Raw genomic sequence first — 115,343 nt, 5'->3', positions numbered from 1 at the left:
TTCCCTGGTCTTCTTTTAGGATAATGATCTCTTTTTTTACCAGAATGTAACACAGGTACTAACTTAGCTGCTGTTATGCATTCGCTGTTATTTGTGCAAGAAAGTTCTATCTGAAAAACTTCAGATAATAACTTGCGAAGCTGTTCAGCAGAAAAAAGACCTATTGGAGGAACAGCCGAAGATGCTCTCTGTATAAGGTTTTGAGACGCTAAAAAACTTGCACCTTGAGCCATAGAGATTGAAGCAAAAGTAGCAAAAGCTGTAATAAAATATTTTATATTCATAAATTTAACCTCATCAAATATTCATAATGGATTTTATCTAGTACCTTCATTGCAAATTTCTAGAGAAAAATAATATGTTTATAGATAAAAAGTGAAAATCCTTAAAAATAAAGCTTTGGAGCATTTTGCTTTTAAAATAAAAGCAAATTGCCCTGCTCTGCCAACATAGAAATTACTTATTGAGTAATAAATAAAGGCACAAAGTATCGTCTGAAAATAATAAACTATACGAACTTCATATAATATACTGATTTATAATGATAATTTAGCGTTATTCATATTGACTGAGAACCCTAAATATCATAAGATTCTCTCATTCAAAATCTTTTTCATGTTGAATCAATCAAAACCATTTGTTTGCACGTTATAAGTGGGGAAAGCTGTGTGGATAAAAAACACTAAAAAGACTAAAAATGTCTCTTATGAACCGTACCAAGGGCTACACAACATTGGGAGTTGGCAAAGTGGTGTGATGGTAGCAGCTTGTTACTCCGTAAGCGTAAAAATGAGAGTGCTCAATGAATTTTATATCATATTTTTGGGGGCTTTATCGTTATACCATTCATAAGCGCCGCCGTAAAATGGATTTGGGTGCCGGTTTCTTTAAAAAAGCACATGAATTAGCAACACAAATATATTCCGTTTAGGGCGTTCTGTTTTACACGAAGAACGTAAATCCATTAAAAACATGAGGCAATGCGTAATCTCTATTATTTAACAGACATTGCTTTAAATACTTGTGAGAGTCGTAAAGCCGAATTAAAAATGATGGTAAAGATGAGATTTGTTTTTTACATTTACACATTCATATTCTCCCCCAATTAGGCTGTATACCGGTTGCAGAGATTTAAGTCTTCCAACCTACCGTATGTTTTCAGCCTCTCCTCAAAATTGCTTTGTTTCAAATAAAAGCTGTTACAAAAATAAAAAATATGAATTCGCAAAAGTACTTTTATTACCTAAACTTCAAATGAAATAGCACTTAAGAATTTATTATAATTCTTATCAGAAAAGATGAGAGGATAAAATGTCCATAATGTACAAGCATTTTGTCCTCTCACATCAATAATTAACTCCATTAAAAAGCCAATTTTAAAGTTAGCTATGCGCAAAAATATCAACTTCCGCCCATCCTAAAAGATCAAGCCTAGCTCTCATAGGCAAAAATTGAAAGCATGCCTTGGCAACATTTTCTCGCTCTTCACGTCTTAAACGTTCTTCAAATATAACCTTTAAACGATGCAAATATAACACATCCGACGCAGCATATTCAATTTGCGCCTGTGATAACGTTTCTGCCGCCCAATCCGAAGATTGTTGCTGTTTAGAAATATTCACATTCAGCAATTCATTACAAATTTCTTTCAAGCCATGACGATCCGTGTAAGTACGCGTGAGTTTCGAAGCAATCTTTGTACAAAAAATAGCCTCTGGCATAACACCAAATGTATGTGCTAAAATAGCAAGATCAAAACGCCCAAAATGGAATATTTTTACGACTGCTTTATCTTTAAGAAGCTTGACCAAATTAGGTGCATTCTTTTGTCCTTTAGCAATCTGTATAATATCGGCAGTACCATCTCCAGAAGAAAGCTGAACAACGCATAAACGATCACGATGGGGTTGTAATCCTAAAGTTTCGGTATCAATCGCAACAGCATCAGTTTGATAATTATCTAAGTTTGGTAAATCACCTTGATGAACACGAATCTCAGCCATTTACCCTCCTATTTGCTAAAGCTGCAAGAATACGCGCCCAAGACCGCTGCCCCTTATGAAATGATTTTAAATTATACTTTTCATTAGGCGAATGAATACGGTCATCAGCCAGTCCAAAACCAACCAAAAGAGTTTCCATGCCAAGAATTGACCGAAAATCTGCTACAATTGGGATCGAGCCCCCCATGGCTGTCAAGACAGCAGGCACTTCCCACTCTTGTGATAAGGCATCCTTCGCCTCCTTGATAAAAGATGAATCATCAGAAATCTGAAGTGCCGGAGAAGAACCGTGATTCTTAAATTCAACCTTACAATCAGCAGGAATTGAGCTACGTACATAATCACGCAACGCTTGGCGTATTTTCTCTGGATCTTGCTTATGCACCAAACGACACGATACTTTTGCACTCGCTTGAGAAGCAATAACCGTTTTCATCCCTTCCCCTTCATAGCCGCCACTAATACCATTAATTTCCATGGTAGGACGTGCCCATACAAGCTCTAAAATGCTCCGCCCTTTTTCACCAGCTGGAACGGAAAGTCCTATAGGACCAAGAAAATTTTCAGCAGTACAATTAAGCGCATTCCATGATTGTAAAATATGTGGAGGTGTTTCTTCTACTCCATCATAAAAGCCAGGAAGTGTTGCCCTATTATTTTCATCGTGAAGTCCTGCTAAGATTTTCGTTAAAATACGAATGGGATTAGCTGCTACTCCTCCAAAATAACCAGAATGCAAATCACGATTAGCTGCTGTGATAATAATCTCTTCTGCCATAATTCCCCGAAGAGAAAGAGCAATAGATGGAGTATTCGCATCCCACATTGACGTGTCACAAACCAATGCATAATCTGCCTTAAGTTCATCTGTATTTGCTTTTAAAAAAGGAATAAGGGAAGGAGAAGCACTCTCTTCCTCGCCTTCACATAAAATAGTAACTTTAATAGGAAGCTGCCCTGTTTCTTTCTTAAATGCACGACATGCTTCAATAAAAGTCATCAACTGACCTTTGTCATCTGAAGCTCCACGAGCACAAATAACTTTCTCTCCATCTCTCTCTTTTAAAGAAGGTGTAAATGGATCATCCTCCCATAAACTCAATGGATCAACAGGTTGAACATCATAATGTCCGTAAAACAACACATGCAAACAATCATCTGAAGGTCCAGGATGATGCCCAACAACCATTGGATTCCCCGGTGTATCACGGCGTGAAGCCTCAAAACCGATGCTTTTTAAATCCTCTACTAACCAATCAGCTGCTTTACGACATGCATCCTTGTAAGCCGAGTCTGTAGAAATCGATTGAAAACGTAAAAGAGAAAAAAGGCGTTCAAGGCTCTTCTCTATATTTCCATCAAGATGTGTTAGTACTTTATTCAGCATAAAAAAAACCTTTCAAGCCTTGTGTAATTATATTATAGATACGATGACTTTAAGCCTCTTGTAAGATTTTGCAAGACGCCTTATTCATTTTTGACATTGTGAGCAGTAAAAACTTGAACGTCCAGCCTGTAAAATGCGCATAATAGGCGCTCCACATTCCAAACATTGCTTGCCTTCTCGTCCATAAACTGAAAAAGCATGCTGAAAATAACCAAGTGAACCATCTATATGCATATAATCACGTAAAGAAGAGCCACCAGACAAAATGGCTTCAGAAATCACATTGCGTATATTTTGTGCTAAAGAATCTGCAAATTCACGTGCCCGTGCCGTTTGTGATGCCAATGTAAATGCACCACGTTGTGGAGACAAACGACTCCGCCAAAGTGCTTCGCAAACATAAATATTCCCAAGACCTGCAACAATAGACTGATCAAGTAAAACACCCTTGAGAGACATTTTTTTATTAACAAAAGCCTTTTGTAAATAACGACCAGAAAACGAATTACTCATAGGTTCAAGACCTAGCTTATTTAAAAGTGGATGTTCATAAAGCTTATCCGTATCGACTAAAAGCATAAACCCAAAGCGACGCACATCATTATAAATAAGATGATAAACTTCACCATTCTTTGTCTGAATATCCATGACAAAATGATCATGCTTAACCAATTTACTTGTCGTTGAAAAAACTGTTCTTAAAAGATCATTCTCTATACGCCATGAACCAGACATTCCTAAATGGCTTAAAATCGTTTCATTCTGAGAAAGATGAAATAATAAATATTTTGCACGCCGACCAAGTTCTATAATTGTTCTGCCAATAAGGCGCTCAGAAAAAGCCTCAGGAAAAGGAAAGCGCAAATCTCTACGATTAAGTTTGACAGATACTATCTTTGCATCAGTTACAACGGACTCAAGTCCACGACGAACTGTCTCTACTTCAGGAAGCTCAGGCATTACTCTTCTTTAATAATTATACACTTTCCAATCGTATCTCTGATAAATTGACTTCTTCCCACCCCCCTCAAAGAACGAAGACTTCCTCTACATCTACTAAACAAATTCTTGATGAGTGGATTTTACTTGGATTCCTACTCATGTGAATCATTTAACTAAAGGCTTTATGGACAAACCCTGCCTTGAATATATACCACACACTCTAAAATACTTAACGTATCAATGAGGCTTACATCCCACCCCACCTCAAATGACCGTGTTTTATGGTAACAAAATTAAGCCCATTCACCCTTACGAAATACAGGAACTCTTACACCATCTTGGGTAATGCCATCTATATCAATTTCACCAGAACCAATCATCCAGTCAATATGAATGACACTTTTATTCCCACCACGTGCTGCAATCTCTTCTGACGTCAATGATGCCCCATCTAAAAAGCATTTGGAATAACACTGCCCTAAAGCAATATGACATGCAGCATTTTCATCAAATAAGGTATTATAAAAAAGGAGGCCACTCTTAGAAATTGGTGAAGAATGGGGCACAAGGGCAACTTCACCCAACCGGCTTGCACCCTCATCACTTTGCAAAACCTGCTGTAAAACTTCTTGGCCTGTTGATGCACGAGCCTCAACAATACGCCCTGCGTCAAAACGTACTTCAATATTATCAACCAGAGTTCCTTGATAGGAAAGGGGCTTTGTTGAGCGAACGAAACCTTCAACCTTATGAGCATGAGGAGTCGTGAAAACTTCTTCTGTCGGAATATTCGGATTGCAAATAACACCATTTTGAGCAACGGATGCACCACCATGCCATTCATGATCATCTGCCAAACCAACCGTCAAATCAGTCCCTGGCCCTGTAAAGTGTAAGGCAGAAAAACGCTGCTCATTAAGCCAAGATGATCGTTTCTTCAAATGTGCATTATGGACAGTCCACGCCTGTACCGGATCTTCTTCTGTAACACGTGAAGCAGAAAAAATTGCATCCGCTAATTTTTTAATCGCCTCATTAAGCGATAAAGAAGGAAACATCGCCTCAGCCCACCCTGCTGTTGGATAAGCAACAATCGACCAATTCATAGCAAAATTTGATATTTGCTTGAGTGCCGGCTGATAAGCTATTGAAGTGGCTTTATTTAAACGTGAAACCTTATCAAAATCCTGATTAGAAAGGAGCAAAGGATTATCCCCAACAATCGCTAAACGCGCTGCCCCATTTTCAAAAGCCTTTGCCATTCCCTCATAAAGCCAAGAAGGAGCACAATCAAAACTAGCTGTATGGGCATTTTCAAACCGTGTAAGCGATAATATATCATCACTAAAAATTGGTGCAATGACACCAGCACCAACCTTATAAGCATGATATGCAATACGCCGAACAAAAGGTAACGCTGAAACTGGAGCAGTTAAAACAAGATCTTGCCCCTCTTGTAAATTCAACCCCACTTTCACTGTAATTTCTGCAAGACGATTAAGCATTTCAGGCAAAATTGTCTCATGAATATCAAAGTACATTACCAATACCCTTCTCTAAATAAAATGCGCTCTTTATGTCGTCATATTATAAATTGTTTTTCAGATCCTTTGAGTTCACTTTCTCTACGTATACTTATGCATATCATTATCGCTAAAATTCACTTAATTCATAAACCACAATGGGTATATCATCCTTCTTTGGTCATGAAAAACTTACTAGTTCCTGTGTCGTTTTTCTAACATTGCAACAATTGCATTTAACTGATCAGATGAAGGTAAAGCCATAATCGTTTTATTTTCCTCTTTCCTAGCTAGATGTTGAGGTGCATAGGCAGGGATAGGAACTTTATCAAGCTGTACCATAGCAAAAGGCGCAGGATGTGCCATCTTGGACTGTGCTACTTCTGTCGAAGGAGATGTACTTTTCTCTGCCTTTACGCCCCTACTCTCTAAGCCTTCATCTATAAAGCTTGGCGCATGACCAGAACGTTCTTGAGCAAAAGCATAAGCAACATCATAAGGGCGATTATTTGTAGGAACTTGAAGTTCCCCATCACGTGATCGTTTTTCATAAAAAGCATTTCCCCCTGCAACCTGAACATAATGCATGTTTTTATACGGAAAAGACAAACCAGCGGTATGAAAAAACTTAGCGTGTTTAACTTTCTTATCTCGTTCACCCCGTAAAACGGCATCAGCTGCCTCTCTTACACGAGCAACAGATGCTTTCTCCGTCATAGGACGCGTTAAAACACCAGGAGCAAATTGCCTATATTGACCAACAACACCACAAATCGTCTTAGGATAGGCGGTCGAATTAACACGATTCATAACAACCGTTCCAACGGCAATCATTCCTTCACGGCTTGTGCGATTTGATTCAAAATACATCGCTCGCATAAGACATTGACGCTCTGTCAATGGATATGTAACCGTTTTTGTCTTATTATTATTTATTTTTCCAGCATCTAAATGACTTGAAGCACATCCCACAACAACTAACGGCGCTACACAACAGGTAACAAAAACATTCCAACGATTTTTTTTCATCTTATGCAACACATTCCTATAATCTCTGAGATATTCAAGTCTTGAAATGAGCTTTAAATGTATCTCTCAATAAAGTACATAGCTAATTGTTACCACTCAGCAAAATTTTAATACAAGAGGTAATCAAAAAGTATCTATGCAAAATAAAAAATAAAAAACTCTTAATTTACAGATCAATATTGTTATTATTCATGGTTCAATATAGGCTATAATAACCCATACGTTTCAATTATAGTAAAATAACGCTATCCATTTCTTCTACATACGAAAAATAATACAGATATCCCCTTTAATATAAAATTTTAACAAAATGATCTGAAAGGAAATTCCCCTAGAAAACTCCCCTCCGGCCACAATACGAGTGATGATATCATCTAATATACAAATATGTCAAACCAAGAGTTAGCAATCTGCCACGCTTCTCTGAAAAAACTCTTTGTTGCTTCTTTGTGCTTTTCCATAAGACGGTTATCTTATTCTTTCTATAGCTGCACTGTAAGAAAATACTCACATATCTACAAACTTATTTTATACATATAAGAAAAATTTTAATCTATTTTCTTCTCACCTACTCCAACTTTATAAGTAAGGTCATCGCGAGGACGATCAGAGGACATATGGTAACCCGTTATGATATAATGCAGCATTTCAGCAATATTAGTAACATGATCACCAATTCGTTCAATATTCTTTAAACAAAACAGTAAGTGCGTACAAACCGTAATATTGCGCATATCTTCCATCATATACGTCAAAAGTTCACGAAAAAGAGAAGTATACAAAGCATCAATCTTCTCATCACGCTCACGCACCGCGTCAACACGCTCTAATAGGCGACTCGTATAAGCATTTAAGACTTCTTTTAATTGATTGAGTGCTAAAGCTGTAATTGTTTCAAGCCCATGATAAACAGAAGCAGATTGTCGTATTTCTGAAAGTGCAACCGTCCTTTTAGCAATGTTTTTGGCCATATCCCCAATCCGCTCAAGATCAGAAGAAATACGAATGGCTCCAATAATTTCACGCAAATCGACAGCCATCGGTTGGCGTTTACAAATAATAGCAACCGCTTTTTCATCAATGTCACGTTCTGCTTCATCTAAAAATACATCATCGGCAATCACTGTCGTTGCAAGTTGAAGATCACTACACACAACCGATGCGACAGAACGTTCAATCATCCTTTCTGCATGGCTCCCCATTTCTATAATCCTTGCTCTTAAATATTTTAGTTCTGCATCATAAGAACGGACAGTATGGTTCATAGACATATCTTACACTCCTCAATTCACCTATCCAAAACGCCCCGTAATATAATCTTGTGTCCGTTGCTCTTTTGGTGAGGTAAAGATCATTTCAGTCGCACCAACTTCTACCAAATGCCCTAAATGAAACATAGCCGTATATTGAGAAACACGTGCAGCCTGTTGCATAGAATGCGTTACGATAACAATTGTATAATTTTGCCGTAATGCATCGATAAGCTCTTCAATCCGTGCTGTCGCAATAGGATCAAGAGCTGAACAAGGCTCATCCATCAAAATAACTTCAGGACTAACCGCAATAGCACGTGCAATACACAAACGCTGTTGTTGTCCCCCTGATAAACTTGTTCCAAGATCATGAAGACGGTCTTTTACTTCTTCAAACAAACCTGCCTGCCTCAAACTCTTTTCAACTACATCATGCAATTCAGAGCGCGTTTTTACTAAACCATGAATGCGTGGACCATACGCAACATTCTCAAATATAGATTTTGGAAAAGGACTGGGCTTTTGAAAAACCATTCCAACACGAGCGCGCAATTCTACAACATCAATCCGTGTGTCATAAATATTCTCCCCATCTAAGGTAATAAGACCGGTTGTTTTAGCGCCTTCAATCGTATCATTCATACGGTTAAAACAACGCAAAAAAGTCGACTTTCCGCATCCTGATGGACCAATCAAAGCAGTTACTTGATGTTCAGGAATATCAAGTGTAATACCGTGGAGTGCTTCTTTGTCTCCATAAGAAACCTTCACATCCTCACCACGCATTTTAATCTTCATTACAAAAATTCACCTTACAAAAATCTTATCAAAGTTGTTATTTTATTAAAATTACTGGCGGCGTTCAAATCGTCGTCGTAAAAAAACCGCAGAAATATTCATGATCGCAAGAAAAATCATCAATACAATAATAGCACCTGATGTCTTTTCAACAAAAGCACGCTCTGCTTCCCCCGCCCACATAAAAATTTGAACAGGCAAAGCCGTTGCTGGATCCATGGGGGTCGTAGGAATATTAACAACAAAAGCAACCATTCCAATCAAAAGCAAAGGAGCTGTTTCACCCAAAGCCTGAGCAATTCCAATAATTGTGCCTGTCAAAATGCCAGGCGCTGCTAAAGGAACAACATGATGAAAAATCATTTGTGTTTTTGATGCTCCCAGTCCTAAAGCTGCTGCACGAATAGAGAGAGGAACAGCACGCAGAGCAGAACGTGTTGCAATAATGATCGTGGGAAGAGTCATGAGCGCTAAAACAAGACCACCAACAAAGGAGGCTGAACGTGGTAATCCTAAAAAATTAACAAAAAAAGAGAGTCCTAAAAGACCAAACACAATCGAAGGAACAGCTGCAAGATTATTGATATTAACCTCTATAAAATCTGTAAATTTATTTTTGCGTGCATATTCTTCCAAATAAAGAGCCGTTGCTATGCCTATTGGAAGTGAAACTAATAAAACGATGCCTATCATATAAAGAGAACCAATAATCGCAACACCTAATCCCGCAGTCTCAGGACGACTTGAAGCGCCAAATGTAAAAAAACCAATATTAAATGTTTTATGAAGCGTACCATCATGCGCTAAACGTTTTATCCATTCCACTTGTCGATTAGAAACTTTACGGTTTTTTTCTGCTACACGCAGATCAATCTGTCCCTTATAAGCAGAATCAATATCCGCAGATGCCAAAACTTTAACTTTTTGCATTGTGCCAATCAATTTTGGATTCTTTGTCACCATTTCACGTAGTTGAACGCGGACACCATTTGAAAACATACGGTTAACGTCCCGAAGAGAGGCTCGATCATTTTGATTGATATTAAGTTTCTTCGCTAAAGCATTGCGTACAAGAAGTGGATAATTCGCCGTCATGAGCACTTGTGGTTTTGTTTTACGTTGACCACTTGGATCAATGATCTTTTCATCCAAATAAATCGACAATGTCATTTCACTTTGAAAAAAAGCTGTATAACCCTGACTAATGATAGACCATAAAAGCGCAAATAAAAAAAACAAACCAATAAAAATGGCAATCAAACCATAGGCACGAAAACGACGTTCAGCCCAATATCGACGCTTGAGACTAATATTGCGACGAGGAAAAAAATCTTCATTCATTCATATTGTTCCCGATATTTACGCACAATATAAAGAGCCAGAATATTCATCAAAAGTGTCATAACAAAAAGCGTCATCCCTAAGGCAAAAGCCACCAGAGTTTGTGGAGAATTAAACTCAAAATCACCGGTCAATTGATTAACAATCTTAACAGTCATCGTAGTCATTGCTTCGAAAGGATTGAGTGTTAAGTTTGCTGCAACACCTGCCGCCAAAACCACAATCATTGTTTCTCCAATTGCACGCGATGCCGTCAACAAAATAGCCCCCATAATCCCTGGAAGTGCTGCTGGTATAACAACTTTTTTAATTGTTTCAGATTGCGTTGCGCCTAAACCATAAGAACCTTCACGTAAAATGCGTGGAACAGCCGTAATAACATCATCCGATAAAGAGGAAACAAAAGGTATCAACATAATTCCCATCACAACTCCAGCGGTCAAAACACTTTGTGCCATAATAAAACCAACCCCACCTGAGAGAGAAACAGAAAGATCTCGTAAAAATGGTCCCACAACCTTCAAAGCAAAAAAGCCATAAACAATGGTTGGAATGCCAGCAAGAACTTCTAACAATGGCTTCACAATTGTTCGCAATCGCGCAGAAGCATACTCAGCCATATAAAGAGCTGAAAATAGTCCTATAGGTACAGCAAAAAGCATGGCAACAAATGCAATATAAAGCGTACCAGCAAGAAGCGGTATTAAACCAAATTGTCCTACTTCATCGCCTGAACCGCTCGCGGAAAAACGTGGATCCCAAACTGTTCCTAAAAAGAAATTTGAAAAGGATACAGTCTGAAAAAAGCTTACTGTCTGAAAAAGCATAGAAAGCGCAATGGCTATTGTTGTCAAGACAGCAACAATAGATGCACAAATCAATCCAATAATAATAAAAGATTCAACCTTATTACGCGCACGTTGATGAGGCGCAATTTGCATCATTCCACAGATAAAACCAAAGGACGCAATAGCAAAAAGGAAAACATAACCTATAAATTTAAGCTTTTCAGAAGAAAATACCCACGACTGTGCTATTTTGAACACATCATCTGATGCTTCATCGGGTAAAATCCATCCCTTCGCGAGTAATTGTGCCTGCACTTCCTTATAGGAAGCGGTAGAAAGATTCCCCTCAAAACGATGAATCTTTTTGACGAGACTTCGAAGTGTCTCCCAAAGTAGATCGTGATTTACAGGCTCTGTTACATGCGCACTATACGCCTCAAGCTCTCGAGAGGCATTATATTCTAAATAAATTGTACTCCCAGCATCCCAAACAATTAAAAAAATAAAAGCTGGAATAACAGTAATCAAAAATGTCCACCAGCCATAATAATACGCACGAGAATGCATTTTATGTTGTCTGTATTCAAGAATGCGTGCTCGCATATAAGAAATACAAAAACCACAAAATCCAAAAATCAATAATAACAAAATAATAAAGGAAATGCGCATTTTATCTTTCAGTTTTTATAAAAAAATAGCATCCAAATTCCCTATCCCAGAAATCCAACAAATTTTCCCTGCAAATTATTTCAATGTCATTACTCGACCAGCAGAAAAATCAGAACGCTGTGCTTGACGCTCCTTTTCAGGAGAAACAATCAAACCATATTCAGCCAAAGGACCCTCTGGACCAATCATTTGATCAGAAAGAAAAAAGTCAACATACTCTCGCAAACCTGAAATAATACCTAAATGTGCTTTCTTAATATAGAAAAAAAGCGGACGAGAAACCGGATATTGTCCACTAGAAATCGTCTCAACTGTTGGCGCAAAACCGTTAATATCGGCAACTTTTAGTTTATCAGCATTATTTTGATAAAAAGACAAACCAAAAATACCAACCCCTGTTTTATTAGAAGTTAGACGCGCAAATGTTTCAGAATAATCACCATCAATATCAACCGCTTTTCCATCCTTACGTACCGCAATACAAGCAGTGTGTATCTCCTTATCATCCATTCCTAAAGACTTCATCACTTCAACTGCCCCACTCTCTTTACACCCCTTAGTAAGTAATTTTTCCTCAAAAACTTCACGTGTCCCATGCTTCTCCCCAGGAATATACGCTGCTATCGTCCAATCAGGAAGAGCACTATTGACTGCACTCCATTTCAAAACATTATTCGGTTGCAACTTTCCGTCTATAATAATTCGAGCAGCAAGGGCTTTATAAACATCTACTGGCTGTAATTTCCAATCAGGTCCCTTAATATCAGTTGCAAAAACAATGCCATCATACCCAATACGTATTTCCTCAACATCTTTTACACCAGCATCAAAACAAGACTGTAATTCACTCGGTTTCATTGCTCGCGAAGCATTAACAATATCAACAGTGTTCTCCCCAATACCACGGCAGAATTCCTTAATACCAGCTCCTGTTCCACCCGATTCGATAACAGGAACCTTAAAATGAGGATAAATTTCTCCAAATGTTTCAGCAACAATCTTTTGATAAGGTAAAACTGTAGATGAACCAGTAATCTGTATTTGATCGCGCGCATTGCCTCCATTTGCTGACAGCAGTAGCGCAAAAAACAATCCCACTCCAATTGATAATACTCTGTTCATCTATAAGCTCCCTAAAAATTGAGGATAAAGCCTCTTAATTTATATCATACGGTCATTCTAGTTCACATTTGCAACATAACAAATATAAAAAACAACATGGATCATTTTTTAAAACCATGTTTTTGTCCTCTGTCAAATAAATTCATTTGAACGCTTGAACTCAATAACATCCCAAAACAAATGAGCAACATCTGTACCGCAGAAGCGTTTAATTTCACGAATTCCCGTAGGAGACGTCACATTAATTTCTGTTATATAATCTCCAATCACATCAATCCCCACAAAAAGAAGACCTCGTTCCTTTAAAGCTGGACCAATGCGTTCACAAATCTCATAATCACGTTTTGTTAACTCAACATTTTCCGCGCGGCCTCCAACATGCATATTAGAGCGCACATCTGTTTCTGTCGGAATTCGATTAATAGCTCCAACAGGTGTACCATCAAGCAAAATAATCCTTTTATCTCCTTTTCGTACTGCCTCTAAATAGCGCTGAACAATAAAAGGTTCGTGATAAATTTCTGAAAACATTTCCAACAATGATGCTAAATTGCGATCATCTTGTTTTAAATAAAAAATACCAGCGCCCCCATTTCCATAAAGTGGTTTAACAATAATATCGCCAAATGTCTCTCTAAAAGCTGTTATTTCTTCAATATCTTTGGTAATTAATGTTTCTGGCATCAGATCAGAAAATTCAGTCACAAAAATTTTTTCTGGACTGTTGCGTACCCATGCCGGATCATTCACAACGAGTGTTTTAGGATGAATACGTTCTAACAAATGAGTCGTTGTGATATAATTGAGATCAAAAGGTGGATCTTGGCGTAAAAGAACCACATCCATATCTGTTAATTCCGTGCGAACAGGCTTTTCTAATTTATAGTGGCTTCCCTCTTTATCATGTACAATCAATGGCTCTAGTCGTGCAATCACACAACCATCATACAGAGATAAACGATCTGGTGTATAATGGAAGAGAGAGTGTCCACGTTCTTGTGCTGCTAAAGCGAGTGCAAATGTCGTATCTCCTTGAATCCGAACTGTTGAAATATGATCCATCTGAATGGCAATTTTCATAAATAAATCCTCCCTATCCTAAAAGCAGACTGGTCTAAGCATCATAAACTTAGTAAACAATAAAAGAACTATGACAAGAGAAAATTTATGACAAAAGAAACAGATACAAAATTAAACAACAAAGAAATCGAACGCTATGCACGCCACATCATTTTGCCTGAGATTGGTGGTGTAGGACAACAAAAGCTAAAAAAAGCACGTGTTCTTGTTGTGGGTGCTGGTGGTCTTGGTGCTCCTGTCTTAACCTATTTGGCTGCCGTAGGTGTAGGAACCCTTGGAATTGTCGATAACGACATCGTTTCACTTTCCAATTTACAACGCCAAGTTATTCATAAAACAAATGCAATAAACAAAAGCAAAACAGACAGTGCTGAAACCACTATAAAAGCAATAAATCCCCATGTTGTAGTTGAAAAACACACCCTACGCTTAGATAAAAGTAATGTGGATAAACTGCTTAATGCTTACCACATCATTGTTGATGGAAGTGATAATTTTACGACGCGCTATCTTCTTGCTGATCACGCTGCCCAATGCAAAAAACCCTTAATAAGTGGTGCTGTAGAACGTTTTAATGGCTCATTAACCGTCCTTATGCCGTATAAAGACAATAATCCTCACTATCGCGATTTATTTCCCACCCCTCCAGCTCACGGGACTATCCCAACATGCGCTGAAACTGGAATAATCGGTGTTTTACCTGGCGTTATTGGGACCCTACAAGCAATGGAAGTTATTAAAATGATCACAAACATCGGAGAGCCATTAGTAGGAAAGATTCTTCTCTATAATGGATTATTAGCGCAATTTAATATTATTACTTATAAACACTCAAATTATAAAGAAAATGCCATAGTTATTAAGAAGCTTGGAGAATTATGATTATGTCCTCTCTTCCACTAATTTTTAGCACTCTCGCAATATGTATTGAAATACTAATATTTTATCGCAAGTCATCGAAACACTGTAACCAATTGAAACTATTATATTTATCACAAATGTTGAAAACCTTTTGTGAAAAAATAATTCTCTATAATGGATTATCAGTATAATTTCATGTCATCGTCTATAAATGGACAGAGACTCGTGGGAACGTAGCTGCTATCAGTATTCTTGTGTAAAAAATTTTCGACGTAGATAAAAATACAATCAGCAGAACTCTATTCAACTATTTTACTATTCACACATAAAAATTGTTTCACATGAAAGTGCTTACTTCAAACCATAACCTATAAATAAATAATCTAAGTCACATTTTAGTGATTGATACTATAGAAGGTCAATGATCTGTACCTACACCTCTAACCTCAAGAGAAAACGTCTATTCATCAAGCATCATAAAATGCAGCTTAGGATCATTGCACGTATAAGAACAATCAATTGTCTCTGATACATGGAAATTGATGTAAAAGTACATGGGGATTGATGTGCATAGAAGGATTAAGATAAACCTCATGGAGAGCTTTAATTACATAATTATCGCATTCAGAAGCAGAAAGTTGCGGCTCATGAATTGATAATCCTTCAGCAATAATTTCACAGACAAGTATATGTAGAAAAAGTGAAGCAAACAAATCTTGAAAACCAATCTGCAGATGACAGCGTAAAGAGTGCATTTTTATAAAAGAGCTCTTTTTATAAAACCTTGAAACTAAAATTACAAAAAGTCAGACTTCTTTCTAAAATTAACATCTATGGTATAAGTTAATTTGGCTCGTTCGCTTTATTATTATCCATTGGTAAAGGAACAGGATGATCGGATAAACTGCGTAAATAAAGCAAAAGATCGGCACGATCTTGGTCATTTTTAATTCCACGAAAAGACATAATGGTCCCAGGAAAAGCTTCACGTGGAGAATGTAAATAACGATCTAACGTTACAAAATCCCATTTTTGATCAGAATGAGCACGTAATGCCCGTGAATAAGCAAAACCTGCTGCTGATGCCAAAGGGCGGTTAACAATCTCCCAGAGGACTGGACCAACACGCCCTGCTTCATTGCGTCCAGATGTGTGGCATATGGCACATTGGCGAAAAACTTTACGGCCATTTTCAAAATTGCCTTGTTGAAGGCGGCTATTTAGTGATAGGGAAACATCAGGTGCTTTTTGTTTTTCTTGAAATATATCATTCTTGGCAACTGTATGATGATATTGGACTGATGTAGGATGATCGTAAATTATATTGCTGAGTGTGGAAATCCCCACAACAGCGACCAGCACACATAAACAAGCACAAATAAAATAAATAAATCTCCGGCGATTCATAAAAACTCAAATGTTCACGGTTTCATTACCATTTTTAGTCTAAGCTTTTTCTTTATAACACACAACATCATAAATGCATCACAGATGACATTTGGAATCTTACAATGGCTCTTAAACCAATTATTCTTATTCCTGCCCGTATAGGCTCAACCCGTCTTCCTCAAAAAGCTCTCGCTGAAATTGGCGGAAAACCGATGATTGTTCATGTCGCAGAACAAGCCAAAAAAGCTGGAATAGGACGTACAATCGTTGCAACAGATCATAATGATATCGCTAAAGCTGTTGCAGATTATGGACATGAATATATCATAACACGAGGTGATCATAAGTCTGGATCTGATCGTATTTATGAAGCTTTAATGCGCATTGATCCGGAACAACGTTATAATGCCATTTTAAATGTACAAGGTGACTTACCAACAATAATGCCTCGTGAAATCATTCGTGCGCTACGCCCTTTAGAAAATAGCTTTACTGATATTGCAACCTTGGGTGCCAAAATCATTGAAGAAAATGAAACAAGAGATCCCAATGTTGTCAAAATCATTGGTACACCGCTTTCTCAAAATCGCCTTCGTGCTCTTTATTTTACGCGCGCCACAGCACCCTATGGAGACGGTCCTCTTTATCACCATATTGGAATATACGCCTATAGGCGCGAAGCACTTGAGAAATTTGTATCATTCAAACCCTCACCACTTGAGAAACGTGAAAAACTTGAACAATTACGTGCATTAGAAAACAACATGCGTATTGATGTGGAAATAGTCGATACAATTCCCTTAGGTGTAGACACACAACATGATCTCGATAGAGTTTGTGAGATTTTAGCATGAAAATACTTAAAAAAACCAATAAAATTTCTTTCCAAGGAGAATACGGCGCTAATTCCCATATTGCTTGCTCCAATATGTTCCCCAATATGGATGCTGTTCCCTCTGCTACTTTCGAAGACGCCCTTAATTTAGTGGAAAGCGGGAAAGCTGATCTTGCTATGATCCCTATTGAAAATACCCTTGCGGGACGCGTTGCAGACATTCATCATCTTTTACCGCAGTCATCTCTTTATATTATTGATGAATATTTTTTACCTATCCATTTTCAACTCATGGTTTTACCCGGCGTTACACATGACGAAATTAAAACCGTCCACAGCCATACGCATGCCCTTGCACAATGCCGAAAAATCATACGAAACAACGGTTGGAAACCTGTTGTTTCTGCTGACACCGCTGGAGCTGCAAAATTTATTAAAAAAAATGCTAAACGTTCACAGGCTGCCTTAGCACCTTTAATCGCAGCAGAACTCTATGGACTTGATATTCTTGAAAGAGATGTTGAAGATAACCCTCATAATATTACCCGTTTTGTCATCCTTTCACGCTCCAAACGACATGTCCCCAAACCTCAAAATGGCGAAAAAATCATCACCAGTCTTCTTTTTCGAGTGCGCAATGTCCCCGCTGCTCTCTATAAAGCTATGGGAGGATTTGCAACGAATGGTATCAATATGACAAAATTAGAAAGCTATCAAATTGGTGGAAATTTCAATGCAACACAATTCTTTGTTGATATTGAAGGGCATCCTGAAGACCCGATGATGAAACTTGCCTTAGAAGAATTATCTTTCTTTTCTGCAGAACTGCGTATTATCGGTACTTATCCAGCACAAAACGATCGAACATCGTATATATAAAAGCAATTAGGTTGCTATCATTCTTTGCTGATATCAAAGAGCATCGTAAAAATTTCATAATGCAACGTATCTTGAAAGAGCTCGTTTTTTTCTACTCAACACCCTTCATAAACACTGAAGAAGAAAAAACGGCTCATAAAAGAATATATAAATTATTTCCATAATATTTTTTCACAAATTATATCATGATAAAAAGCACTTCAACTTGTATAAAAACCAGTGTAAAAAAACACAGTAACTACAAATAAAAACGCTTGTACCATCTATTTCCCTTTATATCTTCAAAGAGAGCTTCTTGAGAAAAGTCATTTCCTCTGACAATATTCCAATAAAGATAACGAACTTCTAAATTAGCTCTCAAAACAATTCAAATTATTATACATGATAGAGCATTCAAATTTCTTAGACTGATATCAGTCTGAACATGGTTTAAAACTAGAAAATGCAACTTAGCCCTGATTTTAGCGTTAAGTTTGAGCTTTTATCTTTATAAAAATTGATTTATGATTCACCTCACTTTAGAAAAAGGAGAAGATAATGAAAAAAATCTTCATGCAAGGATTATTAGCCGCAAATATTCTCGCCCACTCTAGTGGTGCGTTTGCTGGCTTTGGTGAGAAAAAATGGAATTTTGGGCTGGATGAAAGTGTTGTGATCATACCATCCGATACAATCCATCAAGGAGCTGAATACTCTTGTAGTATCTTTGAACCAAAGAAAGTATCCTTTACTTTATCGTACTCTACCCCTTCTGATTTAAACAAATTGAGAATTGCTGTTGATGATGAAAAGAAAATAACCCATGATAAAGAAAAGAAGATCTTTATCCTAAAAAATATAAAATCTCTTCATATAAGTTTTCCTTCGTCAGGACATTATATTTTTAAAAATATTACGAAGAAAAAAGTTGTTGGAACAAATTGTGACACAGGAGATTATGATTAACAATACTTCTATAACATCTAAATTTTAGTAGATTTATTTTTTTTCAGTTATTTTTTTCAAAATACAGCATAATGAGCCATTAAAACTTATCGCTGAAGAGGTGTTTTTATCCTAATATGGCAAACCTTAAGTTGCTCATAAGGTTAGATATTAAGGAACTTTTGCGAAAACTAAAAGACTAAATTTAAATTGTTCTGTATTTTCTACTATCAGAGCTATTTTTTTAATAAGAATATGCTTCTCTCTTCGCAACTGCTTCATTTTAAGTGATATAAAGCACATCGTACCCAAATCACTTAGATAAACGGAAAAGTAAAATTTGCTCTACAGATGCATTCCTCACTGCACTTTAAGTCATACTCATTCAGCTTTTTATAAAAATTATCTCGCTTTTCCCTCCTTATTAAAGAATATATTATTTGAAACTATAAAATGTCGCTTATATCGAATAAGAACCATTTTTATGCTTATAAAATCCGTATCCCCTTATTTCTATAGCGTTGAATGTTGCATCTCCTCTTGTATGAGTACAGCCCCTTAAAAAATATATGAAATCTTTTCTCAAATAATGAAACTTCATATATTGACCCACCTTGTGATGAACATCAATGTTTTTTAATTAAAAGAACAAGCACGCAAAAAAAGAGCGATAACATCTACTCAGTATTTATATATTTATATTATGTTAAAAGAGGTGGTGCTCTTATAAGATATTTAAGATACTGGCTTATCATTATAAAACTTTGATTTTCTTACACTGAATTAAAACCACGAATAAAGTAAGATCCTCCCATCTTAAATCTCATATTAAATCCATTAAAATCGTTTCTTTGAAAGTTACAAATGGGATTGGTGTGTGAGTAAAAACGATTAAAAAAAGGAATAAAAATGCTTCTTATAAAGCCTCTCAAGTACAAGGGATCGCAACATTGGGAGTTGTTAAATAGCATGAGGGCTAAAATTTATACTTTGTATTAAGCATAAAGAGGGTAGTGCAACAATAGATTTATAACTCAAGGGAAGCATGTATACTATTATGAGTGGCGTTTGAAATATAGTTAAGAGTATTGAGCAATAGCTCTTTAAAAAGCCTGTGAATGTAAAACATTAAGTTGTTCTGTTTGGGATGTTCTGTTTTGTGTGAGATGAGAAACACCATTAAAGCAATATTTTATAATTCTTTAAATAGCACTCTTCCCCCCTGACTTTCGAATGTTAGCCAATTACATGATCTATCTGCTTTATTTGCTTCTTTGACTGTTGTAAATTTTTGATGATTCAATTTCGTAGTTTTAGAACAGATGTATCTATCCTAAAACTCTTACATGTTTCAGCGAATGAGAATAATTATACATTCAGACTATCTTAAGCGAAAAAATATTTTCATACCAAATAAATATGAAGAGCTACTGCTATAAAAACTGGTAAATCCACAATCTCTTTGTTGTTTATATGTCAATAAATTAAACGCAAAGGAAAATTCTTCGTCGTTCTTAGGATATTTTTCGTTTCTGATCTTGATTTTTCATTCCAAATCGACAATATGAGCTTGGGAGGTTGGTGGTGGACGAACTACTCGCCAACTGGGTCAGGTCTGGAAAGAAGCAGCCCCAACGAGTTCTGGTACGGGTCATCGTTCCAACCTCCTATTTTGCTGAAGAAATTATTTTTTATGCTGTCTTTTAGCGAGGTATTTTTAATCTTCAGAGCAGCATTTGTATGCAGCAAATAAAGGGGTTTTGTTATTTTTAAACAAATTGTCCCATAAATAATTTGATTAAGAAAAAATCCTTTTATATGAGACTACAGTATTGATCTATGCTTTTGTATTATCAAAATGTACGCATAAAGAACTTCGAAGTTGGAAATACTCATGGAAAATTTACCGGTAGAAACAGCCTATCGTGTTCTTGCTCGTAAATATCGACCAAAAAACTTCTCTGACCTCATTGGTCAGGAAGCTATGGTGCGTACTCTCACCAACGCCTTTGAAAAAGGTCGTATTGCACAAGCGTGGATGTTAACAGGGATTCGTGGCGTAGGTAAAACCACAACAGCACGTATTTTGGCACGTGCGCTTAATTATAAAACAAAAGATATTGATCAACCAACAACCGTATTGGACTCTCTTGGAGAACATTGCACACAAATTATCGAAGGACGCCATATTGATGTTATAGAAATGGATGCCGCTTCTCATACGGGCATTGATGATATTCGTGAAATTATTGAACAAATACGCTATCGTCCTGTTTCTGCACGCTATAAGGTTTATATTATAGATGAAGTACATATGCTCTCAACACAAGCCTTTAATGGTTTATTGAAAACTCTTGAAGAACCACCGTCCCATGTGAAATTTATTTTTGCCACAACAGAAATTCGCAAAGTTCCTATTACAATTCTTTCGCGTTGCCAACGTTTTGATTTGCGACGTATTGAATCAAAAGCTTTGAGTGCACATTTGCGTCAAATTGCGAAATATGAAAAGGTAGAAGTAGAAGATCAAGCACTCTCTATGATTGCCCGTGCTGCAGAAGGATCAGCACGTGATGCATTATCCATTTTTGATCAAGCAATCGCCCATAGCAATGGCAATGTTAATGCTATTGCGGTGCGTACAATGTTAGGATTAGCGGATCAAGCACGTATCATTGATCTTTTTGAATTTATTATGAAGGGCGATGTTGTCAATGCGTTACATGAATTACGCAGTCAATATGAAGCAGGTGCTGATCCTCTTACTATATTGACAGAACTAGCCGATTTTAATCATCTGGTCACACGTTTACGTTTTACACCAGAAATAGTGGAAGATTTCTCTCTAACTGAAGAACAACGTTTAAGAAGTTTAGACTTTTCAAAAAAACTTTCCGTTCCTATTTTATCCCGAAACTGGCAAATGTTACTCAAAGGTTTACAGGAAGTTAATCAAACTGCACGTCCTCTTCAAGCCGCTGAAATGCTTTTAATTCGTCTTGCTCACACGGCTGACTTACCAACTCTTGATGAGGCTTTAAAAAAGCTTACGCAAGAAAAAACGCCTCTCACACTGGTTAAAAACTCTTCTCATCAAGAATCTACAAATGCAAATAATATAACAAAAGAAACAATGGTCGGAGCCCATGCTTCCTCGAGCGTTTCAAATACATTACCCGATCAATCAGATTTAAAAAGCTCTTTGAAAAACCAATTAGATCATTCCTTACAACCGGAAAATTTAGTTAAAAATCAAAACTATGACAAAATCAACGCCCAAGAAGTAACAGAAATTCTAGAAACTTCTCCATCTACTGATCTTTCTGAAAAGATTGTAAATTTATCGCATTCTGTCACGCAAACAACAGAAAAGATTACTGAACCTAAAACTCTCGTGATTAATTCTTTGCACGATATTGTTCAATTAGCCGAACAGCATAATGACACTCCTTTCAAACTCCTTATTAAAGAATTTGTTCATCCTGTTTCTTTTGAAGCTGGGCATATTACCTTAAGACTTTCTGAAAATACCCCACAATTTCTTGCTCATGATATAGAAAAAAAGATATCTCAATGGACAGAAAAACGCTGGACAATAACTTTTGTTAATGAAGGAGGTGGCCCAACCTTACAGGAGGAAAGTATAGCGATTCAAAAGACTCTTTTTTCTAATGCAGAAACAGATCCTGATATTGCGAAAATCCTCAATCATTTCCCAGAAGCAAAAATTGTCGATATTCGACTCAATAAAGAAGAAAATGATCTTGATTTACTCTCCAATACCTTTAAAAATGCTGATATTTTTAAAAATAAAAATGATATCAATGATGAATAAGGATACCTATTCCTATGCGTGAAATGATGAGCATGATGAAAAAAGCCAAAGAAATGCAAGAAAAAATGCAGAAGATTCAGGAGGAAATAGCTAATCTGCAAGCTGTGGGCACTGCAGGGGGTGGTCTCGTCAATATCACTTTAAATGGCAAAAATATTATAACAGCAATTCAAATTGATCCTTCATTACTCAAACCTGAAGAAGCTGAAATTCTTGAAGATCTCATTATGGCAGCTTATAATGAAGCAAGAACAAAAATCGAAGTTGCAATAGAAGAAAGAACCAAAAGTATAACGGCAGGGCTACCACTCCCATCAGGTTTCAAGCTTCCATTTTAATGAAACGGATTTTTTCCGTGGGACAAAAATATGTCTAAATACATTGCAGGACCTGAGATTGAACGTCTCATTCAGATTTTATCACGGTTACCAGGTCTTGGTCCACGTTCAGCGCGTCGTGCTGCGCTTCATCTTATCAAAAAAAAGGAGACATTGCTGGAGCCTTTGGGAGCGGCTATACAAGCAGCTATCGAAAAAGTCGGTATTTGTTCTGTTTGTGGAAATGTCGATACCATTGATCCTTGTTCAATTTGTACAGATTTGCGCCGCGATGATACAACAATCATCGTTGTTGAGGATATTGCTGATCTGTGGGCCCTTGAGCGCGCAAAAACTTTAGCCGCACGTTATCATGTGTTGGGTGGACGACTCTCCCCCTTAGATGGAATAGGTCCTGACGAACTCAACATTGCCACCTTAATACAGCGTGTTGTACAAAACCCTATTACGGAGATTATTCTTGCTGTCAATGCGACTGTCGAAGGTCAAACAACTGCTCACTATATCACTGATCAGCTTTCTAATTTTCCAGTTAAAATTACGCGACTTGCTCATGGTGTTCCTGTAGGAGGTGAGCTTGATTATCTTGATGATGGAACTTTAGCAGCAGCTGTACAAGCAAGAACAAATCTTTAAAACTTTTTCTTCTTAACCTTTAGCTCTTTAATGACGGGGGAATATTAAAATGATCAAGAAAAATCTCTCACTTTTAAACGACTTTGGTCCTGGTATTTTAGTATGTTTACTCATATCAGCCTTAGCTTATGGCTTAGAAGTTGTAGAAAAACAGTTTTTCACGGAAGCGTGGCTTGAAAGCCTTGTTTTGGCAATTCTTCTAGGATCAATTATCCGTAGTTGTTTTTCTTTGCCAACATATTTTCAAAAAGGTATCACCTTTTGTGCAAAAACACTTCTCGAAATTGCTATCGTTCTTCTAGGAGCAAGCATTAGCATTAACGCAGTCCTTTCAGCTGGCTGGAATTTGCTTGCTAGTATCATATTCGTGATATTCGTAACGATTATCCTGAGCTTTGCCATCGGCCGACTTTTCGGGCTTTCTACACATTTGGCAATGCTGGTCGCTTGTGGGAATGCTATTTGTGGCAATTCAGCTATTGTCGCCGTTGCACCTGTTATAAAAGCAAAACATGACGATGTAGCCGCGTCAATTGCCTTCACTGCTCTTTTAGGAATTCTTATTATTTTATTTCTACCCTTTTTACATCCATCTCTGAATTTGTCATTTAGCCAATATGGTGTGCTTGCTGGCATGGTTGTGTATGCTGTACCACAGGTTTTAGCAGCAACAGCACCTATCTCTTTTCTAAGTGTTCAAATTGCAACAATTGTCAAATTAGTACGGGTTCTCATGTTAGGCCCTGTTATTTTTACTCTATCAATCATTTATCGCCGATCAGCAGAAACACGCTTGCGTTTACATACCCTCGTCCCATGGTTTATCATTGGCTTTATTATCATGATGCTTGTTCGCTCAAGTGGTCTTATCCCTGAAAAGGCTATCAATCCCATCAAATTTATTGCCCAGTTGTTTACTGTTATCTCAATGGCTGCACTAGGATTAGGTGTTGATATCCGATCACTAAAAAAAGCAGGATGGCGCGTCATTTTGGCTTCAACCTGCTCCATAATTATTCTCGGTATTTGTAGCCTTATTATGATACAATTGAATGATTTAAATCATATAACATTTTAAAATGTGCATTGATTATTATTTTTTCAACGTAGTATGCAATCAACCCAAAGTCCTCATTATTATTAAAATCAGTTCTTTCATAAACCAGAAAAAGTTCTAAAATATTGCCCATTATTCTATACAAAAAATTGAAAGAGCTGATATTTAAGTGAAAACTGTCAATTTTGCTTTTCAGTCCATAATGATTTGCAACGGGGTAGTATCAAAATACGTAACTCATACAAAACAATACCATTTCTTTCATCTGCTCTCATTACGCTGAGGTTTTTATACAAAGACTGATAAAATATATTCTTATTTGGAAAAAATGTGAGGTCATGACTTTTCCTCTTTTAAATTACTTTTACTTACTATGTGATACAAGTGGCATCAACGTACTATTTGATAGCTTAAAAGTTGTGACAACCCTTACATTTAAATGATTCGTGAAAGGAGTTTTGATTCATACGCTAACTCCGCTTGTAATATACAAGCTAATAAATTTAATTGTTTCACCATAAGTAAATTTAAAATAAGAGAATCTTACAATACTCAAGGTACTCATTCAAAAAGTGAAATAATAAGGATTAAATTAACATCTCGTTCTATCTCATAAAAAGATATTGTTGCTTATTGGCACTAGTAACTTTCTTACAAATGAAATATCCGATAATGAAAAGATTAAAAATACAGCAGGACTTTTATTTATCGTTTTATTCAACTAAAATATTTTTATGCTTATCCTTGCTATAGATACTGCTTCAATTTATTGTGCTGTTGCGCTTATTCGTCATAAATCTGTTATTGCGCGTATCAATGAACGCATGAACAAAGGACATGCCGAAAAAATTATTGGGCAGATTACACAAATAATGAAACAAGCCAATATGACGCTTGATCAAGTTGAGCGTATTGCTGTCAATATTGGACCTGGATCATTTACTGGTGTACGTGTCGGTGTTGCAACAGCACGCGCTTTGGCATTAGCACTTGAAATACCAGCTGTTGGAGTGAGTGCTCTTGAAGCGTTAGCAGCACAAGTCATAAACAGTAAAAGTACAGTATCGGCAATTACTGTTGTCATTGAAGCAGGGAGAGGAATGTTCTACCATCAAAATTTTCATAATGATCTCACACCTTTGGGAGAGCCGGGATTAAAAACAATTGAAAATATCCTCGAAGATTTGCCCAAAAAAACCCGACTGACTGGCCCAGCTGCTGATGTCGTTATGGAACATATTAAAAACCATAAAATACACGAAAAAATTGTCCTAGAAAAAATCCCCTGCGAAGCGGCCGATATTGTAAACTATGCTTATCTTGCTGCAAACAAACAATCAAAAAATTCGCCTCGTCCACTCTATCTACGCAGCGCTGATGCAAAACAACAAACCAATTTTGCTTTGCCACAAAAAAAATAATGCCCAAATTTTCATTGACAAAAAAGATTTTTGGAATTGCTCCGCTACAAGTTAATGATAGTGCTTCTCTTCATCACATTCATCAACATTGTTTTACCCCTTCTTGGGAAAAACAAGCTTTTGATAATTTCTTAACAGATCACTCTATCTTCGGATACAAAGTTTTTCTCATTGATCGCTCTGATCAAATTTTAGGCTTTTGCCTATGCCGTCTCATCCTTGATGAAGCAGAAATCATCACAATTGCTGTTCATCCTCATTATCGTCAACAAGGAATTGGTACCTTTCTTATCGATCGTACAGTTCACCATCTTCACGACAAGGGCGCTATAAAATTATTCTTGGAAGTAGAAGCCACAAATCTTTCTGCTTTGAACCTTTATCAACGCTTTGAATTTCAAAAAATTTCTGAACGTCTTGCCTACTACGCGTCAAAAAATGGTCGTGGTGATGCAATTATCATGCAAAAAACTTTTAAGCAAATAGATTGAGATTTGTGTAAAAAACATTTACACATGCGCTATGAATAAAGTAAATCCTAAAAATACGCCTCCTGTTGCTCCTAAAAAGGTTTTTATCAAAACCTATGGATGTCAAATGAATGTTTATGATAGCCAACGGATGACTGATAGCCTCAGTTCGCAAGGCTATGTGACAACACAAATTCCCAATGATGCCGATCTTATTCTTGTTAATACCTGTCATATTCGTGAAAAAGCAGCAGAAAAACTTTATTCTGATCTTGGTCGTTTGCGCGTTATGCGTCAAGAGCGCACACCTGATAAACCCCTGATGGTTGGTGTAACAGGTTGTGTTGCACAAGCTGAGGGAAGTGAAATCTTGCGCCGTGCTCCAACAGTGGATCTTGTTATTGGTCCGCAAATGTATCATCGCTTGCCAGAATTGTTAGAAAAAGCAAAACAAGGAAAAAAAATTATCGAAACAGACTATGCTGTTGAAGATAAATTTGCTCATTTGCCGCCCCATAATAAACATGCGGTAAGAAAACGAGGTGTTAGCGCATTTTTAACAGTACAGGAAGGTTGCGATAAATTTTGCACTTTTTGTGTTGTTCCTTACACACGCGGTGCTGAAATATCACGGTCTGTCGAGCAAATTACCGAGGAAGCCCGCCAACTCATCGAAGCGGGTGTCAAAGAAATTACGCTGCTTGGACAAAATGTCAATGGTTGGCATGGACAAAGTGCTGATGGCAAAACTTGGCGTCTTGGCGATCTTCTTTATCATCTTGCAAAACTCAATGGTTTAAAGCGTTTGCGTTACACAACCAGCCACCCACGTGATATGGATGATAGCCTTATTGCCGCGCATCGAGATCTTGATATGTTAATGCCTTACCTCCATCTTCCTGTTCAATCAGGTTCAGATCGCATCTTAAAAGCCATGAACAGACAACACAAAAGCTCTCATTATCTTCATCTTATCGAAAAAATTCGAAACGCACGGCCAGATATTGCCTTTTCAGGCGATTTTATTGTAGGGTTTCCAGGAGAAACAGATGAAGACTTTGAAGAAACCATTAAACTTATTCAACAAGTACAGTACAGTTCAGCTTATTCTTTTAAATATTCCCCCCGTCCTGGAACAGTGGGAGCCACAATGAAAAATCATGTTGATGAATCTGTAAAAGATTCCCGACTTCAACATTTACAAGCCCTTCTCCTTGAGCAACAAAATGCGTTTTTGCGTTCTAAAATTGATCAAAAAACGAACGTTCTCATCGAAAAACCTGGACGTCACTCAGGGCAAATGGTAGGGCGTTCCCCTTGGCTTTTACCTGTTGTTGTCGATACAGAAGCCTCTACAGGTAGCGTGATAGAAATTCATATTAAAAATGCAAGCTCAAACAGTTTTGTTGGTGAAGTGACAAATAGATAAACATGCCTCTAACACCTTGTTCAAAAATAAATATTTTTGAAAACTCTTTTATTTTAAAAGAAAATGATTACATCTAAAGCGTGCACTTTTTGTAAAAATTGTCTTTTATAAAGTTTACTTAACAAAATGTGCAATATTTATGTAGATATGGAGAATAGGCTGAAAGCTTCAACCGAAAAAATAAAGCGTATTAAAGAAAAAGTAAATATGTCCCTTGAAAAGGCTGATACCTTGAAACAAACAAGCGCTTCAGATCTGAGCCAAGTTGTTTTGATTTTCGAAAATAATAAATATGCAAAAGCAGTTTTTGGTAAATTTGACGAAAATCTCGCTTATATCGAAAAAAAACTCGAACTTAGTATTCATCCGCGTGGTAATGAAGTCTTAATCCGTGGAAATATTTCTGTTATAAAACATGCGCAATATGTATTGCAGCAGCTTTATGAACGTGCCAAAACACATCAAGAGCTCACTTTATCAGATATAAAAGGAGCGATTGCTATGGCAAATATACCAAAGAAGCAGAAAGAAGACACAATAACACACAAATCTGCAACGAAACGTATACCAGCACGGTTGAGTACCCATAAAAAAATAATTCATGCAAGAACTCCAACACAAGACGCTTACATAAGCGCTATGGAGCATACTGAACTTGTGTTTGGTGTAGGACCAGCAGGAACAGGAAAAACGTATCTTGCTGTTGCTCATGCTGCAATGCTTCTAGAACGTGGTATCATTGAGCGAATTATTCTCTCACGTCCAGCTGTTGAAGCTGGAGAACATCTTGGTTTTCTTCCCGGTGATCTCAAAGAAAAAGTCGACCCATATTTACGACCACTTTATGATGCTCTTTATGATATGATGCCCGCTGAAAAAATAGAACGCATTTTAGCTTCTGGTGTCATAGAAATTGCTCCTCTCGCCTTTATGCGCGGACGAACACTTGCCCATGCTGCTGTTATTCTTGATGAGGCACAAAATACTACCCCCATGCAAATGAAGATGTTCCTCACACGTCTTGGAGAAGGAACGCGTATGATTGTTACCGGTGACGTAAGCCAAATTGATTTGCCTACAGGGCAAAAATCAGGTCTCATTGAAGCAATTCGCATTCTTTCAAATGTAGAAAATATTGCAATTGTGCATTTTGATGAAAAAGATGTTGTACGCCACCCACTTGTTGCTGCTATCGTTCGTGCTTATGATCGTGATTCCGAAATACAAAATAAAAAAAAATCATTCGCATGCGATGCATTAAAAAATGAATTTGATTCGTCATGATTATTATTGATATAATGATTAAAAGCGCAGGGTGGAATGATGAGAAAATGCTTTATAATATCACTGAAAAAGCATTAATGGCAACTATGCATCATGTTTCATTGGAAAATGTTGTAAGCGAGATTAGCCTGCTTTTTACGGATGATGAACATATGGCACAAATCAATGCACAATGGCGCAACAAAAACAAATCCACTAATGTATTATCCTTTCCTGCTTTTCCACTTAAAGCTGGAAATCAACCTGGTCCCATGCTCGGTGATATTATTATTGCCCGAGAAACTGTTGTTTTCGAAGCAGAGAACGAAGGAAAAACATTTCAAGATCATTTAACGCATATGATTGTTCATGGTATCTTACATCTGCTTGGTTATGACCATGAAACTGATGATGAAGCATATAAAATGGAAAAGCTCGAAAGAGAAATTCTTCAAAAGCTTTCCATAAAAGATCCTTACGCATAATTGTCTATCAATGATAAAATTTAACTTTTAAAATCAATATTACCAGCATACCATTTAAAGCCTCTTATTTATCTGTTATAAAAAGAAAGTCTAAAAGATTTCAAAACCATGGCAAACAAAATAAATGCACAAAATAATAGTCAAGCATCTTCTAATAATGAAAAAGACCCCTCTCAACAGACGAATCATACAGAGAAATATTCCCTGATGAATCATTTATTTTCATTCTTACGGGGTCGTAATTGTGCATCTACGTCACTGCGCGATGATCTTACCGTTGCACTCACGACTAACAATGAAAAAGATACCGCCCTCTTCTCACCTGAAGAACGTACTATGCTGCATAACATTTTACGCTTACGTGAAGCACGCGTGGATGATGTTATGATACCTCGTTCTGAAATCGAAGCATTAGAAATAAACACCTCTCTTGGAGAAACCCTTCAATGTTTTGCAAAAATTGGTCATTCTCGTATACCCGTTTATGCTGAAACTTTAGATGATCCGCGCGGCATGATCCATATCCGCGATATTCTTAACTACATCACTCGCTTTATTATCAACCCAACAAAAACCGAACAAAAATCCGATTTGCTTCAATTAAACCATACAGACTTGCATACTCCAATCGGTGAATTGGATTTGATCCGAACAGTTCTCTTTGTTCCCAGTTCTATGCTTGCGAGCAAATTATTAACACGGATGCAAACTACACGAACTCAAATGGCTTTAGTTATTGATGAACATGGAGGAACAGATGGTCTCGTTTCAATGGAAGATATTGTTGAGTTAGTCGTTGGGGATATCGAAGATGAACATGATAATGTCGACAATGCTATCGTACGTGAACCAAATAATAAATGGCTCGTTGATGCAAGAACTGAACTAGAAGATGTGGAGAAAGCTCTTGGTCCTGATTTTATCGTAGGGGAATATGGTGATGAAGTTGATACTATTGGTGGTTTGATCGTCTCCATTCTTGATCGCATTCCTGCTAAAGGTGAAATTGTCGAAGCTGTACCTGGCTATAGATTTCGTATTTTAGAAGCTGATAAACGCCGGATTAAACGATTGCGCATTTTTCGCATTCCCAAAAATGAGAATCTTGAGAACAATGCCATCCCTAAAGAATAGTCCAGCGTTTTTAAACAATTTCATCGTTTTTTTGTTCTCTGTTACAGGCTGGAAGCGCCAAGCATGGATATTTCTGTGTGGTGCTCTTACTTCTTTTGCACTTCCACCCTTTTATTTAACACCTCTTTGCTTTTTAACTTTCCCTCTCTTTATTGTTTTACTTGACTCAATACGGGCCACCAAAAACAATAAAAAACATTTTTTTACTTACGCTTTAAGCTGTGGAACCTTTGGTTTTAGTTATTTTATTTGCGGCCTTTGGTGGCTATGCAATGCTTTGTTAACAGATCCAGATTCTTTTGGTTGGGCAGTCCCATTAGCCATTTTATTCCCTCCACTCTACCTTTCTCTTTATTGGTTTTTTTCTGGTTTCATTGTCGGTTTATTATGGACAAAAGGAATAGCACGCTTTTTTGTTTTAGCCTTTGCATTAGGATTATCCGAGTGGTTGCGTGCGTTTTTATTCACAGGATTTCCATGGAATTCTCTTGGCTATACAGCCATGCCAACCCCAATGTTCATGCAATCTGATGCAATCGTAGGACTTTACGGAATGAATATTCTTGCTGTATTAGCCTACAGTTTGCCAACTGTTTTATTAACGAATGAAAAAAAGAAAGTGGCACTTTCTCTTTGCTTATCACTTATATTCATTCACTGTAGTTTTGGGTTTTATCGTCTTCATACTATAGAAAACACAGCTGAAGATCAAAAAAGTGCTTATTGGGTGCGTATTGTTCAACCGTCCATCCAACAAAATATAAAATTGCGTGATAATACACGAGAAGCTATGTTGGAAGCGCATATGAAGCTAAGTGCAACACCAACAACCGATCAAAATTCAGAACCCGATTTTATCATATGGCCGGAAGCTTCCGTTCCTTACCTTCTTTATGATAACTCATCTATCACAATGCGCATTGCCTCTCTTTTAAAACCTAAACAATGGGCTATTATCGGAGCAATACGCGCCAGCAATGATCTACCTCATTCCCAAACACAATATTTTAATACAATTGCAGTCATTAATGCTCAAGGTAATATTTTAAATACCTCCGATAAACTTCATTTGGTTCCTTTTGGTGAGTATCTTCCTTATCAGAATTTATTGAAAAAAATTGGATTGCGTACCCTTGCCGATAATATTGGTGGATATAGTACTGCAAGTGTGCGCAAAATTGTTACAATGCCAAACGGATTTTCTTATCTACCCTTAATTTGTTATGAAGCAATATTTCCCCATGAAATGACTTTTCAAGGCTCCCCGCCTCAAGCAATTATTAATATTACAAATGATGCATGGTTTGGTGTAACACCTGGACCCTATCAACATCTTCAACAAGCACAGCTTCGTGCCGTTGAACTGGGAATCCCCCTCATACGGGCAGCCAATAATGGCATATCAGCTGTTATTGATTCTTATGGACGAATCGTTGTAGCTCTTCGACAAAATGCTGTGGGCATTATTGATTCACAAGTTCCATCATCCATTACCCCTATAGGAAGCAATGAATACAGAACTTTCTCTACTTTTATCTTATTCATCCTTATGCTATTGTGTCGTGTTGGTTTTGGTTCTACAAAACAGCTTAAATGATTCAAGTGCCCTTTGTACGGCATTATGTTGCGTGTACCAGTAGTATTGGGAAAAAATATTACATATTGTTTTAATTATATGATAAATCAGCTTCGCATAAATATGATGTTGATTTAGAAGAAAAGTGCTGGAAATAAAGAGTTGCATTATGACCGAAACTAGAAAAAAACCTGACCCTATAGATATCTATGTTGGAACTCGTATCCGTTTACGTCGTAATATTTTAGGACTCACTCAAGAGAAACTAGGTGAAAAATTAGGAATTACTTTTCAGCAAATCCAAAAATATGAAAAAGGAACAAACCGTATTGGTGCCAGTCGTCTTCAAGCGATAGCAGAAATTATGGATGTTCCTGTTTCTTACTTTTTTGATAAAGGTATTACCTCCCAACAAGTAGAGGGTTTTGCCGAAAGTGATCACAATTTTATAGACTTTTGTTCTAGCAGCGAAGGGATTCAGCTCATGCGCGCTTTTACAAATATATCTGATGCTAAAGTGCGTCGAAAAATTATTGACTTGGCAAAAGCACTTTCTGAGGAAGATGTGACAAATAAGTTATAAATTAAAATTATATCTTTTCTCTTTTATTCATATAAATTTGCATTGACGATTTGCTACAGAATTAGCAAATGGTAGCGACTTTAGTAAGCAATTAATTAAATCGTTGGTTTTCTTTTTTGAAGGAGTTCCTATGCCGCATCAAGATTATCTTTTTACGAGCGAATCGGTATCGGAAGGACATCCTGATAAAATTTGTGATCGTATTTCCGATGAAATCGTTGATATGATCTATAAAGAAGCTGAAAAGACTGGTACTGATCCATGGTTAGTACGCGTTGCCTGTGAAACTCTCGTCAGTGTCAACCGTGTTGTTATCGCTGGTGAAGTACGTGTTCCCGATACGCTATTAAAAAAAGATAAAAATAAAGAATTCATCTACGATGAAACTAGCTTTCCACTCATTAATCCTACACGTTTTCGTACAGCAGCGCGCCGTGCTATTCGTACCATTGGCTATGAACAAGCAGGATTCCATTGGAAAACTGTTAAAATTGATGTTCTTTTGCGCCCCCAATCAGCTGATATAGCAAGAGGGGTTGATAATGCTACGGATCGGCACGGTGAAGAAGGAGCAGGTGATCAAGGCATCATGTTTGGATATGCTTGCCGTGAAACACCTGATCTCATGCCTGCACCAATTTATTATGCGCATAAAATTCTCAAACTTCTTGCCGCAGCCCGACATAAAGGAGAGGGAGAAACTGGAAAATTAGGACCAGATGCTAAAAGCCAAATAACCATACGCTATAAAAATGGAAAACCAATAGAGGTCACATCCATCGTTCTTTCAACGCAGCACCTTGATGAAAGCTGGGATTCCAATAAAGTACGTACAGTGGTTGAGCCTTACATTCGCCAAGCTTTACATGACATTCCCATTGCAGCTCAATGCAGTTGGTATATTAACCCAACAGGAAAATTTGTTATTGGAGGACCTCAAAGCGATGCCGGATTAACGGGACGCAAAATTATTGTGGATACTTACGGAGGTGCAGCACCCCATGGAGGCGGTGCTTTTTCAGGAAAAGATACAACAAAAGTTGATCGTTCTGCTGCCTATGCGGCACGCTATCTGGCTAAGAATATTGTTGCTGCTCATTTAGCAGAGAGATGCACCATTCAACTCTCCTATGCAATTGGTATTGCACAACCTTTATCTATTTATCTTAATCTTCATGGAACAGGAAAAGTCGATGAAAAAGTTATTGAAGCAGCCATCCGCAAAATAATGGACCTTTCACCTACCGGCATTCGAAAACATCTTGACCTCAATAAACCTATTTATGCAAAAACAGCTGCCTATGGTCACTTTGGTCGTAAACCAAAAAACGATGGTTCGTTTTCATGGGAAAAAACTGATCTCGTGAAAACGCTTCAAACAATGATCCAAATCCCATGATTAAACATAATATACGTAAGAGTGAAGCATTTTTTGGACGCCGACAAGGAAAACAACTTCGAAACAGTCAGCTTACACGTATAAAAATGCTTCTCCCCAATTTTAATATTGATTTAAATGTTCCTCCTCCTTCAAACCTTACATCCTTATTTTCAAGCAAAGTAAGAGAAATTCGACTTGAAATCGGCTTTGGTGGAGGTGAACATTTACTTCATGAAATGGAATATTTTCCAAAAACCGGTTTTATCGGCGTCGAGCCCTTTATCAATGGCATGGCAAAAATATTGTTGTCTCTTGAACAGCATCAAAACCATCAAAATCGTCTTCGCCTCTATAATGATGATGCTACACGCCTCCTTGATTGGCTCCCTGATAACTCGCTTGATGGAATAGACCTCTTCTATCCTGATCCTTGGCCGAAAAAGAAACACTGGAAACGACGTTTCATCAACATAAAAAATCTTAACCGTTTTGCTCGTGTTCTTAAAATAGGGAAATTTTTTCGCTTTGCTAGCGATATAGACAGTTATGTAAACTGGACTTTGTACCATTGTGCACAACATGATCACTTTGAATGGAAAGCAGAAAGCCCTCAAGACTGGAAACTCCCTTATCCACTATGGAGTGGAACCCGCTATGAAGCAAAAGCTTTACGCGAAGGACGAACGCCTGCCTATCTTACCTTTATCAAGAAATAAATGATCAAGCGCTTTTCTCATAAACAACTTGAAAAATTTTGAATTTAAGAGTATCAATAGTTAAATTCTTGGTCTTATGATGAAGAGTGGGCCGTTGGACCCGCTCTTTTTTAATATCATAAAACTGATGAAAACAACTTGGATAAAATGTATGAACGAAGCTGAAAAAATAAGCAATCTTGACGAACCGCGCTTGTTTGAAGAAGAGGGTATCGAAGCACAGGTTGCTGCTCTTGTCATACCACTACTTAAACCTTTAGGTTTTCGTTTGGTTCGTGTAAAACTCCTTGGTCAAAATGGTTTAACACTTCAAATTATGGTTGAACGTGCCGATGGTTCTATGACCATAGAAGATTGTGAAACTGTTAGTCGAACTGTTTCCCCACTCCTTGATGTCCAAAATGTTATTGAACGCAAATATCATTTAGAAATCTCATCACCTGGAATTGATCGTCCATTGGTAAGAAAATCTGATTTTTTTCATTGGCAAGGGCATCTTGCAAAAATTGAAACAAAAATAATAATTGATGGGCGCCGAAAATTTCGCGGGACACTTACAAATATCACGCAAGATGGATTTATTTTAAACACTGATAAAGCTGCTTATGGAGAAGCCATGTATACCCCTATTTCCTTTTGTGATATCATAAATGCACATTTAGTGCTTACCGATGAGCTTATTCGCGATGCATTGAAACAAAATAAAGATTTAAGTCAACAATTCATTGCCGAAGAGAACGCTAACGACTCTATACAGACGCTCAATTTCAAAAAATAATATCACAGGGGAATACCCATCGTGTGGCACAAAGAAGGAGAAAATTGATGGCTACAAGCGCTAACAGGCTTGAGATTCTGCAAATTGCAGATGCTGTTGCACGTGAAAAGTCAATCGACCGTGAAATTGTCATTTCTGCGATGGCTGATGCTATTCAAAAAGCAGCACGTTCTCGTTATGGTCAAGAAACCAATATCCGTGCTGAAATCAATTCTAAAACAGGTGAAATTAAATTACAGCGCCTGCTTAAAATCGTTGATGTCGTTGAAGACTATACAACGGAAATTACTTTGTCTGATGCTCTCAAACATCAAGCAGAAGCAAAAATTGGTGATTTTTTTGCTGATCTTTTACCTCCTATGGATTTTGGACGTATCGCAGCACAATCTGCTAAACAGGTTATTGTACAAAAAGTACGCGACGCAGAGCGTGATCAGCAATATGAGGAATTCAAAAATAAAGTTGGTGAAATTATTTCTGGTACAGTTAAGCGTGTGGAATATGGTAACGTCATCGTTGATCTAGGGCGCGGTGAAGCTATTGTGCGCCGTGATGAATTAATTCCTCGTGAATCATTCCGCTATGGAGATCGCATTCGTGCTTTTGTCAATGATGTACACCGTGAAACGCGTGGGCCGCAAATCTTCCTTTCACGCACACATCCCCAATTTATGGTAAAACTTTTCACTATGGAAGTGCCAGAAATTTATGATGGTATTATAGAAATCAAATCTGTAGCTCGTGATCCAGGTTCACGGGCTAAAATCGCCGTTGTTTCACGCGATGGTTCCATTGATCCTGTTGGAGCATGCGTTGGAATGCGAGGAAGTCGTGTACAAGCTGTTGTTGCTGAATTACAAGGCGAAAAAATTGATATTATTCCTTGGTCGCCTGATGCGGCAACATTTGTCGTTAATGCACTGCAACCTGCTGAAGTTTCTAAAATTATCCTTGATGAAGATGCTGAACGGATTGAAGTTATTGTGCCAGATGATCAACTTAGCCTTGCTATTGGACGACGTGGGCAAAATGTTCGCTTGGCTTCACAGCTAACAGGATGGAACATTGATATTTTAACGGAAAAGGAAGAATCTGAAAATCGTCAAAAAGAATTTACTGAACGGAGTAAATTGTTTATGGAAGCCTTAGAGGTTGACGAAATGATCGGACAGGTTATGGCATCAGAGGGTTTTTCTTCTATTGAAGAAATCGCCTATATTGATCTTGAAGAAATCGCTTCTATTGATGGTTTTGACCATGATACCGCCGCTGAAATCCAAAGTCGTGCCCGCGAATATCTTGATCATCAAGAAAAAGAACTTGATGAAAAACGCAAGAAGCTCGGAGTTTCTGACGAATTGCGAACACTTCCTGGAATGACAAGTGCTATGTTGGTTGCTGTAGGTGAGGATGGTGTAAAAACGATAGAAGACTTTGCTGGCTATGCCGTTGATGATTTAGCTGGTTGGAGAGAACGCAAAGAAGGTCAAACACAGAATTTTTCTGGTATTTTAACCCCTTTTGACATTACACGCGCAGATGCAGAAGCTATGGTTTTAGCCGCACGTGTACAAGCAGGCTGGATAGACCAAGCTGATCTTGTTACAGAAAATCCTGTAGAAGATGAAAATTCTACAGAAAATGAAAAAATAGATGATTTGGATGTGGATACACTTTAAATGAATGAACGGACTTGCATTGTGACCCGAAAAAATGCTTCAGCACAAACGCTGATCCGTTTTGTTATTGGTCCCAATAACCAAATTGTTCCTGATCTTAAAGCGAATTTACCAGGGCGTGGCGTTTGGATTTCCGCCCATCACGCTGTTATTGAGAAAGCAATAAAACAGAAAGCTTTTCATAGAAATTTTAAAACAGATGTTGAGGTTGCACCAAATCTTGTGCATGTTATTGATACGCTTTTACTAAAAGCCGCTCTTTCAAGCCTTTCCATGGCACGAAAAGCGGGAGCAATTGTTATGGGAGCAACAAAGGTTGACGCTGCTATCCGCTCTGGTAAAGTTATTCTTGTACTTCATGCTAAAGAAACAACAGAAGATGGGAAACGAAAAATTGCACAGGCCATCCATTCAATACAACAACAAACAAATCGGACTATAAAAACCATATCTTTATTTACAAGTGATGAAATGCGAGTGGCTTTTGGCTCTAATCCTGTAATGCACGCGGCCTTACTGGACACAAAGGCTGCTGAAGGATTTCTCAAAACGACATGTAAATTGATCAGCTATCGTGACGACAAGCATAGTAAGTCTAGTGAGATGACGGCACAAGCCGTGAAGGAAGTACAATGAGTGAAAATAACAACGACAAAACAACCGTCAAGAAGACACTAACTCTCAAGAGGTCTGTCTTGGAAACGAGCACGGTTAAACAAAATTTTAGTCATGGCCGTACGAAGGCTGTCGTTGTCGAAACCAAACGGCGTAAAATTACGCGACCTGATGAAAAAGCTGAAACCCTACAGCCCATTACAAAGCCGCATGTGGCCCCCCAGCGTTCTAAACCGCGTTTTGAGGGAAAAAAGCCTCAAGAATCTGTGGCCAAAAGCAATCTTTCATCAACTGAAATGGAAGCGAGACTTCGCGCGTTAGAAGAAGCACATATCCAAGAAAGAATAACGCGAGAACAAGCCGAAGAAGAAGCAAGACGCGCTAAAGAGCGTGAAGAAATTTTACAGCAAGAAAGTAAAGAAAAAGAAATACATCTCCAACAAGAAGAAGAAATATCACCAGTACAGACTCCACCTGTTCCCCCTCTCATTGAACAGACAGATATTCCTATTGCGCCTAAAAACACAACCGTGATTGAAAAACGCAAAATAGATGACAATAAAGAGGAAGAACGGCATAGTCGACGTGCTAATCCTGCTAAATCAGAAATACGTGTACCAAAAGTTGTCAAAGGAGCTGATGAGCGGCGGCGCGGAAAGCTAACTCTGAATAGTGCACTGGATGAAGAAGGAAACGCACGTGGGCGCTCAATGGCTGCAATGCGGCGTAGACAGGAAAAGTTTAAGCGTGCACAAAATCAAGAACCAAGAGAAAAAATTTCTCGCGAAGTTGTTCTTCCTGAAACGATTACCATTCAAGAGCTCGCACAACGTATGACGGAGCGTTCTGTTGATGTGATTAAATTCTTGATGAAACAAGGACAAATGATGAAACCTGGCGATGTTATTGATGCAGATGTTGCCGAACTCATCGCTGTTGAATTTGGCCATACTGTTAAACGTGTTTTAGAATCTGACGTAGAAGAAGGTATCTTTAATATAAAAGATAATCCTCAAAACATGCAGCAGCGTCCCCCTGTTGTAACCATTATGGGCCATGTTGACCACGGAAAAACTTCTCTTTTGGATGCTATTCGTAAAGCAAATGTTGTTTCTGGCGAAGCAGGAGGTATTACGCAGCATATTGGTGCCTATCAAGTAGAACAAAACGGTCAAAAAATTACCTTTATTGATACACCTGGTCATGCTGCATTTACGGCTATGCGTGCACGTGGAGCTCGTGTTACTGATATTGCTGTTCTCGTTGTAGCCGCTGATGATAGTGTTATGCCCCAAACGATTGAATCAATCAATCATGCGAAAGTCGCTGGTGTACCTATCATTGTTGCTATCAACAAAATTGATAAACCAGCTGCGAATGCACAAAAAGTACGTACAGAACTTCTACAACATGAAGTGTTTGTTGAAACTATGGGCGGTGAAACTTTGGACGTTGAAGTTTCTGCTAAAACTGGTCAAAATCTTGATAAACTTCTCGAAGCTATCCTTCTTCAGGCTGAAATGCTTGATCTGAAAGCAGATCCTCAACGAACTGCAGAGGGCGTTATCATTGAAGCCAAATTGGATCGCGGACGTGGATCTGTTGCAACAGTTCTTGTTCAAAAAGGTACATTACACCCTTCTGATATTATAGTTGCCGGAAATGAATGGGGTCGTGTGCGTGCTTTGATTGACGACCATGGCCGCCATGTCAAAGAAGCCGTTCCCTCTACACCGATTGAAATTTTAGGAATGCAAGGAACACCACAAGCCGGAGACCGTTTTGCTGTTGTCACACATGAAGCAAAAGCACGTGAAATTTCTGAATATCGTCAACGATTAGCACGTGATAAAGCTGTTGCGCGGCAAACTGGTTCGCGTGGTTCTCTTGAACAGATGATGACAAAATTGCAAACGACTGGTGTTAAGGAGTTTTCTCTTATTATAAAAGGGGATGTGCAAGGATCAATTGAAGCAATTGCTTCAGCATTGGAAAAACTCGGAAATGATGAGGTTCGTGCGCGTATTGTACATTCTGGTGCTGGAGGAATTACCGAAAGTGATATTTCTCTTGCGGAAGCTTCTAACTCTGCTGTAATTGGCTTTAATGTTCGAGCCAATAAGCAGGCACGTGATTTTGCTAAAACACAAGGAATTGAAATTCGTTATTATAACATCATTTATGATCTTGTTGACGATATCAAGGCTGCCATGTCTGGATTACTCTCACCAGAACAGCGTGAAACTTTCCTTGGTAATGCTGAAATTCTAGAAGTCTTTAACATTACAAAAATTGGAAAAGTTGCAGGATGTCGTGTTACAGAAGGTAAAATAGAACGAGGAGCCGGTGTTCGCCTTATCCGCGATAATATCGTTATTCACGAAGGAAAGCTGAAAACACTCAAACGTTTTAAAGATGAAGTCAGTGAAGTGCAAAGTGGTCAAGAATGTGGAATAGCCTTTGAAAATTATGACGACATGCGCGCAGGAGACATCATTGAGACCTTCCGTATCGAACATATTAATCGTACATTATAAAATAATCCAATAACCTTATTCTGTTATAAAATGAGAAAAAGTTATTAGATTTTATACACAATATCTTTTTTTCCTTATCTAAATGGTCAAAAAAAGAGATCTTGTAGCAAGGATAAAACTTTGATGAAAAATGCAGGGCCATCACAACGGCAACTTAGAGTAGCAGAGCAAGTACGTCATGCAGTAGCGCATATATTACAGCGTGATATTTTGCTTGATGATATCTTAAAAGATATTGTTATTTCTGTCTCTGAAGTACGCATGTCACCAGATTTAAAAATTGCTACTTGCTTTGTATCACCTCTCAGCACTCTTAAAAATGCTTCTCATACCGATGTTGTTGATACCCTCAATAAACATAGTCGTTTTCTCCGTGGAGAAATCAGTCATGCGTTGCGACAAATGAAATATATGCCAGAACTGCGTTTCCGGCTTGATAATAGTTTTGATAATTTTTCAAAAATTGATGCCCTCCTTCGCTCGCCTGAGGTTGCACGCGATCTTCACCATAGTGATACAGATGAGGATTAAAGATATGGCGCGGCAACACAAGAAAAAAGGGCGTCCTGTTTCTGGCTGGGTCATATTTGATAAACCAAAAGGAATGAAATCAACAGAAGCTGTCTCACAAATCAAATGGCTCTTTCATGCTCAAAAGGCAGGACATGCGGGTACACTTGATCCTCTTGCTTCTGGTCTCCTTCCTATTGCATTGGGCGAAGCAACCAAAACCGTTCCTTACGTGATGCAAGGCAAAAAAACTTACCGTTTTCATATTGCTTGGGGGCAAGAGCGCTCAACAGATGATCTAGAAGGAGAAATAACGAAAACTTCTCTCATACGTCCAACACAAGAAGAAATACTTGCTCTTCTTCCTCAATATACGGGTATTATTTTGCAAACACCTCCACAATTTTCAGCAATCAAAATTGCTGGAAATCGTGCCTATGATTTAGCGCGTGAAGGGGAAGTTGTTGAAATTCCGCCCCGTGAAGTGGAAATAGAAACTTTCAAGTTATTAGAAATGCCTACTAAAGAGCATTCTGTCTTTGAAATAACCTGCGGAAAAGGAACTTATGTGCGCTCTTTAGCACGCGATATGGGACGTGATCTCGGTTGCTATGGGCATATTGCTGATTTAAGACGTATTGCCGTCGCACCTTTTGATGAAGAAGATCTCATTACATGGGAGGAACTAAAAGCGGCCATTCCGCCAAATAAAAACACTACAGATGAAAATAATCGTTCTTTTGAAAAAAACTTCTCAACACTCGATGGGCTCTTAATTGACACAAGTGCCGCATTAGATTGCCTCCCTCACTATATCCTTAATGAAACTCAAGCACAGAGAATTATCAAGGGTCATTCTATCCTCTTGAATCATCACAAAGTACCTCTTGATGAAGAGGAAATTTGTGTCCTCTATAAGGAACAACTTCTTGCTATTGGCATTCTCGACAAAGGTCTATTTAAACCAAAGCGGATTTTCACAATTTAATCGATTCTTTTCCACAACCACCTTTTGCGAAAAGATATTTTTCTCTATCAATTAAGAAAAATATGGTGCTTTTCATTGTCTATATTTACCGTATTCATATCAAAATTGAAGTCAGTGCTATAAGCTAACACCACCACACACTTTTTCCTCTTAATGTCGCAATAATCCTTGCATTTGAAGGGATTCATAAGAGGCTTTTTATTTCTTTTTCAATCATTTTTACTCACACTTTAGCCCTCGTTTGTAATGTGCAAGCGAAGATGTGGACTGATTTACTCTAAATAGATTTGAAACGAGAAAAGCTTAAGACTTTCAGAACTATCACTCAACATGAAAAATTGTAAATAACCGTTATAAATCAATTTATTAACTATTTAAGCAGCAATTTTTTGTTATGATTAAGCTAACAAGTTGATCGAAATAATATTAACATATTTAATATTTACAAAAACTGTTTTAACCCTAAGGGAGATGATCAGAGGAAACTTTTAAAAGCATCTCATTGGCTTGAGGTATTGTTTGGCGTTCAATCATGCGGTGCACTCTTATACCGTTAGGAGCACAATTTAAATGACGCAGACGCTTATTGACTTCTGCATCTGCTTTTGTACGACGATGATTATGGCGTAAATAATCTACCCATGTTGGCATATGATAAGCCTCTGTCCAATATTCAGGTCTTTCAAGATCTCGTAAAAGGACCCACTGACGCGCACCATCACGTAATCGAATATGGCGTCGACGCGTCATCACTTTGAGAAACTCTTCGAGTTCATTTTCATGAATTTGGTAATCAATCATTATCATGATCGGGCCACTTCTTGCTTTGAGGTCGAGTAATAATTCCGGCTCTCTAAAATGATCAAGAGGATTTAAATCTATCTGAGGAATTTCTTGAATTCTAAATTTTACCCCTGCAAGAGCACCAAAAATCAAGAATAAAGAACAAACGCTCAAAGCAATTGTTGGAGAATAACCATCAGCTAAACCTCCCCAGATTGCACTTCCAATAGCCATCCCCCCATAAGATGCCGTTTGATAAAGAGCTAAAGAACGTGCAACAACCCAGCGTGGTGTAGAGAGTTGTACAGATGTATTAAACAATGATAAGGCCAAAACCCAACATAAACCTGCAGGAAATAAAGCAATATGGCTTATAATCAGTGAACGGCTGATTCCCAATAAAAAGCAAGAAAAGGCGAAACCAATAAATGCACTTGCAATAATTGTTTCTGAACGAAAATGATGCCGTACAACTGCATTAATAATGCCTGCTGTCATGGCTCCTAACCCAAAACAACCAAGCAATGTACCATAAAGAAGGGCACTTCCTCCAAGAACTTTATGCGCAACAATTGGCAAAAGTGCTAAAATAGAAATTGCTCCTATACCAAAAAGGAACGCTCGAACCATAATGCTCAGGAGATTAGGTGACATCGCAACATAACGCAAACCATCTGAGACAGCTCCTAACAGCCTTTCTCGTGGCAATGAGTTGTTTTCATAATTCGACTTCCAGAAAAACAACGCACCAATAAGAGGAATATAGCTTATAGCATTAAACAAAAAAGCAGCCGATGCCCCTAAAGTTGCAATGATGGCACCCCCAATAGCAGGACCAACACTCCGCATCAAATTAAAGCCAACACTATTCAAACTAACAGCAGCAGGAATATTTTCCCTGCTCACAATATCTCCTATCGTTGCTTGCCAAGAAGGATTATAAAAAGCTGTGCCACATCCAATCAAAAACGTAAAACATAACAAAAGCCAAGGTGTTAGAAATCCCATATAGGCTAAAACAGATAAACTCATCGATATGACCATCATCATAATCTGTGCACACAACATAATTTGACGCCGATTAAAATTATCAGCTAATGCCCCTGCCATCAAAGAAAACATAACAAGTGGTAATGTTGTGGCACTTTGAACTAGCCCAACCATGGAATGCGAAGAACTAATCAACGCCATTAACCACCCTGCTCCAACAGCTTGTATCAGCCCCCCTAAATTAGAAATAAGAGTAGATGACCATAAATTTCGAAATACCGAATTACGAAAAAGTTTTAATGTTGAAATGCTCTGCATCTTTTTCCTCCAACGGTATTTATCACTTTTGTTACCACACACACACGCTCATAATCTTTGTATCAAAAGGATGCATAATTGTTTAAAAAACTTCTCATAAAACTCTATTTAAATCAATATTTCAAAACAAAAGCTTTTATTTAAAGAAAGACTTCAAAATGCTGTCAAGGACTAGTATTTTAACCTTCTTTCCTATATAAGAACGAAATTAGGTAAGAGTCTTCGACTTTTCCTGTTTTCTCACAGACCCTAGCTGAACGACATCTCGGCTATGGGTGACTTTATGTTTCTTCGTTTTTGGAAAGGATAATACGATGTCGATTACAGCTGAACGTAAAAAAGCTCTTGTCGCAGAATACGCAAACAAAGTTGGTGATACAGGATCACCAGAAGTGCAAATTGCTGTACTTTCTGAACGTATTTCTAATTTAACAAACCACTTTAAATCTCACAAAAAAGATAATCATTCTCGTCGTGGTCTTTTGAAGATGGTGTCTCAACGCCGGCGTCTTCTTGATTATCTTAAAGGAGTTGACCAAAATCGTTATCAGACACTTATAAAGAAGTTAGGTTTACGTCGCTAAAAGAAAAATGGAGGTGGTATTTAAAAAAACCACCCATTTTTTCAATGTGTTGCTTTTAATTAAAAATTTTAAAAACTGATAAGTTATTATGGGATAGGACTGCTCATCGTTTCACATTTAATGCGATTTACTTCTCTCTTCTCGCAACAAAGGAAGTAATTTGTTGTCCACCCCAAAACTTGCAAATATGCTGCGCACAACCAGAATGTAAGCAATCAAAGATTTAAACACTGGTCATTAAGGATAAAAAATGTTCAAAACGCACAAGATAGAAATTGAATGGGCTGGGCGTCCTCTCACCCTTGAGACAGGGAAAATAGCGCGTCAAGCTGATGGTGCAGTGATTGCTACCTATGGAGAAACTATTGTCTTAGCAACCGTTGTATCGGCCAAAAACCCAAAACCAGACCAGGACTTTTTTCCACTCACTGTTAATTATCAAGAAAAATTCTATGCTGTTGGTAGAATACCTGGGGGCTATTTAAAACGTGAAAGTCGACCAAGTGAAAATGAAACTTTGGTTTCACGTTTGATTGATCGCCCAATTCGTCCCCTTTTCGTTGAGGGATATAAAAATGATACACAAGTTATTGTTTCCGTTATACAGCATGATCTCGAAAACAATCCCGATATCCTTGCGATGATTGCATCTTCTGCCGCATTGACCCTGTCAGGTGTTCCTTTCATGGGACCTATAGCTGGTGCACGCGTTGGCTATTGTAATGGACAATATGTTCTTAATCCTCATATCGATGAAATGCCTGAATCAAAACTTGATCTTGTTGTTGCTGGAACAGAAAGTGCTGTTTTGATGGTTGAATCAGAAGCACAAGAATTACCGGAAGATATCATGTTGGGGGCCGTGATGTTTGGTCACCAAGGCCTTCAACCTGTCCTTGATGCCATTATAAAGCTTGCTGAAGTTGCTGCAAAAGATCCTCGTGATTTTGTTCCTGAAGATCTTTCTGAACTTGAAAAAGCGATGCAGAAAATGGCAGAACAGGATATACGAAAGGCTTACACAATTACTGATAAGCAAGAACGTTATGCTGCAATTGATGCACTAAAGACAGAAATCCTCAATAAATTTATGCCAGAAACAGAAAAAGACTGTCAATTTAGTACAGATCAAATTGCAACCGTATTTAAACAGTTGCAAGCAAAAATTGTTCGTGGGAACATTCTTGATACCCAAAAGCGGATTGATGGACGCAATCTTTCTACCGTGCGCCCTATCCAATCAGAAGTAAGTATTTTACCCCGCACACATGGATCAGCACTCTTTACCCGTGGAGAAACACAAGCTATTGTCGTTGCAACGCTAGGAACTGGTGAAGATGAACAATATGTTGATTCCTTAACGGGAATGTATAAGGAAACATTCCTTCTCCATTACAATTTCCCACCATTTTCAGTGGGTGAAACGGGACGCCTTGGTTCTCCTGGTCGTCGTGAAATTGGACATGGTAAATTGGCATGGCGGGCAATTCACCCCATGTTGCCAACGAAAGAATCTTTTCCTTATACCATTCGTACTGTCTCAGAAATCACTGAATCCAATGGCTCTTCTTCTATGGCAACGGTTTGTGGAACCTCACTTGCTCTTATGGATGCTGGTGTTCCTCTAGCACGCCCTGTTGCTGGTATTGCTATGGGCTTGATTAAAGAAGGAGAACGCTTTGCTGTTCTTTCTGATATTTTAGGGGATGAAGATCATCTTGGAGATATGGATTTTAAAGTCGCAGGAACAGAAAATGGTATTACTGCCTTGCAAATGGATATCAAAATTGATGGTATTACCGAAGAGATTATGAAAATCGCGCTTGAACAAGCCAAAGGAGGCCGAATTCATATCCTTAATGAGATGGCGAAAGCTTTAACCAGTGCACGTGCTGAGCTGAGTGAATTTTCTCCACGAATCGAAGTTATGAATATTTCTGTCGATAAAATCCGTGATGTTATCGGCTCTGGTGGTAAAGTTATTCGGGAAATCGTGGAACAAACTGGAGCAAAAATTAATATTGAAGATGATGGTACCATTAAAATTGCTTCTGCTGATGCTAAAACCATTGAAGCGGCAAAACGCTGGATCCATTCTATTGTCGATGAGCCTGAAGTTGGTGCTATCTACCAAGGAACAGTTGTAAAAACTGCAGAATTTGGTGCATTTATAAACTTCTTTGGTTCTCGTGATGGACTCGTTCATATCTCTCAGCTTGCATCAGAACGCGTCAGCAAAACAACCGATATTGTAAAAGAAGGTGACAAAGTTTGGGTTAAATTAATGGGCTTTGATGAGCGTGGAAAAGTTCGGTTATCAATGAAGGTCGTTGATCAAACAACCGGAAAGGAAATCACCGGTGATAAAGCGATGAATGAAGAAAAGTGCGTGGATGAAAAAAAACAACCTGAAAATAAGCGCCGCCGTAAGAAAAAAGAAGAGTAAGTTTTTCTTCTTATCGTATCATGAAATGCCATCCCAATATTGGAGTGGCATTTTTTTCTTTGAAAGAGTCATATGTGTTATTATTTTTGCCTTTTGAAAATCATGAACTCCCGTATCCTGATCCAAACCAGTGTTGGCTAAGTTTTGGTTTAACAGAAATCCCAGCTCAAGAATGGGCACAAAATTTAAGAGTTATTACGCCTTGGCGACCAGATTTTTTAAAATTTGTCGATACTCAATTTCACTGCTCTCCTCAAATAGATAAAACCTTCAGCTATGATGGTGCATTTTTACATTTGAGCAAATATCGTGGTTTGAACCAAAATTGTTTTCTTGATTTATTAGAATGCGTTAAACCCAATGGATGGATTGTAATCAGTGGGAATAAAACTGCTGGTGCTGCTTCAATGATGAAATGGGTCAAAACAATTGTTCCCATCACCAATAAATTATCTAAAAATCATGGTCTTGTATTTTGGTTGCAAGTTCCTCAACAAATTGAGAGACATAACATTGCGCAATTGCGCTCACCACCGCTCACTTTTGGTAAATTTCAAACCGCTTCTGGTATGTTCTCACACGGACGTATTGATCCAGGATCTGCTGCGCTTGCGTCTTATATGTTCAAAGTTATTTCTGGAAAAACGGCTGATTTTGGTGCTGGATGGGGCTATCTTTCTCACGTTGCACTTGAAAGAAGTGAAAAACTCACCGCTCTAGACCTTTATGAAGCCGACTACAACGCTTTGAGAGCAGCAAAACGGCACCTTAAATCCATAACAGCTCCTTTTCCAATTCATTTTTATTGGCATGACCTTGTACATGAACCTATCACAAATCTATATGACACAATCATTTCAAATCCACCGTTTCACACACAACAAACGACAGATGTTTCATTAGGAAAAAATTTTATTATAAATGCTGCAAAGTGCTTAAAACCAAGCGGCAGTCTGCTTTTTGTTGCAAACCGCCACCTGCCTTATGAAACATTATTAAAAAATATTTTCCGCACAGTGTTGATACATGAACAAGCCCATGGTTTCAAAATTATCGAAGCGCGCAGATAAACAAAACAAGCAATAACTTTCAAAGAATAAAACGGGAAAGATCGATATCAGCAGCAAGCTCGCCAATAGATTTTCTTACGTAAGCAGCATCAATTTTAAACGATGTTCCAGCTTTATCTGGCGCCGTAAAAGAAATCTCATCCAAAACGCGCTCCATCACTGTTTGCAAACGACGTGCCCCTATATTTTCAATCCTTGCATTTAAATCTACAGCAATATCTGCTAAAGCATCAATTGCATCATCGGTAATTTCCAAATGAACCTCTTCCGTTGCCATAAGAGCAATATATTGTTTAATCAAACTGGCTTCTGGTTCTGTTAGAATGCGTCGTAAATCTTCCCTTGTTAAAGGATTGAGCTCCACACGGATGGGCAAACGTCCTTGAAGTTCGGGTAATAAATCAGATGGCTTGGAAACATGAAATGCACCTGAGGCAATAAAAAGAATATGATCTGTTTTGATTTGCCCATATTTTGTAGCAATTGTTGTTCCTTCCACCAAAGGCAAAAGATCACGTTGAACGCCCTCACGCGAAATCGCAGCACTGGCTCCACCGTCTCGAGTTGCAATTTTATCAATCTCATCAATAAAAACAATACCATCATTTTCAGCAACACGAAGCGCCTCTTGAATAATTTGCTCCTGATCAAGGAGTTTTTCAGATTCATCATCAATGAGCGGTTTAAAAGAATCCTTTACCGTCGTCTTACGGACTTTTGTACGACTGCCCATTTTGCCCAAAATATCTGATAAATTCATAATACCCATTTGTGCCCCAGGCATACCAGGAATATCAAAGGTTGAAGCACTATTGCTATTATTATCGGCGACTTCAATTTCAATCTCTTTCTCATCCAGCTCACCTTCACGCAATTTTTTACGAAAACTATCACGGGTAGCAGGACTTGCTGTTTTACCAACAAGGGCGTCTAAAACGCGCTCTTCAGCATTCACGTGAGCCTTTTCTTTTATTTCATCTCGTTTCTTTTCACGTACAAGAGAAATGGCAATTTCAACAAGATCTCGAATAATTTGCTCAACATCACGTCCCACATAACCAACTTCAGTAAATTTCGTCGCTTCTACTTTAACGAAGGGTGCTCCAGAAAGTTTTGCTAATCGACGTGCGATTCCTGTTTTACCAACACCTGTTGGCCCTATCATTAAAATATTTTTTGGCATAACTTCTTCACGCATCGGCTCATCAAGCTGTTGCCTACGCCACCGATTGCGCAATGCAATAGCTACAGAGCGTTTGGCATCATTTTGGCCAATAATAAAACGATCAAGTTCAGAAACAGTCTCACGAGGGGAAAATACAACACACATTTAAATAGCTTTCTCTAAAGAAGATAATTCTGCATCCAATGTTTCAATCGTAAAATGATCATTGGTGTAAACACAAATTTTAGCGGCAATAGCCATAGCTTTACGAGCAATAGTTTCTGCATCCAAATCCAAATCCATGAGTGCACGCGCTGCTGAAAGAGCAAAATTTCCTCCAGAGCCAATTGCCATAACCCCATCTTCTGGTTCTAAGACATCACCAAGCCCTGTTAAAGCCAAAGTTACTTTCTTATCAGCCACGAGCATCATTGCTTCGAGACGACGCAAATAGCGATCTGTTCGCCAATCTTTTGCAAGTTCTACACAGGCACGCATAAGCTGATCAGGATATTGTTCAAGCTTTGTTTCCAATCTCTCCAGTAATGTAAAAGCATCTGCCGTAGCACCTGCAAAACCAGCAATAACCACTCCGTTCTTTCCAAGACGACGCACTTTACGTGCATTGCCTTTCATAATTGTCTGTCCAAGAGAGACCTGACCATCACCGGCCATCACGACTTTTCCACCTTTTCGTACCGTAATAATTGTTGTACCATACATTATGTCTGGCTTATGTTCTGTCATAAGGAAACTCCTTAATATTAACTTTACTTTTTAATATTGATTTCTTTTCATACAATGTAAAACTCAATTACTATTGTCCTATTTAAGAACATATACAGCAAAACACAATGATTCAGCATAACTCAATTTGTTGAAAATGGAAAAATGATATCATTGTTGTCAATGTAAATTACTGCTAAATAGCTTTATATAAACAGTTTGTGCTTTTTAGAGGAAAATTATGAAAAAAATAGCCATAGGGACCTTAGGTGGAACAATTGCAATGACTGCTGATAGTTTTGGTCACATGCAACCGACTTTAACTTCAGATAACCTTATAAAAAGTGTTCCTGATTTAAATAACGTTGCTGATATTCATGCACAAACATTAATGCAAATACCAAGTGGATCTTTATCGTTTCAAATGCTTTTTGAAATAATTAAGTGGGCAAAACAACAAATAAACGCTGGTGCAGAAGGTATTGTTTTAACACAAGGGACTGATACTCTGGAAGAAACAGCTTTTTTTCTTTCTCTTTATTGGAAGGAGGCTGAACCACTCATCATAACCGGCGCTATGCGCATGCCTCATGAAGCAGGCGCGGATGGCCCCGCAAACATTTTAGCAGCCACTCGTGTCGCAGCAGCCACACAAAGTCGTAACAGGGGCGTTCTCGTTGTCATAAATGATGCAATTCATTCACCTTATTGGCTCTATAAAAGCCATACCGTCAAAGTCGAAACATTTCAATCAGGTCTTGCAGGTGTTTTAGGAACTATTTTAGAGGGAAAACTTATTTATTTCAATGATCGAAAATTTTTTCCGACAACGTTTGATCTTCCCCAAAATCATGATCATCAAATTGCACTCCTCTATTCCTCTTTATCATCTGGTGCACAATTAATGAAACTATGCCTTGAAAGTGGGTATTATGCTGGAGTTGTTATTGCTGGTTTTGGTGCGGGGCACTGTAGTTTTCAAGAAGCAGACCTTGTACAACAATATGCACAAAAAATACCAATCATTATTGCTAGTCGTTGTTGTAATGGCTCAACAACTCGTATAACTTATGGCTATAAAGGCTCCGAAATCGATATGATTGCTTCTGGTGCTCTCATGTCTGGTTATTTATCAGCCGTAAAAGCGCGTCTACTTTTATGGGCTTTTTTGGCGCAAGGGCACTCATTAGCACAAATCCGTGCAAACTGGAATGACTGGACTATAAGTTAATGAAAAATGATCTATTATCTTAAAAGAAGAGAGCATGCAAAACAAAATTTATTTGAAAATAAAGCCGCTCTTCTGTCTGCTCTTAATCAATTGCTGCTGCAAAAAAATCTCGACAAATACAAATGATTGATACAACTATACAAAAAATTAATCAGAAAGATAATCTGGTCAAATCTGTTTCTGACCGATATTCACCCTATCGTGTTTTTACTGCACAAGAATGGTCAGAGTTTCGTGAAGACACACCTCTTACTTTGACTTTTGATGAAATTAAGCGTTTACGCTCTATTGATGATCCTATCGATCTTAAAGAAGTCCAACGCATTTATCTTTCTTTATCGCGTCTGTTATCATGCCATGTTGAAGCAGTACAGGAACTTTTCCACAAACGTCAGCAGTTTCTCCATCAAGAAGAGAGTAGAAAAACGCCCTTTATTATTGGAATTGCTGGTTCTGTAGCTGTAGGAAAATCAACCACGGCTCGCATTCTTCAAGAACTGTTGAAACGTTGGACATCTAGTCTTAAAGTTGATCTAATCACAACGGATGGTTTTCTCTATCCTAACGCAATCTTACAGCAAAAAAATCGTATGAATCGTAAAGGATTTCCTGATTCCTATGACATTAAAAAGCTGCTGTGCTTTCTTTCGGCTATAAAAGCAGGTATCGGAAATGTCCGTGCCCCACTTTACTCACATATGACCTATGATGTTCTAGAAAATCAGACAATTACCATCGATCGTCCTGATATTTTAATTGTTGAAGGTATTAATGTATTACAGGTCAGTGATCTTCCTAAAGATGGAAAAGCTATTCCTTTCGTATCAGATTTTTTTGATTTTTCAATCTATGTCGATGCCGAAACAGAAGTCATTCGTCACTGGTATTTGGAGCGCTTTAAACGTTTGCGTAAAACAACTTTTCAAAATCCTGAATCCTATTTTCATCGTTATGCCCACCTCAATGAAAAAGAAGCCTCAAAAATCGCTGAGGATCTTTGGCAAACGATTAATTTAAAAAATTTACAGGAAAATATATTGCCAACACGACCACGGTCCAATCTCATTCTACGAAAGGGAAAAAATCATTTGGTCGAATATGTCGCACTTAGACGACTATAAGGATCTCATAACTATGCAGCACCACCACATTCATTTTACCTCAACGCGTATCGATAACAGTTGCCCTATCATCTTGGTAAACCAAAGAAATCTTGCTAACTTATCACTTGATGCGTCAACAACAGCATGGATAAAAGTTAATGACTTTACTGGAAAAGCGGGACAAATACTCTTTGTTCCTCACGAAACGGGGCATTTAAAAAAAGTTTTATTTGGAATTGGCAATAATAGCGATCCTTTTATCACAGGAGTTCTTGCTCAAAAACTTCCTGCTGGTCAATGGCATTTAGAAGGTACAACCTCTGATGAAATAAATACCTATCTTGGATTAGCATTCGGTAGCTATCAATTTAATCGCTATCGTCAAAATTCTTCTTTCAAATCATTATCCATCCATGTCAATGAGGCCGTTGATCTTAATGAACTCCAACGAATTTATGAAGCTGTCTTTTTCGTCCGTGATCTCATTAATATTCCAGCGAATGATATGACCCCTGATGCTCTCGAAAAAGAAGCTCGAAAACTAGGAAAAACCTACGGTGCTCACATCAAAAGTATTTGTGGAGATGATCTCTTAACCCATAACTTTCCGATGATTCATGCTGTAGGACGAGCAGGCAGCACTGCACCACGACTGATTGAGTTACTCTGGGGGAAAGAACATCATCCTAAAATAACGTTGGTGGGCAAAGGCGTAACTTTTGATACTGGAGGACTCGATATTAAATCAGCCAATAACATGTTGCTTATGAAAAAAGACATGGGGGGTGGAGCAAACGTTTTGGGATTGGCTAAACTTATCATGGATGCAAAATTGCCTTTCCGTCTACGTGTTTTGATTCCAGCTGTAGAAAATGCAATTTCTGCGAATGCTTACCGACCAAGTGATATCCTCAGAAGTCGTAAAGGTTTAAGTGTTGAAGTAGGTAATACAGATGCTGAAGGGCGCCTTGTCCTTGCCGATGCACTCGCCTATGGTGATGAAGAAAGTCCACAATTCATGCTTTGTATGGCTACTTTAACAGGGGCAGCGCGTATAGCATTAGGACCAGATCTTCCCGCATTTTATTGTAATGATTCAATATGGGCACAACAAATTTCTGAATCTGCTCACGCTGTCTTTGATCCTCTTTGGCAAATGCCCCTTTGGAAACCTTACCAAGAAATGTTATCATCACCAATTGCTGATCTTAACAATGTAACTGGAAATAGCTTTGCTGGTTCTATAACAGCTGCTTTATTTCTTAATTCTTTTGTTGAAAAAGCTGAACATTTTGCGCATTTTGACCTTTATGGATGGATTCCAAAAGAAAAACCAGGATACCCTATTGGTGGATCAGCACAAACTATTCGTGCCCTTTATAATATTTTTAAAAATGAAGTTTGACACACAATATTCAAAAAAATAGACAATTTTGCAGCTTAAAGAATAATTGGTCTTACACAGTATTCTTAGTTTTGTTTGAGGATAAAAATCTTACCAATACAGCTTTCATGAGTTTGTTTAAAGGTAAGAAGTAACAAAATGGAAAGCAAAAAGATGATCTCTAAAGACCCAAGACTTCATGCATTCAGAGATGATCTAGCAGATCAACGTCTTGAAACAGAAATTACAGCTCAGCGCTTTGTTCAAGGTGAAAAAAGACGTGTTAATACAGCGGTCGCTGGACTTTTTAAAGAAAATAGTAAAAAAAGTGAAAGACAAACAGAATGCTTATTGGGAGAAGAACTTCTCATTTTTGAACAAGGGGAAACAATGTCGTGGGGACAATCACTCAAAGATGGTTATGTTGGTTATATTGATACAAAAGTTCTTTGTACATCAACCATAAAACAAACGCATGTGGTTTCAGTACCACGTACATTTAAATATTTACACGCTGACTTACGTGGACCAATAGTGTCCCCTTTATCTATGGGAAGCAAAGTCAGTGTTGTTGATGAAATTGAAGTCCGTGACACAATGTATTCTATTCTTGAAAATGGAACAGCAATCATTACGAGCCATCTCAGCCCCATTGGACGCGTATATGAAGATTATGTCACAGTTGCAGAAACCTTTATCCGTACACCTTATCTTTGGGGTGGTGTCAGCGGTTTTGGAATTGATTGTTCGGGACTCATTCAGCTCTCTATGATGATGACCAATCAAATAGTTTTACGTGATACCGATATGCAGCAAGAAACTATAGGCAGTCCTCTTACAGATACTGATAAACTTCAACGAGGCGATTTAATTTTTTGGAAAGATCATGTTGCTATTATGGTCGATCACGCAAATATTATTCACGCAAATGGTTTTTCTATGGACGTTATGATTGAGCCATTGGAAAACGCAATTACGCGTATCGCTAAAAAAAATCAATATCCCATCGCAAAACGCCGTCCAATTCAAGAAACTTCATACATGCCTCCTATAAAAAATTAATTGAATGTTTTATTATACAATATATTGATTTATAAGGATAATTATCCATCATTCACTCTGCGTCAAGCATTCTAAATATCGTAAAATTTTTTATTTCAAATCTGTTTTTATGTTGGATCAATCAAAGCCGCTTGTCTGTTCATCACAAGCGTAATTGATGTATAAGTAAAAATGATTATGAAAAGAAAAATATTCCTTCTGAATGCCCTCAAATGCCAAGAGCTATCGTAATATTGGGACCAGCTTACTTCTTCATAAGCGTAAAGATAGTGGCGCTCAATAGATTTTACATTATTTCCATAGGGGCTTTAACGTTATATCATTCCGGGCACCGTCGCGAAATGGGCTTTGGAGCATTGCGAGGTGCCTCTTTTAAAAAAGCTCGTGAATATGCAACACAATGCCATTCTACATTACGTAAAGAACGTACCCCTCTTAATCAAAAGCAACATCTTTTGAAATTTTTCCTATTATCGATATCTCATGAAATAAATACCCCTTATACCTCTCAGTGCATCCAAACCCATCTCACAATGATACACGTGAAAAGTATAACATACATTGTCTACCACTATCTTTATACTTATGAATCGTGTAAAGACATCATTATACACTTTGCCAATTCTCAATGTTGCGATAACCCTTGGCTATTGGAGAGTGTTCTTTCAGCACGTATTTTATTTCTTTCTTAAATAATTTTATCCACATAACCCTCCCCGCTTGGAACGTGCAAAAGAATGGTTTTGATTAATTTAACATAAAACAGATTTGAAATGAGAAAGTTTTTTACGACTCTGGACTTCCCCATTCAACATAAAAAATTATAAATTATCATTTTAAATCAATATATTGAATTATATTTTCTTCTTATAACACATTAAAGAAGATGATTTTTCAATACCTGAACCAATGGTTTATCAGCATCAGGCATAGAGTATTTATCAAGATCATTAATAAAAACCCATTCTAAATTTTGCCCCTCTCGTCCTTGCGCAACACCCTCATAATGGTCACAAAGATACAATGGCATTAAGAGATGAAATGTTTTATAGTTATGACTTGCAAATGTTAAAGGGTGTAAATTATTTAGTTGAACATAAATACCAAGCTCTTCCTCTAATTCACGAATCAACGATGCTTCCGGAGTTTCACCTTGCTCAACCTTGCCACCAGGAAACTCCCATAAACCAGCCAGTGATTTTCCTTCAGGACGCTGTGTAAGCAAAACACGATTATTCTGATCGAACAATGCGCATGCAACAACAAGAAGAATAGAACTTTTCATACACATATCACTCCCCAATAGGGAACATAAAAATAACTGACTTTCCTATCATATCCCCTCTTCTCCTAAAAGAGCTCACATACCCCATTTGCTCTGAAAAATAATAAGCTGTTAAATATAAAGTGCATCCATTAACTTCTGTAATCGCTATTGATCATAACGTACTCTTTTGTTAAATCGCAAGACCAAACCGTCGCCGTGCTCTTACCCAAACCGATATCAACACGAATTGTGATGTGTTTACCTTGCATATAAGCACCTATTGTCTCTTCACAATACTCAGGATCTCGTACGCCATTCACGGCCACACGATGCTCACCAAACCAAATCGTCAATAGATCACGATCGACTTCAACACCGGCCTTCCCAACTGCCATAACGACCCGCCCCCAATTCGCATCTTCACCGGCAATAGCCGTTTTTACGAGCGGTGAATTTGCAATTGATAAAGCAATAGTTTTAGCTGCATTGTTTGTTGTAGCGCCCATCACATTAACCTCAATTAAATGACGAGCACCTTCACCATCACAAACAACTTGTAGTGCAAGTTCATGCAGAAGTGCACTCAATTGTTTCACAAAAACCCCATAACGCGGATCAGATTTACTTGTAAGACATGGAAAATGTTCTTTTCCTGTCGCAAACAACATAAGCGTATCTGAAGTGGAGGTATCACTATCAACAGTAATTGAATTGAAAGAACCCTCAACTGCCTCTGATAACATGGATTGGAGTGCATCCGAAGAAATAGTCGCATCACTAACCACAAATGACAGCATTGTCGCCATATCTGGTGCAATCATACCAGCACCTTTTGCAATTCCATTAATGGTAATACGCTCTCCCCCACAGTCAAAAGTGCGCGTCGCAAGTTTTGGAAATGTGTCCGTTGTCATTATGGCTTTTGCAGCTTCCAACCAATTGCCCTCTTCTGCTGTCTCTGCCATACTTGGTAAAAGATTGACAATACCCGATGCATCCATTGGCTCACCAATAACACCCGTAGAAGCTATAAAAATTTCATCTTCTCTAACCTTTAAAGCGTTCGCTGCTGCACAGATGATTGCATTGGTTGTGCGCTTTCCTTTGCTTCCTGTAAAAGCATTTGCATTTCCAGAATTCACAACAACACCCCTCGCAACCCCATGAGGAAGCGATGCACGACAATGCTCTACAGGAGCAGATGGACATTTTGAACGAGTAAAAACACCGGCCACACTCACTGGCTTATCGAATATGATGAAAAGAAGATCTGTACGATCTTTATATTTAATCCCAGCTTCAGCTGTTGCTATCCGTACACCAGATAATGGAGAAAGCTCTTGGATCTTTTGAGGCGACAAAGGAGAGATTTTCAAAACCACAATATGCTTTCTATAAAAAAATGAAATGATTGCAGATCAATAACCTCTCATAGAAAACTGCTAGGCTTTTTGAACAAAACTAACCTAGCAAATTATCTATTAAAGAGGCTATCTATTTTTCCTAGCTATTCCGTATCTTCTTCATCTGATGTCTCATCGGGAAGTAGCGTCCCATTTTGATGAAGCGATTCCATGATTTTGGTAACATTAGGATCAGGGTATTTCACATCTATCTTGCTACGCAAATCAACAATCAGTTCTTGATAGCGCTTTTTTATTAGCTGTGTCCGCAACATCTCTTTAACATCATCAAATGCAGGCGGTTGTTTTACACGACGATCTTCTAATTTAATAATATGCCAACCAAAAGGACTTTCAACGGGTTGTTTTGTGTATTCGCCAACTTTCAAACCAAATGCGGCATCTTCAAAAGGCTTGACCATTTGACCATGGCTAAAATAACCAAGATCACCCCCAACGGCAGCAGAACCATCTGTTGAACTTTTCTTTGCAATCTCTTCAAAATTTTCGCCTTTATTTAAATGCTTAATGATAGCTTCTGCTTCTTTTCTCGTTTTGACCAAAATATGACGCGCTTTAACCTCATCCTCTTTAGGTAAAGCAGCAACTTCTTGCTTATAAAGAGCTTCCAAATCAGTATCCGATATTTTATCAACAATCTCCTGTTTAAAATAAAGCTGTTGAAGAACATTGTCACGCATGACTGCCATACGTTTATCGTAAACTTCTGTCTTATCAAGACCCTTGCTTCTTGCTGCTTTTGCGAGTGCCTGCATATCTAAATAAGCTTTTAAAACCATCATACGGCGTTGTTCATCAGGAAAACGTGCTAAATTAGGATTTATTTCAAGCGCTAAATCATCCAATTGGCCTGCTGTAATATTTTTCCCATCAATAACCGCCATAACATGAGAAGGAGAAACGGCTTTTTCAGAAGCTTTCTCTAAAGTCTTTAAATCACTCGACGATGAATTCAAACCTTCTTGAGCACTCACCCCTAAACTTGTACTTGCCAATAAAGTTGATGCTAAAAAAAGCGTGATAAAGTTAAATTTCATAAATATACTCCTTAAAAATGAAGGCAGGTTCAAGATTCCAATTTTCTTTACCATAACACTTTAATCTTTAAACATAGAGAAATAAATTAGTAATTTTATTTTAAAAAAGTATAAAATCATCCTTTTATCTCAGTTTCTCTAATCCTATCTAATGCAGATGAAAAACATGATAATAGAAAAAATGACATATTGTATCTTAAATTACTTTGTATTGTATCAGTTAAATAGCATACTTAAAGTTGACATAAAGCGCTTAGCCTCTTATCTCTACTTTACAATTAAAGTGAAAAATTGCACACCAGCAAGTATAATGGTACCATCTGCATTTCATGATGTCTCCAATGATATCAGACAACCTGAAGGAAATGTAGAGTATGGGGAGAGCATATGAATTTCCCAACAAGAGTGACAACAATTAAAAGAAAGGGCCAGAGATGGTCAGTTTAGGTGTTTTTGCCCGTAAGTTTTTTGGTTCAGCTCATGAGCGACATCTCAAAGCACTCCGCCAAAAAGTTGCACAAATTAATGCTTTGGAAGAACAATTCCTAAAATTAAGTGATGAGCAGCTTTGCCAAAAAACAGATGCCTTTCGTAAACGTCTTAGTGAAGGTGAAAGTGTTGATTTGCTCTTACCAGAAGCTTTCGCGACTGTTCGTGAAGCCGCAAAACGTGTTTATGACATGCGTCCTTTTGACGTACAACTTATTGGTGGAATGGTCCTTCACGACTGCGGCATAGCTGAAATGCGTACTGGTGAAGGTAAAACCTTAATGGCAACTCTACCAATTTATCTCAATGCATTGGAAGGTAAGGGCGTTCATGTTGTGACAGTAAACGATTATCTCGCCAGTCGTGATGCTGAAACAATGGGAAAAATTTTTAGTTTTCTAGGACTTACAACAGGCGTGATTCTTCATGATCTTGATAGTGATGCCCGCCGAGAGGCCTATGCATGCGACATCACCTATGCCACAAATAATGAACTAGGTTTTGATTATTTGCGTGATAATATGGCCTTCGATCGTAGTCAAATGGTCCAACGTGGACATCATTACGCAATTGTCGATGAAGTTGATTCGATTCTTATTGATGAAGCCCGTACCCCCCTTATTATTTCTGGTCCTCTAGAAGATCGTACTGACTTCTATAACCTTATTGATACATTTATTCCTGCCTTAACTCCAGAAGACTATGAAATAGACGAAAAACAAAAAACAACGACATTTACCGAAGTTGGTACTGAAAAAATTGAAAAAATGCTCGAACAAGCTGGGCATCTTAAAGGTGAGAGTCTTTATGACATAGAAAATGTCGCTATCGTTCATCATGTCAATAATGCTCTAAAAGCTCATAAACTGTTTGCTCGCGATAAAGATTACATTGTTCGCAATGATGAAATCGTTATTATTGACGAATTTACAGGGCGAATGATGCCTGGGCGGCGTTATTCTGAAGGACTTCATCAAGCGTTAGAAGCTAAAGAGCATGTTGCTATTCAACCAGAAAACCAGACACTTGCTTCCATCACTTTCCAAAATTACTTCCGTATGTATAGGAAATTATCTGGCATGACTGGAACTGCAACAACAGAAGCCGAAGAATTCAGAAATATTTATGGTCTTGACGTTGTCGAAATCCCTACAAATTTGCCAATACAACGTATTGATGAAGATGATGAGATTTATCGAACAGCAGAAGAGAAATATCGGGCAATTGTGCGTGATATCCGTCAAGCGCACGAAAAAGAACAGCCTATTCTTGTTGGAACAACCTCTATTGAAAAGTCAGAACAATTGGCAGAGCGTTTGCGAAAAGAAGGCATTACCGATTTTAGAGTCTTAAATGCTCGCTATCACGAACAAGAAGCATATATCATTGCGCAAGCAGGCGTTCCTAGAGCTCTCACCATTGCAACCAACATGGCAGGACGCGGTACGGATATACAGCTTGGTGGTAATGTTGAAATGCGCATCCGACAAGAGTTACAGGATATCCCCGAAGGTCCAGAGCGAACAGCTAAAATTGAAGAAATAAAAAAAGATGTTCAGAAGCTTAAAGAAAAAGCTTTAGCGGCTGGAGGGCTTTACGTTATCGCTACTGAACGTCATGAAAGCCGTCGTATTGATAACCAGCTTCGTGGACGTTCTGGTCGCCAAGGCGATCCTGGTCGCTCAAAATTCTTTCTCTCTCTTCAAGATGATCTTATGCGTATCTTTGGCTCTAACCGTATGGATGGTATGCTGCAAAAACTTGGATTGAAAGAAAATGAAGCTATTATCCACCCATGGATTAATAAGGCCCTTGAAAAAGCACAAAAAAAGGTCGAAGCACGAAACTTTGAAATTCGTAAAAATCTGCTAAAATATGATGATGTCATGAATGATCAACGCAAGGTTATTTTTGAACAGCGTATGGAGGTCATGAACGCAGATGATTTATCAGAAATGATCCTTGAAATGCGCAATGAAGTCGTAGAGGATCTCGTAGAGGCTTATATTCCATCAGGGACATATTCTGAAAAATGGGATGCAAAAACTCTTGAAGAAGAGCTTCAACAACTCTTTAATCTTGAGCTTCCAGTGGAAGAATGGGCAAAAGAAGATGGAATTGCCGAGGAGCAAATTCTAGAGCGTGTATCAGATGCTGTTACAAAACTTGAAAATGAGCGTACTGAACGATATTCTCCAGAAGTTATGGCTTATTTTCACAAAGCAGTATTGCTCGAAACTATTGACACGTTATGGCGTGAACATCTGGTGAGTTTAGACCATTTGCGTTCTGTTGTTGGTTTTCGTGGTTATGCGCAGCGGGATCCGCTCAATGAATATAAGACAGAATCATTTGAACTCTTTCAAAGTATGTTGAGAAATTTGCGCCGAATTGTCACTTCTAAGCTTATGCGCTTTGAAATCATTCAACACCCCACAGAACCGACCATACCTGAGCAAACTGATGCTGCTTCTTCTGTCTTTAATGATCAAAGTCAAGAAAATGCTCCCACCTTATCGGCACGATCACAAGAAAATAGATTTGTTAATCCACAAGATCGTGACCCTAACGATATAACCACATGGGGAAAAGTTGGACGTAATGAGCGTTGTCCTTGCGGTTCAGAGAAAAAATACAAACACTGTCATGGAGCCTTTATTTGAAAAGCAAATTATGCAAATGAATAAAAAGCGAAATTATGAGCAAGAATTGCGCACCGCTGGTTTAAGAGTAACACGTCAACGACGAGTTATTCTTGATATTTTGACTGATACAAATGATCATCCCAATGCATTTGAAATTTTTCAGCGTGCAAACAAAATAGATTCGAATATTTCACTCTCAACTGTTTATCGAACCATGAAAATATTAGAAGGAAATGGAACAATTCATCGCCATAGCTTTAGTGGTGGTCCATCTCGTTTTGAGCAAGCAGATGGGCAACATCATGATCATCTCATTGATATAGAAACAGGACAAGTCATCGAGTTTCATTCTGATGTTATTGAAAAGCTACAAGAGGAAATTGCAAAATCTCTTGGCTATGATATTATTCATCACCGCCTTGAACTTTACGGAAAAAAAAACTCTTAAAAAAGTGATCATATATCATTAGATAAAAGACCTCAGGCAAATCAAATTTTATAAAAATTTACCTTTAAAATATAATAGTTTTCATTGGCAAAAAAAAAGAATTGCTTTATTACCCCTCTTTGTATGATGCTATACGGTAATTCATTGCCAATATTATAACAAAAAATCATTGCAACAAAATATTATAAAAAATTGTATTATAAAAAATTAGGCCAATATTATCATGGTTTCCTTGCCACAAGATCGTATGAGACAGCTTGAAAAGCGCTTTGAAATAATTGAAAGCCAAATGACGACGAATCCAAATGCTGAAACATATGTCAAATTAGCTTCTGAATATGCAGAACTACAACCCGTTATTGCCTCTATACGCGCATTAAATGCTCTTTACGAAGAGATTACAGAATTAGAAACGATTATCAACGATAAACAAACAGATATAGAGATGCGTAATCTTGCCCAAGAAGAGCTACCATCGTTATATAAAAAAGTAGAGCAATTTGAAAAAGAACTCCAGATTCTGCTTTTGCCTAAAGATGTTGCTGATGAAAAAAACGCTATTGTTGAAATTCGTGCAGGAACGGGTGGATCAGAAGCAGCACTTTTTTCCGGTGATCTTTTCCGCATGTATGAACGTTATGCCCATGCTCACCATTGGAAAGTAGAAGTTATTTCACTTAGTGAGGGGGAAGTTGGCGGATATAAAGAGATTATTGCTACCATTTCAGGAAAAGGTGTCTTTTCTAAATTGAAATATGAATCAGGGGTTCATCGTGTGCAACGCATCCCTGAAACAGAAACAGGTGGACGTATCCATACATCTGCTGCTACCGTTGCTGTGCTTCCAGAAGCTGAAGATATTGATATTGATATTCGTCCTGAAGATATTCGTATCGACACAATGCGTGCATCCGGAGCAGGAGGACAGCATGTTAATACAACGGATTCAGCTGTTCGTATCACGCATATTCCAACAGGAATTATGGTCGTACAAGCAGAAAAATCACAACATCAAAACCGAGCAAGAGCCCTTCAAATTTTACGGGCACGCTTATTCGATATCGAACGACAAAAAGCGGAAAGTGAACGTTCAGCTTCTCGTAAAAGCCAAGTTGGTTCTGGTGATCGCTCAGAACGTATTCGTACCTATAATTTTCCACAAGGACGTGTCACGGATCACCGTATTAATCTAACCTTGTATAAGCTTGATCGCATTCTAGAGGGAGATCTTGATGAGCTTCTTCATGCACTCATCTCAGATCATCAAACAACACTGCTGATGGAAATGGATAATAATTGAGCAAATATTCTTTCAAGAATGTCATCCAACAAATGCAAGAAAAATTGCGCACGAAAGGAATTGCTGAAGCCGATCTCGATGCGAAAATACTCGTTGAATGGATAACAGGAATAAATGCTGCTGAAAGAATTTCTAAACCAGATATGCATCTATCTTCTGAGCATATTATACAAATAGAACAAGCTTTACAACGGCGTATTGCAGGCGAACCCGTTTACCGTATTATAGGAGCACGAGAATTTTATGGTATATCTTTTACATTGTCTCAAGAGACGTTAGAACCTCGCCCTGATACAGAAACGCTGATAGATCTTGTTCTCCCTTTTCTCCAAAAACAGGTCGAAAATTCGAGAAAAACAACATTCCTTGATATGGGAACAGGAAGTGGCGCCATTGCTATTGCACTCCTTAAACAAATTCCCCAATCCTATGCGGTGGCAGTCGATATTTCTGAAGATGCCCTTAGAACAGCAAAAAAAAATGCAAAAAATGCTGAAGTAGCACACCGCTTCACACCTCTTCTTAGCGACTGGTTTGATTCTGTCGCAGATCGCTTTGATTTTATTGTTTCCAATCCACCTTATATTCCCGCAAAAGATATCAAAAAACTTGCAAAAGAAGTGCGCTTACATGACCCATTGCGCGCTCTGATAGGAGGAGAAGATGGACTTGATTTTTATCGAAAACTCGCCCATGAAGCAGCCAACTACTTAAAAGAAAACGGCTATATCGCTGTTGAAATTGGTTTCTCTCAAGAAAATGAAGTCTGCAATTTGTTCGAAAAAAATGGTTTTCAATGTTTAGAAGTGCGCAAAGATCTAAGTGGAATACCCCGCGCACTTCTATTTGCATGCAAACATTAAAATTCCCAATCATCATCCGTGGTAGCAACCGCCTTGCCGATGACATAAGAAGAACCTGCCCCTGAAAAAAAGTCGTGATTTTCGTCAGAGTTTGGTGATAAAGCTGCCAAAATAGCGGGATTAACACGACAAACCTCAGGGGGGAAAAGAGCTTCAAAACCTAAATTCATTAAAGCCTTGTTTGCATTATAATGAAGAAAAATTTTAACATCTTCTGTCAATCCAAGCGCATCATAAAGATCTTCAGTATATTTGCACTCAATGTTATAAAGATCAAAGAGCAGGTTAAAAGCAAAATCTTTAATTTCTTGTCTTTTGGCTTCATCAAGCTTTGCATAGCCCAATTGGAATTTATAACCTATATAATAACCATGGACTGCTTCATCACGAATGATTAGTCGAATGAGGTCTGCTGTATTGGTCAACTTAGCGCGACTGGCCCAATACATGGGCAAATAAAAACCAGAATAAAATAAAAAGCTTTCCAGCAAAGTCGAAGCAATTTTTTTCTTAAGTGGATCATTTGCTTCATAACGCTCAAGTACTAATCTAGCCTTTTTCTGCAAATGAATATTTTCTTCTGACCATCTAAACGCGTCATCAACTTCTACCGTCGAACAAAGGGTTGAAAAAATAGAGGAATAAGAACGTGCATGAACCGCTTCCATGAAGGCAATATTCGTCAAAACTGCCTCCTCATGCTCTGTTATCGCATCAGCCAGAAGCGAAATGGCCCCTACAGTGTTTTGAATTGTATCTAAAAGCGTTAGTCCTGTAAAAACACGAATTGTCAATTTACGTTCTTCATCCGTTAAGCTTGACCATGAGGGAATGTCATTGGAAAGTGGAACCTTCTCAGGTAACCAAAAATTCCCAGTTAAGCGATTCCATACTTCAAGATCCTTCTCATCATGTAATCTATTCCAATTAACAGCGCACACAACAGGATTTTTGGTTGTAATCTTTGTCATATGATGATCTCCTATAAACTGCAAGAAACACAGCCATCAACTTCCGTTCCACTTAATGCTACTTGCCGTAACCGTACATAGTAAATACTCTTGATACCCTTTTTCCAAGCATAAATTTGTGCGCGGTTAATATCACGTGTGGTCGCTGTATCAGGAAAAAATAATGTTAATGAAAGACCTTGATCAACATGCTGTGTTGCAGCAGCATAGGTATCTATAATTTTTTCAGGGCCAATCTCATAAGCATCTTGGTAAAAATTCAAATTCGTATTATCCATATAAGGAGCGGGATAATAAACGCGTCCAATTTTTCCCTCTTTACGAATTTCAATTTTTGAAGCAATTGGATGAATAGAAGAAGTGGCATGATTAATATAGGAAATAGATCCCGTAGGTGGAACTGCCTGCAAATTGCGGTTATAAAGCCCATACTCAATAACTAATTTTTTGAGTTCCTGCCAATCCTTTTGATCTGGGATAACAATATTATTCCGTGCAAAAAGCTCTTGCACAAGCGCAAATTGCGGTTTCCATTCTTTTTCAATATATTTTTCGAAAAAACTTCCATCTGCATAAGCTGATTTTTCAAACCCTGCAAACATTTCTTGACGTTCGTGCGCAATTAAATTGGAAGCCCGTATGGCATGATATGTCACAATATAAAAATAGATATTGGTAAAATCAATCGCTTCTGGAGACCCATAATAGATCTGCTCACGCGCTAGAAACCCATGCAAATTCATTTGTCCCAAACCAATCGCATGACTTTCAGCATTGCCTTTCGCAATGGAAGGCACACAGGCAATATTGCTCATATCCGAAACAGCAGTAAGAGCACGAACAGCAGATTCCACGGTCTGTCCAAAATCAGGACTTTCCATTGCTTTGGCAATATTCATGGATCCAAGATTACAGGATATATCACTTCCAATCGTGCGATAAGTTAAATCTGTCTCCAGTTCACTCGCCTCACTCACTTGCAAAATTTCTGAACATAAATTGCTCATACTTATGCGCCCAGCTATCGGATTCGATCGATTAGCAGTATCCTCAAATAAAATATAGGGATAACCGGACTCAAATTGAATTTCCGCTAATGTCTGGAAAAAAACGCGTGCACTTATTTTCTTTTTACGAATCTTTGCATTATCAACAAAAGAACGATAATGCTCCGTTAAAGAAATATCGCTAAAAGGCTTACCTGTCACACGCTCGATATCATACGATGAGAAGAGATACATATCCTCATTATTCCGTGCAAGCTCAAAAGTAATATCAGGAATAACGACACCAAGCGAAAGCGTTTTAATTCTAACTTTTTCATCAGCATTTTCACGCTTTGTATCCAAAAATTTCATAATATCTAAATGATGAGCATGCAAATAAACAGCTCCAGCCCCCTGTCGTGCCCCAAGCTGATTGGCATAAGAAAAAGAATCTTCCAAGAGTTTCATCACCGGTAAAACACCTGAGGACTGATTTTCTATTTGCTTAATTGGTGCCCCTGCTTCCCGCAAATTCGTTAAACAAAGCGCCACACCTCCACCACGTTTTGAAAGCTGCAAAGCCGAATTAACCGCACGACCTATCGATTCCATATTATCTTCAACACGTAGCAAAAAACACGAAACCAATTCACCTCGTTGTTTTTTCCCAGCATTTAAAAATGTCGGTGTTGCCGGTTGAAAACGTCCTGTAATAATTTCATCCACAAAATTTTCAGCAAGAGCTTTATTCCCTTGTGCCAAATATAAAGCTACAAGACAGACGCGATCTTCATAACGTTCAAGATAACGTTTCCCATCAAAAGTCTTCAGTGTATAGCTGGTATAATACTTAAATGCGCCTAAAAAGGTAGGAAAACGAAACTTAAATGCATAAGCACGTTTAAAAAGTTTTTTAATAAAAGAAAAATCATAAAGCTCAAATAAAGCTTTTTCATAATAACCTTCTTCTATTAAGTAATCTATTTTTTCCTTCAGGTTATGAAAAAAAACTGTATTTTGATTAACATGCTGAAGAAAATATTGCCGTGCGGCAAGCCGATCCATATCAAATTGAATATGACCATTTTCATCATAAAGATTAAGCATTGCATTCAGCGCATGATAATCAGTAATCTGATCCGATTTCTGCGATTGTCCTATACCAATTGTTTCCAAAATATTTCCAATCCCTTTTTTACATAAATAACGTCTTCATCAGTTCCACGCAGCTCAAAACGATAAAGGCAAGGTACACAACATTTTTCAGCAATAATTTTACTTGCTAAATTATAATAGCGACCAAAATTACGATTCCCACCGCCAATAACACCACAAATTAATTTTCGGTTCTCAGCTTCATTAAGAAACTGGACAACGGCTTTCGGCACTGCCCCTCTTCCTTCACCATCTGCATATGTAGGAACAACCAGTACATAAGGTTCACCAACCAATGCAGAAGGCTTTCTTTTATCAATTTTGAAGAGTCGTTGACCAAGCTGCGAGACAAAATGCTGTGTATTACCCGTTGCACTCGAATAATAAACAATAAGCCCCATTAAGCACAAAGACCACTAATCATATCTGGTCTAAAACCAGACCAATGATTTTCACCACAAACAACGACAGGAACCTGACGATACCCCAGAGATTGAACAAAACTGTATGCTTGTTCATCACAGGAAATATCAACAACACGATAATGAATGCCTTTTGCATCAAAAGCACGGCGTGTAGCATCACATTGGACACAAGATGGTTTACTATAAATAGTGATCGACATTTTCTTCAACTTTCATAATTCCAAACAATCAACCCTCAAAGGTCAATCTAATAATTTTATAGGTACTCAAGAATAACAAAAAATAGAAATTGTACGCAAAGCATGTGGTTATTCTTCAAATAGTACACAGCTTCCTGAATATAACAGAATTCCTCATCAAATAACTTCAAAGACTATGATGAGAATAAGAGATTATTCTACAACTTAAATGGCAAAGCCCCCTAGTTATAAAACAATCTTTTGCTTGCATTACAATTCCCTCCTGCTGTCTAAAAAACTAACGTTCTAAACTACCGTTTTCCAAGAGCTCTGTTTTACTCTTTTACGGCAAAAATCAATTACAAAAATGAAAGGGAATCCTTCCAAAAGAGATCCTTCAGCAAAAATACTGCTATACCCTTGGTCAATAAACTCTTTACAATAATGGAAATAACTTAGATACCAAACGAAACACACTAACACCCTCTCTTGTGCTTATTTAGAATCACCAATCATTTTGATACTATATATAGTATATACTCTCTCTCTTTCGTCAAGGTGAATTCAATTATTATTTTTAATTTTCCACGATCTTCCCACTAAAATTTTCAGTACTCAAAACTATGTAATAATATAACATTTTGTTGACAAACGTTATATTATTACATAGTTTCCAAAATAATAAGCAACGATGGTAAAAAATATGGATCTGCTCTTCAATAAGACAACATTAGGCTATAGGAATAGAATAGCAATAAAGAACTTTTCAGCAAAGTTAAAAGCTGGTTCATTGGTCGCAATAACAGGTGATAATGGCGCTGGAAAATCGACACTGCTAAAAGCCATCGCCGGATTGATTAAACCTCTTAAGGGAAAAATTATAAAACAAAAAAAAAGTCGCATTGCTTATCTTGCTCAGCAATGTGATATAGATCAAACATTTCCAATTGATGTGAAAACGCTTGTAAAAACAGGACTGTGGTCTTTTTGTGGATTATGGAAAAATCAACGCCCTTATGATTCTAAGATTCAAAATGCGCTTAAAATGGTTGGGCTTACAGAACTCGCACCCCGTTCACTTGAAACATTATCAGGCGGGCAATTACAACGCGCTCTTTTTGCACGTATCATTGTGCAAGATGCCAATATTATTTTGCTTGATGAACCTTTCAATGGTGTAGATCATAGTACCCAAAAAGACCTTCTTGCACTGATCACATACTGGCAACAGCAAGGACGCACAATTCTCACCGCACTCCATAACCCTCTCATCGTGCAAGAATTTTTCCCCCAAATGATTCAAATTGATCAACAAAACGCCTTTTATGGAGAAACAACACAGTTTTTAAACAACACCATTCATCACGTTATGCCACCTCTCTCATCCAATTCTTTCCCTGTTAGCGCACAAAAACAAAATCTTCCCATCAATGATCCTCTCTTTCTTAGGTTATAAGACGTGTATGCATTTTTTCTTGCCCCCTTTGTTGATTTCCAATTTATGCAAAACGCCCTTATCGGTTCTATTTTCCTGTCTATTAGCGCTTGTCCTGTTGGTGTGTTTCTGATGCTCCGTGGAATGAGCTTGACAGGAGATGCTATCTCTCATGCCATTCTTCCTGGTGTTGCAACTGCTTTTCTGATTTGTGGTTTTTCCCTCATATCTATGACACTTGGTGGCATCTTCGCTGGTCTTATTGTTGCTTTAGCAACCATTTTGATTTCACGAAACAGCTTTCAGAAAGAAGATGCATCCATGACCGTCTTTTATCTTATTGCACTCGCGGCAGGTGTTATTATTATCTCACTGAAAGACTCAACAATTGAGCTGCTTCATCTCTTATTCGGATCGGTTCTTGCACTTGATGCACAAGCCCTTTGGTTAATCGCTACTATAATGCTGATTACACTATGCAGCCTTTGTATTTTTTGGCGTGCACTCGTTTTAGAAAGCTTTGACCCCCTCTTTTTTAAATCACTCTCTCCATTGAGTAAATATATTCATATTTCATTGCTTGGACTTGTGGTGTTGAATCTGGTTGGAGGCTTTCAATCACTAGGAACATTACTCTCCGTTGGCATTATGATGATTCCAGCCATTACAGCCCGTTTTTGGTTTTCACGGCTAGGCCCTATTTGCGCGCTTTCCACTCTTTTTGGAATCATTTCTAGCGTATGTGGTCTTCTGCTTTCTTTTCATCTTTCACTTCCCTCCGGCCCTGCTATCATCATTGCCGCAGGGTTTATTTATCTTGTTTCCTGTTTGATAAGTCCACGTGGCTTTATTGTAACATGGTTTCCCCACCTCTTTTATACCTCCTCACTTTAAGGAAAAAAATGTGCCTAAGTTTGCTCAAAAATTTGCTCTTCTTGGAGCTTTATTGCTTGCCCTTTCTCCATTTTCTGCTTCTGCACACAATAAAATCAAAGTTGTTGCGAGCTTTTCTATTCTCGCAGATCTCGTCAAAAATGTAGGAGACAACCATATCTCTATGACCACTTTTGTAGGTCCCAATGCGAATACCCACACTTATGAACCTACCCCCCATGATGCTCAAGCTCTTAGAAATGCTCAAATTATTTTCATCAACGGGCTTCATTTAGAAGGATTTATTGATCGCCTCATTACAGCAAGTGGTACAAAAGCACTTCTTGTCGAAGTTAGCGCTAACATTCCCTCCCTCAAAATGAAAAATCAAGAACATAATGCCCATCACCACCACAGCGTTATTGATCCACACGCTTGGCAAACCATTCCCAATGTCAAAATCTATGTGAAGAATATTGCTGCTGCTTTTTGTAAAATCGATCCACAATCCTGCACCAGCTACAAAAAAAATGCCGAAACCTACATTCAAAAACTTAAAATAGCACAAGATACCCTGAAAACAAAAATTGCTACCATTCCTAAAGATAAACGTATCATTATCACATCTCATGACGCCTTTGGCTATTTTGCCAAGGAATATGGTTTTACTATCCTTGCCCCTCAAAGTGCTTCAACAGAAGCTGAAGCATCCGCAGCCGATGTTGCTAAACTTATCAAACAAATTAAAGCGAATAAAGCAGCTGCACTATTCGTTGAAAATATCTCTAATCCCCGTCTCATAAAACAGATTGCAAAAGAAACAGGCTTAACAATTGGTGGAACACTTTATTCTGATGCATTGTCAAACAAAAATGGTCCAGCAGCAACTTATCTCGATATGATGGAACATAATGTGAATACCATCATTGATGCCATCACAAAACATTAAGATCTTCTACAAAAGAGATAAAAAAGAGTTCATAAAATCATAAGTCTATGATTATATTACTAATGATGCCCAACATCTATAATTGATAACATTGATATGAAATAAAGTGACTTTTACAGAGAAATTTATATTCAATAGATTCTAAGATAGATAAAGTAAGTGGATTTATTACCTCATGGTGCCCAAATCATTAGCAGTAGCACTCTACTTTTCAATGATTCTTTTACAATAACTCTCGACACTTGAAACGATTCATAAGAAGCATTTGGTGTCTCTTTCTTAAAATATTTTTATCTATCCAACCCCATTTATAACATGCAAGTGGGATTAGCGTATGAATAAAAACCACTTGAAGAAAAAATGCCTCTTCTAAAGAGTCTCAACACAATAATTTTTGCAATGTTGGAGACTGAAAGAGAGTATGATGATGTCCCCAGCTTGCATTTTTATAAGCATAAAGATGGCGATACACTATGGATTTTATGTTATACCACTCATAAAAGACTGCGTGAAAAAATAGTTGAAACAACCTTGTAAGATATTTTTTAAAACAAGTGCGTGAATTGGCAACCCAATAGCCTTCTGTTTAGGTATTCTGTTTTGTATGAGAGGTGCAACTCTATTCAAAGAACGTAATAAAAAAATGTGTTCAGCAATGCGTAATCTCCATTATGTAAGAGACATTGGCTCAGATTTTTTTTGAAAATCGCAATACTAAATTAAAAGATGATGCTAAAGATAGAAACTATTTTTTATCTTGATGCTTTCATATTCTCCCTAAATTAAGCTGTCTCCTCATTTTAGAAATTACATAAGAAGACAAGCTTATTCCACTCTGACATACAAAAACTGAATACAGCACCAAACCGTCTTCATATTTATCTCAAACATACTGCTGTATAAAGTTTAGGTTGATTTATAAGCAACAAAAAAGCACGCGCTTTATAAGAAAGTAATATCATAAAACCATTAATAGACTGGCAATACATTGAAAAATATACCAGCTTTTATAAAATGCTTTGCAAAACAATAATATAACTGTCTTTGTCTCTGCTGATTCTTATAGGTGTTCGCACCAATCCCTTATGTTATATTCATAAAGATCTGTTTTAGGATGATCTATAGGCAATTTTTAACTCAAGACTATAGAAAGATCGATGAGATGTTACAGATGTGTTTCATCTGCTTTTATCGTTAACAGTCATGAAAATTCTAAAACAAGCACGCCTTCTATATCTCAGTGATTTTTTTGCAACTTATCAGATACCCTCGCTGAGAATTGCATAGTGATTTACATGAGAAAAAATAAACTTGTAGCATGCGCGCATAGGTTTCTCTCTAATTTATGTGATTGGTAGAAAAAACAAATGCTTCTTATAGGAGCTCTGAAATCATTTTAGATCATATGGTCAGCGGTAAAATAGAATGCGCCTATTCTCGTACAGACTATTTAGAACAGCGTCGTATTTTGTGGATCAAATAGACTTCTTATGTTAGGGATCAAAGCTAAGATATGGGGTGCATCCTCCCTTATCTGTGACGCATTTTTCTCTCTATTTCTCTCATTTACTTTTTATAAGATACATAAATTATTACATCAAGAAACATATGATAATATGTTGTTTTTTATAATGAAAATGATGTTTGAAAATAATATTCTTCTTACAGACCGTGAAACCGCAAAATTTTTTCATATAAATGTTTTGACATTCTCAGCGCCATGGGACAATGGATCATTACCAAAACTATTAAAATTTTGTTTTTAATCCCGCCGGTTACAACCTGATTTTGTAAATGTAATCGAGAAAGTCAAAAAGCAACATTATCATGACGCAGCATAAAAGAGAGTCGTGTCACATCAATTAATGCTTACTTATTATTTGTGCGCTTTCCTGTGTTTTTATTAAAAGTATGAAAATTCTGATGAGCAACTGTGAAACTTAGTTTTTGACCATAGTCGTGTGTCAAGCGTTCTTTTATTTCAATCGTAAAGATGATACCATTCCAACGCGTTAAAACATGGCAACCTGTTCCAATAGGCTTGATAAGCTCAATTTTTGTGTGAAAGACTGGTCCTTTATCTGGATGTTCGCCCAATAAGATTATTTCAGGTCTGAATGCTAAAAGATCAGTTTCTTCGCCATAAGTAAATGAATGCCCTAAATGTTGTTCTAAGACATGGCGATCAAGAAAATTCATAGGAGGAGAACCAATAAAATCAGCAACAAATGTTGTTGCTGGAGTATCGTAAATTTCCATTGGTGTTCCAATTTGCTCGATAGCTCCTTTATTCAAAACGACTATTCTATCAGCTAATGTCATAGCTTCTAGTTGATCATGGGTAACATAGAGGCTCGTTGTTCCTAATGAACGCTGTAGTGTTTTTATTTCAATACACATTTGCGCCCGTAATTTTGCATCAAGATTTGAAAGAGGTTCATCAAAGAGAAAAACACGGGGTTGACGTACAATCACACGCCCCATTGCAACACGCTGGCGTTGTCCTCCTGATAATTGTCGTGGTTTACGATCAAGAAATGGTTCTATCTCCAAAAGCTTTGCAGCATGTGCGATACGTTTTTTAATTTCTTCTTTAGGGGTTTTACGATTTTTAAGACCATATTCTAAATTTCCACGAACTGTCATATGGGGATAAAGGGCATAATTTTGAAAAACCATAGCGATATCACGATCAGCTGGTTCACGATCATTGATACATTCGTTATCAATGCATAATTCACCTGAGGTAACTTGTTCAAGTCCTGCTATAATACGTAATAAGGTCGATTTTCCGCACCCTGAAGGACCGACAAGAACAAGAAGTTCTTTATCGGCAACAGTTAAGTTTAAATCATCAATGACCAGAATGCCGTTGTCATACTGTTTTTTTATATTTGATAACTGGATTATGGCCACAATTACTTCTCCGTTTCAATAAGGCCTTTGATAAAAAGCCGCTGCATGAAGATAACAACAAGAACAGGGGGAACCATGGCAACAACCGATACTGCCATGAGTATATTCCATTGAGGATCATGTTGAAGTGATTCGACAATAAGCTGTTTTAAAATAATAAGGATCGTTTGATGATTTTGATCCGTTGTGATGATAAGAGGCCAGAGATATTGTATCCATCCATAAATGAACATAATGATAAATAAGGCAGCGATATTGCTTTTACTAAGAGGAAGAAGGATATCCTTAAAAAATTTAACTGGACCTGCACCATCAACACGTGCCGCCTCTAAGAGTTCATCTGGAACAGTCAAAAAAAACTGGCGAAATAAAAATGTAGCGGTTGCAGATGCAATAAGTGGAATAATCATTCCACTATAGGTGTTAACCATCCCCAATTTTGCAACAATCTCATAGGTTGGAAGAATACGAACTTCGACAGGGAGCATCAATGTAACAAAAATAAGAACAAAAGCAGTTTTTCGGAAGGGAAAGCGCATGTAAATAATTGCATAAGCAGACAAAAGTGAAATAATAATTTTTCCAATACTAATCCCAAGAGCCATAATGAATGAATTCATTAAGAGTGGCCAGAGGTTGGGCAAACCTAGCCGTGCAAGGCCATCACCAAAGATTGTTTTATAATTTTCCAGAGCGTATTTCCCAGGCAAAAGAGGAAGTGTTCCTGAGTTAAATGCTGCTGAACTATGAGTTGATGCAATGATAGCAACATAAACTGGAAAGCAAATAATGATAATACCAACAATGAGAGTAATATGGGTTAGAAATTTCAAAACAGGGCGATTTTCAACCATAATTTGTTTCCTAATATTGTACACGGCGCTCAATCCAGCGAAACTGGATAAACGTTAAGACAATAACCATCAACATCAATATTGTTGATTGTGCTGCTGATGCACCGATTATTTGATTTCTAAAGCCATCGTCATATACTTTATAGACGAGTATGCTCGTTGCACGCGCAGGACCTCCAGAAGTTGTATTATCAATAATACCAAAAGTATCAAACATAACATAATTGACATTGACAATAAGAAGGAAAAACGTCGTTGGTGAAATTTGCGGGAAGACCACTGTCCAAAATCGTTTAAAGGGACCAGCACCATCAATGGCGGCTGCTTCTATTTGAGAACGCGGAACAGACTGAAGACCTGTAAGAAAAAAGAGAAAATTGTAAGAAATTTGTTTCCAACTAGCCGCAATGACAATAAGAATCATTGCTTGAGTGCCATTAATACGATAATTCCATAGCACTCCTATTTTCTCGAGAAGAAAAGGCATAATTCCGATGGTGGGATGAAAGATAAACAGCCATAATATACCTGCCAATACTGGAGCAACAGCATAGGGCCAAAGCAAAAGCATTGTATAAGCCTTTTTTGCACGGATGACACGATCAACACAGACAGCTAAGAGAAGTGATATTGTCATTGAAGCGACAGTAACTGAGATGGAAAATACTGCGGTTGTAAGAAGCGATTGCCGATAAGTAGGATCAGAAAGAACGGTTAGATAATTCTCAAAACCAATAAAGGTTGTTGTAAAGCCAAAAGTGTCTTCACGCTCAAAAGATGATTTTATTGCTTGAGCAGCAGGCCAAAAGAAAAACAAAAAAGTCACAAAAAGCTGAGGAAAAAGCAGTCCATAAGAAAGTAGATTATTTTTAAAATATGCATGTTTTTCTTGCATTCGTAGGGCTCTTTAAATGTAGAGACTTTAAAAAGGTAAACAAAAAGGACTCAACTGTTTTTGTTGAGTCTTTAATGTTTAACAATAAAACGAAATTAATGATTAGATCTTTCAAATTCACGCAAGAGTTTATTTCCACGTTCAACGGTCTCATCTAAACCATCTTTCGGCGTTTTTGAACCACTAAGAACAGCTTCCAACTCTTGATCAAGAATGGCACGGATTTGTGGTAAATTACCAAATCTTATCCCTTTTGAGTTAACTGTTGGTGGATTAAGATTAATCTGTTTGATAGCTATATCCGCACCTGGCGTTTTTTCATAGAAATGTTGTTTTTTACTCAATTCATAAGTCGTTTTTGTGGTTGGAAGATAACCTGTCTCCTGATGCCATTTTGCTTGATTTTCTGTTTTCGAAAGAAATTTAAGAAAAGCGGCTGCCCCTGCATATTCCTTTGGGGTATGGCCCTTAAACGCCCAAATAGAAGCTCCCCCAATAACTGAATTTTGTGGTGCTCCTTCTGTATCCTTATAGTACGGTAGCATACCAACCCCCACATTAAACTGAGCTTCAGAAACAATTCCAGCATGTGATCCTGAAGATTGCATAAAAATTGCACAATTTTGTGCCATAAACATTGGTGTTGAATCTAATGCACCTGCTGGACCACCATAGCGGAAAATACCTTGATCAGACCACTTTTTCAGGTCAGTCCACATACGCACTTGTAAAGGTCCATTAAATGTAAGTTCTGAATCAAGTCCTTTAAAGCCATTTTCCTTTGTTCCAAACGGAACATTATGCAACGCTGAAAAATTTTCTATACCAATCCATTGAGCGGCATAAGCCATTGTAAAACCACAAGTTGCTGCTTTAGTCTCAAGAATTTTTTTGGAAAAGTTTTCTATATCTTGCCACGTTTTAGGAGGCTGTTCTGGATCAAGCCCTGCTTTTTTAAAGATATCTTTGTTATAATAAAGGATGGGTGTTGAAATATTGAATGGCATAGAAACCATACGCCCCTGTTCATCGGAGTAATAACCACTAATAGCAGGGAAATAATCTGTAGGATCAAATTCTTGTTTTGTATCAGCCATAAGTTGATAAAATGGGTAGATTGCGCCTTTTGCAGCCATCATAGTTCCAGTACCAACGTCATAAATTTGGGCAAGTACTGGCTGTTTCTTTCCACGAAATGCTGCAATAAGTGAAATCAACCCCTCTTCATATTCACCGCGATATGAAGAAACAACTTTATACTCAGATTGACTTGCATTAAAATCGTTAATGAGACTTTCAGTTTGCTTTCCTAATTCACCACTCATAGAATGCCAAAAGCTGATTTTTGTCTGCGCAAAACTTGCTGTTATTCCCGCTGTGGACATTATGATAGCAACCGTGGCCGCTATGGAAAGATAAAAACGACTCATGGTTCACCCTTTCTGAAGTGATGGAATACAAACTACCCCTAAATTTATAGTATTACACATGAACATGCTATGACAGTTTTATTTCAGAAACATATTCTCTCATTTAAACAGGAACCACCAAAAGGTCAAATGAATTTGTTTAAATTTATTCATTTTCTTTTATAAGCATTCTTATGTATTAACGAAGAGACAAATAAAACTTTTCTTAAAATTAAAAATCATTTTGAGCGCTTAATAGTCTCTTTCCCTGTAACAAGATCACGCCCCTCACGCAAAACAAAATGACAATGTATGACCAATTTCCATGCTGTTAAAAAATCTTTCAATACATCTACATTTCGTGATAGCTCCTATAATATAAGCCATAAAGCCTCTCCACTAAAGTATATAAGACTTTTTGTATACCATCACTTTTACACTTCATAAAAGTGCAAAACGACATCATCATGTGAGACCCTAATGCTTCAACAAATCTTGCATTTAAAATACGTTAAATGAATATTTTTATTCTTTTCTCAATCATTTTTTATCCACACACCAACCCTGCTTGTAATGTGCAAAGGAATGATTTTGATTGATTCATTGTAAAAAGATTTGAAATAAGAAAATCTTATGTATTAAGGTCTATTATTCACATGAATAAACCATTAATTATCATTATAAATCAATGTATTATTGTTATATATTAGATAATTTTTATTCTTTTATTACGCTAGCTTTATGAAAATATATAGTTCCTTTTGTGTTGATGTGTTTTTTACCTTTGTGCACGCAATTGCAATGCGAGATCAGGTTGATCTGTCGTAATGTAATGTACAGGCATATCAAGCCAATGTGATAACCGAGCTTTTCCATTAATTGTCCATACCCCTACAGTAAAACCAGCCTCAAGAGCTGATTCAATAAAGTTCTGTGAAACAATGGAGCCATCTAAACTTAGATCAGAATAACCTAATTGCTTCCATTCAGAAAAATGACGGTACATATCACCTTCAAAATTATCAACACATGGACCAGATGGTATTCCTGCTTCAATAAAAGGACGAAGGATAAAAGGATCAAAACTAATTGCAGAAACCCGTTCTAATAAATTTCGGCTTTTTATTAGTGCAAGCGCTTTTTGGGATAATATTGTTTCACGCTCCACTTCACCACATGTTTTGATTTCAAGATGCAATGCAACATTCGTTGGTGCTAAAAGATCAAGCACTTCTTCTAATAAGGGAGGTGCTTCTTGGCTTCCTTTCACGCAGAGTTGTTTGCGTGTTTCATTATCAATGTCGTGAATATACCCCTTTTTCCCAACCAATTGGTCTAAACGGAAATCGTGAAAGACAACCACTTCACCGCTTTTCAGCAAATGAACGTCGCATTCAACTTCATCAACACCTAACGCTATAGCATTATTAAATGCTGAAAGGGTATTTTCAGGATAAAGATGAGCTCCTCCACGGTGTGCAACAATTTTTTTCTCAGACATGCAAAATCCCACACTTCTCAATTTTAAACGATATTGACGTACAGATTGTCAGATAAAGGCTTATTCTTCATTTCAATTATTCCCATTCAATAGTACCAGGAGGCTTTGAGGTTACATCATATACAACACGATTAATCCCTCTAACTTCGTTAATAATACGTGCTGCTGTCTTACTTAAAAATGCCATATCATAGGGATAAAAATCAGCGGTCATTCCATCTACAGATGTGACAGCGCGAAGAGCACAAACAAATTCATAAGTGCGATCATCCCCCATAACACCAACAGTTTGAACTGGAAGAAGAACAGCAAAAGCTTGCCAAATTTCATCATAAAGACCGGCCTTACGGATTTCCTCAAGATAAATAGCATCTGCTTCGCGTAAAATTTCTAATTTTTCACGTGTTACAGCACCTGGACACCGAATTGCAAGGCCGGGACCTGGAAAAGGATGGCGACCAATAAACTGCTCCGGTAGCCCTAACTCTCGTCCTAGCGAGCGAACCTCATCCTTAAAGAGCTCACGTAACGGTTCTACAAGTTTCATCTTCATCTGTTCTGGTAGCCCACCCACATTATGATGGCTTTTAATGGTTACCGTTTCACCAATAGCAGACACACTCTCAATAACATCTGGATAAAGTGTTCCTTGTGCTAAAAACTCTGCACCTCCTATTTTTTTCGTTTCTTCTTCAAAAACTTCAATAAAAAGGCGACCAATTGTTTTGCGTTTTTTTTCTGGATCTGTCTCACCTTTTAAAGCATTAAGAAACACATCAGCAGCATTAACGTGAATAAGCTCTATATTATAGTGATCACGAAAGAGCGTGAGAACTTCTTCAGCTTCATTCTTGCGCATCAGCCCATGGTCTACCAAAATACATGTCAGTTGATCTCCTATAGCTTCATGAAGGAGTACCGCTACAACAGATGAATCCACTCCCCCTGAAAGACCACAAATCACACGACTTTTCCCAACTTTTTGTCGTATCGTAGCAATTGCCTGCTCACGATAAGAAGCCATTGACCAATTGCCTGTAATAGCAGAGATCTTATGAACAAAATTTTGCAAAAGTTTTGTACCATCCGGTGTATGGATAACTTCAGGATGAAACTGTACCGCATAAAAATGTCTTTTTTCATCCGCAATAGCCGCATAGGGAGCTCCTTTTGAGGTTCCTATGACACGAAAACCTTCTGGTAAAGCTGCCACACGGTCACCATGGCTCATCCATACTTGATAACGAGAACCTTTTTTCCACACTCCATCAAAAAGGGCACTCTCTTCTTGCACTTCCAAAAAAGCACGCCCAAATTCACGCTCATGCCCAACTTCAACCTTTCCTCCAAGCTGAACACACATGACTTGTTCACCATAGCAAATACCCAGAATCGGAATACCCGCCTCAAAAATTTCCATTGGAGCACGCGGAGAGCCCTCATCAATAACGGAATAAGGACTCCCTGATAAAATAATAGCTTTAGGATTTATGCGGCGCACAACTTCTAAAGCCAATTGAAAAGGAGCAATTTCACAATATACCCCCATTGCTCGTACCCGTCGTGCAATAAGTTGTGTAACTTGTGAACCAAAGTCAATAATAAGAACAGTGTCTGGATGTGATATGCTCATAGAAAACCAATCAACAATTGTAAAAGAAAACTCATGAGAGTTATGATTTAATCTTTCTCTTTTCACAAGCCTGTTTTCTTAAGAAAAAGATTATTCTCGTAAAGTTTATGATAAAAAGTGCAAAAATATGGATCAATGTTTTTTTTGCAACACAGATAAAAAGAACCCATCTGTTTGTGTTGTGGCTGGCGACAAAGTAAGTCCATAATTTGAAAAAACTGGTTGCACAGGAGAAAAACTAAAATGTTTCTGCCAAAGCGCTGGCATATCTATTGGAGAAAAATGAGAATGTTGTTGAAGGAAATGGGAAATTTGTTCCTCATTTTCATCTGTAAAAAGAGAACAGGTAATATAGATTAGGCGCCCATTTGGCTTAAGATAAGCTATCGCTTCATTCAAAATAGCCCTCTGTTCTGTTTGGCGTTGTTTCACCTGTTCTAATGTTAAACGCCATTTCGCATCTGGACGACGACGCCATATTCCTGTCCCACTACATGGTGCATCTAGTAGAACTCTATCCATCTGGCCTATTAATGGCTTCAATTCTTCTTTTTGTGCTCGTGTTTGTACATTACGAACACCAGCGCGTCGAAGACGATCAAAAATAGGAGCTAAGCGCGCTTTATCGGAATCATAAGCATAAATTTGCCCACGATTGTTCATATCGGAAGCTAAAGCTAATGTTTTGCCCCCAGCACCTGCACAATAATCTAATACCTGCATGCTCTCTTGCGCGTCCACAAGGTGAGCAACAATTTGAGATCCTAAATCCTGTATTTCAAAGTGTCCTTTTTGAAAAGCTTGTTCCACTTGAACATTGGGATGACGATTAAACTTTTCAATCGGTGCAATTCTTAAAGCTTGCCCAAACCATGGAAAAGATTTAAGTTTGGTTTTTGCTAATTCTTTCAGCACCTTTTCTGGTGTTGCCTTTAGGTTATTTACCCGTAGATCTAAAGAAGGACGCGTTGCTAACGCAGCCGCTTCAGTGATCCAATTATCACCAAATAAAGGACGCAGATGCGCTTGACACCATTGTGGAATATCACCACGAATATAGTCTGGAGCATCCACTAATTGCTGACCTTGCCACGATTTACGCTGCTTAGCCCCTAATAACTGTGGTGCAAACCGATCTTCTGCCAACTCACCGTCAATTTGCTCCAGCGTCATTTTTCCATAATCTAATAAGGCACCAAAAACGATATCTCGGATATCATCACTCTCCATACGCCATTGTAAAGAATAACGTCGTCTTAAAACATCATAAACGATTGTACCAATAGCTGCGCGATCACCTGCTCCAGCAAAGCGATGAGAAAGCCCCCAATCCTTTAAAGCTGCTCCTACTGGGCGATGCTTCATTTCTATCTCTTTGAGAACATCTATTGCTGCTTGCAAACGCCCACCTAATCGCATTCATTTCTCCCATTAAAATAATAAAATTTTAAATCATCTAAAAAAATAATATTATCGTCTTCTTGCCAATGGAACCTTCTCAAAGCCATAAAAAATTTACATTCAATATTAAAATGATCTGATCATACTTTTTTATAAAATCCAATTTAGAGTATCTAGATTTTTCCTTTCATCTTCTGCCCATTCGCTTTTTATCCTTCTACCTCTTATCCTAAAAGATACGTAGCCATCCATAAAGAACTTATTTCCGCCATGCATTACGAAAAAATCAAATATCTCCCATCTTTGTACGGCTATCCTGCTGAAAAAATAGAAAAAGTCTTCTCATAAAATTAAACAATTTCATCTTACGTTCAACAAAAAATTAACTTTTTAGAAAATGCTTGGAACCACTATTTGGCATGACCGTTTTTACTCTAATGGCAACTGCCAGACAATTTAAAAGGAGAAAATAATGACTTATAATAATGGAAAAACAACTTCGTCTAAAAGCCGTCATAATACAATGCCCTCAAACAACGGAAAGAAATCCATCCAAAGTGATCAGACAAACACTCGCCAACGTGCGTCAAAGACTGGACGGAAGACAACAAAAAGTTAATTCTAATTTTATATAACTTATTTCATATAGTCTTAACAGAAAGAATTAGAGTTTTGACCTCTAATTCTTTCCTTTTTGGGATTATTACACCAAATTACAAACAGAAAAAAGCGCAGTCTCTCTTTCTTATTCTCGGAAGATTTTATATTTATGCAATATGACATTAGGATCTTGTATCTTTAAACTGGCCCACGATAATTTGGACTCTCTCGTGTGATAGAAACATCATGCGTATGACTTTCATGGAGTCCCGCATTCGTAATACGTACAAACGTTGCTTTTTCACGAAACTCTACAAGATCTTTTGCTCCAACATACCCCATCGAAGCACGAAGTCCACCAGCAAGCTGATGTAGAACTGATGCTATAGGACCTTTATAAGCCACCTGCCCCTCTACACCCTCAGGAACCAACTTAAGTTCATCACGAACATCATCTTGAAAATAGCGATCTGCCGATCCTCGTGCCATAGCACCAACAGATCCCATGCCGCGATAAGCTTTAAAGGATCGTCCTTGATATAGATAAACTTCACCAGGGCTTTCTTCTGTACCCGCTAAAAGAGAGCCAATCATAGCAGCACAAGCCCCACCTGCTAAGGCTTTAGCAAAATCACCCGAAGCTTTTATCCCCCCATCAGCAATAACGGGAATACCGACCTTATCAGCAATTTCTGCCGCACTCATAATGGCTGCAAGCTGAGGAACACCAACACCTGCAACAATTCGCGTTGTGCAAATAGAACCAGGACCAATACCAACTTTTATAGCATCCGCACCACTGTCAATCAAAGCCTGTGTTGCTTGCGGAGTTGCGACATTACCAGCAATAATGGCTGGAGAAAACGTCATTTTTTTAATACGCTCAACTGTGTCTAATACACGCTGAGAATGTCCATGTGCAGTATCAATCACTAGAATATCAACACCTGCATCAATTAATCGTTCAGCCCGCTCAAACCCATCGTCCCCTACACTACTTGCAGCTGCAACACGCAAGCGACCTTGCGAATCTTTGGCAGCGTTTGGATTTAATTTTGCTTTTTCAATATCCTTAACTGTTATCAGTCCGACACAACGATTCTGTTCATCCACAACTAATAATTTTTCAATACGATGATGGTGTAAAAGATACTTTGCTTCATTGAGTTGAACATTTTCACGCACTGTGATTAAATTTTCATGCGTCATTAATTCATAAATTTTTTGTTTGGGATCCGATGCAAAACGCACATCCCTATTTGTCAAAATGCCAACAAGCCGTCCAGCAGTTTCACCTTTAGCACCATTTTCAACAACCGGAATACCGGAAATACCATGAGAGCGCATCAAAGATTTTGCTTCTTCAAGTGTTGCATCTGGTCCAATGGTGACTGGATTAACAACCATACCAGATTCAAACTTTTTTACTTGGCGGACCTCTTCTGCCTGCTCTGCAGGAGACATATTACGATGAATAACCCCAAGACCACCAGCTTGAGCCATCGCAATAGCCAAACGCGATTCTGTTACCGTATCCATTGCCGCAGAAAGCAATGGCAAATTGAGCTTAATATCCGCTGCAATGCGCGTACTGAGATCCACTTGACTAGGCATAACAAGAGAATGACCGGGTTGTAAAAGTACATCATCAAAAGTCAGTGCCAATGCACCTGTCCCCGTTTCAACAATCTTTGCCATAGCAAAATTCCTTTTATAATAAAACACCGCAAGGAGCTTTAAAATACAACTGCGGTTCTCATACATGGTAGATTGGCAAAAAATTATGCCATGCTACAAACAAAATGAAAAGAAAAATAAAATATTTTTTTAAGTGTGGTTTATAAAAATTTACAATTGTGATTCAATAGGTAACCAACTTATTATTTTTGCAAATGCGCGACGCCAAAAATTGCTTTCTGGCTCATAGTCAATGCTATATTTTTTTTCATTTTCAATAAAATCCCAATAAATACGATTATTATCACCAAGACGCAGATGATAGCTCATTTCCCCTGTGGTTTCTTCAGAAAACAACAAATCTAATCTTGCTGTAATGGGAGCACATTCAAAAAGAATGCCCATTTCTGTATTTAATGATGCTGATCTTGGATCAAAATTTAAAGATCCAATAAAAGCTGTTTTACGATCAATTAAAAAAGCTTTGGCATGTAAACTTGCCTTACTCGATCGAAACAATCGTAACCCATGAGTATTGCCTTCCGCTTTTAATTCATAAAGATTAACACCACTTTTCAACAATGCCTTACGATACGGTACATAACCACCATGCACTAATGCTACATCAGTAGCTGCTAAAGAATTTGTCAGAATTTTGACATCAACACCCTTTGAAACCAAATTACTAAAATTCTGCGTGCCAACCTTACCAGGAACAAAATAAGGTGACGTAATCTGAACCGTTTTTTGGGCATTTCCAATAACCTTTGAAAGTGCCTTCATAAGCCAATTGCTTGCTTTTTTACGCAATGCTTTTTCTGGAGGATCAGAAAGAACAACAACTTTGTCTGCTAAAAATAACCGCTTTCCTGTTTGGATAAAACAATTAAAGTTAATGTGCTCTTTGACATAATCTAAATAAACTTTTGCAACCTTGGAATCACGAAACTTTCGTAATTTATCTTTCCAATAGCTAAGATCACTTGCGCTTTTAGGAACAACCAAAGTATGAATTGGTAAAACAACAGCACTATTCCAAAAATCATCAAAGATACTTTCTACCTTTTTAACAGAGGGACCGATTAACATCAAATCTAAATCTCGAAAATGAGATTCTTTACCAGCATCAAAATAAGAATCTGCAAGATTACGTCCTCCTACAAAAGCGACCCTGCCATCAACAATAAAAGCTTTATTATGCATTCTACGTGTTACGGTAATTGCCCGTAATATAATTTCTAAACCACGGCGTAAACCACCTTTACGAGATCGCCCTGGATTAAACATTCTCACCTCAATATGAGGATGTTTATCTAGCGCAATATAAGCTGGATCACGTGCCTGAGCATTAATATCATCCAAAAGAAGCCGTACCCGAACACCCCGATCTGCTGCCTCAACTATTTCACTTAATAATAGGCGCCCCGTTAAATCATCGTCCCAAATATAATACATCAGATCAAGGCTACGCCCAGCCTCTGCAGCTCCTATTGCACGAACGCAAAACGCATCCAAATTGCTGATAATGAGGGAAAGGGCATCTTTATCAATCCCCAATCCATTTTCTTCCTCAGCTAATTGACTGACGATACGATCAAGCTTAGTTTCATCTTTCTGAATAGGTAACGCATAAGAACACTGCCCCCTAGCATTTTTCACAAAACGTCCATAGGTGTAGATTGCCAACATAGATGCAATAAAAAAAAAGAGGACAAAACCAATAACAATCTGTAAAAGAGTCAAAGAGGATAAACTTTCTATTTTAAACTATCACATCATCCGTAATGCAAACGATAACACTAATCACTTTATCTTAATCGTATAGCAGATAAAATGCCACTTCTTGCTTAAGAGAGTATAAATTTAATATTGATGATACAAAAATTTTAGCGGTAGTATTTAAAAGTTTTTAAAAATGCTTCTCTGTTTTAATAAATGTAAACTTAACTAAAATTGTATAAATTGAAACAAACGATTAAAATAATCACATAAAATTTATATTTGATTTAAATCTACAAAATCATCCTCTATAGATAAATTTTACAATAAATAATTGTTTTCTTAAGCTTCCCCCACGAACTTTATCAAAATCCACTCTATTTTTTTGAAACTCATGCTTGTCATGAAGAGAAATTTGTTATGAATTTTACTTTCGTTCTTGATTTCTTATTGCTCTCAATTCTTCCATTTTTCTATAAAGTGTAGAGCGACCAATATGAAGGCGGCGCGCAATCTCACTCATATGTCCTTTATAATGTTTAATCGCTTTCTCTATAATATCATGTTCCATCTCTGCAAAAGTACGCACATGCCCATCAGTATTCAAAAATTTTATCGATTCTTGTTCATTATCTTCTTGTATATTACCCTCAATGATATTGGGAACATTCATTAATGAATTTCCCATTAATTGCGGAAAATCTCGAACAGTTAATAACGGTCCTTCACTGAGTAAAATCGCACGAAATAAAAAGGTTTCAAGCTCATTTCTATTGCCAGGCCAATCATACTGCATAAGCAAGGAAAGAGCAGAGCCTGCTAAACCATGGACATGTGATCGCCCTGTTTCTGTGATAATGCGATCAATCAAACGTTGTGTAATCTCTGGAAAATCATCCCTTAATTCTCGTAAAGCAGGGACGCTAATAGACAAGTGAGAAAATTGTTCAAACAAACTATGCAAAAAAAAGTTCTCATTAACCAAGTCCTTTAAACGCGATGTTGAAATAGCAATGATCCGAAAAGGGAAAAATCCTCCTTTTGTATCCCTTTCCCTCTCTTTAAGGTAATGAGCAAACCGTTTTTGCTGTATGGGCTCAAGTCGATCAATATCACAAAGGCAAAGTGTCCCTTTTTCAAGAGAAGAAACCAATGGTAGGAATTCTTTAAACCACTGCTGATTTTCTTCTTCTGGATCAACGATGGCTGAACATTGAAAGCGAACAAAAACACCCTCCGAAAATAATCCCTCATGATGAATAATCCGAGCTAATGTCTCACGTCCTGTTCCAGCTTCCCCCTCTATCAAAAGATTCTGTAAAGAAGTTGCTGCTTGTCTCGATTGTTCTAACACTATCTGCATAGCTCTACTTTTTACGCAAAGATCAGAAAACCGTAAATGATTCTCTTTTTTTCGCCGAATATCTCGAACCTCATGCTCCAAGGCAGAAATAAGAGCAAGAATATCCAAAGTAACTCTTACGCGTAATAATGTTACTGGATGGATCCAATAATCAATAGCTCCAGCTGTTAAAGCTTTCTGGAGTAAATGCTGATTCTCTTGTTGTGCTATAACGACAATAGGAACAGAAACACCAGCAACTCTAATCATTTTAATCAAATCGCTCACACTCAAATCACTCATAACGACATCAAGGAGTGCAAGCACAATGTTTTTACGCCTGTGTAAAAGATCAATCGTACGGAGACCATTTTCTGCTTCAATGACACGATAACCAAAACCTCTCAGCATAGCAGAAAGTTCTATACGTCTTCCATAATCTTCACTCGCAACAAGAATGGGACCAACCATAATGTCAATAATCTCCTTTGAGACTACTCAGCAGCTTAATATCAAAATTGTTGTAAACCATAAGAAATATTTCACCTCTTGTGTTTCACTTACAAACTTCATCAAGCTATCAATTAAATACAACATTAAGGCATTTTTTTCCATTTTTTTGCTTTTTCATTGATTTTCATTAAATTTTTCATATTGACTCATGGGGTAATTTAATAATGTTATAGAAACTCGAGAGAAAATAATCTAAATAGAGTGCAATAAATGAAACATACCTTTCATATTTTATGTCTTACAATCACCGCCTTGCTGTTAAGTGCCTGTAAATTTTCGCAATATTATAATTCAAATATGCCAACTGGAATTGATGGGAAATGGGTTGATGAGAATGGTATTATTTCTTCTTTCCACAATGGTGTTTTTGAAACGCGTGCAGCAGATACAGAAGAAAAACTATCAGAAGGGGCATATAATTATCTCAATGCCCAAAATATAGAAATTGAAATACGCTCTATTCTCCGTGGAACAATTTCTAGAGTCAATTGTACAATGTCATATGACGCCACACAACTTCTCTGCACCTCACATACAGGAGCACAGTTTTTCCTTAAGCGGAAATCTTAAACAAAGTACAAGGGAAATCTCTCTTAAGAACAGAGGGAGCACACACATTAAGCAGGAGGCGATCCGTTCTCCTCCTGATAGAAAATCCTCTCTAAAATACGCAAAGAGGCTGGTATAATCTTTACCCTGAGAATTTTCTAAACATTATGAAATGCGTAAAATAATCATTTTCTTCCACAAAATATCAGTAAAGCCACCTACAATAAAATTGTAACTTTGTATCCTGCAATCTATTTCAACCTAAAATAACATTTTATTTGATAAGGAAGCTTAATCTAAGCAGCGCCAATGCGCAAAAGATCATGAAAATGGACAATTCCTATCGGTTTTTTATCTTCAACCACGAAAAATGCACCAATCTGATGATCATTAATAAAAGCTGTTGCTGCACCAACAAGTGTATTTGGCTTTACAACTTTAGGAGCTTTGGTCATCACCTCGTCAACATTAAATTTTGATAAATTAAAATGAATGTTACGTGCAAGGTCGCCATCAGTTACAATTCCGATTAGTTCACCTTCTTGATTCACAACACCAACACAACCAAAATGTTTTTCCACCAAAACATTCATCGCTTCAGTCATAGATGTTCCCTGCATTACCAAAGGAATATTATCACCCTCATGCATAATATCACACACGTATTTAAGGCTTGCACCAAGAGAACCACCAGGATGATATATTTTGAAATCCGTTGCGGTAAAACCACGCATTTCTAAAAGAGAAACCGCTAATGCATCTCCCATTGCCAATTGCATAATTGTTGAAGTTGTAGGGGCTAAACCATGGGGGCAAGCCTCTTCTATCTTTGGTAATAATAGCACAATATCAGCTTGTCGTCCTAACACAGAGTGCTTACTTGATGTCATCGCAATAAGGGGAATACGAAAACGCGCCGCATAACTCATAATACCACTTAACTCTTGAGTTTCACCAGACCATGATAAAGCAAGAATAACATCATCAGATCCAATCATACCAAGATCACCATGATTGGCTTCTGCAGCGTGAACAAAAAAGGCAGGTGTTCCAGTTGAGGCTAAGGTTGCTGCAATTTTTGTCCCTATATGACCACTTTTTCCAAGACCAGTAATAACCACATGTCCACGAGCATTTCTAATAGTTTGAACAGCCGCTTCAAAAGAAGAAGAAAGACTTTCCAGAAGAGCTTTTTCAAGGGCTTCAAGCCCCTGCTTTTCACTGGCAAGTGTTTTAAGCGCTGATACAACAGCACCCTGCAAAGCCATATGAGGAGACGGTATTATCATAATCAAATTCGATCAATAAAATTAAGTGAGAGATCTATATTATTTTTCAACATTAATGGTTTCCAGTAAATTTTTCAATGAAGCAGAAACGTGGCTGTGCATATCAGCGCGTGCCAAAGAAAATGCAACGTTGGCTTCAATAAAACCAGCTTTAGAACCGCAATCAAAAGTGCGCCCTTTTACTTGCAAACCCCAAAAATCTTGCTCATTTGAAAGCCGTATCATAGCATCTGTTAATTGAATTTCATTTCCTGTTCCCCGTTCTTGAGTAGAAAGAATATTAAAAATTTCTGGCTGCAAAATATAACGTCCATTGATGTACAAATTTGATGGTGCCGTTCCTTGTACTGGTTTCTCTACCATTTTTGTGATTTCAAAACCATTTGCAATCTGTTTGCCTTTCCCAACAATACCATATTTATGTGTTTCTCTAGGATCGCATTCCTGAACTGCTATAATATTTCCCCCACCCACCTTTTCATAAAGGCTCATCATTTCAGAAAGACAGCCCTTTTTCGCCTGTATCAACATATCGGGTAATAATAAAGCAAAAGGTTCCCCTGCAACTAATTCACGCGCACACCAAAGAGCATGCCCTAATCCCAAAGGTTGCTGTTGCCGAGTGAAAGAAGTTGACCCTGGTAATGGCTGTAAACGGTATAAGTGTGCAAGATCTTCTTTCTTTCCACATTCAGCAAGTGTCGTGTATAATTCAACTTGCGCATCAAAATAATCCTCAATGACTGCTTTGTTACGTCCAGTCACAAAAATAAAATGCTCAATACCAGCTTCCCTCGCCTCATCCACAACATATTGAATAACAGGTTTATCAACAACTGTTAGCATTTCTTTAGGAATCGTTTTTGTCGCAGGAAGGAAACGCGTACCAAGACCTGCTACTGGGAATACTGCTTTCCGGATTTTACGCACACTCACCCTCCTCAATGAATTCATATAACTTTTTTGTTTTATTTATCATATGTTTTTACGAAATGGTAAAAAAGATATCTTATTGTTTTGATTATCATTATAATGGATAATAAAAATGTAAAAAGAGTCTGAGAATTTATTGAAAGGATTAAAACGTATTATTTATTCAGTTTTTTCCTCTTCTTGATCATATTATCGATTAAACTAAATACAAAATAAAGTTATTGCACATCTAATGAATTGAATATTAATGGGGATTTCAAAATGCAAAAAACAGAATTGAAGACTCTCTTTTTAGAGAAGTCAATAACTTGGAGAACTCTTTTCACTGTCTCTGCCGTTATTTTTTCTGCTTTTTTTATGTTTTTTATATCCCTTTCATATGCTGATAGCGGATTTAAACACTGGATTAAAGAATTTAAAAAAATAGCTATTGCTCACAATATTACCCCTTCTACGTTTCATATGGCGTTTAAAGGTGTTAATGCCATTGATCCAGAAGTTCTAAAAAGCGCCGCATACCAACCGGAATTTGTTGCTCCTTCATGGAACTATTTCGATAATCGTGTCCATGATATTGCAATTGAGGAAGGACGGCGCCAAACTCAAAAATGGAACAAATGGCTTCTTCAAATTGAAAAACGTTTTGGTGTTGATCGCAATATTCTGCTTGCTATTTGGTCAATGGAAAGCAACTATGGGAAGGTTTTAGCCAATAAAAGTGTAATGCGTGATACCATTCGCTCTCTTGCAACTTTAGCCTATGCTGATAAAAAACGTGCAAAATATGCATATACACAGCTGATTGCTGCTATGAAAATTCTACAAAGTGGCGAAATTAAACGCTCTCAACTCACTGGATCTTGGGCCGGTGCATTGGGGCATACACAATTTATTCCAAGCAGTTATCTCGCCTATGCAGTTGATATGGACCAAGATGGACGGCGTGATATCTGGAACTCTGTTCCAGATGCTCTGGCTACTGCTGCTAACCTTCTCCACAAAAATGGCTGGCAACCTAATCTTATTTGGGGAGTAGAGGTAAAAGTGCCGCAGGGGAAAAACCTTCCTGAAGGCTGGTATTCCTTTGAACAATGGAAAAAATTAGGTGTAAAACACGCAAATGGGCACCCTCTTCCTACATCAGCTGAACAAGCAATATTAAAATATCCAGATGAAGCAAAAGGACCTATATTTTTAGTCACAAAAAATTTCTTTGTTCTGAAACATTATAATAATGCAGATCGTTATGCGTTTGCTGTTGGCCTTCTTGCTGATCGCATTGCTGGACATCCTGGATTGGTAAATGATTGGCAAAGACCTTTTCAACCTCTTACTTTCCAGGAATGTAAAGAACTACAATCTCGCTTAAGTGCACTGGGCTATTATAAAGGGAATGTTGATGGAAAAATCGGAACAGCTTCTCGCAAAGCAATTAAAGCTTTTCAACTGCGTCACGGTCTAAAAGCAAATGGATATCCATCATCTCAAGTGCTTTTTCTCCTTCGCAAACAATAAGGGAGACTAAATTTTTGTCTTCTTTTCGCCTGATATACTTGACATTATTGCTGTTTTCACTTTCTATTGTGGGGATCTTACAGCCATCCCCAAGTAAAGCAACGAACTTCTTCAAATGGTTGTCACAACAAAACAAACAGACACAGCAGCCACCGCAAATTATAGAACAAAAAATAGACAAGCCGCAAAAAAAGATCGTAACACAAAAAAACATACAAAAGCTGAAAAATGAGAATGCAAAGCGCATTCTTGTCATAGGGGATTTTGCAGCTTCTGCTGTTGCCGATGCACTTAAGAAGTCTTTTATAAATAATAGCGATATCGTTATCATGAACAACACAATACCAGCTTCCGGCTTAGTTCGAACGGATTATTATTCTTGGCAAGGCAATATTTCTAAACTCATTGATCAAAATAATCCCGATGTTATTATCATGATGATCGGTGCAAATGATAATCAACCCATCACAGACTCTCATAACATGATTAACACAGATCAGTCAGAATGGATGCGCATCTACAAACAAAGAATTATCGAAATTGCTGAAAGTCTTCATGCCTCTGGAAAACCATGGATATGGATAGGTCAACCTTCTTTTGAAAATGATCTTTTGACACAAAAAATAAAAATTTTTAATGCGCTCTATCAACAAGAAACAGAAACAGCAGGAGGGTATTTTCTCGATATCTGGAGCGGCTTTAGTGATGAAGAAGGAAATTTTTCTTTTTCAGGCTATGATATTAATGGGAAAATAACCAAATTACGCACCAATAATGGCATGCATTTCACCCCTGAAGGAAAGAAAAAACTTGCCTCTTATTTAGAAAAGCCATTGAAAAATATTTTAAATTTTTATGCCTTTTCTCATGGAAATCCTTACTCAACCGATCAAGCTATTCAAAAACTTATACAAGAATCAGAGAATCAAGAGCGGAGTAAAATTATGCGTCAGCTTCCAATGAGCCTCGATGATATGGCACAACAAAACACTCACCTTTTAGGCAAAAGAAAGTCAAGTTTTATAAAAAAATCATGGTTTCCACCAAATGGGCATCAAAAAGATCGAGCTGATGATTTTTCTTTCCCATAATGTCTATTTAAAATACAAAATCTGTTTTCCTCTATAAACAAAAAGCGAATAAGATAAAAAACTCTGTTTACAGAGCTATAATGAAGAGGAAATTTGCATAACTCGCAACTGCACCTTTCGAATAATATGAAAACGGCATGGTGTTAACCATACCGTTATATCTTATAGTCCACGTTTGTTAATCATTGCCTCTGGTAAAGGCATCCGTCCCCGAAAAGCTTTATAAAGCTCCTCTGGATCACGACTTCCTCCAGCGGAGTAAATACAACGCTTTAAAAGATCAGCGAGCTCTGAATTAAAAACATCTCCCGTTTCTTCAAAAGCCTGAAAAGCATCTGCATCAAGAACTTCCGACCACATATAAGAATAGTAACCAGATGCATAACCATCCCCTGCAAACACATGCATAAAATGTGGGGGACGATGACGCATAATAATTGTGTCAGGCATTTGCAGCTTTTCTAATTCTTGGCGTTCAAACACTGTTGGATCAGTGACTGTTTCGCCTTGATGAAAAGCCATATCCACTAAAGCTGATGAGATAAATTCAACGGCAGAAAATCCTGCATTAAATGTCTGTGCTACTAAAACTTTATCTATCAACTCTTGTGGCATAGGATGGCCTGTTTTTGTATGTATAGCATAAGATTTTAATATCTCTGGCACGGTTAACCAATGTTCGTAAAGTTGAGAAGGTAGCTCAACAAAATCACGTGCAACAGATGTTCCCGACACAGATGGCCATGTGACATCAGAAAGCAAACCATGCAATGCATGTCCAAATTCGTGGAAAAGCGTACGTGCATCATCAAGTGATAAAAGAGCAACTTCTCCTTTGGGCGGTTTAGCAAAATTACAAACATTGTAGATAATAGGCTTTTGTCCGCCATCCAATTTATGTTGTGATTGCAAACTACTCATCCACGCACCGGAGCGTTTTGAAGAACGCGCAAAATAATCACCAATAAAATGCCCAAGTAGACTTCCATCAGACTTTTTTACTTCCCACAAACGTGCATCAGGATGCCAAAGTGTAACAGCGTTTTTTTCTTCAAATGTAATGCCAAAGAGTTTTTCTGCTACCCTAAAAGCCGCTTTAATCATACGATCAAGCTGAAAATAATATTTAATCTCCGCGCTATCGAAAGAAAGTTTTTCAGTACGAAGTTTTTCAGCATAATAACGCCAATCCCAAGCAGCTAAAGATTCATTGCAGCCCTGATTGTTGGCAAAATTTTGTAAGTCAATTTGCTCAGTAGAAGCTTTCGCTCTTGCGCGCTCCCATACAGGCATAAGCAAATCCATAACGGAATCAACACTTTTAGCCATAGTATTATCGAGCTTCAAATCTGCGAAAGATTTATATCCCAATAATTTAGCCTGCTCATCTCGAAGCGCAACAATCTCTACAATAATTGTTTTATTATCATTCTTGTTATTATTTTCACCACGTTTAGCCCAAGCTTGGAATGCAACCTCACGCAAATCACGACGATCAGAGAATTTTAAAAAAGGTTCAACAATCGAACGTGCTAGTGTTAATGCATACGCTTCTTCATTGCCTCTTTCACACGCAATTTCCTTCATTGAAGCAATGAGATCTTGCGGTAAACCAGATAAGTCTGTTTGTTTTAAAAATAGAATCCATTCAGCTTCATCATTTAAGACATTTTGTCCAAAAGTAGCATTTAAAAAAGCAAGTCTTTCATTAATTTCCAAAAGCCGTTTCTTAGCTTTTTCATCGAGTTTTGCCCCATGACAAACAAACTTTTTCCACCATAATTCAAGAACACGTGTTGTTTCACTCTCAAATATGCCCAGCTGCGACTGTTTATAAAGCACATCTATTTTCGCAAATATCCGCGCATCCATCATCATTTTTGAAGAATAACGAGAAAGTTTTACAACGAACTCTTGCTCTAGCTGTTGAATTAATACATTCGTATGAGCACTGGTGCGTAAGAAAAATATTGAACAGACACGATCAAGCGCTTTGCCGCAAAGCTCAAAAGGCTGTAAAAAATTCTCAAGCGTTGGCGGTTCTTGCACCATCGCAATCGCCTCTAGTTCTTCTTCGGCTTCTTGAAGAGCCTGTTCAAAAGCGGGTTTAAAATCTTCATCACTTATAGAAGAAAAATCAGGAAGACATGAAAATCCCTTCCACTCCAGCACTGCTTCTTTTGCCATAATACTTTATGTCTCCATTATAAATTTAAACTGTAACAATTATCTTTACGATACAAATTGATAACATACTAAAACTATCTCGTGAGTTTCAAAACTACCTTTCAAAACGCTATTGAATAAAAAACCTGAAAATCGCAAAGTTCTTTCATTTTAAACCATATTATATTGAAGCAATAAAGATTATTCGCTCACACATCACAATAGAATTGCATATTAACAAAAACACTTGGAGAAAGGCATAATCTCCACTCTTTACAAAATATTGCTGTAGATTCTTTTGAAAATCACAAAACTGCATTAAAGAAATGATGGTAAAAATCAGAACTGATTTTTACATTTACGCTTTTATATTATCCTCAAATTAAGCTGTATTCTCGTTTTAGTGATTCAGAAACTTGTTTATAACTTATAATTCACCCTTGACTTTACTTCAAATATTAACAATTGGGAATATAGCTGGGGAGTTTTTTTTAAATCTTCCATAAACTTTTGTTTTTATCTCATCTATTATCTAGATTTATAACTCTCCAACTCTTCAGGAGGTACTTTATCATGACTGAAATCAAAACGGCCTTCGACTTCAAAAATTTTTCTCCTGAAGCTCTTGCTGAAAAGTTAAAGAACCAGCATTTTGCAGACTCTATTGATATCATAAATGACCTCGATATCATGGAACGTGTAACTATTCTTAGTCTTCTGCCTCTTGATTATGTTATCGAACTTTTTGATAAACCAGAGCTTGAGCAACCTGCTGCCATCCTAGAACTTCTCCCTATAAATCGTGCTGTTGAAATTCTTGATGGCATGTCTGCCGATGCTGCTGCAGACGTCTTTCAAGAAATGGATAAAGAAACCCGCACACGACTTTATGCCTTGCTTAACCCCTTAACGCGCGCTGAACTTAAAAAACTCACCAGTTATCCTGACCATACAGCAGGGGCACTGATGACAACAGAATTTATAGCCGTTCCTTCAAACTGGACCATACAAAAAACTTTGGATCACATCCGTGAGGTCGAGCGAACACGTGAAACAGTTTATACCAGCTATGTAATTGACCCTAAAACAGGTACTCTTCTCAAAGCTGTTTCCCTGCGTAACCTTATTCTTGCCTCACCTGATGAACTAATTCTTAATGTCCCTACCCATGACTCGCCCATTACAATATCGCCCTTCACACATCATGAAGATATCGCACGCCTTTTCCAGCGCCATGATCTTCTCTCTGTGCCTGTAGTTGATGAAAGTAACCATGTCATTGGCATTGTAACCGTTGATGACGTGCTTGATACTATGGTCGATGAGATGAATGAAGATGCCTATAAATTTGGGGGTATGGAAGCGCTTAATAAGCCCTATATGCAAATTAAGTTTCCTGAAATGATGAAAAAACGTGGCGGATGGCTCGCTTTACTCTTTATCGGTGAAATGCTGACAGCAAGCGCTATGCAACATTTCGAAACAGAACTCGAAAAAGCGATTATTCTTACACTGTTCATACCTCTCATTATGAGCTCAGGAGGAAATTCCGGCTCACAAGCTACATCCCTTATTATCCGTGCATTGGCTTTACGTGAACTCACGTTGAAAGACTGGTGGAAAGTGATCATTCGTGAAATTCCAACAGGACTATCCCTTGGTCTCTTACTAGGAATTATTGGTGTTACGCGCATTGCTCTTTGGCAAAAACTGGGTATCTACGACTATGGCCAACATTGGATTGCTATTTCGACAACAGTGGGTACAGCTTTAGTTGGAATCGTTACCTTTGGTTCTCTTTCTGGATCTATGTTGCCTTTTATTCTTAAAGGTTTAAAATTTGATCCAGCAAGTGCTTCCGCTCCTTTTGTGGCAACTTTAGTAGATGTCATGGGCATTATAATCTATTTTTCTGTAGCTTCCCTCATTTTGTCAGGAACTCTTCTTTAAACATGTAAAGTAAAAACTCTTACTTATGGAAAGATCTTGTCATGTAACCTAAGATTCTTTCCATAAGAGAATAAGCTTTATTATTTATTTTCTAGCGCACCGCTCCATAGATAATTTATTATTTTTTTGAATAACAGCTCCGAATAACGTAAATTTACCTCATCATAAAGCTTCTCATATTAAATCGATTAAAGTCATCTTCTTGCCAGTCACAAACGAGATCGGTGTATGGCTAAAAACTATTCAAGAAAAAAATAAAATACTTCTTATATCTTCTTTCTCGTAGCAAAAACTGGCGCAATATTGACAGCTGAGAAAGAATGATAATGATAATGCTCAACAGTTTTATATTTTTTCACAAAGGCGTTAATAGTATACTATTCGCGTATATTATATCATTTATGAGCCTATCATGGAATGGATGTAGTATACGTTAAGCAATCTCTCTTAAGTACATGAATATGCAACAACAAGTATATTCTGTTTAAAGTGTTCTGTTTGGCATGAAAAGCATGCTCCTATTAGAGAATACGATTAACAAAAGTGTGAGGGGCAAAGCACTATCTCCATGGTTTAAAAGATATTACTTTAGATGCCTTTGAAAGCATAAATTGGATTAACGGCAAAGATGGAAATTTTCTTTGGATGCCTTCATATTCTTTCTAAATAAGACTGTATTCCGGATTCATAAATAAATAAAACAGATATAACTCTTGCCCCAATCTGGCATACAAAAGCTAGAACTTCTTATAAAATTCTTAATCATCTCAATATTTACCTCAAATACACGGTTGCATTAGATCTGGATTTTGTTTGACAAGTTATAGAATAAGAAAAAGCTTTATTTAGAATAAGAATGTTGTACAATTGTCAATAAATTGGCTATGGATTGAGAGATATTCCGGATTTTTATTAATCTCTTTGCAAAACAACAACAATAATATGGCTAGCTTTATACTTACTTACTCTTACAAGAGCTCATATAAATTCCTTGTGTCATATTGATAGAAATCAAGTTGACGGTGATTTTTTGGATAATTCTTAGCTCGAGAATAGAACATACGCACTATAAAAATCCTTTTACGAAGCTCCAGCAATTGAAGCTTAATAGAGCCTTAAAGACTTGGATAAATAGTTTTGTCATAAAAATATTGCCTCCATCTTCCAAAACTATAAAAAAACATGTAAAAGGTTTTTTAATAGTCAGGCAAAGAATGTAAAGACTTTGCCTCAAATGAAATTTCATTAAACGAAAAGAAGAAAATTTATGCAATTGCGTAACATTGCCATCATTGCCCACGTTGACCATGGGAAAACAACGCTTGTAGACGGACTTCTCAAGCAATCAGGAAACTTCCGTGATAATCAGCGTACAAGCGAACGTATGATGGATTCAAACGATATTGAGAAAGAACGCGGAATTACAATCCTAGCGAAAGTGACATCTGTTGTTTGGAAAGATACTCGAATTAATATTGTTGATACACCAGGACACGCCGACTTTGGTGGAGAAGTTGAACGCATTCTAAATATGGTTGATGGAGCCATTGTACTTGTTGATGCTGCTGAAGGACCAATGCCACAAACAAAATTTGTCGTTGGCAAAGCATTGAAAGTAGGATTGCGCCCTATTGTTGCTATTAATAAAATTGACCGACCGGATGCACGCGTTGATGAAGTCATTAATGAGGTTTTTGACCTTTTCGCTGCTCTTGATGCAACCGATGAACAGCTTGATTTTCCTATTCTTTATGGATCTGGACGCGATGGATGGATGGCTGAAGCCCCTGAAGGACCAAAAGATCATGGATTAGGTCCTTTATTTGATCTTGTGACGCAGCATGTCCCTTCTCCTAGTGTAGCAGAAGGACCGTTTCGCATGATTGGAACTATTCTTGAAGCGGATCCGTTTTTGGGACGAATTATTACAGGGCGGATTCATTCTGGCTGTCTAAAACCCAATCAAAATGTCAAAGTTCTTGGACAAGATGGAAAACTTTTAGAAACTGGGCGTATTTCAAAAATTTTAGCGTTTCGTGGCTTAGAACGGCAACCTATTGAAGAAGGAAGTGCTGGTGATATTGTTGCGATTGCAGGTCTACAAAAAGGTACCGTAGCTGATACTTTCTGTGATCCTACTGTCAATGAACCCCTTACTGCCCAACCAATTGATCCTCCTACTGTTACTATGAGTTTTCTCGTCAACGATAGTCCCCTTGCTGGAACTGAAGGCGATAAAGTAACAAGCCGTGTCATTCGTGACCGATTGTTAAAAGAAGCAGAAGGCAATGTCGCTCTTAAAATTGAAGAATCAGCCGATAAAGATTCTTTCTACGTTTCAGGACGAGGAGAATTACAGCTTGCAGTTCTCATTGAAAATATGCGCCGTGAAGGATTTGAACTTAGTGTTTCACGCCCACGTGTTGTTATGCAAAAAGATGAAAATGGAATAACTCTTGAGCCAATCGAAGAAGTTGTTATCGATGTTGATGAAGAATATTCCGGTACTGTTGTACAAAAAATGTCTGAACGTAAAGGCGAAATGGTGGAATTACGTCCTTCTGGAGGTAATCGTGTCCGCCTTGTCTTTTATGCACCAACCCGAGGACTCATTGGTTATCAATCTGAACTTTTAACGGACACACGTGGTACAGCAATTATGAATCGCCTTTTCCATGCTTATGAACCTTATAAAGGAGACATTGCTGGTCGTGTTAATGGTGTTATGATTTCAAATGACAACGGTGAATCTGTCGCTTATGCTCTTTTTAATCTTGAAGATCGTGGTCCTATGATCATCGATGCGGGTGTGAAAGTCTATCAAGGTATGATTATTGGCATCCACTCACGAGATAATGACTTAGAAGTCAATGTCTTAAAAGGGAAAAAACTCACCAATATGCGCGCTTCTGGAAAAGATGAGGCCGTAAAGTTAACGCCTCCCATTAAAATGACATTAGAACGTGCCTTATCGTGGATACAAGATGATGAACTTGTGGAGGTAACCCCTAAAAATATTCGTCTCCGCAAACTCTATCTTGATCCTAATGAACGTAAACGTTTTGAAAAAACACGTGCATCAATTTCAAGTTAATTTCATAATCTCTTTGGTAAAATATTTAATTGTATTGAGCCTCACTATATTCCAGAAAGGATGTCTCTATGAATATTAAGGAAATACCCGTAGGCAAAAATCCACCAGAAGATATTAACGTTATTGTGGAAGTCTCCCTTGGTGGGCAACCAATAAAATATGAGATGGATAAAAAGTCTGGTGCATTATTTGTTGACCGTTTTCTTCATACATCAATGGTTTATCCTGGAAATTACGGTTTTGTCCCTCATACGCTTTCAGATGATGGTGATCCTATTGATGTCCTTATCTGTAATACCCGTCCACTTATGCCTGGTTGTGTTATCAATGTTCGCCCCATCGGAGCTCTAATGATGGAAGATGATGGTGGTAAAGATGAAAAAATTATTGCCATTCCCACTACAAAATTAACAAAACGCTATATCAATATTCATGACTATACAGATCTACCCGAGATTACACTCAAACAAATTGAACATTTCTTCAAGCATTACAAAGATCTGGAACCTGGAAAATGGGCTAAAATTGAAGGATGGCGTGATAAAAACTTTGCGCATGAATTAATTAAGCAAGCTGTTGAGCGCAATAAAAAAATATAACGATTTTAATAAAATAAAGCCTATTTAAAAATAGGCTTTATTCTTTATTTTTTCTACGAGATGCAATCTCTAAAGGATTGCCATATCTGCTTTAGCTCTTCTAAATGTGTTGAAAAGTAAAGTTGTTTGTAGCGAGATATTGCACCGTTTTTCAGAGAAATAGAAGAAGATGGTATTCTCCATTGCTTGGCAAGAAATTTAATGAGAGCTTTATTCGCTTTTCCATCTTCAGGAACAGCACGAAGGCGTATAACCAGATATTGTTTCTCACCATCCCTACATTCAATCCCTATTATTTTGTCAACGGACGATTTGGGAATGAGATATACAAACAAAATCAAGTTATTTTTATCAACTTGATAAAACATGTATTCGCCTCAAGTAATATTTCTATACATACATGTTTGCGTAAACGCGCCACATAAAAGTACGAATAAAATATATAATAATGAACACTACAATAGGTGAAATATCAATCGTTCCCAAATTTGGTAAAATTTTCCGGATACGGCTTAGAACGGGATTTGTAAGACGATCTAGAAAGCTTCCTATCAAAACAACAAAGCGATTGCGTGAATTTATGATATTAAAGACATAAAGCCAAGAAAAAATGACACTAGCGATTAAAATATCAATATAAATCTCAAAAATCAAATCAATCGTTCGAAGCAATGCATAAATCATGCGTCATCCCTTTCAATCAAGGAAACAGAAGAGCGTATAGAAAACCTTCATTAAAGCAGGTCTGTGTATCAAAAAATGGTTTTATATTTCCAATACTCTTTTTTCTTGAATAAAAACCAGACATCTAAATTCTTCATCTCTCTATTTAATGACGATGCAGTTAGAAAACAAATATCAAAATTAAAAATAGCACATACAATAGAAGAAACGGCAAAAAATCTGAATATCCCTTATAGGATTAATCTTAAATCTCATCGTCTTAATTATTAATATATAAAAAACAAACAAACTAAAAACGGCCTTTTAAAGGCCGCTTTTAGTTTTAAAATTATTTCTGCAAAGCAGTCAAACGATTAAGAGCACTGCTAAAACCATCTAGCTGAACAAATAAATCATTCAAAGCTGGTTCACCTGCAGCAGCAATTGTCATCGCCAACTTTAACTGTTTTCCAGAACGTAAAGCTGCTACGTGATTTTTGTCAAAAACGACAGGAACCACACAACCTGCTGGTACACAAGTCCGGATACCGGTTTCGATAACAGCTTTTCCCTCATCAACTTGTAAACGAACAGGCTTAGAAACCAAAATGCCAAAAGGAACTGTTAAATTACCAGATACAACACCCTCAGCATCGAGAGTAAGGCCCATAGCCACAACAACACGCCCCTGCTCATTCACTTCTTGACGGTGCATAAAACAAATTCTTTTCCCTTCTTGTATACCACAGTTAATAGTCCACAAACCGTAGGTTTCAGTCAAAGAAGAAGCTCCATTTGGCAATGTCGCTGCCGCATCTTTTGATGCAGGAGGTTTTGAACTTGTTGCAAATGCAACAGATGAAATACTCAAGAGAGTAAAAACTATAAGTAAATTAAATAACTTTTTCATTTTATATTCCTGTTCTTTACATAAAAGAGAAACATGTTTATTATTTATTATAATATAAAGCATCTTAATAAAAAAAGCTTTCTCGTAATCATATAGCTTTTATAATGGTCTAAGGCTACCTCGAAATTCGCTGACAACTTTCGTATAAACGTGCTTTTTAAAAGAAACAGCAATCAACGGAAGGGTTTCTAGATCAATCCATTTCCATTGATCGAATTCCGCTTTATTGCCATCTGGTGGCGGATTAATCGCAATTTCAGAAAGCTTTCCTGTAAACTGGAAAGCAAACCATTTTTGTATTTGCCCACGATATTTATTTGTTAATGTGCACCCAATAAGTTCTTGTGGAAAATCATAATGGAACCAATTTTGTGCTTCTTTAATCAACTTCACAGATCGAATACCCGTTTCTTCATAAAGTTCACGATATGCTGCATCTAATGGTTTTTCATCTTCATCAATCCCTCCTTGAGGAAGCTGCCAACGATGAGATATTTCAATATCTGCATGAATGGGCATCATTAAACGACGCCCAACCCACACTTTACCGTCATGATTAAAGATAACAATCCCAACACATTTGCGATATGGAAGAACCTTCAAATTAATACCTGCATCCATTTAATATTCCTCAAAATCGCAAGCTATAGATATCAATTCTCACTTTAACACATCCTTATTGGGATCTGGTGGAAATGCTGCATTTGCCATTTCACCTCGTAACAATTTATAAGCCTCATTCAACTGGATATCATCTTTAGGGTCTTTGGGAACAAAAGCAGCTGAACCAGATCCTTTATTACTCTCTCGTTTTCCTTTGATATGTCCTTTTAATGCAGACTCACCAACTTTTACATCATAACCCTTATATTTTTCAGGGAGTGGTTGCTCTACAATAATATCAGGCGTGATCCCTGTTCCTTGAATAGAAGTGCCAGATGGCGTGTAATAAAGTGCTGTTGTTAAGCGTAAAGCCCCATTTTCACCCAAAGGAATAATTGTTTGAACAGATCCTTTACCAAAAGACTGCGTCCCTAAAATTGTTGCACGACGATGATCTTGTAATGCACCCGCAACAATTTCAGAAGCACTTGCCGAACCACCATTAATAAGGACAATGAGCGGTTTTCCATTGATGACATCACCTGGCTTCGCATCAAATCTTGTCACATCACTCTTTTTGCGCCCACGAGTCGACACAATTTCACCTTTATTGAGAAAAGCACTCGAAACATTAACAGCTTGATCTAAAAGCCCACCCGGATTAAGCCGCAAATCAAGGACGTAACCTTTTAGCTTATCTTCAGGAATTTTAGATTGGATATCTTTAATTGCCGCCAGAAGATTATTCAATGTCTGCTCAGAAAACTGGATAACTCTTAAATATCCAATATCACCCTCAACCCGATATTTCACCGCTTTTACTTTGATAATATCACGAACAATCTTCACTTCAAATGGCTTATCAACACCAGAACGAATAATTGTTAAGGTAATTGGTGTTCCAGGAGCACCTCGCATCTTATTAACAGCTTCATTCAATGTTTGACCATTCGTTTGTACATCATCAATTTTTGAAATAAGGTCTCCTGCTAGAATACCTGCTTTTGAAGCGGGAGTATCATCCATTGGTGAAACAACTTTAATTAAGTTTTTTTCCATAGTGACCTCAATACCAAGACCTCCGAACTCTCCTTTCGTAGAATCCCGCATATCCTTGGCTTCTTCAGCATTCAAATAAGATGAATGAGGGTCCAGTGATGTGAGCATGCCATTGATAGCATTTTCAATAAGCTTTTTATCATCTGGAACTGTAACGTATTGCATACGCACACGCTCAAAAACATCGCCAAATATAGCTAGCTTTTTATATGCATTATCTTCATTATTCGCAGCAACAGACTGCACCATAATCATTGAACAGGCGCCGAGCAATACCCCAGCGACCAAAAGAATAACTTTACGAATCATTTTGGCTCCTTCTTATTTTTTCAGTCTGCCACCAAGGAGTTGGATTTACAGGTTTTCCCTGCTTTCTAAACTCAATGTAAAGCATTGGAGAAGTTTTTCCTATATCCAATGCAACACTGTTTGAAATAAATTGCATCTCCATTATACCCAGAGGCTCACCTGAAAGAACAAATTGCCCCTGTTTTACATTAATTCTCGACATTCCAGTAAGAATGATATGATAACCATTTCCAACATTGAGAATGATTAACTGTCCATAAGAACGAAATGGCCCTGCAAAAGCAACAAAAGCATCCACAGGTGATATAACAACAGCTCCTGCCTCTGTTTCTATCGTTTCACCAAAGCGCGTAATCTGCAAACTTTTGTTAGAGTGATGTATTCTTTTTCCTGAAACAGGAAAAAGTAAAGAACCTTTTCGGCTTTCAAAATTGGACTGTTCTAACAATTGCAAACTTTTCCGTACCTGTACTGATGCATCAGAGTTAAGTTTTGACTGACGATCGAGCTCTAAAATCAATTCTTCCAAAGACTGCGCTTTTTTAGCAAGAGCAATATTTTTTTGTTGCTGTTCTGTAAGTTCTTTTTCTGATTTTTTTTGTAGTTTGTTTTTTTGGTCTAATAAAAGCTCTAGACGTTTTCGCTGCTCTGCTTGATTTTGCAGTTTTGTCTTTAATGCCTTATATTCCGTAGTAATGGAATTACTCAAATTGGTCAACTCCTTGAGTTTTTCTGTTAAATCTCGTGTTTTCTCCTGCATCTGAGGAATAACAGTACCTAATAAAACAGAACTACGTATAGAAGCCAACGCGTCCTCTGGCTGTATCATAAGAGCAGGAGGCGGATTCAATCCCATACGCTCCAAAATTGCAAGAACTTCCGCAAATTCAGCACGACGATTTTTTAAACTTTGATAGACTTGTACCCGCTTTTCTATCATTTTTTTAAGCTTTTCTTCCCTTTTAGCAATATCATCTGCTACTATACGTTCTTCTTTAGCCGCTTTTATGAGTGCATCACTCAAAACACGTTGATCTTTTTTTAAATGCTCAACTTGATGCATAAGAAAAGCAACACGCTCACGCGAAAGTGAAATATTTTGGCGAATTTCTCCCAATTCTTTATGTACTTCCGTACTCCTCATTGTATCTTCCGCACGCGATACAGAAAAGCAAAAAAACATACTCAAGAGCAGAATGACAAATATGACGCACTCCTCATATAAATATAGCATCTTTCTATGAAGAAGCTTTTTCATTTGCAAAAACCATGACACCTCATCGTATACATTAGAGATGCTTTAAATGGTGTCAGCTAAAACAATATTAATAAACATATAAATAAGTGCTAAAAATTGCACAAAAATATTAAAAACGATGATACGGATGATTATTTTCAATTGTTACAGCGCGGTAAAGTTGTTCTGTAAGAAGAATACGTGCAATTTGATGTGGCCACGTCATCAAACCAAAAGATAAAAGAAAATCAGCACGCTTCTTTATTTGTTCATTATGCCCATCAGGTCCTCCCAAAGCAATGACGACATCTCGAATGCCCTCATCACGATAACACCTCAATTTTTCAGAAAAAGAAATTGACGAAATCGATTCTCCACGCTCATCTAACACAATTAATCGACATTTTTCAGGTAAAAATTCAATAAGTTTTCTGCCCTCTTCCTCCATACGTTGACAAACTGTTTGAGCACGACTTTCTGGTATCTCTTGTAACTTTTTTAAATGAAAGCCTACATCTCCAGAAATTTTAGAAAAACGATCCAAATAATGCTGAACTAATTTTTGCTCCGCCCCACTTTTCATACGACCAACCGCAAAAATAGAAATTTGCATTTTAATGATCTCCGAAGAGAAGCAAAGCCGTATCGTTTAAATCCGGTGTCATCCATATTTTTTCTAAATTATAAAAAAGACGAATTTCTGGACGAAAAAGATGAGTGATAATATCACCTGTATCAATCAATACCCAGTCACCTCCAGCAAGCCCTTCTACACGCGCAAGCCCCTGCCCACTATCTTTCCAAGTATGTAATAAATGATCAGCAACAGACGATACATGACGCTGCGAATTTGCTGAAGCTATGACCATATAATCAGCCAAAGATGACTTCCCTCGAATATCAATAGCAACAATATCTTCTGCTTTTGTATCTTCTAAACTCTTGAGAATAACTTCAAGACTCTCACTAACAGAAAAAACTTTTTTTTCTTTTGAAGGCATAATATCGTAAGAGTGTTTGTGTGCAACGTTTTTCAGATCAATATCCTTTCTTATCGTTGTGGAATCTAAAAAAGAGACTTCTCTAAAGAGAAGCAGAATCTTATGAAATGTTCAAGAAAAATCATTCTTCTTCAAACGAAGGTTTGTTGAAGATTGAAAAGATAAAGGTCCATGCAAATAAGTCCAAACTGGTGGCTTGATAAAAGGTAATCGCTTACTTTCTCTCTCATCCAAACGAAAACGGCGATAAATATGTGCCATAGGAGAAGAAAGTGCTGACCGATTGCCTAAAGGACGATCAATAATCGCAATAGGAAGCATAGAGACGATATCATGCCATCGATACCATTGATGTATCGTCGCAAAACTATCTGCCCCCATAATCCATACAAAATTTACGCCACTGTAATGGGTAAGAATATGAAAAATCGTATCTACTGATACTTTGCTCCCTATAGCCTGTTCAAAACCTGTTAAGCGAATTTTTGGATGGTCAATAAGTTTAAAACTTAATTGCATTCTCTCCTCTAAAGAGGGCAACTGTGTACAATCCTTTAAAGGATTTCCTGGAGTGATCATCCACCATAACTGATCAAGATGCAAACGCCGAATGGCAATTTTTGCAACAAGAAGATGCCCCGCATGCGGTGGATTAAAGGAACCACCAAAAAGACCCACAACATTAGATCTTTCAACATGTGGCATACAATTTTTCCATGGAAAAAATGGTGTTCTCAAGCTCTAACCTGACCATTTCCTTTAACGTGATATTGAAATGATGTTAGCTGTCCAACACCTATGGGACCACGTGCATGCATTTTTCCTGTTGCGATACCAATTTCCATTCCAAAACCAAATTCACCTCCATCAGCAAATTGTGTAGATGCATTGTGTAATAAAATAGCTGAATCTAAATGATTAAAAAAATTCTTCACCACTTCCAAATCCTCAGCAATAATCGATTCCGTATGTCCTGATGAATAACGCTTGATATGAGAAATGGCTCCCTCAACACCCTCAACCGTTTTAACAGAAAGAATAGCATCAAGATATTCATGCGACCAATCTTCTTCAGAAGCTAATTTGACATCTGGCATAAGAAAAACAATATCTTCTGTGGCACGAATTTCACACCCCTTTTCCTGTAAAGCAGTTAAAACAGGAAGAAATTTTTTTAATGCTTGGCCGTCAATGAGAACTGTCTCAACAGCACCGCATATCCCTGTCCGCCGCAGCTTTGCATTTAAAACAATATTGCGTGCCATATCTAAATCTGCCGATTTATCAATATAAATATGACAAAGTCCCTCCAAATGAGCAAAAATTGGAACACGTGCATCAGACTGAACGCGGGCAACAAGGCTCTTTCCACCACGTGGTACGATCACATCAATCGCTCCATCCAATCCTTTGAGCATTTCCCCAACGGCAGCACGATCTGTCGTTCCAACCATTTGGATAGCATCTTTGGGTAAACCAGAGCGCTCTAAACCTTGTACCAAAGCTAAATGAAGAGCATGAGAAGAATGAAAGCTATCCGAACCACCGCGCAAAATCGCAGCATTACCTGCTTTTAAGCACAAAGAACTCGCATCAACTGTAACATTGGGACGACTTTCATAAATAATGCCAATCACACCAAGAGGTGTTCGTACACGACTTATATGAAGCCCATTTGGACGCGTCCATTCATCCATCACTTGTCCAACAGGATCAGATAAACGAGCAACTTGGCGAACACTGTCTATCATTGCACGTAAACGCAAATCATCTAATTTTAGCCGATCAATCATTGCAGCTTTCAAATTATTCTGAGCAGCATTCTCTAAATCTTGACAATTCGCCCGTAAAATTTCATCTGACTGAGCCTCTAGACTTAAAGCGATCATTTCTAATGCATTGTTCTTTTGCTCAGAAGAAGCAACAGCTAACGCTGCAGCGGCATAGCGTGCTTTTTGTCCCATATCTTTCATTTGTTCTTCTAAAGTCATCGTAACATCCACTCTGCCAAAACAATAAAAACAAAAGTAACTTTTTTAAACAGTATTGGTCAAGCAACGTACAATCATATCATTACGATGCACCATAGCAGAGCGCGCCTCATACCCAAGAATAGCTTCGATTTCTTCACTTTTATGTCCTATAATGCGTACAGCCTCATCTTTGTCATAGCTTACAAGTCCACGCGCAATCTCAACTCCATCTGTACCAACAATTGCAACCGTATCCCCACGCTGGAAATTTCCCTCAACGCCAATAACCCCTGCAGCTAATAATGATTTTCCTGATTCAAGAGCCCTAATGGCTCCTTGATCAATCGTCAAAACACCAGATGGATCTAAATGACCAGAAATCCATGTTTTCCAAGCATTGACAGATTTCTTACTTGCCGCAAAAAAACTCTTGCGTTCACCTTTGTCAATTGCAGCAAGAGGATTCATACGCTTGCCTGAGGTGATAATCATCGCCGTTCCAGCAGCATTAGCTATTTTTCCGGCTTCAAGCTTAGTCTTCATTCCTCCCCGTGAAAACTCTGAAGCAGCAACATCTGCCATTTTTTCGATATCATGCGTAATGGATGCAACAAAAGGTATAAATTCAGCCGTAGGATCACTATGGGGAGACTTTGTATAAAGACCATCAATATCGGATAAAAGTATTAAAAGATCTGCCCTCACCATTGTTGCCACACGTGCAGCTAAACGATCATTATCACCATAACGAATTTCAGTTGTTGCAACAGTATCATTCTCATTAATAACAGGCACAGCTCCCAAATATAAAAGCGTCTCAATCGTTGCACGTGCATTGAGATAACGCCTTCGCTCCTCCGTATCAAATAAAGTGAGCAAAATTTGGCCTGTTTTGAGCCCATGTTGAGCAAGCGCATCACCATAGGTTTTTGCTAACTCAATTTGCCCCAAAGCAGCACATGCCTGGCTTTCTTCCAATTTCAAAGCCCCCTTAGGAAGCTGTAGCAATGTCCTTCCTAAAGCAATAGCACCTGAAGACACCAATAATATCTCTACGCCTCCTTTGTGTAATTCAACAACATCATTGATCAAGCTTTTAAGCCATTCAACCCGTAAACCTGCCTGAGGATCAACCAAAAGGGCAGATCCAATCTTGACCACAATACGTTTATAGTGTGTAAGTTTTTGCGATCCAACAGCCATCTCAATCAACCTTGCTATCCCCACTGATCTCCTCTTTGCGTGACATTTCAATAATATGTGCACCAGCACGCAGCACATTTTCTAAACCTTCGCGGCTAACCGCAGAAAACATCATAACTGGTTGATCCGCTGCTCTTTGCAAAGCTTCCCGTTTAGCTTCACGCTCTTCAATTGTCAGAGTATCTATCTGGCTTAAAGCAACAATTTCAGTTTTATCACTTAGATTATTTCCATATGCCTCAAGTTCATGACGCACAATTTGATATGCTTTTGCTACATCTTCTTCTTGAGAAGAAATTAGATGAAGCAGTACGCGACAACGTTCCACATGTCCTAAAAAACGATCTCCAATTCCCACACCTTCATGCGCTCCTTCAATTAATCCTGGAATATCAGCCAAAACAAATTCACGACCATCAATACGTACAACACCAAGATGAGGATGTAGAGTGGTAAAAGGATAATCTGCAACTTTTGGTTTTGCAGCCGTTACAGAAGCTAAAAAAGTTGATTTTCCAGCATTTGGTAAACCAACAAGCCCCGCATCAGCAATTAACTTCAAACGAAGCCATATTGCACGCTCTTCTCCAGCCAAACCTGGATTTGCACGACGCGGTGCCCGATTTGTCGATGTTGTAAAGTGAAGATTGCCAAAACCGCCATTCCCTCCTTTTGCAAGGCGATAGCGCTGTCCCACTTCCGTTAAATCACATATTAACGTTGTATTATCTTCTTCAAAAATTTGCGTCCCAACCGGAACTTTAAGGATGACATCATTACCCTTCTCACCCGTCATATTACGCCCCTTGCCATGCCCCCCTGTTTTTGCTTTAAAATGCTGTTGGTAGCGATAATCAATCAGCGTGTTAAGCCCATCAACAACAAGAGCCCAAACATCACCACCCCGTCCTCCATTCCCCCCATCAGGTCCCCCAAATTCTATGAATTTTTCACGACGAAATGATACTGCTCCAGAACCTCCATTACCAGAACGAATATAAACTTTAGCTTGATCAAGAAATTTCATTGGAAACACTCACTGAGGAATCAATCTCTTTACCTCTATAGGCAATACATTAGTTTTACCAGTTTTTCATCATTGATAACAGAAAAACTGTCACTATCGCCGATAACTCTTTGAGAAAAAAATCATCACATCTAAATAGGTTAAGTAAAGTTAAGTCTTCTTAAAAGAAGGCGCTATTCTTGAATGTTTGTTTTTCCCTTAAATTCAAGTGCTAGAAGATAAAGCTCTACTGATTCTGATCGGCTTGCGGGTGGTTTAACATGATAGACTTTTTTAAAATGCTGTTTTAGTATCGTAAGAAGAGTGTTTTCTGCTCCTCCTTGAAAAGCCTTTGCTAAAAAATGTCCCCCAGGCTTAAGAACCGAAAGAGCAAAATCAGCCGCAACTTCACATAAATAAATCGTTCTTAAATGATCCGTCTGACGATGACCTGTTGTTGGCGCTGCCATATCAGAAAGAACCACATCCGGTTTTGTCCCTAAAGTTTCAATTAATTTCTGCGGTGCATCTGTATGCAAAAAATCCATTTCCAACATGGCAACTCTAGGTAATGGATCAACATGTAAATAATCAATACCAACAACGCTAGGATCCTCATCACTTGACCCTACTATACGCTCAACCACCTGACACCAGCCCCCAGGTGCTGCTCCTAGATCAATAACCTTTTGACCTTTTTTCAAAAACCTATAGCGCTCATTAATTTCAATGAGTTTATAAGCCGCACGCGAACGATACCCATCTACTTTTGATTGATGGACATAAGGATCATTCAGATGCCTCTCTAACCATCGTCGTGATGAAGCTTTAATGGTTCCTGCTTTCTTTTTTACGCGCTGATATAATTCATGTGACCCTGAACCTCCATAGCCACCTCTCGGTGTTTTTGTTGTTTTTTTCATCGTTATTCATTGTCTCCATATTTAATTCTCTAACGCTTGAAATCTCTGCTCTTTCTACGACGACACCATACCCCATCGCGTAACATTAACTCTATCAAAATTCCTTCCCTTAATCCACGATCAGCAACTCTTAAACGCTGACTTGGCCAAACTTCCCGAATAACATCTAAAATTGCACAACCAGCTAAAACTAAATCTGCTCTCTCGCGCCCAATAAAAGGACTTATGACACGTTTTTCTATATCCCATGATAATAGACGTTGTGTCATAAGTGTAATGTCTGCATCCTTCATCCAAATGCCATCCACTTTTTTCCTATCATAACGCTCTAAATTAAGATACATTCCTGCTAAAGTCGTAACTGTACCGGAGGTTCCCAAAAGATGAAACTTCGAACCTTGTGCTAACTCTCCTAATTTATGACGATCTGAAAAATTATTTAATAACCCTCGCACATAGCTTTTCATTTTTTCAAAATCGTCTAAGCTAATATCATTCCCTCCAAAACGTTCAGCAAGCGTAACAACACCAACAGGAAGAGAAGTCCAAGCGATAATTTGTCTAGCTAAACGAAAAGAACGCTTTTGAGAAACATCAAGTAGCACAATTTCTGATGACCCTCCTCCAATATCAAAAAGCACAATTGCGTCAGTATTTGGTTCAACAAGTGTACTACACCCTGTAACAGCAAAACGCGCTTCTGTTCGCCGATCAACAATTTCCAATTCAAGTCCTGTCTCCTCCAAAACACGCTGAATAAAATGTCTACCATTTTCTGCAGAACGACAAGCTTCCGTTGCAATCAAGCGATAACGCTTAATATGCCTTTGTTTTAGCTTTAAATGACAAATCTTTAATGCCTCAATCGCACGATCCATAGCTTGTGTATTAAGAAAACCGTTATTTATTAAACCTTCTCCCAATCGTACAATACGAGAAAAAGCATCAACAACACGAAAATATCCAGGTTTACTGGGAGATGCGATAAGAAGACGACAATTATTTGTTCCGAGATCAAGTGCCGCATAAAGAGGTGGAGATTTTACTGGATGGAACCGTCGAAGAAAAGGTGCTTTGAGTTTTTTTGTTTTTTGAGCACCTATCATTATCTGATTATGAAACTCAAAAGCTGCCTCAGATTGAACAAAAACCTGTTTCTGTTCATAATGTTTTTTTCTCTGTTGTCTCTTTATATCAACAAGGACAGAGTATGCCTCTGTTCGTGACAATGCAGAAAGATTATTTGTATTACTACTGCACTGATCATACAACTGATCTGCTTTGGTATCGTATATTTCTCCTCGCTTTAACTCTTTTGAACCATAATTTAACGGGGTCATGTCCCTTATCCCTTGAGCGTTCCCCCAATAAATAAACGCGAAAACTCTTCTGCTCATTCCTAAATAAAGCAATAATGCAGCATCAAATGATATATACAAGAAATCATTCTTTCTTTTTCTATCATTAAAATTTTCTACACTAACATCATTCAGATTTTTGTATAATCTTTCGGTTGTTTCCGTGAAATCATGCATCTCTTTATGAACTTAAAACTATAAATTAATCGTTTACGTTCACATCAATTTTTATAAATTATGCTCTTTTCTTGATACCATTTACACGGAGCACACATCTATTGTAACAAACCTACACTATCATACTATTTGCTGACTTTTAAGGTTACAACAACCTATACATTAGTACGGTTTATAAGAAAAAAAATTTTTCGTTATCCACACACAAACCACGTTTGTTATATGCAATGAAATGGCTTTGATTATGCTGGAATAAAAGTTCCGTAGTACTACAAAATGCAATTACAATAGCTGTTATTTCGTGAATACCAATAAAAACTATCGTTCAAAAAAACTCTAGAATTATAAAATTTATCTGAAAAATATTAATGCTTAATCAGACCGCATTAAAAATCCATTTGAAGCTTAAAAAAAGAATTTAGTCTACTCATTATTGTAAGGAAGAAATCGAGTATTTCTAATCTTTTTTACTTTTAATAACTAACGAAATCACTCTTTAAGCATTATAGGAAACACTAACTTGATTTTCTATTACATATAAAGAACTTACTGTGACTTTATATTCATAAAACTCTCACTCTTTCCAATAAATCACCTCGATATCATATTATATAAAACTTCTTACTTATCTGACCTTATAATTTACACTCAAAAATATAATACAACAATTTATGGAAAAATGACTCTTGTTAAAAATACTCGATGGATTCTAAGGACGGAAAGAATTAAGTGCCGCATTTAACCCTTTAAATGGTACAGTAAAAGAAAATACCTTACCTTCTTTAGTTTTATAGGAAATACGTACCTTATTGTTCTGCTCTATTTGTTTAGTCAAAACCGGCCCTACAGGTGATTGTGCCAAACAAACCGTTTCATTACATTGCGTATAATTAATAAGAACAGGTTTTTTAACATCTTTTACAAACATTTGAATCGGAACATTTATATCAGAATTTGGCAATGTTCGAAAAAGCATCACTGCTTGACCACTTGTCGTAGAAACAAGAGACCAACTAAAAATGGTATTTCCTTCTTGATCATGAACCGTCTGTGTCACATTACATATACCTTGCTTATGTTTAAGCTTTTGTTTTTCGTCACAAATCAAAGTCCAATCATAAAATTGCATAATAATTCGACGTGTTTCGCCAGGTTCTCCCTTAGGTATCGATAAGTGCGGTGGATGCACTGTATAAATATTATTATTCTCGTTGGCAAAGCTTTCGCTCTTGCCTATTAAGGCAAGAGCAAACAGCAGAACCTTTACTAACATACTTCTCGTTTTTACAATAACAGCCATTTTTTCTATTATCATCTCAACCTCAGAGTAATTCCAGCGCCTATTCCCCAATGACCTCCAGCACTTGTCACAGATACATTCGAGCGAATATTTCCATCTTCAGATGTATAACCAGCACCAAGAGCAAGTGCAGATTGACTGCGCCATAAACCACTCCCAAATGAAACACTTAAAGATCCTGGTATATCATAGTAACGTAAGTTGGACACCGCTAGACCAATAGCAGCAGCTTGTCTTGCTTCTTTCCGAACATCCTGAATAGCATAATTCAACGTCTCAAATTTCATATCCGTATAGGATTTCGACTCGTTAACACCATCATTGACAAGACCACTAACTTTCTCATCCGTATACTTATTGGCATCTTCAAGAACTATCTTCATCTGCTCTTCAGTATAATCATGCAACTGACC

The 115,343-nt window shown here is 37.7% G+C and carries 98 protein-coding genes, 1 other RNA gene and 1 pseudogene (1 of these 100 running past the window's edge); 48 read left to right on the top strand and 52 right to left on the bottom strand.

Annotated features, from left to right (window positions below; all coding sequences use genetic code 11):
• Positions 1-284: the 5' portion of a hypothetical protein gene (locus ACFILH_RS05635; protein WP_375660868.1), read on the bottom strand. Its footprint begins 46 nt before the window's first position; the window shows 284 of its 330 coding nt (coding positions 1-284); it begins with the start codon at positions 282-284; its stop codon lies beyond the left edge, outside the window.
• 518 nt (positions 285-802) lie between these two features.
• Here ACFILH_RS05635 and ACFILH_RS05630 point away from each other — a divergent pair.
• The gene (locus tag ACFILH_RS05630; protein ID WP_273790558.1) at positions 803-931 is read left to right on the top strand and encodes a hypothetical protein; all 129 of its coding nucleotides are present in this window, start codon (positions 803-805) and stop codon (positions 929-931) included.
• Positions 932-1,382: 451 nt separating this feature from the next.
• Here ACFILH_RS05630 and ACFILH_RS05625 read toward each other — a convergent pair whose 3' ends face one another.
• From ACFILH_RS05625 to gshB, 11 genes are all read right to left on the bottom strand, one after another.
• On the bottom strand, positions 1,383-2,003 hold the full coding sequence (locus tag ACFILH_RS05625) for a ribonuclease D (RefSeq protein WP_273790559.1): 621 nt from the start codon (positions 2,001-2,003) through the stop codon (positions 1,383-1,385).
• Positions 1,996-3,390, bottom strand: coding sequence for a M20/M25/M40 family metallo-hydrolase (locus tag ACFILH_RS05620; RefSeq protein WP_375667485.1), 1,395 nt, complete (start codon positions 3,388-3,390; stop codon positions 1,996-1,998). The genes ACFILH_RS05625 and ACFILH_RS05620 overlap by 8 nt, the downstream gene beginning before the upstream one ends.
• Positions 3,391-3,474: 84 nt before the next feature.
• Positions 3,475-4,350 (bottom strand): bifunctional DNA-formamidopyrimidine glycosylase/DNA-(apurinic or apyrimidinic site) lyase, encoded by an 876-nt coding sequence (mutM, locus tag ACFILH_RS05615; RefSeq protein WP_375631056.1) that lies wholly within the window; start codon positions 4,348-4,350, stop codon positions 3,475-3,477.
• 275 nt (positions 4,351-4,625) lie between these two features.
• A complete protein-coding gene (locus ACFILH_RS05610) occupies positions 4,626-5,873 on the bottom strand; it encodes an aminopeptidase (protein WP_375667483.1) in 1,248 nt (415 codons plus the stop codon).
• A 177-nt stretch (positions 5,874-6,050) separates the two neighbouring features.
• The gene (locus ACFILH_RS05605) at positions 6,051-6,884 is read right to left on the bottom strand and encodes a cell wall hydrolase (protein ID WP_375631058.1); all 834 of its coding nucleotides are present in this window, start codon (positions 6,882-6,884) and stop codon (positions 6,051-6,053) included.
• A gap of 548 nt (positions 6,885-7,432) precedes the next feature.
• Positions 7,433-8,155 (bottom strand): phosphate signaling complex protein PhoU, encoded by a 723-nt coding sequence (phoU, locus tag ACFILH_RS05600; RefSeq protein ID WP_273790564.1) that lies wholly within the window; start codon positions 8,153-8,155, stop codon positions 7,433-7,435.
• Positions 8,156-8,176: 21 nt separating this feature from the next.
• Positions 8,177-8,935: a phosphate ABC transporter ATP-binding protein PstB gene (gene pstB / locus ACFILH_RS05595; protein ID WP_273790565.1), complete on the bottom strand. Its 759-nt coding sequence runs from the start codon at positions 8,933-8,935 to the stop codon at positions 8,177-8,179.
• Between the two features lie 51 nt (positions 8,936-8,986).
• Positions 8,987-10,276: a phosphate ABC transporter permease PstA gene (gene pstA / locus ACFILH_RS05590; protein WP_375631059.1), complete on the bottom strand. Its 1,290-nt coding sequence runs from the start codon at positions 10,274-10,276 to the stop codon at positions 8,987-8,989.
• Positions 10,273-11,733: a phosphate ABC transporter permease subunit PstC gene (gene pstC, locus ACFILH_RS05585; RefSeq protein ID WP_375667482.1), complete on the bottom strand. Its 1,461-nt coding sequence runs from the start codon at positions 11,731-11,733 to the stop codon at positions 10,273-10,275. Before pstC ends, pstA begins: the two co-directional genes overlap by 4 nt.
• Positions 11,734-11,808: 75 nt before the next feature.
• The gene (locus ACFILH_RS05580) at positions 11,809-12,855 is read right to left on the bottom strand and encodes a substrate-binding domain-containing protein (RefSeq protein WP_375631060.1); all 1,047 of its coding nucleotides are present in this window, start codon (positions 12,853-12,855) and stop codon (positions 11,809-11,811) included.
• A gap of 132 nt (positions 12,856-12,987) precedes the next feature.
• Positions 12,988-13,935, bottom strand: a complete 948-nt coding sequence (gene gshB, locus ACFILH_RS05575; protein WP_375643400.1) for a glutathione synthase — start codon at positions 13,933-13,935, stop codon at positions 12,988-12,990.
• 87 nt (positions 13,936-14,022) lie between these two features.
• Between gshB and ACFILH_RS05570 the strand changes: the two genes are divergently transcribed.
• Positions 14,023-14,817, top strand: a complete 795-nt coding sequence (locus ACFILH_RS05570; protein WP_375667481.1) for a molybdopterin-synthase adenylyltransferase MoeB — start codon at positions 14,023-14,025, stop codon at positions 14,815-14,817.
• An 822-nt stretch (positions 14,818-15,639) separates the two neighbouring features.
• On the opposite strand, the gene ACFILH_RS05565 is transcribed toward ACFILH_RS05570, so the two are convergent.
• Positions 15,640-16,203: a c-type cytochrome gene (locus tag ACFILH_RS05565; RefSeq protein WP_375632302.1), complete on the bottom strand. Its 564-nt coding sequence runs from the start codon at positions 16,201-16,203 to the stop codon at positions 15,640-15,642.
• Positions 16,204-16,307: 104 nt separating this feature from the next.
• Between ACFILH_RS05565 and ACFILH_RS05560 the strand changes: the two genes are divergently transcribed.
• The 24 genes from ACFILH_RS05560 (at position 16,308) to truB (ending at position 42,254) form a co-directional block, all read left to right on the top strand.
• Complete coding sequence (locus ACFILH_RS05560; protein WP_375657910.1) at positions 16,308-17,039, top strand: 3-deoxy-manno-octulosonate cytidylyltransferase; 732 nt, start codon at positions 16,308-16,310, stop codon at positions 17,037-17,039.
• Positions 17,036-17,899 (top strand): prephenate dehydratase, encoded by an 864-nt coding sequence (locus ACFILH_RS05555; protein WP_273790573.1) that lies wholly within the window; start codon positions 17,036-17,038, stop codon positions 17,897-17,899. Before ACFILH_RS05560 ends, ACFILH_RS05555 begins: the two co-directional genes overlap by 4 nt.
• 537 nt (positions 17,900-18,436) lie before the next feature.
• On the top strand, positions 18,437-18,844 hold the full coding sequence (locus ACFILH_RS05550) for a hypothetical protein (RefSeq protein WP_375637603.1): 408 nt from the start codon (positions 18,437-18,439) through the stop codon (positions 18,842-18,844).
• A 1,552-nt stretch (positions 18,845-20,396) separates the two neighbouring features.
• Positions 20,397-20,494: signal recognition particle sRNA small type (gene ffs, locus ACFILH_RS05545), an RNA gene on the top strand.
• Between the two features lie 223 nt (positions 20,495-20,717).
• Positions 20,718-22,658, top strand: a complete 1,941-nt coding sequence (locus ACFILH_RS05540) for a DNA polymerase III subunit gamma/tau (RefSeq protein ID WP_273790575.1) — start codon at positions 20,718-20,720, stop codon at positions 22,656-22,658.
• A 14-nt stretch (positions 22,659-22,672) separates the two neighbouring features.
• Complete coding sequence (locus tag ACFILH_RS05535; protein WP_375667479.1) at positions 22,673-22,996, top strand: YbaB/EbfC family nucleoid-associated protein; 324 nt, start codon at positions 22,673-22,675, stop codon at positions 22,994-22,996.
• Positions 22,997-23,026: 30 nt separating this feature from the next.
• The gene (gene recR, locus ACFILH_RS05530) at positions 23,027-23,632 is read left to right on the top strand and encodes a recombination mediator RecR (RefSeq protein ID WP_273790577.1); all 606 of its coding nucleotides are present in this window, start codon (positions 23,027-23,029) and stop codon (positions 23,630-23,632) included.
• A 49-nt stretch (positions 23,633-23,681) separates the two neighbouring features.
• A complete protein-coding gene (locus ACFILH_RS05525; RefSeq protein ID WP_273790578.1) occupies positions 23,682-24,710 on the top strand; it encodes a YeiH family protein in 1,029 nt (342 codons plus the stop codon).
• Positions 24,711-25,423: 713 nt separating this feature from the next.
• Positions 25,424-26,110, top strand: coding sequence for a tRNA (adenosine(37)-N6)-threonylcarbamoyltransferase complex dimerization subunit type 1 TsaB (gene tsaB / locus ACFILH_RS05520; protein WP_375631069.1), 687 nt, complete (start codon positions 25,424-25,426; stop codon positions 26,108-26,110).
• Positions 26,110-26,601 (top strand): ribosomal protein S18-alanine N-acetyltransferase, encoded by a 492-nt coding sequence (rimI, locus tag ACFILH_RS05515; RefSeq protein ID WP_375667478.1) that lies wholly within the window; start codon positions 26,110-26,112, stop codon positions 26,599-26,601. Before tsaB ends, rimI begins: the two co-directional genes overlap by 1 nt.
• Positions 26,602-26,632: 31 nt before the next feature.
• Positions 26,633-28,009 (top strand): tRNA (N6-isopentenyl adenosine(37)-C2)-methylthiotransferase MiaB, encoded by a 1,377-nt coding sequence (gene miaB, locus ACFILH_RS05510; protein ID WP_375631070.1) that lies wholly within the window; start codon positions 26,633-26,635, stop codon positions 28,007-28,009.
• Positions 28,010-28,168: 159 nt separating this feature from the next.
• Positions 28,169-29,293 carry a PhoH family protein gene (locus ACFILH_RS05505; protein WP_375659980.1) on the top strand — a complete coding sequence of 375 codons (1,125 nt, stop codon included), beginning with the start codon at positions 28,169-28,171 and terminating at the stop codon, positions 29,291-29,293.
• A complete protein-coding gene (gene ybeY / locus ACFILH_RS05500; RefSeq protein WP_375631071.1) occupies positions 29,290-29,757 on the top strand; it encodes an rRNA maturation RNase YbeY in 468 nt (155 codons plus the stop codon). Before ACFILH_RS05505 ends, ybeY begins: the two co-directional genes overlap by 4 nt.
• Positions 29,758-29,865: 108 nt before the next feature.
• Positions 29,866-30,891, top strand: coding sequence for a hemolysin family protein (locus ACFILH_RS05495; protein WP_273790583.1), 1,026 nt, complete (start codon positions 29,866-29,868; stop codon positions 30,889-30,891).
• Positions 30,854-32,488: an apolipoprotein N-acyltransferase gene (lnt, locus tag ACFILH_RS05490; protein ID WP_375667476.1), complete on the top strand. Its 1,635-nt coding sequence runs from the start codon at positions 30,854-30,856 to the stop codon at positions 32,486-32,488. The genes ACFILH_RS05495 and lnt overlap by 38 nt, the downstream gene beginning before the upstream one ends.
• Before the next feature lie 148 nt (positions 32,489-32,636).
• Positions 32,637-33,050, top strand: a complete 414-nt coding sequence (locus ACFILH_RS05485) for a helix-turn-helix domain-containing protein (RefSeq protein ID WP_273790585.1) — start codon at positions 32,637-32,639, stop codon at positions 33,048-33,050.
• 130 nt (positions 33,051-33,180) lie between these two features.
• Positions 33,181-34,449 carry a methionine adenosyltransferase gene (metK, locus tag ACFILH_RS05480; RefSeq protein WP_273790586.1) on the top strand — a complete coding sequence of 423 codons (1,269 nt, stop codon included), beginning with the start codon at positions 33,181-33,183 and terminating at the stop codon, positions 34,447-34,449.
• Positions 34,446-35,147, top strand: a complete 702-nt coding sequence (locus ACFILH_RS05475) for a tRNA (guanine(46)-N(7))-methyltransferase TrmB (protein WP_375631073.1) — start codon at positions 34,446-34,448, stop codon at positions 35,145-35,147. The genes metK and ACFILH_RS05475 overlap by 4 nt, the downstream gene beginning before the upstream one ends.
• Before the next feature lie 127 nt (positions 35,148-35,274).
• Positions 35,275-35,925: a ribosome maturation factor RimP gene (gene rimP, locus ACFILH_RS05470; protein ID WP_273790647.1), complete on the top strand. Its 651-nt coding sequence runs from the start codon at positions 35,275-35,277 to the stop codon at positions 35,923-35,925.
• 47 nt (positions 35,926-35,972) lie between these two features.
• Positions 35,973-37,604 carry a transcription termination factor NusA gene (nusA, locus tag ACFILH_RS05465; protein WP_375631074.1) on the top strand — a complete coding sequence of 544 codons (1,632 nt, stop codon included), beginning with the start codon at positions 35,973-35,975 and terminating at the stop codon, positions 37,602-37,604.
• Positions 37,605-38,240, top strand: coding sequence for an RNA-binding protein (locus ACFILH_RS05460; protein ID WP_273790589.1), 636 nt, complete (start codon positions 37,605-37,607; stop codon positions 38,238-38,240).
• On the top strand, positions 38,237-40,756 hold the full coding sequence (gene infB / locus ACFILH_RS05455) for a translation initiation factor IF-2 (RefSeq protein WP_273790590.1): 2,520 nt from the start codon (positions 38,237-38,239) through the stop codon (positions 40,754-40,756). Before ACFILH_RS05460 ends, infB begins: the two co-directional genes overlap by 4 nt.
• Positions 40,757-40,879: 123 nt before the next feature.
• Complete coding sequence (rbfA, locus tag ACFILH_RS05450; protein WP_375637598.1) at positions 40,880-41,287, top strand: 30S ribosome-binding factor RbfA; 408 nt, start codon at positions 40,880-40,882, stop codon at positions 41,285-41,287.
• Positions 41,288-41,291: 4 nt separating this feature from the next.
• On the top strand, positions 41,292-42,254 hold the full coding sequence (gene truB / locus ACFILH_RS05445; protein WP_375643393.1) for a tRNA pseudouridine(55) synthase TruB: 963 nt from the start codon (positions 41,292-41,294) through the stop codon (positions 42,252-42,254).
• Between the two features lie 462 nt (positions 42,255-42,716).
• Here truB and ACFILH_RS05440 read toward each other — a convergent pair whose 3' ends face one another.
• The gene (locus ACFILH_RS05440; RefSeq protein ID WP_273790593.1) at positions 42,717-44,345 is read right to left on the bottom strand and encodes an MFS transporter; all 1,629 of its coding nucleotides are present in this window, start codon (positions 44,343-44,345) and stop codon (positions 42,717-42,719) included.
• A 314-nt stretch (positions 44,346-44,659) separates the two neighbouring features.
• Here ACFILH_RS05440 and rpsO point away from each other — a divergent pair, with 314 nt between their 5' ends.
• The 3 genes from rpsO (at position 44,660) to ACFILH_RS05425 (ending at position 48,445) form a co-directional block, all read left to right on the top strand.
• Positions 44,660-44,929 (top strand): 30S ribosomal protein S15, encoded by a 270-nt coding sequence (rpsO, locus tag ACFILH_RS05435; protein ID WP_375611819.1) that lies wholly within the window; start codon positions 44,660-44,662, stop codon positions 44,927-44,929.
• Between the two features lie 250 nt (positions 44,930-45,179).
• Positions 45,180-47,375 carry a polyribonucleotide nucleotidyltransferase gene (pnp, locus tag ACFILH_RS05430; protein WP_375657912.1) on the top strand — a complete coding sequence of 732 codons (2,196 nt, stop codon included), beginning with the start codon at positions 45,180-45,182 and terminating at the stop codon, positions 47,373-47,375.
• Positions 47,376-47,449: 74 nt separating this feature from the next.
• Positions 47,450-48,445 (top strand): class I SAM-dependent methyltransferase, encoded by a 996-nt coding sequence (locus ACFILH_RS05425; RefSeq protein ID WP_375654448.1) that lies wholly within the window; start codon positions 47,450-47,452, stop codon positions 48,443-48,445.
• Positions 48,446-48,464: 19 nt separating this feature from the next.
• On the opposite strand, the gene hslU is transcribed toward ACFILH_RS05425, so the two are convergent.
• Entirely contained in the window at positions 48,465-49,775 is a 1,311-nt protein-coding gene (gene hslU, locus ACFILH_RS05420) for an ATP-dependent protease ATPase subunit HslU (RefSeq protein ID WP_375631079.1), read from the bottom strand.
• Complete coding sequence (gene hslV / locus ACFILH_RS05415; protein ID WP_012754621.1) at positions 49,776-50,357, bottom strand: ATP-dependent protease subunit HslV; 582 nt, start codon at positions 50,355-50,357, stop codon at positions 49,776-49,778. It abuts the gene before it with no gap.
• 220 nt (positions 50,358-50,577) lie between these two features.
• Here hslV and ACFILH_RS05410 point away from each other — a divergent pair, with 220 nt between their 5' ends.
• The 4 genes from ACFILH_RS05410 to ACFILH_RS05395 all read left to right on the top strand — a co-directional run bounded on the left by ACFILH_RS05410 (position 50,578) and on the right by ACFILH_RS05395 (position 55,116).
• Complete coding sequence (locus ACFILH_RS05410; protein WP_375637596.1) at positions 50,578-51,567, top strand: asparaginase; 990 nt, start codon at positions 50,578-50,580, stop codon at positions 51,565-51,567.
• 122 nt (positions 51,568-51,689) lie between these two features.
• A complete protein-coding gene (gene coaA, locus ACFILH_RS05405; protein WP_273790598.1) occupies positions 51,690-52,688 on the top strand; it encodes a type I pantothenate kinase in 999 nt (332 codons plus the stop codon).
• A 13-nt stretch (positions 52,689-52,701) separates the two neighbouring features.
• A complete protein-coding gene (locus ACFILH_RS05400; RefSeq protein ID WP_375631081.1) occupies positions 52,702-54,075 on the top strand; it encodes a M17 family metallopeptidase in 1,374 nt (457 codons plus the stop codon).
• A 153-nt stretch (positions 54,076-54,228) separates the two neighbouring features.
• Positions 54,229-55,116 carry an NlpC/P60 family protein gene (locus tag ACFILH_RS05395; RefSeq protein ID WP_375631105.1) on the top strand — a complete coding sequence of 296 codons (888 nt, stop codon included), beginning with the start codon at positions 54,229-54,231 and terminating at the stop codon, positions 55,114-55,116.
• 877 nt (positions 55,117-55,993) lie between these two features.
• Here ACFILH_RS05395 and mutT read toward each other — a convergent pair.
• The 3 genes from mutT to ACFILH_RS05380 form a co-directional block, all read right to left on the bottom strand.
• Positions 55,994-56,407 carry an 8-oxo-dGTP diphosphatase MutT gene (gene mutT, locus ACFILH_RS05390; RefSeq protein WP_273790599.1) on the bottom strand — a complete coding sequence of 138 codons (414 nt, stop codon included), beginning with the start codon at positions 56,405-56,407 and terminating at the stop codon, positions 55,994-55,996.
• A gap of 125 nt (positions 56,408-56,532) precedes the next feature.
• On the bottom strand, positions 56,533-57,765 hold the full coding sequence (gene argJ, locus ACFILH_RS05385; RefSeq protein WP_375664060.1) for a bifunctional glutamate N-acetyltransferase/amino-acid acetyltransferase ArgJ: 1,233 nt from the start codon (positions 57,763-57,765) through the stop codon (positions 56,533-56,535).
• A gap of 125 nt (positions 57,766-57,890) precedes the next feature.
• Complete coding sequence (locus ACFILH_RS05380) at positions 57,891-58,844, bottom strand: peptidylprolyl isomerase (protein WP_375657915.1); 954 nt, start codon at positions 58,842-58,844, stop codon at positions 57,891-57,893.
• 434 nt (positions 58,845-59,278) lie between these two features.
• Between ACFILH_RS05380 and secA the strand changes: the two genes are divergently transcribed.
• From secA to prmC, 4 genes are all read left to right on the top strand, one after another.
• Positions 59,279-61,996, top strand: a complete 2,718-nt coding sequence (gene secA, locus ACFILH_RS05375) for a preprotein translocase subunit SecA (protein ID WP_273790602.1) — start codon at positions 59,279-59,281, stop codon at positions 61,994-61,996.
• Entirely contained in the window at positions 61,935-62,426 is a 492-nt protein-coding gene (locus ACFILH_RS05370) for a Fur family transcriptional regulator (protein WP_273790603.1), read from the top strand. The genes secA and ACFILH_RS05370 overlap by 62 nt, the downstream gene beginning before the upstream one ends.
• Positions 62,427-62,649: 223 nt before the next feature.
• On the top strand, positions 62,650-63,726 hold the full coding sequence (prfA, locus tag ACFILH_RS05365) for a peptide chain release factor 1 (protein ID WP_375631085.1): 1,077 nt from the start codon (positions 62,650-62,652) through the stop codon (positions 63,724-63,726).
• Positions 63,723-64,589: a peptide chain release factor N(5)-glutamine methyltransferase gene (gene prmC / locus ACFILH_RS05360; protein WP_273790605.1), complete on the top strand. Its 867-nt coding sequence runs from the start codon at positions 63,723-63,725 to the stop codon at positions 64,587-64,589. The genes prfA and prmC overlap by 4 nt, the downstream gene beginning before the upstream one ends.
• Here the strand turns inward: prmC and nrdF are convergent.
• The 4 genes from nrdF to nrdH are packed head-to-tail and all read right to left on the bottom strand — an operon-like array spanning position 64,586 to position 68,326.
• On the bottom strand, positions 64,586-65,560 hold the full coding sequence (gene nrdF / locus ACFILH_RS05355; protein ID WP_375667475.1) for a class 1b ribonucleoside-diphosphate reductase subunit beta: 975 nt from the start codon (positions 65,558-65,560) through the stop codon (positions 64,586-64,588). The genes prmC and nrdF overlap by 4 nt on opposite strands.
• A gap of 11 nt (positions 65,561-65,571) precedes the next feature.
• On the bottom strand, positions 65,572-67,722 hold the full coding sequence (gene nrdE / locus ACFILH_RS05350; protein WP_273790606.1) for a class 1b ribonucleoside-diphosphate reductase subunit alpha: 2,151 nt from the start codon (positions 67,720-67,722) through the stop codon (positions 65,572-65,574).
• Positions 67,704-68,102, bottom strand: a complete 399-nt coding sequence (gene nrdI / locus ACFILH_RS05345) for a class Ib ribonucleoside-diphosphate reductase assembly flavoprotein NrdI (protein ID WP_273790607.1) — start codon at positions 68,100-68,102, stop codon at positions 67,704-67,706. Before nrdI ends, nrdE begins: the two co-directional genes overlap by 19 nt.
• A complete protein-coding gene (gene nrdH, locus ACFILH_RS05340; RefSeq protein WP_005774163.1) occupies positions 68,102-68,326 on the bottom strand; it encodes a glutaredoxin-like protein NrdH in 225 nt (74 codons plus the stop codon). The genes nrdI and nrdH overlap by 1 nt, the downstream gene beginning before the upstream one ends.
• Positions 68,327-69,008: 682 nt before the next feature.
• Between nrdH and ACFILH_RS05335 the strand changes: the two genes are divergently transcribed.
• The 4 genes and pseudogenes from ACFILH_RS05335 (at position 69,009) to ACFILH_RS05320 (ending at position 73,403) form a co-directional block, all read left to right on the top strand.
• Positions 69,009-69,761, top strand: a complete 753-nt coding sequence (locus tag ACFILH_RS05335) for an ABC transporter ATP-binding protein (protein WP_273790609.1) — start codon at positions 69,009-69,011, stop codon at positions 69,759-69,761.
• A 3-nt stretch (positions 69,762-69,764) separates the two neighbouring features.
• Complete coding sequence (locus ACFILH_RS05330) at positions 69,765-70,634, top strand: metal ABC transporter permease (protein WP_375631086.1); 870 nt, start codon at positions 69,765-69,767, stop codon at positions 70,632-70,634.
• 10 nt (positions 70,635-70,644) lie between these two features.
• Positions 70,645-71,562: a metal ABC transporter solute-binding protein, Zn/Mn family gene (locus ACFILH_RS05325; RefSeq protein WP_375631087.1), complete on the top strand. Its 918-nt coding sequence runs from the start codon at positions 70,645-70,647 to the stop codon at positions 71,560-71,562.
• A gap of 1,640 nt (positions 71,563-73,202) precedes the next feature.
• Positions 73,203-73,403: pseudogene (locus ACFILH_RS05320) on the top strand (DNA-binding protein).
• Between the two features lie 28 nt (positions 73,404-73,431).
• On the opposite strand, the gene ACFILH_RS05315 reads toward ACFILH_RS05320, so the two are convergent.
• The 7 genes from ACFILH_RS05315 to ACFILH_RS05285 all read right to left on the bottom strand — a co-directional run bounded on the left by ACFILH_RS05315 (position 73,432) and on the right by ACFILH_RS05285 (position 82,189).
• Complete coding sequence (locus tag ACFILH_RS05315) at positions 73,432-74,478, bottom strand: sn-glycerol-3-phosphate import ATP-binding protein UgpC (RefSeq protein ID WP_375637594.1); 1,047 nt, start codon at positions 74,476-74,478, stop codon at positions 73,432-73,434.
• Between the two features lie 2 nt (positions 74,479-74,480).
• On the bottom strand, positions 74,481-75,332 hold the full coding sequence (ugpE, locus tag ACFILH_RS05310) for a sn-glycerol-3-phosphate ABC transporter permease UgpE (RefSeq protein ID WP_375637593.1): 852 nt from the start codon (positions 75,330-75,332) through the stop codon (positions 74,481-74,483).
• A gap of 10 nt (positions 75,333-75,342) precedes the next feature.
• Positions 75,343-76,227, bottom strand: coding sequence for a sn-glycerol-3-phosphate ABC transporter permease UgpA (ugpA, locus tag ACFILH_RS05305; RefSeq protein WP_375637592.1), 885 nt, complete (start codon positions 76,225-76,227; stop codon positions 75,343-75,345).
• Between the two features lie 95 nt (positions 76,228-76,322).
• Positions 76,323-77,657: a sn-glycerol-3-phosphate ABC transporter substrate-binding protein UgpB gene (ugpB, locus tag ACFILH_RS05300; RefSeq protein WP_375631091.1), complete on the bottom strand. Its 1,335-nt coding sequence runs from the start codon at positions 77,655-77,657 to the stop codon at positions 76,323-76,325.
• A gap of 757 nt (positions 77,658-78,414) precedes the next feature.
• Positions 78,415-79,137, bottom strand: a complete 723-nt coding sequence (locus tag ACFILH_RS05295; RefSeq protein WP_273790616.1) for a glycerophosphodiester phosphodiesterase family protein — start codon at positions 79,135-79,137, stop codon at positions 78,415-78,417.
• A gap of 76 nt (positions 79,138-79,213) precedes the next feature.
• Positions 79,214-80,770 (bottom strand): glutamine-hydrolyzing GMP synthase, encoded by a 1,557-nt coding sequence (gene guaA / locus ACFILH_RS05290; RefSeq protein ID WP_375663296.1) that lies wholly within the window; start codon positions 80,768-80,770, stop codon positions 79,214-79,216.
• A gap of 132 nt (positions 80,771-80,902) precedes the next feature.
• Entirely contained in the window at positions 80,903-82,189 is a 1,287-nt protein-coding gene (locus ACFILH_RS05285) for an RsmB/NOP family class I SAM-dependent RNA methyltransferase (protein ID WP_273790617.1), read from the bottom strand.
• Positions 82,190-82,643: 454 nt separating this feature from the next.
• Here ACFILH_RS05285 and ACFILH_RS05280 point away from each other — a divergent pair, with 454 nt between their 5' ends.
• On the top strand, positions 82,644-82,790 hold the full coding sequence (locus tag ACFILH_RS05280; RefSeq protein WP_375631092.1) for a hypothetical protein: 147 nt from the start codon (positions 82,644-82,646) through the stop codon (positions 82,788-82,790).
• A 179-nt stretch (positions 82,791-82,969) separates the two neighbouring features.
• On the opposite strand, the gene guaB is transcribed toward ACFILH_RS05280, so the two are convergent.
• From guaB to ACFILH_RS05265, 3 genes are all read right to left on the bottom strand, one after another.
• On the bottom strand, positions 82,970-84,469 hold the full coding sequence (guaB, locus tag ACFILH_RS05275) for an IMP dehydrogenase (protein WP_273790618.1): 1,500 nt from the start codon (positions 84,467-84,469) through the stop codon (positions 82,970-82,972).
• A 150-nt stretch (positions 84,470-84,619) separates the two neighbouring features.
• Positions 84,620-86,191 (bottom strand): phospholipase D family protein, encoded by a 1,572-nt coding sequence (locus ACFILH_RS05270; protein ID WP_375657919.1) that lies wholly within the window; start codon positions 86,189-86,191, stop codon positions 84,620-84,622.
• Positions 86,192-86,594: 403 nt separating this feature from the next.
• A complete protein-coding gene (locus ACFILH_RS05265; RefSeq protein WP_375631094.1) occupies positions 86,595-87,980 on the bottom strand; it encodes a sigma-54-dependent transcriptional regulator in 1,386 nt (461 codons plus the stop codon).
• A 252-nt stretch (positions 87,981-88,232) separates the two neighbouring features.
• On the opposite strand from ACFILH_RS05265, the gene ACFILH_RS05260 reads away from it, so the two are divergent.
• Positions 88,233-88,592 (top strand): hypothetical protein, encoded by a 360-nt coding sequence (locus ACFILH_RS05260; RefSeq protein WP_375631095.1) that lies wholly within the window; start codon positions 88,233-88,235, stop codon positions 88,590-88,592.
• 275 nt (positions 88,593-88,867) lie between these two features.
• Here ACFILH_RS05260 and ACFILH_RS05255 read toward each other — a convergent pair whose 3' ends face one another.
• Together ACFILH_RS05255 and ACFILH_RS05250 are read right to left on the bottom strand one after the other, a co-directional pair.
• Complete coding sequence (locus ACFILH_RS05255) at positions 88,868-89,860, bottom strand: SIS domain-containing protein (RefSeq protein ID WP_273790622.1); 993 nt, start codon at positions 89,858-89,860, stop codon at positions 88,868-88,870.
• 39 nt (positions 89,861-89,899) lie between these two features.
• Positions 89,900-90,790 carry a UTP--glucose-1-phosphate uridylyltransferase gene (locus ACFILH_RS05250; protein ID WP_375631096.1) on the bottom strand — a complete coding sequence of 297 codons (891 nt, stop codon included), beginning with the start codon at positions 90,788-90,790 and terminating at the stop codon, positions 89,900-89,902.
• 264 nt (positions 90,791-91,054) lie between these two features.
• Between ACFILH_RS05250 and ACFILH_RS05245 the strand changes: the two genes are divergently transcribed.
• Both ACFILH_RS05245 and ACFILH_RS05240 read left to right on the top strand, forming a co-directional pair.
• Positions 91,055-92,308, top strand: a complete 1,254-nt coding sequence (locus ACFILH_RS05245; protein WP_375667473.1) for a lytic murein transglycosylase — start codon at positions 91,055-91,057, stop codon at positions 92,306-92,308.
• A 14-nt stretch (positions 92,309-92,322) separates the two neighbouring features.
• A complete protein-coding gene (locus tag ACFILH_RS05240; RefSeq protein WP_375637589.1) occupies positions 92,323-93,399 on the top strand; it encodes an SGNH family hydrolase in 1,077 nt (358 codons plus the stop codon).
• Between the two features lie 162 nt (positions 93,400-93,561).
• Here the strand turns inward: ACFILH_RS05240 and ACFILH_RS05235 are convergent, their stop codons facing one another.
• Positions 93,562-95,586 carry a M3 family metallopeptidase gene (locus tag ACFILH_RS05235; RefSeq protein ID WP_375657921.1) on the bottom strand — a complete coding sequence of 675 codons (2,025 nt, stop codon included), beginning with the start codon at positions 95,584-95,586 and terminating at the stop codon, positions 93,562-93,564.
• Positions 95,587-96,138: 552 nt separating this feature from the next.
• On the opposite strand from ACFILH_RS05235, the gene mgtE reads away from it, so the two are divergent.
• The 3 genes from mgtE (at position 96,139) to ppa (ending at position 101,208) form a co-directional block, all read left to right on the top strand.
• Positions 96,139-97,515, top strand: a complete 1,377-nt coding sequence (gene mgtE / locus ACFILH_RS05230; RefSeq protein WP_375622953.1) for a magnesium transporter — start codon at positions 96,139-96,141, stop codon at positions 97,513-97,515.
• Between the two features lie 1,267 nt (positions 97,516-98,782).
• Positions 98,783-100,609, top strand: coding sequence for a translational GTPase TypA (gene typA / locus ACFILH_RS05225; RefSeq protein WP_273790628.1), 1,827 nt, complete (start codon positions 98,783-98,785; stop codon positions 100,607-100,609).
• 68 nt (positions 100,610-100,677) lie between these two features.
• A complete protein-coding gene (gene ppa / locus ACFILH_RS05220) occupies positions 100,678-101,208 on the top strand; it encodes an inorganic diphosphatase (RefSeq protein WP_273790629.1) in 531 nt (176 codons plus the stop codon).
• Positions 101,209-101,261: 53 nt separating this feature from the next.
• Here ppa and ACFILH_RS05215 read toward each other — a convergent pair whose 3' ends face one another.
• The 16 genes from ACFILH_RS05215 to ACFILH_RS05140 form a co-directional block, all read right to left on the bottom strand.
• Positions 101,262-101,576 carry a DUF167 domain-containing protein gene (locus ACFILH_RS05215; protein ID WP_273790630.1) on the bottom strand — a complete coding sequence of 105 codons (315 nt, stop codon included), beginning with the start codon at positions 101,574-101,576 and terminating at the stop codon, positions 101,262-101,264.
• 22 nt (positions 101,577-101,598) lie between these two features.
• Positions 101,599-101,892, bottom strand: a complete 294-nt coding sequence (locus ACFILH_RS05210) for a YggT family protein (protein WP_273790631.1) — start codon at positions 101,890-101,892, stop codon at positions 101,599-101,601.
• Between the two features lie 328 nt (positions 101,893-102,220).
• Positions 102,221-102,781, bottom strand: coding sequence for an invasion associated locus B family protein (locus tag ACFILH_RS05205; protein ID WP_273790632.1), 561 nt, complete (start codon positions 102,779-102,781; stop codon positions 102,221-102,223).
• A gap of 99 nt (positions 102,782-102,880) precedes the next feature.
• Positions 102,881-103,402 (bottom strand): RNA pyrophosphohydrolase, encoded by a 522-nt coding sequence (locus tag ACFILH_RS05200; RefSeq protein WP_273790633.1) that lies wholly within the window; start codon positions 103,400-103,402, stop codon positions 102,881-102,883.
• 39 nt (positions 103,403-103,441) lie between these two features.
• The gene (locus ACFILH_RS05195; RefSeq protein WP_273790634.1) at positions 103,442-104,752 is read right to left on the bottom strand and encodes a S41 family peptidase; all 1,311 of its coding nucleotides are present in this window, start codon (positions 104,750-104,752) and stop codon (positions 103,442-103,444) included.
• The gene (locus ACFILH_RS05190) at positions 104,742-105,986 is read right to left on the bottom strand and encodes a murein hydrolase activator EnvC family protein (protein WP_375667488.1); all 1,245 of its coding nucleotides are present in this window, start codon (positions 105,984-105,986) and stop codon (positions 104,742-104,744) included. The genes ACFILH_RS05195 and ACFILH_RS05190 overlap by 11 nt, the downstream gene beginning before the upstream one ends.
• A gap of 133 nt (positions 105,987-106,119) precedes the next feature.
• The gene (gene rlmH / locus ACFILH_RS05185) at positions 106,120-106,602 is read right to left on the bottom strand and encodes a 23S rRNA (pseudouridine(1915)-N(3))-methyltransferase RlmH (RefSeq protein WP_273790635.1); all 483 of its coding nucleotides are present in this window, start codon (positions 106,600-106,602) and stop codon (positions 106,120-106,122) included.
• Position 106,603: 1 nt separating this feature from the next.
• Positions 106,604-106,990, bottom strand: a complete 387-nt coding sequence (rsfS, locus tag ACFILH_RS05180; protein WP_273790636.1) for a ribosome silencing factor — start codon at positions 106,988-106,990, stop codon at positions 106,604-106,606.
• Between the two features lie 111 nt (positions 106,991-107,101).
• Entirely contained in the window at positions 107,102-107,695 is a 594-nt protein-coding gene (locus ACFILH_RS05175) for a nicotinate-nucleotide adenylyltransferase (protein WP_273790637.1), read from the bottom strand.
• 29 nt (positions 107,696-107,724) lie between these two features.
• Positions 107,725-108,981: a glutamate-5-semialdehyde dehydrogenase gene (locus ACFILH_RS05170; RefSeq protein ID WP_375631101.1), complete on the bottom strand. Its 1,257-nt coding sequence runs from the start codon at positions 108,979-108,981 to the stop codon at positions 107,725-107,727.
• 45 nt (positions 108,982-109,026) lie between these two features.
• Entirely contained in the window at positions 109,027-110,166 is a 1,140-nt protein-coding gene (gene proB / locus ACFILH_RS05165) for a glutamate 5-kinase (protein WP_375631102.1), read from the bottom strand.
• Between the two features lies 1 nt (position 110,167).
• A complete protein-coding gene (gene obgE, locus ACFILH_RS05160) occupies positions 110,168-111,193 on the bottom strand; it encodes a GTPase ObgE (RefSeq protein WP_273790640.1) in 1,026 nt (341 codons plus the stop codon).
• A 173-nt stretch (positions 111,194-111,366) separates the two neighbouring features.
• The gene (locus ACFILH_RS05155) at positions 111,367-112,095 is read right to left on the bottom strand and encodes an RlmE family RNA methyltransferase (protein ID WP_375667471.1); all 729 of its coding nucleotides are present in this window, start codon (positions 112,093-112,095) and stop codon (positions 111,367-111,369) included.
• Positions 112,096-112,124: 29 nt separating this feature from the next.
• The gene (locus ACFILH_RS05150; RefSeq protein WP_375643371.1) at positions 112,125-113,435 is read right to left on the bottom strand and encodes a Ppx/GppA phosphatase family protein; all 1,311 of its coding nucleotides are present in this window, start codon (positions 113,433-113,435) and stop codon (positions 112,125-112,127) included.
• Positions 113,436-114,339: 904 nt separating this feature from the next.
• On the bottom strand, positions 114,340-114,945 hold the full coding sequence (locus tag ACFILH_RS05145; protein ID WP_273790643.1) for an invasion associated locus B family protein: 606 nt from the start codon (positions 114,943-114,945) through the stop codon (positions 114,340-114,342).
• Positions 114,942-115,343: YadA-like family protein (locus ACFILH_RS05140; protein WP_375667470.1), on the bottom strand; the 402-nt coding region annotated here is incomplete at its 5' end. The genes ACFILH_RS05145 and ACFILH_RS05140, both read right to left, overlap by 4 nt.

Source organism: Bartonella sp. CL435QHHD (assembly GCF_042195095.1).
GTDB lineage: Bacteria > Pseudomonadota > Alphaproteobacteria > Rhizobiales > Rhizobiaceae > Bartonella.
This window is presented reverse-complemented; position numbering and strand designations above follow the sequence as displayed.

Bases quoted from the DNA above. Each gene is read 5' to 3' on its own strand.
- ACFILH_RS05630 (WP_273790558.1), top strand. From the start codon at position 803: ATGAATTTTATATCATATTTTTGGGGGCTTTATCGTTATACCATTCAT.
- ACFILH_RS05625 (WP_273790559.1), bottom strand. From the start codon at position 2,003: ATGGCTGAGATTCGTGTTCATCAAGGTGATTTACCAAACTTAGATAAT.
- ACFILH_RS05620 (WP_375667485.1), bottom strand. From the start codon at position 3,390: ATGCTGAATAAAGTACTAACACATCTTGATGGAAATATAGAGAAGAGC.
- mutM (WP_375631056.1), bottom strand. From the start codon at position 4,350: ATGCCTGAGCTTCCTGAAGTAGAGACAGTTCGTCGTGGACTTGAGTCC.
- ACFILH_RS05610 (WP_375667483.1), bottom strand. From the start codon at position 5,873: ATGTACTTTGATATTCATGAGACAATTTTGCCTGAAATGCTTAATCGT.
- ACFILH_RS05605 (WP_375631058.1), bottom strand. From the start codon at position 6,884: ATGAAAAAAAATCGTTGGAATGTTTTTGTTACCTGTTGTGTAGCGCCG.
- phoU (WP_273790564.1), bottom strand. From the start codon at position 8,155: ATGTCTATGAACCATACTGTCCGTTCTTATGATGCAGAACTAAAATAT.
- pstB (WP_273790565.1), bottom strand. From the start codon at position 8,935: ATGAAGATTAAAATGCGTGGTGAGGATGTGAAGGTTTCTTATGGAGAC.
- pstA (WP_375631059.1), bottom strand. From the start codon at position 10,276: ATGAATGAAGATTTTTTTCCTCGTCGCAATATTAGTCTCAAGCGTCGA.
- pstC (WP_375667482.1), bottom strand. From the start codon at position 11,733: ATGCGCATTTCCTTTATTATTTTGTTATTATTGATTTTTGGATTTTGT.
- ACFILH_RS05580 (WP_375631060.1), bottom strand. From the start codon at position 12,855: ATGAACAGAGTATTATCAATTGGAGTGGGATTGTTTTTTGCGCTACTG.
- gshB (WP_375643400.1), bottom strand. From the start codon at position 13,935: ATGAAAATTGCCATTCAGATGGATCATATTTCAACAGTTCGGATTCAA.
- ACFILH_RS05570 (WP_375667481.1), top strand. From the start codon at position 14,023: ATGACAAAAGAAACAGATACAAAATTAAACAACAAAGAAATCGAACGC.
- ACFILH_RS05565 (WP_375632302.1), bottom strand. From the start codon at position 16,203: ATGAATCGCCGGAGATTTATTTATTTTATTTGTGCTTGTTTATGTGTG.
- ACFILH_RS05560 (WP_375657910.1), top strand. From the start codon at position 16,308: ATGGCTCTTAAACCAATTATTCTTATTCCTGCCCGTATAGGCTCAACC.
- ACFILH_RS05555 (WP_273790573.1), top strand. From the start codon at position 17,036: ATGAAAATACTTAAAAAAACCAATAAAATTTCTTTCCAAGGAGAATAC.
- ACFILH_RS05550 (WP_375637603.1), top strand. From the start codon at position 18,437: ATGAAAAAAATCTTCATGCAAGGATTATTAGCCGCAAATATTCTCGCC.
- ACFILH_RS05540 (WP_273790575.1), top strand. From the start codon at position 20,718: ATGGAAAATTTACCGGTAGAAACAGCCTATCGTGTTCTTGCTCGTAAA.
- ACFILH_RS05535 (WP_375667479.1), top strand. From the start codon at position 22,673: ATGCGTGAAATGATGAGCATGATGAAAAAAGCCAAAGAAATGCAAGAA.
- recR (WP_273790577.1), top strand. From the start codon at position 23,027: ATGTCTAAATACATTGCAGGACCTGAGATTGAACGTCTCATTCAGATT.
- ACFILH_RS05525 (WP_273790578.1), top strand. From the start codon at position 23,682: ATGATCAAGAAAAATCTCTCACTTTTAAACGACTTTGGTCCTGGTATT.
- tsaB (WP_375631069.1), top strand. From the start codon at position 25,424: ATGCTTATCCTTGCTATAGATACTGCTTCAATTTATTGTGCTGTTGCG.
- rimI (WP_375667478.1), top strand. From the start codon at position 26,110: ATGCCCAAATTTTCATTGACAAAAAAGATTTTTGGAATTGCTCCGCTA.
- miaB (WP_375631070.1), top strand. From the start codon at position 26,633: ATGAATAAAGTAAATCCTAAAAATACGCCTCCTGTTGCTCCTAAAAAG.
- ybeY (WP_375631071.1), top strand. From the start codon at position 29,290: ATGATTATTATTGATATAATGATTAAAAGCGCAGGGTGGAATGATGAG.
- ACFILH_RS05495 (WP_273790583.1), top strand. From the start codon at position 29,866: ATGGCAAACAAAATAAATGCACAAAATAATAGTCAAGCATCTTCTAAT.
- lnt (WP_375667476.1), top strand. From the start codon at position 30,854: ATGAGAATCTTGAGAACAATGCCATCCCTAAAGAATAGTCCAGCGTTT.
- ACFILH_RS05485 (WP_273790585.1), top strand. From the start codon at position 32,637: ATGACCGAAACTAGAAAAAAACCTGACCCTATAGATATCTATGTTGGA.
- metK (WP_273790586.1), top strand. From the start codon at position 33,181: ATGCCGCATCAAGATTATCTTTTTACGAGCGAATCGGTATCGGAAGGA.
- ACFILH_RS05475 (WP_375631073.1), top strand. From the start codon at position 34,446: ATGATTAAACATAATATACGTAAGAGTGAAGCATTTTTTGGACGCCGA.
- rimP (WP_273790647.1), top strand. From the start codon at position 35,275: ATGAAAACAACTTGGATAAAATGTATGAACGAAGCTGAAAAAATAAGC.
- nusA (WP_375631074.1), top strand. From the start codon at position 35,973: ATGGCTACAAGCGCTAACAGGCTTGAGATTCTGCAAATTGCAGATGCT.
- ACFILH_RS05460 (WP_273790589.1), top strand. From the start codon at position 37,605: ATGAATGAACGGACTTGCATTGTGACCCGAAAAAATGCTTCAGCACAA.
- infB (WP_273790590.1), top strand. From the start codon at position 38,237: ATGAGTGAAAATAACAACGACAAAACAACCGTCAAGAAGACACTAACT.
- rbfA (WP_375637598.1), top strand. From the start codon at position 40,880: ATGAAAAATGCAGGGCCATCACAACGGCAACTTAGAGTAGCAGAGCAA.
- truB (WP_375643393.1), top strand. From the start codon at position 41,292: ATGGCGCGGCAACACAAGAAAAAAGGGCGTCCTGTTTCTGGCTGGGTC.
- ACFILH_RS05440 (WP_273790593.1), bottom strand. From the start codon at position 44,345: ATGCAGAGCATTTCAACATTAAAACTTTTTCGTAATTCGGTATTTCGA.
- rpsO (WP_375611819.1), top strand. From the start codon at position 44,660: ATGTCGATTACAGCTGAACGTAAAAAAGCTCTTGTCGCAGAATACGCA.
- pnp (WP_375657912.1), top strand. From the start codon at position 45,180: ATGTTCAAAACGCACAAGATAGAAATTGAATGGGCTGGGCGTCCTCTC.
- hslU (WP_375631079.1), bottom strand. From the start codon at position 49,775: ATGTGTGTTGTATTTTCCCCTCGTGAGACTGTTTCTGAACTTGATCGT.
- hslV (WP_012754621.1), bottom strand. From the start codon at position 50,357: ATGACAGAACATAAGCCAGACATAATGTATGGTACAACAATTATTACG.
- ACFILH_RS05410 (WP_375637596.1), top strand. From the start codon at position 50,578: ATGAAAAAAATAGCCATAGGGACCTTAGGTGGAACAATTGCAATGACT.
- coaA (WP_273790598.1), top strand. From the start codon at position 51,690: ATGATTGATACAACTATACAAAAAATTAATCAGAAAGATAATCTGGTC.
- ACFILH_RS05400 (WP_375631081.1), top strand. From the start codon at position 52,702: ATGCAGCACCACCACATTCATTTTACCTCAACGCGTATCGATAACAGT.
- ACFILH_RS05395 (WP_375631105.1), top strand. From the start codon at position 54,229: ATGATCTCTAAAGACCCAAGACTTCATGCATTCAGAGATGATCTAGCA.
- mutT (WP_273790599.1), bottom strand. From the start codon at position 56,407: ATGTGTATGAAAAGTTCTATTCTTCTTGTTGTTGCATGCGCATTGTTC.
- ACFILH_RS05380 (WP_375657915.1), bottom strand. From the start codon at position 58,844: ATGAAATTTAACTTTATCACGCTTTTTTTAGCATCAACTTTATTGGCA.
- secA (WP_273790602.1), top strand. From the start codon at position 59,279: ATGGTCAGTTTAGGTGTTTTTGCCCGTAAGTTTTTTGGTTCAGCTCAT.
- ACFILH_RS05370 (WP_273790603.1), top strand. From the start codon at position 61,935: ATGAGCGTTGTCCTTGCGGTTCAGAGAAAAAATACAAACACTGTCATG.
- prfA (WP_375631085.1), top strand. From the start codon at position 62,650: ATGGTTTCCTTGCCACAAGATCGTATGAGACAGCTTGAAAAGCGCTTT.
- nrdF (WP_375667475.1), bottom strand. From the start codon at position 65,560: ATGACAAAGATTACAACCAAAAATCCTGTTGTGTGCGCTGTTAATTGG.
- nrdI (WP_273790607.1), bottom strand. From the start codon at position 68,102: ATGGGGCTTATTGTTTATTATTCGAGTGCAACGGGTAATACACAGCAT.
- nrdH (WP_005774163.1), bottom strand. From the start codon at position 68,326: ATGTCGATCACTATTTATAGTAAACCATCTTGTGTCCAATGTGATGCT.
- ACFILH_RS05335 (WP_273790609.1), top strand. From the start codon at position 69,009: ATGGATCTGCTCTTCAATAAGACAACATTAGGCTATAGGAATAGAATA.
- ugpE (WP_375637593.1), bottom strand. From the start codon at position 75,332: ATGGTTGAAAATCGCCCTGTTTTGAAATTTCTAACCCATATTACTCTC.
- ugpA (WP_375637592.1), bottom strand. From the start codon at position 76,227: ATGCAAGAAAAACATGCATATTTTAAAAATAATCTACTTTCTTATGGA.
- ugpB (WP_375631091.1), bottom strand. From the start codon at position 77,657: ATGAGTCGTTTTTATCTTTCCATAGCGGCCACGGTTGCTATCATAATG.
- ACFILH_RS05295 (WP_273790616.1), bottom strand. From the start codon at position 79,137: ATGTCTGAGAAAAAAATTGTTGCACACCGTGGAGGAGCTCATCTTTAT.
- guaA (WP_375663296.1), bottom strand. From the start codon at position 80,770: ATGAGCATATCACATCCAGACACTGTTCTTATTATTGACTTTGGTTCA.
- ACFILH_RS05285 (WP_273790617.1), bottom strand. From the start codon at position 82,189: ATGCGATTAGGTGGGCGTTTGCAAGCAGCAATAGATGTTCTCAAAGAG.
- ACFILH_RS05280 (WP_375631092.1), top strand. From the start codon at position 82,644: ATGACTTATAATAATGGAAAAACAACTTCGTCTAAAAGCCGTCATAAT.
- guaB (WP_273790618.1), bottom strand. From the start codon at position 84,469: ATGGCAAAGATTGTTGAAACGGGGACAGGTGCATTGGCACTGACTTTT.
- ACFILH_RS05265 (WP_375631094.1), bottom strand. From the start codon at position 87,980: ATGGTTGGTCCCATTCTTGTTGCGAGTGAAGATTATGGAAGACGTATA.
- ACFILH_RS05260 (WP_375631095.1), top strand. From the start codon at position 88,233: ATGAAACATACCTTTCATATTTTATGTCTTACAATCACCGCCTTGCTG.
- ACFILH_RS05255 (WP_273790622.1), bottom strand. From the start codon at position 89,860: ATGATAATACCGTCTCCTCATATGGCTTTGCAGGGTGCTGTTGTATCA.
- ACFILH_RS05245 (WP_375667473.1), top strand. From the start codon at position 91,055: ATGCAAAAAACAGAATTGAAGACTCTCTTTTTAGAGAAGTCAATAACT.
- ACFILH_RS05235 (WP_375657921.1), bottom strand. From the start codon at position 95,586: ATGGCAAAAGAAGCAGTGCTGGAGTGGAAGGGATTTTCATGTCTTCCT.
- mgtE (WP_375622953.1), top strand. From the start codon at position 96,139: ATGACTGAAATCAAAACGGCCTTCGACTTCAAAAATTTTTCTCCTGAA.
- typA (WP_273790628.1), top strand. From the start codon at position 98,783: ATGCAATTGCGTAACATTGCCATCATTGCCCACGTTGACCATGGGAAA.
- ppa (WP_273790629.1), top strand. From the start codon at position 100,678: ATGAATATTAAGGAAATACCCGTAGGCAAAAATCCACCAGAAGATATT.
- ACFILH_RS05215 (WP_273790630.1), bottom strand. From the start codon at position 101,576: ATGTTTTATCAAGTTGATAAAAATAACTTGATTTTGTTTGTATATCTC.
- ACFILH_RS05210 (WP_273790631.1), bottom strand. From the start codon at position 101,892: ATGATTTATGCATTGCTTCGAACGATTGATTTGATTTTTGAGATTTAT.
- ACFILH_RS05205 (WP_273790632.1), bottom strand. From the start codon at position 102,781: ATGAAAAAGTTATTTAATTTACTTATAGTTTTTACTCTCTTGAGTATT.
- ACFILH_RS05200 (WP_273790633.1), bottom strand. From the start codon at position 103,402: ATGGATGCAGGTATTAATTTGAAGGTTCTTCCATATCGCAAATGTGTT.
- ACFILH_RS05195 (WP_273790634.1), bottom strand. From the start codon at position 104,752: ATGATTCGTAAAGTTATTCTTTTGGTCGCTGGGGTATTGCTCGGCGCC.
- ACFILH_RS05190 (WP_375667488.1), bottom strand. From the start codon at position 105,986: ATGCTATATTTATATGAGGAGTGCGTCATATTTGTCATTCTGCTCTTG.
- rlmH (WP_273790635.1), bottom strand. From the start codon at position 106,602: ATGCAAATTTCTATTTTTGCGGTTGGTCGTATGAAAAGTGGGGCGGAG.
- rsfS (WP_273790636.1), bottom strand. From the start codon at position 106,990: ATGCCTTCAAAAGAAAAAAAAGTTTTTTCTGTTAGTGAGAGTCTTGAA.
- ACFILH_RS05175 (WP_273790637.1), bottom strand. From the start codon at position 107,695: ATGCCACATGTTGAAAGATCTAATGTTGTGGGTCTTTTTGGTGGTTCC.
- ACFILH_RS05170 (WP_375631101.1), bottom strand. From the start codon at position 108,981: ATGACTTTAGAAGAACAAATGAAAGATATGGGACAAAAAGCACGCTAT.
- proB (WP_375631102.1), bottom strand. From the start codon at position 110,166: ATGGCTGTTGGATCGCAAAAACTTACACACTATAAACGTATTGTGGTC.
- obgE (WP_273790640.1), bottom strand. From the start codon at position 111,193: ATGAAATTTCTTGATCAAGCTAAAGTTTATATTCGTTCTGGTAATGGA.
- ACFILH_RS05155 (WP_375667471.1), bottom strand. From the start codon at position 112,095: ATGAAAAAAACAACAAAAACACCGAGAGGTGGCTATGGAGGTTCAGGG.
- ACFILH_RS05150 (WP_375643371.1), bottom strand. From the start codon at position 113,435: ATGACCCCGTTAAATTATGGTTCAAAAGAGTTAAAGCGAGGAGAAATA.
- ACFILH_RS05145 (WP_273790643.1), bottom strand. From the start codon at position 114,945: ATGATAATAGAAAAAATGGCTGTTATTGTAAAAACGAGAAGTATGTTA.